This window comes from Streptomyces sp. NPDC021356 (assembly GCF_040641015.1).
GTDB lineage: Bacteria > Actinomycetota > Actinomycetes > Streptomycetales > Streptomycetaceae > Streptomyces.
In genome coordinates this window covers 1-112,655 of the sequence record NZ_JBFACU010000023.1, presented here as the reverse complement: position 1 = coordinate 112,655, position 112,655 = coordinate 1, and the positions used below count along the sequence as shown (strand labels likewise).

The following is a 112,655-nucleotide window of genomic DNA, read 5'->3' as shown; positions in this document are numbered from 1 at the left end:
GCCGGTGTCGAGACCGCCTTCGTGCTGGGCGAGTTCTACCGCCGCCAGGGCGCCTGGAAGTTCCGCGCCGTGGGCCAGGGGTACAGCAGCGGACTGGAGGGCCTGGCGACCGACTTCGGCATCACCGTGGACGAGCCGCAGCACGCCGCGCCGCCCCCGGCACCGGCGCCCGGCCGGACCCCGCCCCCGGCACCGTTCGGCGGCCCCGCTCCCGCTCCCGTCACGGCCCCGCCGCCCGTCGGCCCCCCGGTTCCCCTGCCGCCGCCCGTCACGGCCCCCGCCCCCGTGCCGCCGCCTCCCGCCGCGCCCCCCGTCCGCCTCAGCAAGGTCACGCTCACCAAGGCGGCACCCTCCATCTCGCTGGCCAAGCAGGGCGGCACCTCGGGCGCCATGCGCGTCAACCTCAACTGGCAGGTGCGCAAACAGTTCAGCGGCTGGACGGGCAAACGCGGGCGGGCCGTCGCGATGCACGCGGACCTGGACCTCGACCTGTGCGCCCTCTACGAACTCGCCGACGGCCGCAAGGGCGTCGTCCAGGCTCTCGGCAACGCCTTCGGAGCGCTGCACCGGCCCCCGTACATCCACCTCGACGGCGACGACCGCACCGGCGCCGTGACCGACGGCGAGAACCTCACCATCAACCTCGACCACACGCACGACTTCCGGCGCATCCTCGTCTTCGTGACCATCTACGAAGGCGCCCGCTCCTTCGCCGACCTGCACGCCACGGTCACGCTCCGGCCGCAGCACGGAGCGCCGGTCGACTTCTCCCTGGACGAGTGCACGGTGCCCTCCACGGTGTGCGCCCTCGCCCTGATCACCAACACCGGAGGCGACCTCGTCGTCCAGCGGGAGGCCCGCTACCTCGTCCCCGCGCGCGGGGTGAGCCCCCAGCGCACCATCGACCACACCTACGGCTGGGGCATGAACTGGACCCCCGGCCGCAAGTGAGCGCCCGCCCCCGTCCTCAGCCCTCCTCGGGCACGGCGCCGGGACGCGTGTAGGTGCGGCCCTTCCAGGCCGCACCACGGCCCCGGTAGTGCTGCACCGCCGAGTCCACCGTCATCAGCAGGTACAGGAACGCCGTGAAGGGCAGCAGCGGGGCCAGCCACGACGGCTGGCGGTAGTACCGCATCATCGGCACGTACGTCGCTGTCATCACCAGCCAGGCCGCGCCCCCGGCCAGTGCGCTCGCTCCGCTGCCCGAGGCGAGCCCCGCCACCAGCGCGACCGGTGGCACCAGGTACACCAGCGCCAGTCCGGCGACCGTGCCGATCAGCAGCAGCGGATTGTGCCGCAGCTGCGCGTACGCGCTGCGCGAGACCATCCGCCACAGGTCGTGCAGCCGCGGGTACGGACGCACGCTGTCCACCCGCTCGGCGAGCCCCAGCCAGATGTGCCCGCCGCCGCCCTTCACCGCCCGCGCGAGCGCCACGTCGTCGATCACGGCGTGCCGGATCGCGTCCGGGATCCGCGCCCGCTCGGCCGCGTCGGCACGCAGCAGCACACAGCCGCCCGCTGCCGCCGCCGTCCGCCCGCCCCGCCGGCCGATCCACCGGAACGGGTACAACTGCGCGAAGAAGTAGACGAACGCGGGGACCACGAGCCGCTCCCACAGGCTCTCCACCCGCAGCCGCGCCATCTGCGAGACGACGTCGTAACCGCCGCCGCGCGCGGCGGCCACCAGCCGGCGCAGGCTGTCCGGGGCGTGCGCGATGTCCGCGTCCGTCAGGAGCAGGTACTCGGGACCGCGCGCGCGGGCCAGTGCGACGCCATGCCTCACGGCCCACAGCTTGCCGGTCCACCCCCGCGCCGGCTCGCCCGGCGAGTCCACCGTCAGCGGCAGCCCGCCGCCGCGCCGCGCCAGCTCACGGGCGAGTTCCCCGGTGCCGTCGGAACTGCCGTCGTCGATCAGGAAGACCTCGGCACGCCCCGGATAGTCCTGGGCGAGCAGCGAGGGGAGGCTGTGGCCCAGGACGGCGGCCTCGTCCCGCGCGGGGACCACGACGCACACGGACGGCCAGTCGCCGGGCGCCGGTTCCTCGCGCGGCGGCAGTCTCACGTCCGTACGCCAGAAGAATCCCTGGCCGAGCAGGAGCCACAGCCAGGCGGCGAGTGATCCGACGGCGGTCCACATGATCACGCTCACCCCCGCAGTGTGCCCCACCCGGGCGGCCCGTTCGAGGGAATCGTCTATCGTGGCCGGGTGAAGATCGCGCTCATGGACTCCGGAATCGGGCTGCTGGCGGCCACCGCCGCGGTACGGCGTCTGCGGCCCGACGCAGATCTGGTGCTGTCCCTCGACCCCGCCGGGATGCCCTGGGGACCCCGCACCCCGCAGGATCTCACCGCGCGCGCCCTCGCCGTCGCCGAGGCCGCCGCAGCGCACGGTCCAAACGCCCTCATCGTCGGCTGCAACACCGCGACCGTGCACGCGCTGACGACCCTGCGCGAGCACCTGGAGCCGGGCCTCCCGGTCATCGGGACCGTCCCCGCCATCAAGCCGGCCGCCGCCGGCGGGGGACCGGTCGCCATCTGGGCGACACCCGCCACCACGGGCAGCCCCTACCAGCGGAACCTCATCCGTGACTTCGCCGACGGCGTACCGGTCACCGAGGTGCCCTGCTGGGGTCTGGCCGAAGCCGTCGAGCACGCCGACCAGGCGGCGATCGACGAGGCCGTCACGGCCGCCGCCGCGCTGACGCCCGAGGACGTCACGACCGTAGTCCTGGGCTGCACCCATTACGAACTCGTCGCCGAGCGCATCCGTTCGGCCGTGCAGCGGCCGGGGCACCCCCCGCTGGTCCTGCACGGCTCGGCGGGCGCCGTCGCCGCGCAGGCGCTGCGCCGGCTCGGGGCCCGGCCCGAGCCGCGGGCCGCGGCCGACGGAACCGTGACGGTGCTGCTCAACGGGCAGGAGGGCGCCCTGCCCGCCCCGGCCCTGGCCTACACGGAGGGCCGTCTCCTCCAGGCGGTCACCCCCGCCCGCTGACGCACGGGGGCGCGGCGACCCCCGCGGGCCGCCGCCGAGCGGCACAGGACACTCCCCGTGTGCGACGCGCTACCCAGGCGGCGAAACCTGAGTAACCTCGATGGCATGAGGGACCACTCCCACGTCGAGAACGGCCCGCATCCCGAGGTGTGGACGGGGCGCGCCACCAACCGGTTCCAGTGGCTGCTGGCGCTCGTAGGAGCCGCCTGTCTGGCCCTCGGCATCGAACTGGCCGTCGACTCCGCCTGGAGTTCCGGGGTGCCCGCGCTGGTGATGTCCGTCGTGGGCTGCATCGCGGCCGGACTGCTGGTCCTCTTCGGCACCCTCGCCTTCGTCCATGTCGCGCTGAAGGTCGACAAGGAGTCCCTGGAAGTGCGCTGCGGCCACATCGGGCTGCCACGCCGCCGCATCCCGCTGGCCCACGTGGCGGGCGCCGAGTTCGCGCCCCACGTCACCCCGCGCCACTGGGGCGGCTGGGGCTACCGCTGGCGGCCCGAGAAGGGCACCGCGGTGGTCGTCCGGCGCGGTGAGGGCATCGTGCTGAGCCTGTGGGACGGCCACACCTTCACGATCACCGTCGACAACGCCGAGTCTGCCGTGCGCGTGATCAAGGACCGTCTGGGCCCGCCGACGCCCGGCCGGGCCTGAGCGGCGGCCCGCCACCTGCGTCCACACCCCCGCGCGCGGGGAACGACACGGCACTCCGGCCCCGCCAGCGCGGCGCCTGCCCGCACGCCGGAGCCCGCCGGCCGCCCCGCGAACCGCGCTGTCAAGGGGAACGTCAGTCGCCGTACACTCCCGGGGTGACCGTCACCGCAACTTCCGTCGACGAGTCGGACCGGCTGCATCCGCGGTCCGCCCGGGCACCCTGGCCGACGAGGCTCGTACGACTCGTACCCGCCGCCGTGGCGGCACTGTCCGGCGTGCTCCTCTACGTGAGCTTCCCGCCGCGCACCCTGTGGTGGCTGGCGCTGCCGGCCTTCGCCGGGTTCGGCTGGGCGCTGCGCGGCCGCGGCTGGAAGGCCGCGCTGGGCCTCGGTTACCTCTTCGGCCTCGGCTTCCTGCTGCCCCTGCTGGTGTGGACCGGTGTGGAGGTCGGCCCCGGACCCTGGCTGGCGCTGGTCGCGGCGGAGGCCGTCTTCGTGGCCCTGGTGGGCGTGGGCATCGCGGCGGTGTCCAGGCTGCCCGCCTGGCCGGTGTGGGCGGCGGCCCTGTGGATCGCCGGTGAGGCCGCACGCGCGCGCGTGCCCTTCCACGGCTTCCCCTGGGGCAAGATCGCCTTCGGTCAGGCGGACGGCGTGTTCCTGCCGCTCGCCGCGCTCGGCGGCACCCCGGTGCTCGGCTTCGCGGTGGTCCTGTGCGGCTTCGGCCTGTACGAGGCCGTACGCCTGGCGGTCGAGGGACGGCGGACCCGGACGGTGCGCCGGTCGGCCGCCGCCGTCGCGCTGCTCAGCGTGGCCGTGCCGGTGGCGGGAGCGGTGGCCGCCCGCACCCTCGTGAGCGACAAGGCCGAGAACGGCACCGCCACCGTCGCCGTCATCCAGGGCAACGTGCCGCGCTCGGGTCTGGAGTTCAACGCCCAGCGCCGCGCGGTGCTCGACTACCACGCGCGGGAGACCGAGCGGCTGGCGGCGGAGGTGAAGGCGGGCAGGGCCGCCCGCCCCGACGTCGTGCTCTGGCCCGAGAACTCCTCCGACATCGACCCGATGACCTATCTCGACGCGCGGATGGTGGTCGATCAGGCGGCCAAGGCGATCGGGGCGCCGATCTCGGTCGGCAGCGTCGTGGAGCGCGACGGCAAGCTGTGGAACGAGCAGATCCTGTGGGACCCGGCCGAGGGACCCGTGCAGACCTACGACAAGCGGCAGATCCAGCCGTTCGGCGAGTACCTGCCGCTGCGCTCGCTGCTCGGCGCGATCAACAAGAACTGGACCTCGATGGTCCGCCAGGACTTCAGCCGCGGCACCGAACCGGGCGTGTTCTCCGTCGCCGGTACCCGGATCGGCCTGGCCACCTGCTACGAGGCCGCCTTCGACTGGGCCGTGCGCGACACCGTCACCCACGGTGCGCAGATGATCTCCGTGCCGAGCAACAACGCGACCTTCGACCGCAGCGAGATGACCTACCAGCAGCTGGCCATGTCCCGCGTCCGCGCGGTCGAGCACAGCCGTACCGTCACCGTCCCGGTGACCAGCGGCGTCAGCGCGATCATCATGCCCGACGGGCGCATCACGCAGAAGACCGGCATGTTCGTCCCCGCCCACCTGGTCCAGAAGGTGCCGCTGCGCTCCTCGCGGACGCCCGCCACCGAGCTGGGCGTCCTGCCGGAGATCGCCCTCGTGCTGGTCGCGGCCGGCGGCGTGGGCTGGGCGATCGGGGCCGGTGTGCGCGGTCGGCGCGCCCAGGACGCGTAACCGTACGCCGGACGTACGCCGCCGGCCACCGCACGGTCCGTGCGGTGGCCGGGGGCTGGGGCCCGTTAGGGTCGGTCCATGGCCACTCCTGACTTCATCCGTACGATCCGGGCCGCCGCGGGCAACCAGTTGCTGTGGCTCCCGGGGGTCACCGCCCTCGTCTTCGACGACGAGGGCAGGGTCCTGCTGGGCCGCCGCTCCGACACCGGCAAGTGGTCGGTAATCGGGGGGATCCCCGAGCCCGGGGAACAGCCGGCCGCCTGCGCGGTCCGGGAGGTGTACGAGGAGACCGCGGTGCACTGCGTCACCGAGCGAGTGGTCCTGGTCCAGGCGCTGGAGCCCGTCACCTACACCAACGGCGACGTCTGCCAGTACATGGACATCACCTTCCGCTGCCGTGCCGTGGGCGGCGAGGCACGGGTCAACGACGACGAGTCGCTCGAAGTGGGATGGTTCGCGGTCGACGCGCTGCCCGCCCTGAACGAGTTCGCGCTGTTCCGGATCAAGCAGGCCCTGTCCGACGCCCCCACGTGGTTCGACCCCGCCGATCTTGACGTAAGCATGGGTTGAGCCCATGTGTGGCGGGGCGGGGCGCTGCCTAAGGTCGAGTCATGACCTCGTCCGGCCCGCGCCCCGCCCCTAAAAGCCTCCCGCTCGACCTCGGCGGCCGCACCGCGCTCGTCACGGGCGCCGCCGGCGGGATCGGCCGCGCCTGCGTGCTCCGGCTGGCCGCCGCGGGCGCCGAGGTCAGAGCCGTCGACCGGGACGCGGACGGACTGGCCGCGCTCGCCGAACGGTCCGGCTCCCTCGCCGGCACCGTCGACGTCCGGGTCCTCGACCTCACCGACCTGGACGCCGCCGAACGGGCGGCCGCCGGCACCGACGTGCTCGTCAACAACGCCGGACTCCAGCTGGTACGTCCCATCGAGGCGTTCCCGCCCGAGGTCTTCCACACCGTGCTGACCGTGATGCTGGAGGCACCCTTCCGCCTCATCCGCGGCGCACTGCCGCACATGTACGCACAAGGGTGGGGCCGGATCGTCAACATCTCGTCGGTGCACGGACTGCGGGCCTCCGCCTACAAGTCGGCATACGTGGCGGCCAAGCACGGCCTGGAGGGCCTGTCCAAGACGACCGCCCTCGAAGGCGCCCCGCACGGCGTCACCTCCAACTGCGTCAACCCCGCCTACGTCCGCACCCCCCTCGTCGAGAAGCAACTCGCCGACCAGGCGCAGGCCCACGGCATCCCCGAGGAGCGGGTCCTGTCCGAGGTGCTGCTGCAGGACAGCGCCGTCAAACGCCTGATCGAACCGGAGGAGGTCGCCGAGGCCGTGGCGTACCTCTGCGGCCCGCACGCGTCCTTCGTCACCGGCACCTCGCTGGTGCTCGACGGCGGCTGGACCGCCCACTGACCTGTGCCGTCGCCGCCGTGTGGTGCTCGCTGCCCACCGCGACACGCCACCGCAGCCCACGCGGACGCGCGGCGCTGCCGGGAGGCCCTACGGCTGCTCGGACGCACCGGCGACGGCGCCGCCGCCGAGGACTCCGGCTTCCTCGGCCTGCTCCTGGGGGAGCGGGACGTCGCCGGATTCCTGGACCGCACCATCGGCCGTGTCACCGCCCACGACGAGCGGGTGGCAGGTCCGGCCGTCAGGCCCAGATCGACTGCGCGAGGGCAGCCCCGGTGAAGGCCGCGCCGAGACCGCCGACGATGCTGGCGACCGCGTTGGCCGCCGCGAAGAAGCGGGCGCCTTCCTCCGCCAGTCGCAGGGTCTCGTACGACAGCGTCGAGTAGGTGGTGAGCGCACCGCACAGTCCGGTGCCGAGCAGCAGTTGGACGTCGGAGGAGGCGCCGCCCGCGAGTACCGCGCCGGTGATCAGACCGAGGGTGAGACAGCCGGCCATGTTGACGGTGAAGGTGCCCCAGGGGAAGACGGTGTCGTGCCTGGCCTGGACCGTGCGGTCGGTGAGGTAGCGCAGCGGGGCACCGATCATGGCGCCGACGACGACGAGCAGCCAGTTCACGCCGTTCCTCCGTCCGGTCCCCCGGCGGGGGCGCCCCCGGACCCGGCCGGTCCGGCCGGTGCGGGGCGGTGCAGGACGACCTCGCAGCCGTCGAGGACCACCAGGCCGTCGGTGACGAGCTCGTCGAGCTGGGGGAGGAAGGCGCGGACGCGCTCCTCGGTGTCCACGATCACGACGGCCACCGGCAGGTCCTCGCTCAGCGACAGCAGCCGCGTGGTGTGGATGAGCGAGGACGCGCCGAAGCCCTCGATGCCGCGGAAGACGGAGGCACCGGCGAGGCCGGCCCGGTGCGCCCGGTGCACGATCTCGGAGTAGAGGGGTTTGCGGTGCCAGGTGTCGTTCTCGCCGACGAGGATCGTCAGCCGCAGGGCGCTGCCGGTGAGCCGGGTCATCGCTTCCTCCGCTCGATCACGCGGCGGGTCAGGTTGGCCGTGGTCCACACGGCCGCCAGCGCCGCGAGCATGGTGGTGGCGAGGTAGGCCAGCCCCGTGGCCGCGCGGCCCTGGTCGAGGAGACGCTGGATGTCCACGGCGTAGGTGGAGAAGGTGGTGAAGCCGCCCAGCACGCCGGTGCCGAAGAACGGGCGGACGAGCCGGTGGGCGGCCCACACGTCGGTGATGACCACCATGAAGACACCGATGACGCCGCAACCGATCACGTTCACGAGGAACGTCGTCAGGGGGAACGTGCCGGTGGCGGTGGGCCACAGCAGCGAGGCCCCGTAGCGGGCCGTCGCTCCGACGGCGCCGCCCGCCGAGACGGCCGCCACGACCGGCCACTGCCCGGCCGACGGCTCACGCCGCCGCGCGGGTCCGCGCAGCTCTACGTCGGGGTCGGTGGGTTCGCCCAGCAGCCGGGGTCGCGCCTCTTCCATACGGCAGTACTCCTACTCGGACGGCGCCCGGTACGTCCTCGGGCGCACGCGCGTCGCAAGCAGGGACCGTTGGCGGCGTCGTCGCCGCGGTTGGGTGCGGCGGGCCCCACCGCCGCGCGGCGCAACGGATCGGCGCCGCCCGACCAGCCTACCGTGCACGCGGGACCCTTTCACGGCCGCCGTCCGTGTCCCGGTGCGCGGGGCGGTCACGACCGCGCCGCCGTCACCGAATGCCCTGGGGCACCGGCCGGCGGGCGAGATCGAGAGTCCAGTTCTGGCCGACCAGGTCGTGACCGAAGCTGTGGTGCGGTTCCTCGTCGGTGAGGGCGAAGCCGAACGCGCGGTAGATCCGGCGCGCGGAGACCAGTACGTCGTTGGTCCACAGCGTCACCTGCTCGTACCCGGCCGCGCGGGCGAAGTCCAGGCAGGTCTCGACGAGGCGGCTGCCGACGCCCAGCCTGCGGGCGGCCGGGGTGACGAGCAGGATGCGCAGCCGGGCCACCGCGGGGGTGTCGCCGGACACGAGGAAGACGCAGCCGACGCGTTCGCCGTCGGCCTCGGCGATCCAGCCGGCCTCACGGGCCGGGTCGTGTTCCGCCGCGTACTGCGCGACGATCCCGGCGACCAGGGCCTCGAAGTCGGTGTTCCAGCCGAACTGCCGGTCGTACACCTCGCCGTGCGCCATCACCACCCAGCCGAGGTCGCCGGGGCGGTCCGCGCGGCGCACGGTGACCCGGGGCCGGTGTTCCCGCTGTGACATGGCTCGTCCTCCTCCCCGTGACCGGGTTGCCGGTCCGTCCGCCGGCGTCGTACTGACACGACTGTTTCAGTAACGCTAGGCTAGCCGTATGTCCCCGCGAGTGGCAGCCCCCTCCGCACGGCAGACCGAGCTACTCGAAGCCGCCTACCGGTACGTGCTCGTCCACGGCCTGGCCGGTCTGTCCCTTCGTCCGCTGGCCACGGCCGTCGGCTCCAGCCCCCGCGTCCTGCTGTTCCTCTTCGGCACCAAGGACGGGCTGGTGCGGGCGCTGCTGGCCCGGGCCCGCACCGATGAGCTGGCGATCCTGGACGACCTCAGGCGGGCCGGCCGGCCCGTCGGACTGGCTCCGGCCGTCGAGCGGGTCTGGACGTGGCTGGCCGCCGCCGAGCACCGACCGCTGCTGCGGCTGTGGGGCGAGGCGTACGGCCGTTCCCTCGTCGAGCCCGGCGGAGCGTGGGCCGGGTTCGCCCGGGCCACCGTCGACGACTGGCTCGACGTGCTGGCGGCCTGCCAGCCCCGGGCGGAGCGGGACGGCGAGGACGGCGCCACCCGCCGCACCCTGGCGCTCGCGGTGCTCCGGGGGGCGCTGCTCGACCTCCTCGCCACCGACGACGAGCAGCGGGTCACCGCGGCCGTCCGGCATCAGCTGGTCCTCCTGGGCGGCTGAGGCCCGGGCCTCCGTCGCGCCGACGCGCCGACGCGACGGCCGGATGCGGGCCCCGGCTCACCTCGGCGCCCGCGGGCTGCACGGCCTGCGGGCGGTCACCGGCGGCCTGCGCCTGCGCCTGCGCCTGTGGCGGCGGCCTGCGCCGACCACCTGCGCCTGTTGCTGTCGTATGTCTTCCCACCGCTGCCCCAGGTCAGGATTGTTACGGGGCGGTAGGGGCAGCAAGGGCCGCGGCGGGGGAGGCCGCCCCCGCCCCGCCGGTCCCGGCACTCACAAGTACTTCTTCAACTCCCGCCGCGCCAGCGACCGCTGGTGCACCTCGTCCGGGCCGTCCGCGAGCATCAGCGTGCGCGCGCCGGCGTACAGCTCGGCCAGTGGGAAGTCCTGGCTGACACCGCCGGCGCCGTAGAGCTGGATCGCCCGGTCCAGGATGCCGACCACCGCGCGCGGAGTGGCGATCTTGATGGCCTGGATCTCGGTGTGGGCGCCCCTGTTGCCGACGGTGTCCATCAGCCAGGCCGTCTTCAGCACCAGCAGCCGCAACTGCTCGACCTGGACGCGGGCGTCCGCGATCCAGTTCTGGACCACGCCCTGCTGGGCCAGCGGCTTGCCGAACGCCGTCCGGGACACCGCCCGCCGGCACATCAGCTCGATCGCCCGCTCGGCCATGCCGATCAGCCGCATGCAGTGGTGGATGCGGCCCGGACCGAGGCGGGCCTGGGCGATGGCGAAACCGCCGCCCTCCTCGCCGATGAGGTTCGACACCGGGACGCGCACGTGGTCGAAGACGACCTCGGCGTGGCCGCCGTGGTAGTGGTCCTCGTACCCGAAGACCTGCATCGCCCGCTTCACCGTGACGCCCGGCGTGTCGCGCGGCACGAGCACCATGGACTGCTGGCGCCGGATGTCCGCCCCGTCCGGGTCGGTCTTGCCCATCACGATGAAGATCCTGCAGTCCGGGTGCATCGCCCCGGAGATGTACCACTTGCGGCCGGTGATCACGTACTCGTCCGAGCCGTCGGCGGCCCGCTCGATGTGCGTGGTGATGTTGGTGGCGTCCGAGGAGGCCACCTCCGGCTCGGTCATCGCGAACGCCGAGCGGATCTCACCCGCGAGCAGCGGCTGGAGCCACTGCTTCTTCTGCCGCTCGTCGCCGAACTGGGCCAGCACCTCCATGTTGCCGGTGTCCGGGGCCGCGCAGTTGGTCGCCGTGGGTGCCAACTGCGGGGAGCGGCCCATGATCTCGGCGAGCGGCGCGTACTGGAGGTTGGTCAGACCGGCGCCGTGCTCGGCGTCAGGAAGGAACAGGTTCCACAGGCCCTGCCGGCGTGCCTCGGCCTTGAGTTCCTCCACCACCGGGGGGTTCTCCCACGGCGAGGCGAGGTGGGCGCGCTGCTCGTGGGCGGTCTCCTCGGCGGGGTGGACGTACTCGTCCATGAACGCGAGAAGCTTGGCGCGCAGTTCCTCGGTGCGTGCGTCGAACGCGAAGTCCATGACGATCAGCCCTCCCGGAGGCCTTCGTGGAAAGTGGTCAGGCCGTGCTGGATGAAGACGGGGACCAGGTCACCGATGCGGTCGAAACCGCGGCCGACCGTCTGGCCGAGCGTGTACCGGTAGTGGATGCCCTCGAGGATCACGGCGAGCTTGAACCAGGCGAACGCCGTGTACCAGGAGACCGCGGACACGTCGCGCCCCGAGCGCGCGGCGTACCGCTCGATCAGTTCGGCGGGCGAGGGGTGCCCGGGGGCCTCCGCGGTGGTGGACACCGGGGAGTCGGGCATGCCCAGCGGGCTGCAGTACATGACGAGCAGGCCCAGGTCGGTGAGCGGGTCGCCGAGCGTGGACATCTCCCAGTCGAGGACGGCACGGATCCGGTCGTCCGGCCCGATCAGCACGTTGTCGAGCCGGTAGTCGCCGTGCACCACGGCGGGGGCCGGGGAGGCGGGGAGCGCGCGTCCGAGGGCGGCGTGCAGCTCGTCGACGCCGGTCAGGTCGCGGTTGCGGGAGGCGTCCAGTTGCTTGCCCCAGCGGCGCAGCTGCCGGTCCAGGAAGCCCTCGGGACGGCCGAAGTCCGCGAGGCCCACCTCGCCGGGATCGACCCCGTGCAGGTCGACGAGGGTGTCGACGAGGGAGAGCACCGCGGCGCGGGTGCGTGCCGCGCCGAGCGGCGCGAGCTGCCCCGCGGAGCGGTACGGGGTGCCCTCGACGAACTCCATGACGTAGAACGGCGCGCCCAGCACCTCCTCGTCCTCGCACAGCAGCACGGTCCGGGGCACCGGCACGCGCGTCGGGTGCAGTGCGCTGATCACGCGGTGCTCGCGCCGCATGTCGTGCGCGGTCGCCAGTACGTGCCCCAGCGGAGGCCGCCGGACGACCCAGCGGGTGGTGTCGTCCGAGACGGCGTACGTCAGGTTCGACCGCCCGCCCTCGATCAGCCGGCCGGTCAGGGCGCCCTGGACCAGACCGGGCCGCTCGCGGTCGAGCAGGCCGCGGAGCCGGTCGAGATCGAGTCCGGGCGGGTGGTCGGGGCTCATCCGGCGCTCCTGGGGCGGGTCGGGGCAGGTCCCGACCATCATGCCGACTAGTCGGTATGTCGTCCAGTGCGCGTGACGGGAAAGTGATCCGCGTCTCGGGCGGCACGTCCGCGAACCACCCGCATCCCCCGGGGGCTGCCACGCCGACCGTAGGCCGCAGTGATCGGGACGGCCGCAGAAGCTGTGCACCGCAGCCCCCGTTATGTTCTTCGTGGTCCTGCAAGAGGGCCGCTGGCCTCCGGGCCCGGCATGTCTGTGTCCCCCTGTCGAACGGATGACCTGGGGGGTGGTGTCACCGGGCCTGGGAGGTGCCGTCGGAGACGCTGATGAGAGGTCCGGCCACCGCCTGGTCCGGCGCAATGCCGGACAGCTCGCGGGCGGCAGGTCTGCATAACGTGGCTGCGCGCGTACGACACCACTGCCGAGGCCGGCACGTTCGACTCTCCTGGAAGGGCGCGATGTTCGACACCGAAGACGTGGGGGTGTTCCTCGGCCTGGACGTCGGCAAAACCGCTCACCACGGCCATGGGCTCACTCCGGCCGGGAAGAAGGTCCTCGACAAGCAGCTGCCCAACAGCGAGCCGAGACTGCGGGCAGTCTTCGACAAGCTGACCGCGAAGTTCGGCACGGTCCTGGTGATCGTGGACCAGCCCGCATCCATCGGAGCCCTCCCGCTCACGGTCGCCCGGGACGCGGGCTGCAAGGTCGCCTACCTGCCCGGACTCGCGATGCGTCGGATCGCCGACCTGTATCCGGGCGAGGCCAAGACCGACGCGAAGGACGCCGCGGTCATCGCGGATGCGGCCCGGACCATGCCACACACCCTGCGCTCCCTGGAACTCACCGACGAGATCACCGCCGAACTCACGGTCCTCGTCGGCTTCGACCAGGACCTCGCGGCCGAGGCCACACGCACCTCCAACCGCATCCGCGGCCTGCTCACCCAGTTCCACCCATCACTGGAACGCGTCCTGGGTCCCCGCCTCGACCACCAGGCCGTCACCTGGCTTCTGGAGCGCTACGGCTCCCCGACTGCACTGCGCAAAGCCGGCCGCCGCAGACTTGTCGAACTCATCCGGCCCAAGGCCCCACGCATGGCCCAGCGACTGATCGACGACGTCTTCGACGCCCTGGACGAGCAGACCGTCGTGGTCCCGGGGACCGGCACCCTCGACATCGTCGTGCCCTCCCTGGCCCGCTCTCTCGCCGCTGTCCACGAACAGCGCCGGGCCCTGGAAGCCCAGATCAACGCCCTGCTGGAGGCCCACCCTCTTTCCCCGGTCCTGACGTCGATGCCCGGCGTCGGCGTCAGGACCGCCGCCGTCCTGCTGGTCACCGTCGGCGACGGCACCAGCTTCCCGAGCGCCGCCCACCTGGCCTCCTACGCCGGACTCGCCCCGACCACAAAGTCGTCGGGGACCTCGATCCACGGCGAACACGCGCCCCGAGGCGGCAACCGCCAGCTCAAACGCGCCATGTTCCTCTCCGCCTTCGCCTGCATGAACGCCGATCCCGCCTCCCGCACCTACTACGACAAGCAACGCGCCCGCGGCAAAACCCACACCCAGGCCCTCCTCCGCCTCGCCCGCCAGCGCATCAGCGTCCTGTTCGCCATGCTCCGAGACGGCACCTTCTACGAATCCCGCATGCCCGCAGACGTCGAGCTCGCCGCATGACCCCAGCAAGACCGAATCACCCCAAACCCGACAGGGGTGCCTTGACGAACGACATAGAGGCACCCCCCGGGGCCGCCCCAGCCTTGGCCGCGGCACTCCCGAGGCCGCGCAGCCGGGGACCGCAGCACCCCCGAGGCCGCGCAGCCGGGGGCCGCGACGGCGCCGGGAGCGCCGCAGGCCGCAGGGCCGCAGCACCCCCGGCGCACCGGTGACGCTCAGTTCGTGCCGATCCGGTCGTACGGGGCCGGAGCGCGCCCCGAGTCCGCCGCGTCCTGCCGCCCGGGGCCGTACGGCGGCTGGGGCGTCTGAGACAGGGCGGGTCGGCGCGGGCGGACGGGCCACCACAGGGCGCGGCCGAGCAGCGCCGCCAGCGCCGGAACCAGCGCGGTCGACAGGACGAACGCCGACAGCAGGATGCCGAGCGCCGTCGCGAAACCGATCTGCTGGGTGGAGGGTGAGGGGTTCACGGAGAGGCTGCCGAAGGAACCGGCCAGCACCAGACCGGCGGTGGCCACCGCCGGCGCCGTGTGCCGTACGGCGTGGGCCACGGCCGAGCGGGCGGGCCCCGGGCGCCCCATCTCCTCCCTGATGCGGTCGCTCATGAGGATGTTGTAGTCCGTGCCCAGCGCGACCACGAACAGGAAGAGCACCAGGGGCAGGGTGAAGTTGACGCCGGGTTCGCCGCGCAGGTGCTGGAAGACCAGGGTGGAGGCGCCGAGCGTGGCGGCGAAGCCGAGACCGACGGCGAGCATCAGCACGGCGGGCGCCAGGACGCTGCGCAGCAGGACGAGCAGGATCAGCGCGATCAGCGCGGCGGCCACGGGGAAGACGAGTTCCAGGTCCTCGGAGACGGCGGTGGCGATGTCCGCGAAGATCGCCGCCGTGCCGCCCACGTGCGCCTCGCCGCCCGGGGGCGTGTGCCGCGCGACGGTCGTCCGCACCGGCCCGGAGACCAGGTCGCGTGCCTTCTGGCTCTGCGGGTCCGCGGTCAGGTAGAGGTCGATCCGGGCGGCGTCGCGCGCCTTGTCGAAGACGGCCGGGGCCACCTGGCCGACGCCCGGTGTGCGGCCGAGCGCCCGGGCCAGGCCGTCGACGCCCTGCCGGTCGAGGGGGCCGCCGTCCTTGCTGGTGACGTAGACACCGGTCGGGTCGGAGACGCCGGCCGGCAGGGCACGGGAGATCTCCGCGGCCGTGGCGGCAGCCGGGGTGCCGGTGGCGCCGCTGCCCGTGCCGTAGTCCATCTTCATTCCGACGGTCCCGGCGGCCATCGCGCCCAGCAGCGCGACGGCACCGACGGTCACGACCACCGGCCGCCGGGCGACCGCGGCGGCGAAGCGCCCGGCCGTACCCTCGCGCGGCTTTCGCCGCAGCGCCCGGGAGGGCCAGAACATCCTGCGCCCGGCCACCGCCAGCAGGGCGGGCATGAAGGTGAGACTGGCCAGCAGCATCACGAGGACGGAGATCGCGATGGCGGGGCCGAGCACGCGGAACTGCCCGAAGCTCGCCAAGCCGAGGGTGGCGAAGGCGGCTACGATGGTGAGGGCCGCCGAGGTGATCGCGGAGCCCACGCGCCCGGCCACCTCACCGGCGATCCCGCGGGCGTCGCGGTCGGGCTGCGCGCGCAGCCGCTCACGGAAGCGGAACAGCAGGAACAGGAAGTAGTCGATCCCGATACCGAGCAGCACCACGCTGATCAGCGACGGCGTGGACGGGTCCAGCTTGATCCCGGTGAGCAGCGCCGTGCCGACCACGGTCCCCGCGGCGGCCCCGCCGACGAGGCTGACCGCCAGCAGCGGCAGCAGTGCCGCCATGACACTGCGGAACACCAGGACGTTCAGCAGTACGATCAGGCCGACGGTGAGCAGGCCCGCCACGGTGCTGACGGTCTTCCCCGCCTCGTCGCCGTCGACGGTGTCGGCCAGGCCGCCGGTGAATCCGGTGCGCAGGCCTTCGTGCGCGTACGTTCCGCTCGCCGCCTTGCGGAATTCCTTGAAGACGTTCTGCAGACCGGGATCGGTGGAATTCCCGGAGAGTCCGACGGGGAACAGGATGAAATCGCGGTGAGGGGCCACCGTTCCCGGGCCTATCTTCGGTGTCTGGGAATGGTCCTCGGTGAGGAAGTCCGGCTGGTCGGCGGTCTTCGGCATGGCCACCCGCTGCCGGCCCAGGCCCGCCGCGGCGGCCTTTGCCCGTCGCTGGTCGGCCGCGTCGAGCGGCTTGCCGTCGGTCCGCTTCACCAGCATCGTCACCGAGTTGGCGTCCGGCTTGATCCCGAACTTGTCCTCGGCGACCTTCAGCGCCGCCGCCGAATCGTACTTGGCGGGCAGGAAATCACCCAGCTGGCTTTCCGTCGCACGGAACATCAGTGCCTGACCCACCATGGTGAGTCCGATTCCCAGCAGTACCCAAAGGGCGATGACCTTCCACGGATTTCGCGTGGAGAATCCGGTCAGGGCGCGTATCACGAGGACTCCTTTTCTGTGTGGTCTCGGACAGTGCCCCTCCAGCGAATCAGCCGAATGCGCGGAGATCGTCCGAGCGCGGGATGAAAAGCCGCAGGGGGCCGTGGGGCCGGAGGTGCGGCGGACCGGGACCGTGGTCCTGGTCCGCTCTCGGCCCTGGGGCGGAGACCGGGCGCGCCTTCCGCTGCGACAATCGACGGGAGCAGAGCATCGGGATATCGGGGCCCGGCGGGCCGCCCGGGACCGCAGCGGCGGAGAGGAACACCTATGGCGACGCGCCGCAGCACCACGGCACAGATGCGCCGCAGCACCACGGCACAGATGCGCCGCAACACCACGGCACGGACCCGCCGCAGCACCACCGCGCAGCCGGCGCCCCCCGGCGTCCAGCCGGCGCGCCCCGGCGCCGAGCCGGCGCGCCTCAGTCCCGCCCGGGCGCGTCCCCGTGCGGAGGCCCCGCGCCTGGGCCCCGCCGTCCGGCGCGCCCTGCCGGACGGCGACGCGCTGCCCTGGACCCGCAACGACGCCCTGGTGGCCGTCGGCGCGGCTGTCGTGGACCTCGTCGGCTACACCGCGTTCCCGCAGATCACCGGCGTGCCCGTGTCCAGCGTGGGCGTCCTGCTGCTGGTGGTGTCCGCGCTGCCCCTGCTCTTCCGGCGGCGCCGTCCGCTGACCGTCATGGCCGCCATCCTGGCGCTCGGCGCGCTGCTGAACCTGACGGTGCCGATGGACCAGCACTTCGGCGCCGTCCTGGCCGTCGCCCTGTACTCGGCCGTCCGGGCAGGCCGCCCCTGGGCGACGGCCGCCGCGGCGCTCGGAGCCGTCGGCACCAGCTTGCTCACCCCGGACCTCTCCTCCGCGCCGGGATGGCTGAACCTGACCAGCGCCTGCCTCGCCGCGGGCCTCATCGTGGCCGCCGCCCTGGTGATCAACCGCTGGCAGCAGGAGACGGAGGCCAACCGCCGGCTCCTCGCCGACCGGGCCGTGGCCGAGGAACGCAGGCGGATCGCCCGGGAACTGCACGACGTCGTCGCCCACCGCATCACCACGATGCAGCTGATGGCGGGCGGCGCCCGCGCCAACCTCGGCCACGACCCCGGCGTCGTCCGCGACGCCCTGGTCACCCTGGAGGAGTCGGGACGGCTCGCGCTGCGCGAGATGCGGCAGCTCCTCGACGTCCTGCGAGCCGACGACGACACGCCGGCCGCCCGCAACGGCGCCCCGGAGGCACCGCAGCCCGGCCTTGCCGACCTCGACCGCCTGGTCGAGGAGTCCCGGCAGGCCGGGCAGCCCGCCGCCCTCGTCGTCGACGGCGAGCCCCGGCGGCTGCCCCCGGTGGTCGGGCTCACGCTGTACCGGATCGCCCAGGAGGCGCTGACCAACGCCCGCAGGCACGCCGGGCCGACCGTCCCGGTGGAGGTCCGCCTGGCCTGGCTGCCGGAGCGGGTGTCGGTCTCCGTCACCGACCGGGGCACGGATGACACGGAGGCGCTCGCCCCGGGCGGCGGCAGCGGATACGGTCTGATCGGCATGCGGGAACGTGTCGCCCTGCACGGCGGCACGCTGGAGGCCGGTCCGCTGCCCGGGGGCGGTTTCCGGGTCCTGGCGAGCCTGCCGCGGGAAGCAGGGACCACGGACGAGCGAGGACCGGGCGAGGGCAGGGAGGGACGACGGTGACCGAAGCCGTGACCGGGGCGACTGACCCCATCCGCGTGCTGATCGCCGACGACCAGCCGCTCGTCAGGCGTGGTCTGGCGCTGATCCTCGGCCCCGCCCCGTCCGTCACCGTGGTCGCCGAGGCGGAGAACGGGGAGCAGGCCGTCGCGCTCGCCGCCGAACACCGCCCCGACGTCGTGGTGATGGACATCCGCATGCCGGTCCTCGACGGCGTCGCCGCCACCGAGCGGCTCGCCCGCGACCTGCCCGAGTGCCGGGTGCTCGCGCTGAGCACCTTCGACATGGACGAGTACGTGGTCGCCGCGCTGCGCGCCGGTGCCTGCGGCTTCCTGCCCAAGGACAGCTCGCCCGAGGAACTGGTCGCCGCGATCCGCACCGTCCGGTCCGGTGAGGCAGCCGTCGCGCCGCGCCTGCTGACCCGGCTGATCTCCGCCTACGTCAGGACCGGGCCGGCGGCGCCCCGCGACCGCCGGCAGGCCGCCCCCGAGACCGTCGCCGGCCTCACCCCGCGCGAGGTGGAGGTCTGGCGGCTGCTGGCCACCGGCCTGGACAACAACGAGATCGCCCGCGCCATGGAGATCAGCGTCTCCACGGTCAAGAACTACATCACCAGCGTCTTCGACAAGCTCGCCGTCCGTGACCGGGCACAGGCGGTCATCGCGGCGTACGAGTCGGGTCTGGTGGAGGTCCGGCAGCCGGCCGACGCGGACTGACACCGCGGCCGACCGGCGGAACTCCACGGAAGGCCGGAAGGCCGAGAGGACGGAGGGCCGGAAGGCAGGAGGCCGGAAGGACGCAAGGCCAGGAGGACGCAAGGCCGAGACCCGGGAGAAGCGGGGCCACGCGGTCCGAGCCGCGGTCGGGGCCACGCGGTCCGCACGCCGCCCCACCCCCGCGGTCCCGTCCCCGCTCCTGCCCTACGGCTCGGGGGGCCCGTCCGGGGTCCGGGTCACCGGGCCGGCGTTCCGGGAGGCGGCCGTCAGCCCTTGCGGGTCGAGCACCTGATCGCCGTACAGGTCCGCCAGCCAGGTCGACTGGTAGATCGTGTCGAGATAGCGCTCGCCGAGGTCCGGGGCGATGGCCACCGCGGTCAGGTCCCGCTCGTCGTGCTCGGCCAGCCACGCCATGGCACCGCTGACCACCGTGCCCGTCGAGCCGCCGAAGAGGAACCCCCGCCGGGCCAGCCGGTGGCAGGCGCGGATCGTGTCCGCCTCCTCGACCTGGATCACCTCGTCGACGTAGGACTCGTCGAGCAGCGGCGGTCGCATGCTCATGCCCAGGCCGGGGATCATCCGGCGGCCCGGCTTGCCGCCGAAGGCCACCGAACCGACGGTGTCCACCGCGACGATCCGCACCGGCCGGTGCCACTCGCGGAAGTACCGCGCACACCCCATCAGGGTGCCCGTGGTGCCCGCGCCGACGAACAGCACGTCCAGGCGCGGGAACTGGCCGGCGATCTCCGGTGCCGTACGGCGGTAGTGCGCCCCCCAGTTGCCCGGGTTGGTGTACTGGCTGAGCCACACGTATCGCTCGTCGGAGGCGCACAGGGCGCGCACGTAGTCGATCCGGGCGCCCAGGAACCCGCCGTTGGCGTCCAGGTCGGCGATGACGTGGACCTCGCTGCCCAGCGCCTCCATCAGCAGTCTGGTGGACAGGTTGCAGCGGGAGTCCGTGACGCACAGGAAACGGTAGCCCTTGCTGGCCGCGATCATGCTGAGCGCGACGCCGAGGTTGCCGGACGAGGACTCGATCAGCACCGAGTCCTCGCCCAGCAGCCCGTCCCGCTCCGCGGCCTCCACCATCTCGACCGCGGCCTTCAGCTTGATCGAGCCCGCGAAGTTGAAGCCCTCGCACTTCAGGTAGAGCGAGCGTCCGAAGATCGGCCGGAGGTCGACGTAGAGCTGGCCTTCGTTGAAGGCGTGGGGAGCGGAGATGACGGGCACGCTAACCTCCTGATGCCGGGGCCGAGGACCGGGGGGACGGACGTTCAGCCGTACCGGCGCAGCTCGTGGAAGAAGTCGTCGACGACGTGGAGGTCGCCGGCCCGGGCCACCTCGCCGTGGACGTAACCGCCGACGGCGAGGTCGAGGACCCCGAGGCCGAACGGGGAGAAGATCACTGTCCGGTCGCCGGGCGGTTCGACCCGCCCGGTCAGCACGTCGTCGAGCGTGCCGTCCAGGAAGTCCCGCCCACCGGTGAGCTGTTCGGCCAGGTGCGGCGAGGTGTTCGCCTTCAGGCAGTGCTCGACGTCGTCGACGAAGTTGGCCGACTCCAGCAGGATCCGCGGGTCGAGGTCGCGCAGCGACACGTGCAGCACCACCGGACGGTGGTCGAACCAGGCCGGGTCGGTGACGTGCGGTTCGCCCGCGACGGTCGCGAAGACGACCAGGTCACTGGAGCGGATCAGCTCCTCCGGACTGTCGTGCACGGCGATCCGGGGGCGCTGTCCGGCGGCTTCGGCCGCCTGGCGCAGATAGCCGCAGAAGCCGGCCGCGCTGTCGGCGGACACGTCGTGCACGCCGACCGAGTCGAAGTCCCAGCCGGTGCCGGCGAGGAACGTGTGGATGTAACGGGCGATCAGGCCGGTGCCGAAGAAGCCGATCCGGGCCGGGCGCGGCCGGGTCCGGGTGAGCCGGTCCGCGGCCAGCGCGGCGGACGCCGCCGTCCGGGTGGCGCTGATGATGGAACTCTCCAGGCAGGCGAACGGATAGCCGGTGTCGTGGTCGTTGAGGATGAGGACCGCCGAGGCCCGGGGCACCCCGGCCCGCACGTTCTCCGGGAAGCTGGAGATCCACTTCAGCCCGTCCACGCCCACCGGCCCGCCGACGGAGGCGGGCAGCGCGATGATCCGGGAGGTGGGCCGGTCGGGGAACCGCAGGAAGTACGACGGCGGGTTGACCGTCTTACCGGCACCGTGCAGCCGGTAGGTGGCCTCGACGAGTTCGACGATCTCCTTCTCGCGGCCCTCGAGCGCCTGCTGCACCTGGCCGCCGGAGATCACGGCGAAGGACGGCACGCGCGCCGGGCCGCCGGCCGGGGACCCGGTGGCTGCGGGGGACGTCACGGAGGTCATCGCCGCTCTCCTTCCTGGTTCGGGGCGCCGTCGGCCAGCAACCGCGGCTCGGCCATGGCCACCAGCACCCGCCGCTCGCCGGTGAAGGCCTCGCGGCTGTGCGCGGTGCGGATGTTGTCGACGAGCATGAGGTCACCCGCCTGCCAGGGCTCGCGCCGGGTGTGCTCTTCGTAGGTGGCGTTGAGCTGCTGGACGACGTCCTCGCCGATCGGGGTGCCGTCGCCGTAACGGGTGTTGAACGGCAGCCCGTCCTCGCCGTACTCGTCCACCAGGTACTCGCGCACCTCTGGTGCCAGCGTCCACTCGTTGAGGAACGCGACCTGGTTGAACCAGCAGCGGCGGCCGGTGACCGGGTGCCGTACGACGGCGCTGCGGCGCTGGCGGGTGCGCAGCGATCCGTCCTCGCGCCAGTCGAACTCGATGCCGTGCGCGCGGCAGTAGTTCTCGACGGTCTCACGGTCCTCGGTGCCGAACGACTCGGCCAGCGAGGCTCCGATCTCGTCGTTGTAGCTGCGGGTGAGCAGCCAGCCCTCGCGCTCGAAACGCTGCGTCAGCGCGGCCGGCAGCGCCTGGAGCACCTGCTCCGCGTCCGCCACCGCGGTGGCGCCGCCCCGGGCGGGCGCGGTGAGGCAGGCGAACAGCATCAGGGAGGGGACCCGCAGCGCGTAGCTCAGCTCGTGGTGCATGCACATCGGCTGGTTGTCCGGCCAGGCGGTCGAGGAGTACAGCCCGGAGCCGTAGGACTGCCGGACGGCGAACGCCTCCCGCTCCGCCATCGGTTCACCGGCCAGCGCGGTGAAGACGGCCCGGACCTGCTCCTGCTCCCTGAGCCCGAGGCCGCGCACCAGGATCACGCCGTGCTCGGTGACCTGCGCGCGCACCGCCTCGCGGTACTGGGCCGCCCACCCGGCCGCGTCGGCCGGCGGCTCGACGTGCAGGACCGGCGGCCGGTCCGGTCGCAGCTCCACCTCCAGCAGTGACGCCGGGGACGAGAACGACATCTCGGTGTTCCTTTCGTCGGGTGGTGTGGTCGTGGGCCCGCGCGGTCAGGAGGACGCCAGCAGTTCGGTGGCGCCCAGGACGGCCCGTGCCGCCCCGTCCGGCCGGGTGCGCGGGAAGTAGTGGCCGCCGTCGGGGAGTTCGTGCAGGTCCACCTGGTCGGCCAGGAACCGCCAGGCCCGGTGGTGTGCGCCGTACCCGGCGGTGTGCGGATCGTCGGCGGCGACGACCACGGTCACCGGTGCGGCGAGGCGCAGCGCGGGCCGGTCCTCCAGGGCGGCGGCGAAGTAGCGGTGCGCCGAGACGCAGTCGTGCCGGTAGGCCGCGCCGATGTGCTCGGCGTGGGCCGTGTTCAGTTCGCCCAGCTCGGTGTAGCCGCTGTCCGCGCTCAGCCGTACGGCGATCTCCGCGTCGCCGCGCCCGGTCAGCTCCGCGACGGCGGCCTCGCGTTCGGCGGCCGTCCCCGGCAACTGGGCGCCCAGGAAGACCCGCACCACCCGCACCCCGCGCTCCTCCAGCCGCCGTGCCGTCTCCACGGCCAGGGCGGCCCCGGAAGAGTGGCCCCACAGCATGACCTTCGCCAGGCCGCGCCCCTGGATCTCGGCCACGACCCGCTCGGCCACCTGCTCCAGCGGGGCGAAGGGCTCGTCGGCGCCCGCCAGGTCGTGGCCCGGCAGCTCGGCGGCGTACACCGCGAGGCCACTGCCGGCCAGGGCGCTCGCCATCGGCCGGAAGTTGACCGCGTTGCCGCCCGCGTACGGGAAGCACACCAGGGCGCAGGCACCGGCCTCCGCCCGCGCCGACAGCGGCTGCAGCAGCTCCGAACGGTTCGGGGAGGCACCGTCGAGGAGCGCGGCGAGGTCGGCGAGCACCGGATGACGGGTGATGTCCTTCAGGGAGACGGCCCGGTCCAGGGCGATGGTCAGTCTGACCGCCGACAGCGAGGTGCCGCCGGAGTCGAAGAAGTGGTCGCCGCGGCCGATACGGTCCGGGGGCACTGCCAGCAGTTCGGCCCAGGCGTCCGCCAGCCGCCGCTCGGTCGCGGTGCGCGGAGCCTCCTTCGTGCCGCCGCCGGCGGTGTCGTCCTCGGCGGTCCGCTCGGCCAGGGCGGTCAGGGCCTTGCGGTCGGTCTTGCCGTTGGCCGTCAGCGGCAGTCCGTCCTGCCAGTGGAAGGCGCTGGGCACCATGTACGCGGGCAGCGCGGCCCCCAGGGCCTGCCGCAGCTCCTCGGTCTCCAGCCGCCGCCCAGTGTAGAAGGCGACCAGGTGGGCGCTGCGCCCGGCGAGTTCGGCGACGACGACCGCGCCGTCCCGCACCCCCTCCACCCGCAGCAGCGTGTTCTCGATCTCCCCGATCTCGATCCGGAACCCGCGGATCTTGACCTGGCTGTCCCGCCGGCCGAGGAACTCCAGTTTGCCGTCGGGGTGCCAGCGTCCCCAGTCGCCGGCGAGGTAGAGCCGGTCGCCCGGCCGGTACGGGTCCCGCCGGTACGCCTCCCGGGTGCGCTCGGGGTCGTTGACGTAGCCGCGGCCCACGCACACCCCCGAGAAGGCGATCAGGCCGGGCGCGCCCAGCGGCACCAGGGACAGGTGTTCGTCGACGACGAGGACCCGCACGTTGCCGACGGGACGGCCCAGCAGCACCCGGTCCGGCACCGCGCGCATGACCTCGTGGTTGGTGTCGTCCGAGGTCTCGGTCAGGCCGTAGGCGTTGACCAGGGCGATGTCCGGTTTCAGCGCGAACCAGCGCTGGACCAGTTCACGTTTGAGCGCCTCACCGGTCACCGACACACAGGCCAGGTCGGGCAGGTCGCGCGGGTGCCGTTCCAGGTAGGCCGCCACCACCTCCAGGTAGGAGGGCACGACCTGCGCCACGCCGACCCGGCCGCGCTCCAGGGTGTCCACGAACCGCTCGACGTCCACGACCGCGTCCTGCTCCACCAGCAGCGTCCGCCCGCCCACCAGCAGTGCGGCCAGCAACTGCCACAGTGAGATGTCGAAGCACTGCGGCGCCGTCTGCGCCACCACCGTCCCCGGGCCGATGCCGAGGTCGTCGATCTTGGCGTACAGGTGGTTGAGCATCCCCGCGTGCTCGCACATGGCGCCCTTCGGCTCGCCCGTGGAACCCGAGGTGAAGTAGATGTACGCCAGCCGGCCGGGTCCCACGTCGAGACCTAGGTCGCCGTCGGCGTGGTCCTCGGCGTACGCGGTCTGGACCAGCAGCTTCTCGATGCCCGGGGCCCGCGTGGCCAGCGCCTCGTCCAGGGTGGCGGTGCTGTCCGGCTCGGTGAGCACGATGCGGCAGTCCGCCCGGGTGAGGGTCGCGGCGATCCGCCCGGCCGGGAAGTGCGGCTCGATCGGCAGGTAGACACCGCCCGCCTTGAACACCGCGAGCACCGACGCCAGCCAGTCCAGGTCGCGTTCGGTGACCACCCCCACGACGTCCTCGGGGCCCAGCCCCCGCGCCAGCAGTGCCCGCGCCAGCCGGTTCGCGCGGGCGTTCAGCTCCCCGTACGTCCACGAGCGCTCCCCGTGCACCGCGGCCACGGCATCGGGACGGTCCCGCACCCGCTGCTCGAACAGTTCGTGCGCCCGCGCGTCGGGCAGTACGCGCTCGGCTCCGGCCAGTCCTTCGAGCTGCTCGCGCACCTCCTCGGCGGGCAGCAGGCTCTGCCGGGCGTGCTCGGCGTCCGCGTCGGCGGCCAGCAGTTTGAGCGCGGTCTGGTGGTAGCCGCAGATCCGGGCCGCCGCCGAGGCGTCCAGCACGTCGGTGCGGTACCGCAGCCGCAGCGCCATCCGCGCGTCCCGGTCGGACCAGGCCACGGCCAGCACGGTGTCCGGGGGCAGGGTGCCGCCCGCCCCGCCCTCCCGGCTGCCCTCGGGATCGCAGACCACCTCGTACGCCGGTTCGGTCAGCCCCAGCTCCCGGCGCAGCTCGCCCACGGGGAAGTCGCGGTGCGTCAGCAGGTCAGCCTCGACGCGGCGGGCGGCGCGCACCACCCCGCGCCACGTCGGGGGCGCGATGGTCAGCCGGCAGGGGAGCGGGTCGCCCGCGCCCGCCGCGTGACCGGTCACCACGTCGGGCTCGCCGCAGAGCGCGGCCAGCACCTTGGCGTGGGCCGCCAGCAGCACCGCGCTCACCGGCACTCCCAGTTCGGCCGCCAGGGCGCGCACCGCCCCGGCCACCTGGTCCGGCACCGTCTCCTCGTGTCCGGCCACGCCGGGCACCGGCTGCGGCGCCCACCGGGGGACGGGGGTGAGCCCACCGGCGGTCAGCACATCGGTCCAGTAGTCCCTGTCCGCTGCCACGAGCGCTCCCATCGAATGCCCCTTCCTCAGTTCGCCGTCGGGGCGGCGGGATTTCCTCCCCATTCCGCGTCGGGTGGGACTTCCTCGCCCTTCATCAGGAAGGAGTCGGGTGCGAGTACGGCCGAGTCGCCCAGCGTCACGCCGTAGTGCACGTGCGCGCCGACGCCCAGCGTCACGCCCGCGCCGAGCGTGGTGCGGTCGGACTTGAAGGTGCCGTCCTCCTGCGAGTGACACTGGATCTTGCTGCCCGCGTTGAGGGTGCAGCCGTCCCCGATGGCGGCCAGCGTCCGCTCCGTGATGAAGCAGCCGTCGTCGAAGACGCGGCGGCCGATGCGCACCCCGGTCAGCCGCCAGACCAGGCTCTTGAACGGTGTGCCGTTGAAGATGGCCAGGTAGTGGTCCGGCACCTTCCACACCCGCTCGTGCCACCAGAAGTACGGGTCGTAGATGGAGCACAGCTTCGGGCGCAGCGCGCGGAAACCGGTCAGGCAGCGCTCCAGCAGGACGTAGAACGCGGTGGTGAAGACCAGGGTGAGGGCCAGGTAGGCGCCGATCACGATGTGCCCGAGCGTGCCGTACAGGCCGGCCGAGGCGAGGCCGAAGGCGGTGAGCAGCGCCGTGTGCAGCCAGCGCATCAGGAGGTGCAGGGCCATGGAGCGCCGGTTGTAACGGTTCTTCGCGGCGAGGCTGCGGTGCAGCGCGTCGCCGGTGCGCAGGTGGTCGAAGCGGGAGTCCCGCTCGACGGACCGGGGGATCTCGAAGCACGGTGAGCCGAGCAGTCCGACGCCCTCGCGGATCTCGCCGTCGAGGGGGACCATCACCTTCGTCGCCAGCAGGCAGTTGTCCCCGGTGCGCGCCCCGGCCGGGTAGGCGATGTTGTTGCCGAGGAAGTTGCGGGCGCCGATCGAGGCCCGGCTCATCCGGAACGACGTGGAGGAGTAGTCGGCGTTCAGGACCGACAGGCCGTCGGCCACCATCGTGCCGCTGCCGACGGAGACCAGGAACGGCGAATCGTGCTGCACCTCGGTGCCGAAGTTCGAACCGGTCTGCTCCACCCGCGACAGGTCGTACCCGATGCCGCGCAGGTAGGGGACGATGTACGAGCTGTCCCCGAACAGCCAGGTGAAGAACCTGACGTTGGTCAGGCCCGCGATCATCCGGTGCGCGGCGTAGTGGAAGCCGTAGAGCGGGTAGACCCGGTCTGGCCTGACCAGCAGGCGCAGCACCCGCGGCACGGTGCACAGGGCGAGGAGGCCGAACAGTACGGCCCCGAAGAACAGCACCGTGGACACGAGCAGGGTGTCGGCGAGGAACTCCCCGGCCGAGGTGCCCCGGGTCTCGGCGGCCATGCGTTCGCTGAGCACCGGGACTTCGGCGAACAGCATGTACACACCGCCCACGGCCAGCGGCAGGTAGAGGAGGAAGAGCTGGAGCAGGGTGGTGAGCGCGAAGCCGGCCCGGCGCAGCGTGCCGCACCTGGCCGGCGGGACCCGCAGGTGATCGACGCGGGTCGGCTGGGCCGGGGACCCGTGGCGGCGCTCCCCGGCCGGGATCTCCTGGCCCCGGTACAGGGCCGAGGCATGGCCGAGCTGGGCGCCGTCGCCGAGGGCGGTGTCGATGTCGAGCACCGTCTTCTCGCCGACGAAGGCGTCCCGGCCCAGGGTGATCCGCCCGGTCTGGATGGTGCCCGCGTACGCCCGGTAGCCCAGGAACGTGGCGTCCTTGCGGATGACGGTGCCGGCTTTGACGGTGAGCAGGTCGGTGCAGACCGGCACGGACCGGGAGAGGATCGTGACGTCCTTCCCGATCCGCGCGCCCAGCGCCCGCAGGTACATCACGTACAGCGGGTTGCCGACGAACAGCACCATGGGATTGGCGTGGAGCAGCGACTTGACGATCCAGAAACGCAGGTACGCCATGCTCCACACGGGAAACTCCCGCGGTTTCCAGCGGCCTACGAGAACCCATTTCACCAGTACGGGAAAGGCGCACAGGGCGACGAACCCGATCGCGCCGCACAGGAACGAGCGGGCGTAGATGTGGACGAGGCCCGAACCCGCGGCGACCCAGTCGTAGGCCTGGGCGGTGGCCACTCCGATGACGAAGGAATAGCCGAGGAAGACCAGTGCCTGCAGCGCTCCGCACACCACGTGGTTCCCGGGGTCCGGCGGTGCGGTGCGGACCGGAGCCGGCGCCGGGGCGGCGGCCACGGGGGCCGGTGCGGCGGCGGGCGGGGGAGCGGTGGCCGCGAGCGCGGTCGCCAGTTCGCGCAGGGTGGGGTGCCGGTAGATGTCCTTCATGGACACCGACGGCAGGTCCGGGTGTTTCCGCACCCGGGCGCAGAACTGGGCCATGACCAGGGAGTTGGCGCCGAGGTCGGTGAAGAAGTGGCTGTCGGCCGGTACCTGGTCGGCGTGCACGAGGTCCGCCAGGATGCCGGCGAGTTCACGCTCGGTGTCCACCGCCGCCGGGTCGGCGTTCACACGCCGGGCGACGGCGGGTCCGTCCGGTCCGGGCATCAGGATGTCGGCAGACTTCTCCACCATGCGAGCTCCCTGAGGAAAGGTCGAAAACCGTCGGCCAGGGGTGGCCGGTCCCCGAGACCGTGCGTTTTCGCCTGATCACGAAACCATGGATCAGTCTTGTGCCGTGTGCGCGGGGTTGCCACTCGGGTCGGGCGTGCGGATTCACCGGCAAGCCCCTGCCATAGTGCTGTTTTGGCGGCCCCTGGCGGGGCGGAAAGCGGGAAGGTATCACCCGTATGGAGTTCACTCGCGAACAGGTACGCGACCCTTCGGAGTGGTTTTCGCGGGGCCGGGAACCGGCCGAGTGGCCCACGGCGGCCTCGGCGCGCAGACTGAGCTGAGACGCGGGGCCGCGACTGGGCAGTGACGCGGGGCCGCCCGGAGCAGGACCGTACCGGCCCACGGGCCGGACCGTTCGTCGAGGGGGCCGCTATGGCCGTAGAGATTCCGCCTTTGATCGCACCCTCGCGCCTGAGGCGCCGTGGGGGGCTGTGGGGCGAATGCCTGGCCGAGTTCCTGGGGACCCTCGTCCTCATCGCCTTCGGCTGCGGCTCGGTCGCCATGACGGTCGCGGCGCTGCCGGGTTCGGGCCGGACCGAGGGACCCACGACCTTCTTCCTGGGCGCCGGCGACTGGCTGCTGATCTCCTGGGGCTGGGCGTTCGCCGTGGCCTTCGGCGTGTACGTGGCCGGCGGTGTCAGCGGCGCGCACCTCAACCCGGCGGTGACGCTCGCGTTCGCGGTGCGGCGCAAGTTCCCCTGGGCGAAAGTGGTGCCGTACTGGGTCGCACAGGTGGTCGGCGCCTTCGTCGGCGCGGCCCTGGTGTACGGGGTCTACCACGACGCGATCAACACGTTCGACCATGCGATGAAGGGACCGAAGACGCACGGGCACACCGTCGCGTCCTTCTCCATCTTCGCCACGTTCCCGGCGCCGTACTTCCACGGGGGCTACTGGGGGCCGCTGGTGGACCAGATCGTCGGCACGGCCCTGCTGGTCATGCTGATCGTGGCCGTCGTCGACCTGCGCAACACCGCGGTGAAGGCGAACCTCGGTCCGCTCGTGATCGGCTTCGCCGTGGCGGCCATCGGCATTTCCTACGGCGCGAACGCCGGGTACGCCATCAACCCCGCCCGTGACTTCGGCCCGCGGCTGTTGACCTTCTTCGCGGGCTGGGGCGACCTGGCGCTGCCGGGCAGCGAACCAGGGTCGTTCAGCGCCTACTGGTGGATCCCCGTCGTCGGGCCGCTCGTCGGCGGCGTGGTAGGGGTCCTGGTCTACGACCTGTTCGTCGGCGACGTGCTGCACATCCGCGCGCAGGAGGCCGAACTGCCCGAGGTGGGACGCACCCGCGGCACCACGTCGGACGAGGAGTGAGCCGGGGAGTGGCACAGGCGGTGACACGGAGCGGCGCCCGCCTCGGTCCGGGGACCGGCCGCGGGCGCCGGGCCGTTCAGCCGTGGAAGGTGATGTACCCGTTGCCGTCGCGGTCGTTGCGCGCCTTGGTGTACCCGTGCACGTCGGCGCGGGCGCCGGAGGGCTTGTACAGGTAGATGGTGTCCTTGTCGTTGTTCCAGAGGAAGTCGCAGTTCTGGCGGTAGGCGACGTTCTTCGCGTCGGACTCCTTGCCCTTGCCGCCGCGCAGTTTCACGTAGTCGCCGGGCTCCAGGTAGTGGTCGGCCGAGAACCGGAAGCGGTGGCCGGCGGCGTCCTTGACGACGTAGCCCTTGAGGTTGACCCGCGCGGTGCGCGAGTAGTTCTTGACGGTCAGGTACTCGTCCTTGGTGTTGCCCTTGGTGCAGCTGTTGGAGTCCCGCCCGGGGGCGTCGTACTGGACGCCCTTGATCTTCAGGGCGGAGGAGTACTCGGCGGCCTGGGCCGGGGCCGCGGCGACGGCGGCGACGGCCCCCGCCGTGGCGGCGGCGGCCAGCACGGAACGTATGCGCATGAGGTTCCCCCCTCGGCGATGCGGATGGAGCGCCAGGAGCATACACAACATGTGAGGGATGAGTGGTGAACGAGCGCAGGAAGCGTGAAGGCGGGTGGTCCTGCCGCGCCCGCGTTCCGCTAGCGTGACCGGCGTGACCGAGCCCTCCCACCTCGCAGCCGTCCGGACCTCCTACGACACCGTCGCCGCCGCCTATGCCGAACGGGTGCCGGAACCGGCCCGGATGGACCCCCTCTCGCGCGCGATGCTCGCGGCGTTCGCCGAGTCGGTGCGGCTCGCCGGGCGGGGTCCGGTCGCGGACGTGGGCTGCGGGCCGGGCAAGGTGACGGCCCACCTCGCCGAGGCGGGCGTCGACGCCTTCGGTGTCGACCTCTCCTTCGCGATGGTGTCACTGGCCCGGCGCGCCCACCCGCACCTGCGGTTCGTCCAGGGTTCGATGACCGCCCTCGGGCTGGGCGGGGGCACCCTGGGTGGCGTCCTGGCCTGGTACTCCACCCACCACACGCCGCCCGCCCTGCTGCCCTCGGTCTTCACCGAGTTCCACCGCGTGCTCGCGCCCGGCGGCCGGTTGCTGTGGGGCTGCCACGTCGGCGACGAACACCGCAGGCCCACCGAGGGCTACGGCGGCCACCCCGTGTCCTACGAGTGGCACCTGCTGCCCGAGGAACGGGTGGCCGAACTGCTGGAGCAGGCAGGCCTGGAGGTCACGGCCCGGCTGGTGCAGGAGCCCGAACCGCCACTGACCCGCCGGTACGCCTGCCTGCTGGCCCGCAGACCCTCCCGACGCCGCGCCGCCTAGGTACCGGCCGGGCGCGGCCCGCGGCCCGCGCGCGCGGCGCGCATCCGGCGTACGAGATCGACGGCCGCCTCCGGCCACTGCGGGTGGTCGAAGGCGAAACCGGCGTCGAGCAGACGGCCGGGGACCACGCGGCGGCTCTTCAGGAGCAGTTCGGTGTCCGACCGCAGGACGAAGGCGCCGGCCTCGGCCATCCACCTCGTCGCCGGCAGACCCACCGGCACGCCCCACGCGGTGCGCAGCACCCGCATCAGGGTGCGCTGCGGTACGGGAGCGGGTGCGGCGATGTTCACCGGCCCCTCGATGTCCTCCCGTCCGGCCAGGAACAGCACGGCGCGCACGAAGTCGTGGTCGTGGACCCAGGAGACGTACTGCGCGCCGCCCGCGACCGGCCCGCCCAGACCGAGCCGGGCCAGCCGCAGCAGCACGTCGAAGACGCCACCCCGGTCGGGGCTCATCACCATGGCCGACCGGAGCGCGACCTTGCGGGTGTGCGGGGTCGCGGCCCGCTCCTGTTCCCGTTCCCAGGCGCGGGCGATGGCGACACTGCGGGCCCAGTAGCCGGGGACGCCGGGTTCCGAACCGCCGATCACCCCGGTCGCCTCGTCGTGGGGCGCGTCGAAACGGTGGGCGTAGACGGTGGCCGTGCTCATCTGCAGCCACAGGCGCGGCGGCCGTCCGGCGGCGGCGACGGCCTCGCCCACGACCCGGGCGGAGTCCACCCGCGAGTCCGTCATGGCCCGCAGGTTCTCCTGCGTGTAACGGCAGTTGACGCTGCGTCCGGCCAGGTTCACCACCACGTCGCAGCCGTCGATCACCTCCGCCCACGGCCCCAGGGTCCTCCCGTCCCACCCGACCTGCCCCGCACGCCGCGGGTGCCGGGTCAGTACGACGACGTCGTGCCCGGCCGCGGTCAGCGCCCGCTCCAGCAGGGTCCCCACCTGACCGGTTCCGCCCGGCAGTACGACCTTCATCGAAGCTCCCCCTTCGTCGGAGGGACCGATCCTACGCTGGCCTTGAACGCGTTCAAAAGTGGTACGGGCGGTCGCTCGGCCGGCCTTCCCGCGCGCCCGGCCAGGCCCGCGCCGTCCCCCGAGCGGAAGCCCCGCCGACGCCCGCTATGTTCGTGCCGACACCGGGAGTCGGGGGGCGGGATGCACACGGCAGAGGCTGAGACAGAGGCAGCGGCAGATGCAGCGGCGACAGCGGAGGACGCGCAGGCACCCCCGGGGCCACCGGCCGCCGAGGAGGCCCCGGCGCGTGACTGGCCCCGCTCCTGGCCGCTCTTGCTGCTGGGCGCGGCCGTCGTCCCCGGCACGCTGGTCTTCGTCCTGGGGCGGTGGTCGGACGGCCAGGCCCTCCAGGCGTGGCGGACCGTCTGCCTCGCCGTCACCCTGCAGGCACTGCCCTTCCTGCTGCTCGGCACGGCCCTGTCCGGCGCGATCAACGCCTTCGTCCCGGACCGGGTGTTCAGCCGCGTGCTGCCCCGGCGCCCTGCCCTGGCCGTCCCGGTGGCCACGGTCGCCGGGGTCGTCCTGCCGGGCTGCGAATGCGCCTCGGTGCCCGTCGCGGGCAGCCTCGTCAACCGGGGAGTGGCGCCCGCCGCCGCGTTCGCGTTCCTGCTCTCGGCCCCGGCCGTCAACCCGGTCGTGCTGACCGCCACCGCGATCGCCTTCCCCGCCGACCCGGCCATGGTGGCGGCCCGGCTGCTCGCCTCCCTCGCCACCGCCGCCGGGATGGGCTGGCTCTGGCTCCTGCTGGGGCGCGGGGAGTGGCTGCGGCCGACGGTGCGGCACACCGGCCACCGGCCGGGGCACAGCCGCCTGCGAGAGTTCCGGCGCGGCTTCCAGCACGACTTCCTGCACGCCGGCGGGTTCCTCGTCCTCGGCGCCATGGCCGCGGCCACCTTCAACGTCGCGGTGCCGCGCACCGTGCTCGACGCGTTCTCCGGCTCGCCCTGGCTGTCGGTGCTGTTCCTGGCGGGGCTCGCGGTGCTGCTCGCCGTCTGCTCGGAGGCCGACGCGTTCGTCGCCGCCTCGCTCACCGGTTTCCCGCCCCTGGCACGGCTGGCGTTCATGGTGGTCGGGCCGATGGTCGACCTCAAGCTGATCGCCCTTCAGGCGGGCACCTTCGGCAGGGCGTTCGCGGTGCGCTTCTCCGCGGCCACCGCCGTCGTCGCCGTCCTGTTCAGCTCGCTCGTCGGGGGGTTCCTGCTGTGAAACGTCCGCTGCAGGTGGCCCTGCTCGTCCTCAGCGGCCTCGGCCTGCTGCGCGCCGCGCTCTTCACCGACCTCTACCTGCGCTACGTGAAGGAGGGGATGCGCCCGCTGCTGATCGCCTCCGGGGTGCTCCTCCTCCTGCTGGGAGCGGCCGAGGCGTGGCCGGGGAAACCGGACGCAGACCACCGCGACGCAGATCACGGCGACGCAGACCACCGCGACGCGGACCGCGGCGACGCCGAACACGGCGACGAGGGGCCCACCGATCACACCGAACAGGCCGGCCACGGCGACCAGGCCGACGCAGGCGCGCACACCGGCCACGGCCACAGCCACGCCGCGGTACCCCGCGTCGCCTGGCTGCTGCTCCTTCCCGCGCTGAGCCTGCTCTGCTACGCCCCGCCGGCCCTCGGCGCGTACACCGCCGCGCGTGAGGCCCCCAAGGCCGTCGACCGGCAGAGCCGCTTCGACCCGCTGCCCGTCACCTCCCCGCTCCCGCTCACCCTCAGCGACTTCACCCGCCGAGTGCAGCAGGACCGCGAACAGGCCGTCCGCGGGCGCACCGTCGTGCTGACCGGGTTCGTCACCCCCGGCAAGGGGCGCGACACCTGGGACCTCACCCGGATCATCCTCTCCTGCTGCGCGGCGGACGCCCAGTCCGTGAAGGTACGCATCCACGGAGCGCGGCCCCTGCCCCCCGACACCTGGGTCTCCGTCACGGGCACCTGGCACCCCGGCGGCACCCTGGGCACCGCCTCCGCCCCGGTGGCCCTGGACGCCCGTGCGGTCCGGCGGATCAGCCGGCCCGCCAACGCGTACCGGGACGACCTCCCGCTCGTACCACCCCGCTGACCGCCCACGGGCGGCCGCGGACGGCCTCGGACGAACGGCCACGGACCCCGCGCCGACATCCGGTCAAGGGCTGGTCATAACGGGGGGTTCCGTCAAGAAGTGGGCGTACGCTGGAAGCGGCGTGAACAGACACCTCGGTGTGTCGCAGCTCTGACGAATCGGGGTGTGCCGGGCCCTGCTCCCGGCGCCCCTTGCCGTGCGGTCGCGCCGATACGCGCCCGGGAACCGGAAGGAGGCGCGATGGACAGTAGTCCGGGCCACAGTCGGCCCCGTCCCGTGTTGTTCCCGCCGTCCTTCCGCGGCCCCGAACAGCTCCTCCTCCCGCTTCGCTGACCGGCCTCGACCTCCCCCTCGGGTGTGGGGAGGGCGCGAGGCCGTGCCCCGGCACGTGCCGCGCGGCCGGCCCGGCGGGACCGGGGCTGCCGTGCGCCGCCCGCCACCCGGACCTGCCGGGGAGAGGGTGTGTCCAGCTGTGTCCGCGACCACGTTGCTGATGTCGACCACCGCCCGCCTGCGCGGCCGCCGCGTGCACCTGGAGCGCCGGGCCACCGCCACGAGGTCCGTCCGCTCCTCCCTGGTGTCGCTGGCCGGGCTGATCGGCGGGCCGGTCGTCCACCAGGCGGGCCAGGAGGTCGGCCGCGTCGCCGACGTCGTCGCCCGGCTGTCCGGACCGGAACCGTACCCGCCGGTGACCGGACTGATCCTGCGCATCGGACGGCGGCGCGCCTTCCTGCCCGCGGACGCCCTCGACACGGTGCACGCCGACCACGTACGCCTGCGCACGGCCCGCGTGGACCTGCGCGACTTCGCCCGCCGCCCCGGCGAGGTGCTGCTCGCCCGGGACGTACTCGATCACCAACTCGTCGACGTCGACGGCGTGCAGGTCACCCGGGCCGCCGACCTCTACCTCGCGCCCCTGGTGGGCCGGGTGGTGCTGGTCGGCGTGGACGTCTCGCTGCCGACACTGCTGCGGCGCATCGGGCCGCGCCGGTGGCAGGCGCGGCCCACCCCCGAACGGGTGCTGGACTGGCAGGCCGTGGCGCCCTTCGCCGAACAGGCCGTCGACGGGCCGCCCGAGGTACGGCTGCGCGACTCCCGCGCGGCCCTGCACCGGATGCGGCCCGCCGACCTGGCCGACATCCTGGAGGACCTCGGCCGGGCCGAACGGCAGCAGTTGCTGGGCTGGCTGGAGCCGGGGCAGGCGGCCGACGCGCTGGAGGAGATGGAACCGGCCGAGCTGGAGAACCTGCTGCGCGAGGCGCAGCCCGAGCACGCGGCACGCCTGGTCGACGAGATGGAACCCGACGAGGCCACCGACGCGCTGCGCGACCTGACCGCCGACGAACGCGAGAACCTGCTCGCCCGCATGCCCGCAGGCGAGGCGGCCGAGTTGCGCCGCCTGCTGACCCATCAGGAGGGCACCGCGGGCGGCGCGATGACGACGCTGCCGCTGACCGCGCGGCCCGGGCAGACCATCGCCCACGTCCGCGCGGAACTGGCCACGCTGGCCGAGCACCGTACCGAGATCGACGCCGTGGCCGTCGTCGAGGACACCGGCCTGCTCGCCGGCGACCTTCCTCTGTTCGACCTCGCGGTCGCCGAGGAGACCACGCTCGTCGCGGACCTGCTGGCCTGGCGGACCCAGTTCGGGCCGCCCTGCACCGTGGGCCCGGACACCCCTCTGGACGAGGCGGCGGACCGGCTGGTCGCCGCCCGCGCCTCCTCGCTCCTCGTGGTCGACGACGAGGACCGGCCGCTGGGCCGGGTGCTCGCCGACGACCTGCTCGACGCCCTGCTGCCCGAGCGCGGGCGCCTGCACTTCCGGAGGTTCCTGCAGTGACCCGCGATCCCGGCACGGCGAGCACGGACCCGACGGACGGAACCGGCCCGACGGACGACACGGGCCCCACGGCCGCCCCACCGAAGACGGCGTCCGCGGGGCCCGCCGGGCACACGGCGACCGGAGGAGGCCCCGCGACCGGGGACGGTACGGCGGCCGGGCACGGCGCGGTGCCGACCGGCCCGGAGCGCGCGGTACCGGCCGCCCCGCGGCGCACCGGCCTGCGCCGGATCGCCGTGGTCGCCGCCGTCGCCGGCCCCGGACTGGTGGCCGCGAACGCCGGCAACGACGCCGCCGGCATCGCCACCTACGCCTCGGCCGGCGCCCAGTACACCTACGGCACGCTGTTCTTCATGGTGCTGGTCACCTGCGCCCTGGTGATGGTCCAGGAGATGGCCGTGCGCCTGGGAGCCCACACCGGCAAGGGCCTGGGCGCCCTGATCCGCGAGCAGTTCAGCCTGCGCCTGACCGCGCTCGCCGTGTTCTGCCTGCTGCTCGCCAACACCGGTCTGGTCGTCAGCGAGTTCGCCGGGATCGGCGCCGCCTTCGAACTCCTGGGTGTGCCCAAGTGGGCGGTGATCCCACCGGCCGCCGTGCTGCTCTGGGCGCTGGTGCTGTTCGGCTCCTACCACTGGGCCGAGCGGATCTTCCTGATCATGTCGCTCGCGTTCTTCGCCTACCCGGTCGCCATGATCCTCGGCCACCCGGACTGGGGAGCGGTCGGCCACCACCTGGTCGTGCCGCACATCGAGCCGAACAAGGACTTCGTCCTGCTCGCCGTCGCCCTCATCGGCACCACCGTCAGCCCGTACATGCAGTTCTACGCGGCGGCGGGCGTCGTGGACCGCGGGGCGCGGCCCGCCGACTACCGGCTGATCCGTGCCGACGCGGTCCTGGGCGCCGTGTTCGCCTGTGTCGTCAGCCTGACGATCATCGTCGCCACGGCGTCCGCGATCGGCGGCAGCGGGCCGCTGCGGTCGGCCGCGCAGGCCGCGCGGGCCCTCGAACCGGTCGCGGGCAAGCAGGCCGAACTCCTCTTCGCGCTCGGCCTGCTCGGCGCTTCCGCACTGGCCGGAGCGGTGGTCCCGCTCTCCGCCTCCTACGCCGTCGGTGAGGCCGTAGGCGTGGAACGCTCCGTCTCGCGCAGCTTCCGCGACGCCCCGCTCTTTCTGGGCCTGTTCACCGCACAGATCCTGCTGGGCGCGGCGGTCGCCCTCACCCCCGTCGACGTCATCCAGCTGCTCATCGGCACCCAGGTCCTCCAGGGCCTGATCAGCCCCGTGATCCTGGTCTACCTCCTGGTGCTGACCAACCGGCGCTCCCTGCTCGGCGACGCCGTCAACGGTCCGCGTCACCGCGTGGCGGCGACCGTCGTGGTCGTGGGCGTCGCCGGCATGTCCACCGTCCTGCTGGTGCAGACCGTCCTGAGCTGGTTCGGCCTGGCCTGACCGCCCGGCAGGGCCTATTCGCCCGATATGGGCCGCACGGTGAGGACCTGCTGCGCGTGGCCGACGGGGCCGTGCACGTCGTGCAGCACGGTGCTGGTGATCCCCTGACCGCTCCGACCGAAGACGACGGTGGTGTCCAGGCCGGTCCAGCGGCCCTCCGGGTGGCGGTGCAGGTGGACGGTCAGGTCGACGTTGGGGAAGATCCACGCCTTGGGCGACTCGCGTACGGCGATGCCGTTTGCGGTGTCGACCAGGGCGACGTAGGAGGCGAGGGGGCTGCACGGCTCACCGGCCACCAGGTCCAGCGGGGTGGAGACCCAGGCGGTGGCGCGGCCGGGCCGCGGCGTGCCGACCGGGCGGACGTCGAGGGAGGCCACGTAGCCGCCGGGCCACTGGTCGGCCATCCGCCAGGGGGCGAGCCGCTCCGGCGGGGCGAGCGGGTCGGCCCCGCCTCCGGCGACGGCGGCCGTGTCCTGCGCGGACAGCAGCCAGGCCCGGGCCCGCACCACCGGGCGCCCGGCGACGCTCACGACCGCTTCCAGCAACTCGATGGTGCGCCCCGGACGGACCGTCTCCACCTGGATCTCGCACTCGTCCAGGGCCAGCCGGCCCAGGATGTCGTAGCTGATCCGCGACAGCAGCAGTCCGCCCGGCGGGCGCGTGGCCAGATGCCGGTCGATCGCGTGCACGACGAGCCCGCCGAGCGGGCTGAAGTGCAGCTCGGTCTCGTCCCACGCCCCGCTCGCACGGGCGGTGGGCTTGAAACGGTGGGTGTCCGTGCGGACGTAGTAACTGTCGGGAGCCGGAGTGCCGGTGTTCAACGGGCGCCTTTCCTCGCTGCGTACGCGGGCCCGTACGCCGCGGACGAGTTCCGCACCAGGCGCCGGATTCCCGCAGGACCTCGGGCAGGATGACATGAGCGGCAGCGTCCGGACGCGGGCAGGGGGGCCGGCGCCCGCACGTACCGCCTGTCCCGCCCTTGCGCATGACAATGGACCAGGAGGTGCCCGTGCTACTGCGTGACGTGACCCCCGACGACGTCGACGCCTACGTCCGCATGCGGTGCGACCCGGTGATGATGGCCGGACTCGGCGGACCGCTGCCCGTGGACGGCATGGCGGACAAGGTGCGCCGGGACGCGGCGCGGGCGGCGGCCGGCACCGCCTGGATCAAGATGATCGTCCCCGACCCCCGCCGCCCCGGGTCCGTCGCCGGGTCCGTCACGATCTGGTCCCACGACACCGGCACCGACCCCGGCACCGGTCCGATCTCCGAGATCGGCTGGATGGTCCTGCCCGGCTTCCAGGGGCAGGGCCTGGGCAGGCGCGCCGCCGGGATGGTGCTTGCGCAGGCGCGGGACGTGGGGCGGTGGGGGGTGGTCCACGCGTTCCCGGCGACGGACAACGCGCCCTCCAACGGGATCTGCCGCTCGCTCGGTTTCCGGCTGCTCGGGGAACGCGATGTGCCGTTCGCGGGCCGGGTGTTGCGGAGCAACCACTGGGTGATCAACCCGCGTGTCGATCTGCCGGTGGACTGACGCCGGGCAGGGCCACCCAGCGGCGCTCCTCCGCGGAGCGGGCCATCGCGTCCAGGGCCGTCGCGGCGGCCACCGCGTCCGCGAGGCAGGCGCCGTGCGCGGTGCCCTCCGTCAGGGAGCGCAGGAAGTGGTGGGCCTCGATGACCTTGAGGTCGTCGTAGCCCATGGCGTTGGCCGCGCCGGGCTGGAAGGCGCCGTACGCGCCGTGGCCCGGGCCGACGTGGACGGTGCTGACGGGCTGGTCCTGGTAGCCCGTACCGCGGCAGACGCCCAGTTCGCCCATGCGGCGGAAGTCCCAGAAGAGGGCGCCCGTGGTGCCGTGGATCTCGAAGCCGTAGCTGTTCTGCTCGCCGACCGAGACCCGGCACGCCTCCAGGACGCCCCGGGCCCCCGAGGCGAAGCGCAGCAGGCAGCTGACGTAGTCGTCGTTCTCCACGGCGCCGGGTTCACCGCCGACCGCCCGCGCGTGCCCGGCGGTCGCCCCTGCCGGACGGGCCCGTTCACGCAGGAAAACGGCGGTGTCGGCGGCCAGCGAGTCGATCTCGCCGAGCAGGTGGCGGGCCAGGTCGACGCCGTGGGAGGCGAGGTCGCCGAGCACCCCGCTGCCCCCGCGTGCGCGCTCGTAACGCCAGGTCAGCGCCGACTCCGGGTGCGCCGCGTAGTCGCTGAACAGCCTGACGCGCACGTGCGTGACCCGGCCGATCTCCCCGGCGGCGATCAGCTCGCGGGCGGCGGCCACGGCCGGCGCGTTGCGGTAGTTGAAGCCGACGGTGCCCCACACGCCGGCCGCCGCGGCGGCGGCTGCGACGGCGCGCGCGTCATCGGCGCCGAGGCCGACCGGCTTCTCGATCCACAGGTGCTTGCCCGCCTCGGCCATGGCCACCCCGATCTCGCGGTGCAGGAAGTTGGGCGCGGTGACGCTGACGGCCCCTACCCGGGGATCGGCGGCCACCTCCCGCCAGTCGCGGGTCGCCGTCTCGAATCCGTACCGCTCGGCCGCCTCCTCGGCCCGGCCTGGCACGTCGTCGGCGACCACGACGAGACGGGATCTGACCGGCGGATCCGGGAAGTGGTGGAGCACCCTCGTGTACGCCTGGGTGTGCACGCGGCCCATCCAGCCGAACCCCACGACGGCGACGCCCAGCGTGCGCACCCGACCTCCTCGGCTCTCCGCAGTGGTGCGGACCGCTCCGCGCCCGGCCTCGGCCTCACGATGCGGGCTGGTTTCGGCAGGTGTCAAGCGGTGCCGCGCGTCCCCCGCAGGCCGCGGCACGCGCCGCGCGGCGGTGCCCGGGCCTGGGCAGGGCGTGGGCCGGGCCGGGGCAGGGCGGTGTCAGGGCTCCCGGTGCTCGTGGGCCGCGCGGTCGAGTTCCGCCGCCTCCGCCTCGGCCAGCCGCTGCTCGGCGGCCACGTCGAGCGAGCGGGTCAGCCACCAGTAGAGCAGTGCGGAGACGGGCAGCCCGACGAACAGGGAGATGTCGGCACCGCCCAGCGCCCCCGCGGCGGGTCCGACGAAGAGGGCGCCGACGGAGAAGAACGGCACCATGGCGGCGAACCCGGCCAGGTAGGAGAGGATGCCCTGCCAGCCCCAACGCCCGTAGATTCCATGGGGGTTGAAGATCTCGGCGATCGCGTAGTGGCCGCGGCGCACGATGTAGTAGTCCATGAGGTTCACCGCGGTCCACGGGATGAACAGGTAGAGGACCAGCAACAGGAAGTCGTTGAAGTTCCGCAGGAAGTGCGAGGTCGCGGCGAGCGCGCCGACGAGGGAGAGTGCCGCGGTCAGGCCGAGGGTCACCAGGCGTACGGCGAGGGTCGGGCGCACCTTGCGGAACGAGTCGATGGCGCTGATCAGCGTCAGGGAGCCGCCGTACATGTTCAGCGCGGTCACGGACACCAGGCCGAGCGCGGCGAACAGCAGCACGACGGTGCCGAAGCCCGTGAACACCGTGTCTCCCGCCGCGTCGATCGACCGGATCGTGTCGAAGCCCCGGCCCGCCCAGGCGGCGAGCAGCGTGCCCAGCACCATCAGCCAGATGCCGCCGAGCGCGGAGCCGAAGTAGGTCCAGTAGAAGGTCTTGCGGACGGTGACGTCGGGCGGGAGGTAGCGGGAGTAGTCGGACACGTAGATGGCCCAGCTGATCTGGTAGCCGGCGACCACGCCGAACTGGGCCAGGAACGGCGTCCACCGGAAACCGCCCAGGTCGAACGAGCCCGCCGGATAGTGCAGGTCGACCAGGACGCCCACGGTGAAGATCCCGAAGACGACCAGGAACGTGTACGTCAGGACGCGCTCGGCCTTGTGGATGACGTCGTAGCCGACCAGGGCGACCACCAGCCCGATCACGGTGACCACGAGCACCCACAGCTTGACGCCGCCGTGCAGGGTGGCGTGCAGGGCCTGCCCGGCGAGGATCGTGTTGAAGACGTTGAAGCCGGCGTACTGCACATAGGCGAAGAGCCACACCAGCAGGGCGCCGACGTAGCCGAACTGCGGCCGGGACTGGATCATCTGGGGGAGCCCCAGCTGCGGGCCCTGGGCCGAGTGGAACGCCATGAAGAAGGTGCCGACGACGGTGCCCGCGACGATGGCGAGCAGCGACCAGATGAGGTTGCCGCCCCCGGTGATGCTGATCAGGCCGACGGTCAGGGTGGCGATCTGCGCGTTCGACATGAACCACAGGGGTCCCAGGTGCCACAGCTTGCCGTGCCGCTCGTCCAGGGGCACGTAGTCGATGGACCGGGTCTCCAGGCCCGTCACCCGTGGCTCAGCCGCTGCGCTCACGACACCTCCCGAGTCCCTCCGGCCCCTGTGGCCACGGTCGGCCCCGGGAGGGCGCCGGTCAAGCGGGGAGGCAGGCGGCGGGGTGAGCGGGGAGGGGAGCGGCGGCCGGCCGAGAGGGAATTCGCGAGAGGATGCGAAAGGGAAGGGAGCAGGCGGCCGGTCGAGCGGGCCCAGGTCAGCCCGCCAGGACCTCCGCCCAGCGGCTGGTGCCCGCCTGGTCCGCTCTGACGCCGCAGCGGGCCGACAGTGCGGTGACGATGCCCAGGCCGCGGCCGTGCTCGTCCGGGTCGGGGACCGAGCCGGGCGCGGGTGGAGCCGCCGGGCCGAGGTCGCTCACCTCCACGTGGACGGCGCCGTGGCCGTCGACCGGGACCCGCCACAGCCGCAGGGTCGCGGGCGGCCGGGCGTGCACGAGCGCGTTGGTGACCAGCTCCGAGACCACGAGGAGCACGTCGTCGGCGGCGTCGGCGGGCAGGTCCCAGCCGCCCAGGAGCCGGCGTACGCGACTGCGTACGGTCGACACGGCCCCGGGCGTGTGCGGCAGGGGGAAGGCGTGGTCGACTTCCCCGTGGGGCGCGGCGTCGAGCTGCGCTACGGTCATGTGCCTTCCTCCTCCGACGGGCGTCGCGGCCCTCCGTACAGGCGCGACAAGTCACGCTAAGGAACAAATGCCCCGCAGGTCAATGAACGGCGGTCGGCATTACCGAACAACAGTCCTGAACGGGACAAACGACGCTAATATCGCCCCATGGCCGGACCCGTCCAGTCCATCGAACGAGCCGCGGCGATCCTGCGCCTCCTCGCCGGCGGCCCCCGCAGGCTTGGACTCGGCGAGGTGGCGTCGTCCCTCGGACTGGCCAAGGGAACCGCTCACGGCATCCTGCGCACGTTGCAGCACGTGGACTTCGTCGAGCAGGACGAGACCACAGGAAAGTACCAGCTCGGAGCGGCACTGCTGCACCTGGGCACCAGTTACCTCGACGTCAACGAACTGCGCTCGCGCGCCATCAACTGGGCCGACGCGCTGGCCGCCCGCAGCGGCGAGGCGGTGCGGATCGGCACACCGCTGGAAGGCCGGGTCCTCGTCATCCACCACGTCTTCCGGCCCGACGACACCCTGCAGACCCTGGACGTCGGCGCGCTGCTGCCGCTGCACGCCTCCTCGCTCGGCAAGGTCCTGCTGGCCTTCGGCACGGCCACCCTCGGCCCGCTGCCCGAGGACGGTCTCGAGGCGTACACGCGGCACACCCTCGTCGTCCGCGAGGACCTGGAACGGGCGCTCGCCGAGATACGCGAGGCCGGCTGGGGCGCCGAGGTCCAGGAGATGACCATGGGCGACGCCGGGGTCGCCGCGCCGATCCGCGGGCACGGCGGCCTCGTGGTGGGCGCCATCTGCCTGTCCGGCCCCCTCGAACGGATCTGCGACCCCAGAGGCAGGCCGCTGCCCGCACTGATCGCCCTGCTCCGGGAGGCCGCACGGGCGATCTCCCGGGACCTGGGAGCGGGCCGCTGGTAGACCCCGGTAGGCCTCTCCCGTCAAGCCCGTCAAGCCCGTCAAGCCCGTCAAGCCCGTCAAGCCCGTCAAGCCCCCCCGCAGGACAGGTTGCCGCACCCGCGCGACGCACCGGAAGGCAGGCCCGCTCATGGTTGACCGGTATGTGATGTCCATCGACCAGGGCACCACGTCCACGCGCTGCATCCTGTTCGACCACCGCGGGCGGCTGAGGGCGGTCGCCCAGCGCGAGCACCAGCAGTACTTCCCGAGGCCCGGCTGGGTCGAGCACGACGCCGTGGAGATCTGGCGCAACGTCCAGCGCGTCGTCCCCGAGGCGCTGCGGAACGCGGGCGTGGACGCCGGGGCCGTCGCCGCCATCGGGATCGCCAACCAGCGGGAGACGACCGTCCTGTGGGACCGGCGGACCGGGGTGCCGGTGGGCCGGGCCGTCGTCTGGCAGGACACCCGCACCGCACCCCTCGTCGACGCCCTCAGGGACCGGCCCGGCGACGAGTTCTTCCTCGACCGCTGCGGCCTGCCCGCCTCCACCTACTTCTCCGCGCCCAAGATCCGCTGGCTCTTCGAGCACAACGAGGGTCTGGAGCGCCGCGCCCAGGACGGCGACGTGCTCTTCGGCACGATGGAGAGCTGGCTGATCTGGAACCTCACCGGCGGCACCGACGGCGGCCTGCACATCACCGACCCCACCAACGCCGGCCGCACCATGCTCGTCAACATCCGCACCCTGACCTGGGACCCGGAACTGCTGGACTTCTTCGGCGTGCCGCGCGCCATGCTGCCCGAGATCCGCTCCTCGGCCGAGAGCTACGGCGAGGCGCGCGCCCTGCTCCCGGGCGTCCGCATCACCGCCGCCCTCGGCGACCAGCAGGCGGCCCTGTTCGGGCAGACCTGCTTCTCGCCGGGCGAGGCCAAATGCACGTACGGCACCGGCAGCTTCCTGCTGATGAACACCGGCACCGAACTGGTCCGCTCCCGCAACGGGCTGCTCACCACCGTCGCGTACAAGATCGCGGGCGAGCCCACCGTCTACGCCCTCGAAGGCCCCATGGCCGTCACCGGCTCCCTGGTGCAGTGGTTCCGCGACCGTCTCGGCATGATCAGCACGGCGCCGGAGATCGAGACCCTGGCCCGCACGGTGGACGACAACGGCGGCTGCTACATCGTCCCCGCCTTCTCCGGCCTCTTCGCCCCCCACTGGCGCAGCGACGCCCGGGGAGTCGTCGTCGGCCTCACGTCGTACATCACCAAGGGCCACCTGGCCCGCGCGGTCCTGGAGGCCACCGCCTGGCAGACCCGGGAGGTCGTCGACGCCATGAACGCCGACTCCGGTCTCGCCCTCAGGCAGCTCAAGGCGGACGGGGGCATGACCTCCGATCACCTGCTCATGCAGATGCTCGCCGACGTGCTCGACGTCCCGGTCGTACGGCCCCTGGTGTCCGAGACGGTCTCGCTCGGCGCGGCCTACGCCGCTGGGCTCGCCGTCGGCTACTGGTCCGACCTGGAGGTGCTGCGCCGCAACTGGCACCGGGCCGGGCAGTGGCTCCCGGAGATGGAGCCCGAGCGGCGGGCCCGGGAGTACGAGAGCTGGCAGCGGGCCGTCGAGCGGTCCCTCGACTGGGTGCGCCCGTGCGGTGACGGAGGCTGACGGGGTCTGACGTTCGCGAACCCCGGCGAATCTCCCCCGCCGTCCTGGTTACCCGGACGGCCAGGGGTTCGGCAGTGAGCCCCTCCGGGCTCTCCGCGCCGTGTGCCGCGGAGGGCCCCCATGCATCTTCGAGCGGGCCACGCGCCGTGCCGGAACGGATACGCGGGAGCCGGGCAGGGCCCGTGCCGGTTCGCGGACGCTGTTGGCGGTTCGCGGCAGGGGCCACCGGCCGGGCGCCGGGATTCACGCGGCCGGGACGATTGCGCGGTGCGGGGCCGGGTACGCGAGCAGGACCGTGCCCGGGCGCAGCGCCCGGACGGGCCCCCCGACCGCCGCGACCAGGGACCTGCCATGGAGACACCCTCGAACGACAACACCGCCACGCCCGCCCAGCAGGCGCTGGACGTGCTCGCCGAGAACGCGGAGGACACCGGGGCGCTGGACACGCTGGCCGGCAGCGACGTACTGGTGCCCGTGCCGGACGACGTCAGCGACGAGGACGCCACCGACCCGTCGGCGGTGGCCCTGCCCGTCCTGGAACAGCCGGGCGGGGTCCCGGTGGTGCCCGTGTTCACCTCGGAGCTGGAGATGTCCGAGCTGCTGCCCTTCATCTCCCGGTACCGCCTGGTGCCGCTCGGCGCCCTCGCGTCCCAGTGGCCGGCCGACGACCTGTCGCTCACCATCGACGCCAGCTCGCCGCACGGCCTGACGCTCACCTCGGAGGGTGTACGGACCCTGCTGGGCCGCACGCGGGGCTGAGGGCCCCGGTCCGACCCCGGTTCTCACGCGTCCTGGACGAGGCCGACGAGGTTGCCGTCCGCGTCCTTCACCGAGGCGATCATCCGGCCGCCACCGACGTCCTGCGCGTCCTGGAGCAGTTCGCCGCCCGCCTCCAGCAGTGCGGCCAGGCGGCCGCGGATGTCGTCGACGTGCCAGTACGGCACCGGGCCGGTCATGCCCTTGGCGTGCCCGTTGGGGTCCAGGCCGACGTCCTGTCCGGCCGCCTTGTAGCCGACGTAGTACGGCTCGTCGGCGTAGGGCTCGACCTGGAGCAGGGCGCTGAACAGGGCCTTCGCGCGGGCGATGTCCTTGACGGGGTAGATGATCGTGTTGACTCCGGCGGTCATGGCGGTACTCCTCGTTGGTGGCGGGATCCGACGGGTGCGTCGGTGGTTCCACCGTAGGGCGGGGGAGTGCGGGGTGGCTTCTTTGATCCTGACCGGTCCGCCTTCGCCGTCCCGTCGTGCCTGATCGGGGCCCGCGCGCACGCCCCGGCCGTCCGGTACCGGCCAACGGCCGTCGAGTCCCGGTCACGACGGGTCGGCCCGCCCCGCCGCGGGAAACGTCCCCAGCGGGACGGGCGCGAGGACAGGGGGCACAGATGCCGCGGACTCCCGCCGGGCGGACACGTCTGGTCATCCTGGAGCTGCTGAAGGACCCCGCCCCGCCCCCGTGGCGGCGCGGGCCGAGGGGGCGGGGCGCCGACGGGACCGGGGAGCGGGGGGTGACCGCGCGGTCCGTCGCCGCGGGCCTCGGCATCCCGCTCCGGCTCGCCGAGAGGCACCTCGCCCTCCTCACCGACCTCGGCCTGGTGCGGGCCCGGCGCGTCGGTCGCCGTACGTACTACCGCCGTGAGGAGTTCCGTATCGCCGAGGTGGCCCGGCTGTTCGAGAAGGGCTGGTGACGAGGGCGAGTTCAGACGGACAGGGGATGTACGTCACCGGGGCTTCATCTTGGCGCAGTAAGAGTGACTGCGACGCGAGTGCGTCTTACGACACTGTCGACCAAACATCCCCAGAACTGGATCCCATGAGCGCCATCTCCGTCGGTCAGGCCGTCGTCCTCGGAGTCGTCGAGGGGGTGACCGAGTTCCTTCCCGTGTCCTCCACCGGCCACCTCAAGATCGCCGAGGGGCTCATGGACATCCCGGTCGACGACAGCTCCGTCGTCGGGTTCTCCGCCGTCATCCAGGTCGGCGCCATCGCCGCCGTGCTCGTGTACTTCTTCAAGGACATCGTGCGGATCGTCTCCGCCTGGTTCCGCGGCCTGACCGACCGCGAGCAGCGTCATCACCACGACTACAAGTTCGCCTGGTGGGTGATCTACGCGACGATCCCGATCGTCGTGGTCGGCCTGGCCGCCAAGCCCCTGATCGACGGGCCGCTCGGCTCGCTGTGGGTGGTGGCGGGATCGCTGATCGCCGGCAGCGCCGTGATGTGGTGCGCCGACCAGATGGGACGGCACAAGCGCGGTGAGGACGACACGTCCTTCAAGGACGCCATGCTGGTCGGCACCTCGCAGATCCTCGCCCTGCTCTTCCCCGGCTTCTCCCGCTCCGGCGCCACCATGTCCACGGCGCTGATCCTGGACCTGGACCGCGTCGCCGCCACCCGCCTCTCCTTCTTCCTCGGCATCCCGGCCCTGACGGGCGCCGGCCTGTACGAACTCAAGGACGCCCTGGGGGCGGGCGTGGGTGCCGCGCCGCTGGCCGTCGGCACAGTGGTCTCCTTCGTGGTCGCCTACGCCTCCATCTCCTGGCTGCTGAAGTTCGTCGCCAAGCACTCCTTCAACGCCTTCGTCCTCTACCGCATCGCCGTCGGCGTGCTGCTCTTCGGGCTGCTGGGCGCGGGCGTCCTGAACGCCTGAGCCGGCCGGCGGGCGGGGCGACCTCGCGGGGGCGGGACTTGACACCCCCGCCCCGCACGCCGGACCATCGCTCCGTGAACCTGTCAGACAGCCAGACAGGTGGGCCGGTACCCCGGCGCGTCAGCGCCATGGAGGCGGTGCTCACCCACCTGCGCGGCGCCATCGAGCGCGGTGCGTACGCGGTCGGCGACAAACTGCCGTCCGAGGCGGAGCTGTGCCGCACGCTGGGGGTCTCCCGGCCGGTGCTGCGCGAGGCGCTGCGCGCCCTGCAGACCATGGGGCTGACCGCCTCGAAGACCGGCAAGGGCACCTTCGTCGTCGCCCTCTCGGTGGAGGACCCCACCTTCGGTGACTACACGGCCGGCGACCTCATGGAGGTGCGCCGGCACATCGAGATCCCCGTGGCGGGGTATGCCGCGCAGCGGCGCACGCCCGAGGACCTCGACCGCCTGACCCACCTGCTGGAGCGCATGGAGCAGGAGACCGACACGACCTCGTGGGTCGCGCTGGACACCCTCTTCCACCTGTCCGTCGCCCAGGCCGCCCGCAACCCCGTCTTCCGCCGTGTCATCGAGGAGATCCGGGACGCCCTGGCCCGCCAGTCGGCGTTCCTCAACGAGCTGGGCGGCCGGCGCGAACAGTCGGACCGCGAGCACCGGGCCCTCCTCGACGCGCTGGTCGCCGGCAGCGAGCACGACGCGGTGCGGGCCATGTCCCACCACCTCGACCGCGTCGGGACGACCCTCACCGACATCGTGCGCTCCGCGCACACCCCCACCGCGGCCGACGCGTGAACCCCGCGCAGGCCGAGCCACCCACCCACCAGTGATCCAGGCAGTGATGTACAGCAGCTTTCCCGCCGAGGCACCCTTCGTCCGCGAACCCCGCCACGTCCCCGTCGCCCACCTCGTACGCGGCGGACTGATCGAGGGCGTCCACCACGGCTCCGTCGTCGTCCTCGGCGCCGACGGCCGGGTCTCCTTCGGCCTCGGTGACACCGAGGCCGCCTTCTACCCGCGCTCCGCCCTCAAACCCGTCCAAGCCGTCGCCATGGTGCGCGCCGGGCTCCCGCTGGAGGGCGACCTGCTCTCCCTGGCCGCCGCCAGCCACTCGGGTGAGGAGCGTCACCTCGCCGGCACCCGGCGGATCCTGGAGCTGGCCGGCCTGACCGAGGACGACCTGCGCAACGTCCCGGACCTGCCCTTCGACCCGGTCGTGCGGGACGCCTGGGTGCGCGAGGGCCGACTGCCCTCCCGGCTCGCCCAGAACTGTTCCGGCAAGCACGCGGCCATGCTCTACACGTGCCGGCTCAACGGCTGGTCCCTCGACGACTACCTCGACCCGGCCCACCCCCTCCAGCAGGCCATCGCCGAGATCGTCGAGGACCTGACCGGACAGCGCGTCGCGCGGGTCACCGTCGACGGCTGCGGCGCGCCGCTGTTCGCGGTCTCCCTGCACGGCCTGGCGCGCGCCGCCGCCCGGATCACCACCGCCGTGCCCGGCACCCCCGAGGCCCGCGTGGCCGACGCGATGCGCGAGCACGCCGAGATGGCGTCCGGCTCCGGCCGGGACGTGGCGGCGCTGATGCGGGCCGTGCCCGGACTGCTCGCCAAGGACGGCTTCGAAGGGGTCCAGGTCGCCGCGCTGCCGGACGGCCGGGCCGTCGCCGTGAAGATCGCCGACGGGGCGAACCGGGCACGCATACCGGTCGCCGCGGCGGCCCTCGTCCGGGCGGGCGTCGACGCGTCCCGGCTCACCGAGTTCTCGGGCGAGGTACTGCTCGGCGGCGGCCGTCCGGTCGGCGGCGTCCGCCCGGTCCACGCCCTGGCCCCGGACGCGGACCCGCGCCCGGACTCGGACACGGAGCGCCCTTCGGTCACCGCCCGCCGCTGACGGCCGGGCCGCGCCTCGCGGCACACCCGGCGGCGGGCGTCCCGCAGTCGACATCCCGGCGGCTGCGGGCCCCGTGGCCGACGGCCCGGCTATTCCGGCTCCCGGTTCGCGGTCGGCGGTCGTCGGCGCCCGGTTCGGCGCAGGCGGTTTCCGGCGCCCGGTTCGGCGGCTCGCGGGCCGCGTGCCTTTGCCGTGACTGTCGCGGGGAGGGGCGGGGCGGCGAGGTGCGGCGCAGTGTCGGCCTCGGCTTCGGCGCGGCGGCGGTCAGCCGCGCGCGAGCCGCCGGGACCGGCGTCGCAGGCCCACCAGCACCGCTCCCGCGCCCAGCCCGGCGACGCCGGCGATGGCGCCGGTCTGCGACCAGTCGTCGGACGGCGGCGCCGGGGTGCGGGGTGCCGCCGCCGGGACGGCGATCTGCGCGCCGTGCGCGACCGGGCGCAGCCCGTCGAGCGAACCGACCGGGTCGACGCGTCCGGCGGCGTCGAACCCCCAGTCGAGCAGGGCACGCGCCTCCTCGTACACCTCGAGGCCCGCGCCTTCCTGAGGGTTCATCACGGTCACGACGAGGGTGCGCGCGCCCCGGTGGGCCGCGGCGACCAGGGTGTTGCCCGCGTTGGTGGTGTATCCGTTCTTGATGCCGACCAGGCCCGGGTACGGCGTCACGCCGTCGGCGCCGGTCAGCAGCCGGTTGGTGTTGGCGATCTCGAACGTCCCGCCGCCGTTGCCGGGGAAGGCGGTCTCCACCGTGGAGCAGTAGCGGGCGAAGTCCGGGTTGCGCAGCCCGGCGCGGCCGAACACCGCCAGGTCGTAGGCGGAGGACACCTGCCCGTCGGCGTCGTAGCCGTCGGGTGAGACGACGTACGTGTCCAGCGCGCCCAGGGCGCGGGCCTTGGTCTGCATCTGGCGGGCGGTGTGGTTCCAGCCCCCGTTGAGTGCGGCGAGCACGTGCACGGCGTCGTTGCCCGAGTTGAGGAAGACGCCGTGCCAGAGGTCGGACACCCGGTAGGTGTGCCCTTCGACCACCCCGACCAGGCTGCTGCCCTCGCCGATCCCGGCCAGCTCCTTCGCGCTGACGGTGTGCTGGACGCCACCGGGGAAGGCGGGCAGCACGGTCAGCGCGAACAGTGTCTTCAGGGTGCTGGCGGGCGGAAGTTTCTCGTGCGCGTTGTGGGCGGCCAGCACCTCGCCGGTGCCCGCGTCGGCCACCACCCACGACAGGGCGGAGACCTCGGGCGCCTCGGGGGCCCCGGCCCGCGGACGGACCTGTGTGCCCTCGCGCTGCAGGAGGGCCGGCTGCGGCACCGACGCGTTCGGCCGCCCCCGCGCGCCCGGGTCCGTGCCGGTGCGGCCCGCCGCGGCCACCGGCGAGGTCACTATGAGCACGCCCGCGGCACAGAGGGCGCAGGTCGACACGGCAGCTCGAAAGGAGAATCCGATCGTCATATCGCAAACGTAGGGACGGATCGGTCGAGGCGTGACCTTGCCGGGGGCCGAACGGGGACGACGGGCACCCGGATGTCCCAGCCGCGCGGCCGTTCGGGTCGTCGCGGACGCCGTGCGGGGCTCCGCCCGCCCCCGCTCAGTCGTTCGGCAGGGTCGGCTGGATCCGGCGCAGGAACGTGGCGTTGTCCGGTGTGCCCCGCAGCCGCTCCAGGAGGGTCTCCACACCCGTCCGGCCGTCCCGGGACCGCAGTACCCGGCGCAGCCCCCGCGCCGCCGTCAACTCGGCCGGCGTCAGGAGCAGTTCCTCGCGGCGGGTGCCGGAGGCGGAGAGGTCGACGGCCGGATGGACCCGGCGCGCGGCGAGTTCGCGGTCCAGCCGCAGTTCCATGTTGCCGGTGCTCTTCAGCTCCTCGAAGAAGAAGTCGTCGGCGCGGGAGCCGGTCTCCACGAGCGCGGTGGCGAGGACGGTGAGCGAGCCGCCCTCCTCCGCGAGGCGCGCCGCGCCGAAGAGCCGTTTGGGCGCGTGCAGCGCCGCCGCGTCGACGCCGCCGCTCAGGGTGCGGCCACCCGCGGCGGCGGCGTTGTTGTGGGCGCGGCACAGCCGGGTCAGCGAGTCGAGGAGGATCACGACGTCCTCGCCCGCCTCCACCAGCCGCTTGGCCCGCTCCACGACGAGTTCGGCGAGCGCGATGTGCTGCCTGGGCGTCCGGTCGAACGTGGAGGCGTAGACCTCGCCGCGCACGGAGCGCCGCATGTCGGTGACTTCCTCGGGACGCTCGTCCAGCAGCAGGACCATCAGCCGGCACTCGGGATGGTTGCCGGCCACGGCGGCGGCGATCTGCTGGAGCAGCACGGTCTTGCCGGTCCTCGGCGGGGCCACGACGAGTCCGCGCTGCCCCTTGCCCACGGGTGCGATCAGATCCGTCACCCGCCCGGCGAGACCGGCGGCCGGGTGTTCGAGGCGGAGCCGTTCGCGGGGGTGCAGGGGCGTCAGGTCGTGGAAGCGGCGACGGCCGCCCAGTTCGCCGGGAGCGCGCCCGTCCACGCGGGCGATGCCGGTGACGGCGCGCCGCTCGCCCAGCACGGCATCGAGCAGGTCGCCCTTGCGCAGGCCGTGGCGGCGGATCAGGGCGGCGGGGACCCCGGGGTCGGCGGGGGAGGGGAGGAGGTCCGGGCCGCGCAGGTGGCCCGTCCCGCCGGCGTCGATGTCAAGAACACCGGTGACGAGCCGGGCGGACGGGGAGGGCTGCGCGCCCACCGGGGGATGGTCGAGGGTGACGGTCATGTTCGACGGACCTTTCACGGACGGAGACGCACGGCACGGGAGCCGTGCGGGAGGAGGAAGTGAGGGGGAAGCGAGGGAGAAGGGCCACGCGGCACGCGTCGGGCAGGGCCCGGACGCCGCGGGCGCGGTCACCGTCCCGGTGCGGCGGCTCGGACGGCGTGCGGCGCACGCGGTCCGGGGCCCACGGGAGGGTGGTGGGAAGCTGCTGTGCCGGACGCGACGACCGGATCGGTGGTCACGTCGGTGGATCAGCTTGGAAAGAGAGAGAATCACATCGCACCGGCGCCCATGGGAAAGAGGGCGTGACACAAGTGCTCCAGGCAACGTAGCACGCCTCTGCCTGGAGGGCCACCCCACCGACTGGCCCGCCGCCACCGGCCCAGGTGCCGGGCCGCGCGCGGTACTAGGCTGACGTGGTGTTCAGCCCGCAAGGACCCACGGTCCGTGAACTCGCCGTGCAGGCACTCTCCTCCGTCGAGCACGGCTACGACCTGCTCGCACCCAAGTTCGACCACACCCCTTTCCGCACCCCGGACCCGGTGCTGGAGGCCGTGGGGTCCGTGCTGGAGCGGACGGGGCCGTACGACGACGGGCTCGACCTGTGCTGCGGAACCGGCGCGGGTCTCGACGTGCTCACGCGGGTGTGCCGCGGAACGGTCACCGGGGTCGACTTCAGCGCGGGCATGCTCGCGGTCGCGCGACACCGCGCCGATCGCGCCGACTGCGCCGATCGCGCCGACCGGGCCGCCCTGGTCCGCGGTGACGCACGTGCCCTGCCGTTCACCGAAGCCTTCGACCTGGTCGTCAGCCTGGGTGCGCTCAGTCACTTCCTCCCGGCCGAACTGCCCGTGGTCTTCGGGCAGGTGCACGCGGTCCTGCGGCCCGGCGGCGTCTTCGCGCTGCCGGTGTTCGCGCCGCCCCCGCCGCGGTCGCGGGCGTTCTGGACGCTGCTCGGGTTCGACGCGGTGATGCGGGTGCGCAACGCCGTGTGGCGACCGCCGTTCGTCATGTACTACCGCGCGTTCCGCTTCGGCGGTGTGCTGCGGGAACTGGAGCGCGCCGGACTGCGGACGGAGCTGTACGCGCTGCCCGGGTTCGGCCGGCGCGCCGACGGCAGCCCACGGGCCCGGCTGATCATGGCCCGTCGACTGCCTTGAGACCGCCCACGGATCCGGCCGAGGACGGCCCGCCGGCTGCCCCGAGACCGCGGCCGGTCGGCCCGACGAGGACGAGCGCGCTGCCGAAGGGCGGTCCGGTGCCGGTGGCTCAGCCCGCCGCCGGCAGCGTGAACTCGTAGACGAGCGCGTCCTGCCGGGCGTCCACCACGAGGTCGGTGATCTCCAGCAGGCGGGCGTACTGGTCGTGGACGCGCCGGGTGACGCGCACCGAGGGGCCGTCCGTGAGCCGGGTGATCGCGTCCCGGTGGTGCAGGGCCAGGCCCGCCCGCCGCATCCAGTCGTAGGCCCGCCGCAACTGTGCGGCGCACGAGCCGTCGGCGCGGTCCCGGTAGCGGGCCAGCTCGTCCACCTCCGCGAGGGCCACCGCGGAAAACGATGTCACCGCAGTGCGCAGTCCGGTGCCGTCGGCCGTCGCCGAGCGGTAGCGGTGCACCAGGGTCGGCCGCCGGGGGGCGAGGCCCAGCTCCGCCGCGTGCTCCGGCGGCGGCGTCTCCCAGGCCACCGTGGCCCGGTCGAAGGCGTCCGGGACGGCGGAGCGGGCGCCCACGGGGAAGTCCAGGAACGTGGACGGCTCGACGGGCAGCCCGGTCAGCGTCGCGTGGGTGCCGCGCCGGTCGGTGGCGACGAGCCCGTCGCGGCGCAGCACCTCCAGTGCCTGCCGCACGGTCTCCCGGCTCACCTGGAAGTGCGCGGCCAAGTGCCGCTCGCTCGGCAGGCGTTCACCGGGCGGGATGGTGCCGGCGCGCAGTTCGCCGAGGAGTTGGGTGGCGATTCTCCAGTACAGCGGCTGTGCTTCGGCCGCTCCCCGGGTCGTCGGACGGGGGTGGGGGGTGGTGCGGGCCATGCCGCGCCTCCTGTTGATGACGTACGGTAGCCGCGTGGGCTCGGTGCGCCACCAGATCTACCATTGGTCTAAACCAGTCGGAAGATGGTTGGTGCGGTTCGACCGAAATCCGCTCATGCCCCACTCCTCGACACGTCGCCGGGCCGCCGCCGGTTCCCTCGCCCGGCTCGCTCAGGCGCGCGAGCGCAGCCAGCGCAGCTGGGTGGCCTCCTGGTAGGGGCCGCCTCCCTCGTGGTCGTTGAAGTCGTACACCTCGATCGTCTTGTCCTCGTGCGCCCACGCGTTGAACGCGGCGAACACCGTGGACGGCGGGCAGGTCTCGTCCTCCAGGGCCGCCGAGAAGAGGGCCGGCGACCGGCCGCGGGCCGCGAAGTGGACCCCGTCGAAGTACGCCAGCGTGCGCAGCACGTCCTCGGTGCGACCGCGGTGCGTCTTGAGGTAGAGCCCGATCTCCCGGTAGGGGTGCCGGTCGGTCAGGGTCGCGGCGCGCGGGTAGTCGCACAGGAACGGCACGTCCGGCGCGATCGCGACGAGGTCCGGCACCAGGCCGCCCACCGCGATCGTGATGCCGCCGCCCTGGCTCGCGCCGAGCGCGACGGTGCGGGCGGAGTCGGTCAGCGGGTGCGAGCGCGCCGCCTCGACCGCGCGGACCGCGTCCGTGAACACCCGGCGGTAGTAGTAGTTCTCGGGCGCGTCGATGCCGCGGGTCATGAACCCCGGGTACGCCGGAGCGCCGCCCAACGGGTCGGCGGTGCCGCCTCCGCCGCCCCAGGCGCTGCCCTGGCCCCGCGTGTCCATCACGAAGTGCGCCCGGCCCGTCGACGCCCACAGCAGATGCTCGTGCGGCAGCCCGCGTCCGCCGCCGTAGCCGATGAACTCCACGACCAGCGGCAGCGGCGCGTCGACCCGGGTGGGCAGTGTCAGCCAGCCCTTGACCGGGTGGCCGCCGAACCCGGCGAAGGTGACGTCGTAGACCTTGACCGTGCTCAGCCCGGTGTCGACCAGCTCGAAGCGGGCGTCGAGATCGTGCTCGCGGGCCTCCAGAAGGGTCTTGGACCAGAAGGCGTCGAAGTCCTCCGGCTCGGTCGACGCGCTGCGGTACTCGCTGAGTTCGTCGAGGGGGAGGTCGAACAGAGGCATCGGCAACCGCCTTGCTGGGACGCGTAGTGAGGGTGATCACACCGTACGGCGGTGGTCGGATGGTTCGCCAGACCCGGTCCGTGGCCGGACGGACGGCCGGGGGCATCGCCGTTCCCCTGTCGTGCTGGTCGGGGTGGTCGTGCCTGACGGCTCGTCCGGCGGGTCGGACAGCGCGCGGCGGCGCGGTACACGGGCAGGTGATCGGGTCACCCGGACACGGGGGCGCCGCGCGGGCCCCTGACCGGTGCCGGGCGGGCACGGGACCGGCGCCGCACAGGCACGGGACCGGCACCCTGCCGGCCCGTGGCATGACTCGCACCGCCCAGGCGCGCGACCGGCACCTCGCGCGCGGCCGGCGGCGGCGCGCGGGCGGGCCCGCCGTCAGCCGAAGCGCTCCACGCGGACGCGGTCCACGGGCAGGCCCGCCGTGACGAGCAGCCGGCAGGCGTGTTCCGCGAAGGAGTTGGACCCGCACACGTACGCCTCCCAGCCGCCCTCGGGCGCCTCGGCGACGAGCGGTGCCAGATGTGCGGCGGACAGCCGTCCCACCGGCTCGCCCGCCGGGGCCGCGCGGGTGAAGACGGGTGTGGTCTCCGCACCGAACTCGCGGGCGAAGATGAGCTGTTCGGGGCTGCGCGCGGACACCAGCAGGCGCAGCGGCACGGTCAGGCGCCGAGCCCGGTGGTGCCGCACCATCGACATCAGTGGTACGACCCCGCTGCCCGCGCCGAGCAGCAGCGCCGGCCGGTCGCCGGGCCAGGCGAAGAAACCGCTCAGCGGCCCGCGCACCTCCACCTGGTCGCCCGGCCGGGCCACCGTGTGGAACCAGCCGGAGACCTCGCCGCCCTCGACGTGGTCCAGGGTCAGCTCGATGTGCCCCGAGTCGTCGGGCGCGGAGGCGAGGGAGTAGTGGCGCTGGGCCACGTAGCCGTCGGGCGCGGTCAGCCGCAGCATCAGGTGCTGCCCGGGCAGGTGCCCCGCCCAGTGCGGGACCGCGAGGCGGAAGGTGGCGGCGCGCGGGGTCTCCCGGCGGATCTCGGTCAGGGTCGCCGTCCGCCAGGTCGCGGCCGCCTGCTCGCCCACCGCGATACGGCCGGGCACGGCGAACCGGCTCGGCGGCACGAACGCCCCGGGCACAAGGGTCCCGGACGTCGGCGTGCCGCTCGTCGGCGTCCCGGGCATCGGCGTCTTGGTCACCAGCGTCTCAGTCACCGGAGTACCGCTGCTCCTCCCAGGGGTTGCCGCGCGCGTGGTAGCCGTTCTGCTCCCAGAAACCCGGCTCGTCGTGGTCGAGGATCCGCAGGCCCGCGATCCACTTGGCGCTCTTCCAGAAGTACAGGTGCGGCACCAGGAGCCGCGCCGGGCCGCCGTGCTCGGCCGCCAGCGGCTCGCCGTCGTGGGTGAACGCGATCCAGGCGCGCCCGCCGCGCAGGTCGGCCAGCGGCAGGTTGCTGGTGTACCCGGTGTGCGAGTAGGCCACCGCGTGCGTGGCCCGCGCGTGCGGCACCGCCGCGTCGAGGAAGACGTCCAGCGACACCCCGCCGAAGCGCACCCCGAACCTCGACCAGCCCGTCACGCAGTGGATGTCGCCCTCGTAGGCGGACCGGGGGAGCTGCCGCGCCTGGGCCAGGTCCCAGGTACGGGCCTCGGCGACCAGGCCGTCGACGCGGAAGGTCCAGTCCTCGGGCGCGAGGTCGGGCGTGACCTCCGCGGACAGGACGGGCCAGTCGTCGCCCGCGTCGTACTGTCCGGGCGGCAGGCCCGGGTTGTGGACGCGCGGGCGCCCGGTGAAGCCTCGGGTGACGTGCATGCGGGTGGTGCCTTCCGGGCCGCCGTGCGGCGGCCCCGCCGGTCGGACGGGACGGACCTCCCGCCGGCCGGGCGGGACGGTTGCTGACACGTCCACCGTACGTGCCCGCCGGACCTGCTCCCGCCCCGGGCCGGGCCCGCCGTCGTGACAGCCGTGTGAACTCTCCGGGAGGCCCGCCGCGAGCGGGAATAGCCGCCGGGCGATCTCCCTTGCAGGTGGCGTGCCGGCCGCGGTGGGCCCGCGGCCGGTGACACGGCGACAGCGAAGGAGAGTGGGAGCGATGCCGAAGGCGTACGTCTTCACCCGGTACGGCGGCCCGGACACCGAGGCGTTCGTGGACGTCGACCGGCCCCGTCCCGGCCCCGGGCAGATCCTCATCGCGGTGCGCGCGGCGGGGGTGAACCCGGTCGACTGGAAGCTGCGCACGGGTTTCCGGCGCCCCGGCGAGAGCGGGGAGCCGGTCTTCCCGCTCGTCTTCGGCAGCGAGGCGTCCGGCGTCGTCGAGGAGGTCGGCGAGGGCGTCACCGGCTTCGCCGCCGGGGACGAGGTCTTCGGGAACACGGCGGCGGGCGGCTACGCGCAGTACGCGCTGCTGCCGGCCGAGGTCGCCGCCCACAAGCCCGCCGCGGTCCCGTTCACCGACGCGGCCACGCTGCCCGTCGCCGCGGCCACCGCCTACGACGGTCTGCGCCAGCTGGACCTGCCGACGGGGGCGACCGTGCTCGTCACGGGCGCGGGCGGCGGGGTCGGCGCGGCGGCCCTGCAGATCGCCCGCTCCTTCGGGCTGCGGGTCCTCGGCGTGGCGAGCGAGGGCAAGAAGGACTTCGTGGAGTCGCTCGGCGCGGTGCACGTGCCCTCCGGGCCCGGGTGGTCCGAGCGCGTGCGGGCCGCCGCGCCCGACGGCGCCGACGGCGTCTACGACCTGGTCGGCGGCGAGGCCCTGCGGGAGGCGGCGGGCCTGGCGGCCGACCGCGCGAAGCTGATCACCGCCGGGGCGCCGGGGCCGGACGTCGAGGCGCTGGGCGGGGCGCGGGTGCGGCGTGCCCGGACCGCCGCCGTCCTGGACGCGGTCGCGGAGCTGGTCGTCCGCGGCGCCCTGGACCCGCACGTCACGCAGACGTTTCCGCTGGAACGGGCCGCCGAGGCGTTGCGCACCGTGGAGGACGGTCACGCCCGCGGCAAGGTCGTCATCGAGGTCGCCGCGTGAGCGTGCACACGGGCGGCGCCGCCGGGTCGGGGCGGGGACACGTCCTGGACAACCCGGCCCTGGCCTCCCTGACCGGCCCGCACGCCCGCTTCGCCGAGCGGCGCGGGAGGGTGCTGCGCTACCCCGTGGACATGTCGCCGTGGCTGGCGCTGCCCGCGGAGCCCGACGCCCGGGACTGGGCCGATCTCGCCGCCCTCGCCGGGCCCGGCACCGAGGTCCCCCTGCCGGGGTTCGCGGGCCGGGTGCCCGCGGACTGGGAGATCACCTTCCACGTCGAGGGCGTGCAGCTCGTCGACGACGGCCTGGCCGCGGCCCCCGACCCGGAGGCGGTCCGCCTCGGCCCCGCCGACGTGCCGGAGATGCTCGACCTGATCGCCCGGACCGAGCCCGGTCCGTTCCTGCCGCGCACCATCGAACTCGGCACGTACCTGGGCATACGCCATCACGGAGCGCTCGTCGCGATGGCGGGGGAGCGGCTGCATCCGCCCGGTCACACCGAGATCAGCGCGGTGTGCACGGACCCCGCCTTCCGCGGCCGGGGTCTGGCGAGCCGGCTGGTCCTGGCCGTCGCCCACGGCATCCGCGCGCGCGGCGAGACACCGTTCCTGCACACGGGCGCGCGCAACACGGACGCCATACGGCTGTACGAGTCCCTGGGCTTCCGGCTGCGCCGCCGCACCGTGTTCCTCGCGGCCCGCGTCCCCGAGAGGCTGGACGACGGTCTCGCGGCCGCGGTGCCGGTGGCGTAGAGCGGCGTGCGCCCGCGGGTGGATCAGCAGCCGCCGGGCGGTGTCCAGGCGTTGTAGCGGGTCAGGTAGCCCGCGAACCGCTTCAGGTCCTCCTCGGGCCAGCCCGCCAGCCGCTCGTGGAAGGCCGCCCGGCGGCTCTCGGTGACCTGGACGAGGAGCTGCCGGCCGGCGTCCGTCAGGTGCAGCACCTGGACCCGGTGGTCCTCCGGGTCCAGGCGCCGCTCGATGAGGCCGGTCCGCTCCAGCGCGGCGACCTGCCGGCTGACGGTGGACTTGTCCAGGGCGTAGTGCGCGGCCAGGTCGGTGGCGCGGCAGCCGCCGCGCTCCTCCAGGTGCCCGAGCAGCGTGTACGAGACCAGGGACAGCTCCGGGTGCATGCGGCCCGCCGAGGCCCTGGCGCGGCGGGCGAACACCGTCATCTCGCGCTGGATGGTCTCGACGGCCACCTCCCCGGCGGGACCGCTCGCGGGCACGCCCTGGGTGGCGGCGCTCTCGTCCGGCGCCTCGGCTGCTGTCACGGAATACCTCCCCGGTTCCTTCTGGTTGTATAGTACAACTGAATCAAGAGTTGTATATGCCAACCTTTGGAGGTCGTGAGCGATGAGGTCGCCCGCGCTGCGCCATGTGCTCACCCACCTGATCACCCCGCTGCTGATGTGCCTGGGCATGGGGCTCGCGTACATGGGCGCGTTCGTGACCCCGCAGCCGCACCACCTGCCCGTCGCGGTGGTGGGCGCCGGACCGCAGGCCAAGGTGTTCGCCCAGACGGTCAAGGACGCGGCGGGCGACCAGCTCGACGTCCGCACGGTGGGCACCCGCAAGGCCGCGGTCGACCTGCTCGAGTCCCGTGACATCGACGGGGCCTACGTGCCCGCCGGGGCGCCGGAACTGATCGTGGCCGGCGCCGGGTCGGACATGAGCGCCACCGCCGTCGAGAAGGTCTTCACGCCCGTCGCCGCGCGCCAGGGCCATCCACTGAAGGTGACCGACGTGGTCCCGCCGAGCTCCGACGACCCCACCGGACAGGGCCTGTTCTTCCTGCTGGTCGCGCTGAGCATCGGCTCCTACGCCTCCGTCGCGGCCATCGGCGCCGCCGGCGCGGCCCTGTCGATGCGGATCCGCGCCCTGCTCACGCTCGGGGTGTCCGCCGCGGTAGGAGGCATCGGCGCGCTGCTCGCGGGCCCCGTCTTCCACCTCGCCCCGCACGGCCTCGCGGGCGTCTGGGGCATGGCGTGGCTCTACTCCGCCGGCATCCTCTTCATCGGCGTCGGTCTGCACACCTTCCTCAAGCGGTGGACGACGCTCACCATGATGGTGCTGTTCGTGATGCTCAACTTCACCACCTCCGGCGGGTTGTTCCGGCCCGAACTGCAGAACGGCTTCTTCGGCACCCTGCACGCCTTCTGGAACGGCGCCGGGTTCGTCGAGGGCGCCCGCAGTCTGCTCTACTTCGGCAGCGACGGCCTGGGCCGCGATCTGTGGACGCTGGTGGCCTGGCTGCTGGCCGGCCTGGCGGTCACCGCGATCGCGGCGGCCTACGAGGGCTTCAGGACGTCCGCCTCGCACGGCGCTCACGCGGCCGGGGGAGGCCACGCGGCGGGCGGCGCCCACGCCGCCGGTGCGCCGCGCACGGCGCCCGCGCTCCCCGTGCGGGACGCCGGGGAGGAGGCGACCGGCTCCCGGCCGGCCGGCGCGAGCGCTGCCGAAACGCCCGAGGAGGCCGCCGAGGAGGAACTCGAAGAGACCGTCGGCGTCTGAGGGTTGGGGTAAGGTGATCTGCGGCCGTGGACGGTCCCGGCCGTGGGAGACCGAGGAGGTGAGACCCATCACCGCTGTGTCGGCTCGGGTGCTCTCCTCCCTCCGAGGCGCGGATCACCGTCGGTAGGTGACCGCGGGAGCACTCTTCGGCTCCCGAAAGGTCTCGGCCTCCATGCCTGAACTTCCCCCTCCGTCCGCCCACCCCTCTCCCGCCCCCGTTCCGCCGGCCGTACGCGCCGAGGCCGTCACGGCACTGCGCGCCGCCGGCTGCGTGTTCGCCGAGGACGAGGCGGAGCTGATCCTCGCCACCGCCGGCACGCCGCACGAGGTCACCGTCCTCGTGGAGCGGCGTGCCGCCGGTCTGCCCCTCGAACAGGTCCTCGGCTGGGCCGCGTTCCACGGCCTGCGGATCGCCGTGGAACCGGGCGTGTTCGTACCCCGCCGCCGTACCGAGTTCCTCGTCGACCAGGCCCTGGCCCAGGCGCCGGACGCCTCCGTGGTGGTCGACCTGTGCTGCGGCTCGGGCGCGGTGGGCACCGCGCTGGCCACCGCGCTCGGCCCCGTCGAACTGCACGCCGCCGACATCGACCCGGCGGCGGTGCGCTGCGCCCGCCGCAATGTGGACGCGGTCGGCGGCCGGGTCCACGAGGGTGACCTGTTCGAGGCGCTGCCCGCCGCGCTGCGCGGACGCGTTGACATCCTCGCGGCCAACGTGCCCTACGTCCCCACCGGCGAGGTCGCCCTCCTGCCGTCCGAGGCCCGCGACCACGAACCGCCCACCGCGCTCGACGGCGGCGCCGACGGCCTCGACGTGCTGCGCCGGGTCGCCGCCGGGGCCTCCGACTGGCTCGCCCCCGGCGGCTGCCTCCTCGTCGAGACGAGCGCCCGCCAGGCACCGGCGGCCCTGGCCGCCTTCGCCGCGGCCGGACTCGCCGCGCGCCTGGCGGCCTCCGAGGAGCTGTACGCGCACGTCGTCCTCGGCACGCGCCGGCAGGGTGCGCGGTGACGGCGGCTCCCGGGCCCGGCCCGATCCGAACGAGAGGCCGAAGGCCCTGGCGATGAGAGGCCCGAGGCCCTGGCGATGAGAGGCCCGAGGCCCTGGCGATGAGAGGTCCGAGGCCCTGGCGATGAGAGGTCCGAGGCCCTGGCGATGAGAGGTCCGAGGCCCTGGCGACGAGTGGCCCGAGGCCCTGTCGTCGAACTGCCGTCCGCCAGGCCCTACGCCGGAGTCTGCGCGCGGGCGACGAGCAGCGCCACGTCGTCGTGGTTGTCCGGCTGCCGCAGCCTGCGCAGCAGCAGGTCGCACAGCTCCTCCAGCGGAAGCAGTGGATCGTCCAGCAGCGACAGCAGCAGGTCCAGGCGCTCGTCCAGGGCGTGCCGGCGGGTCTCCACCAGACCGTCGGTGTACAGCACCAGCTGGTCGCCCGGCTCCAGGCCGAAGCTGGTGGTGGAGAACGCGACACCGCCGACGCCCAGCGGCACCCCGGTGGGCAGGTCGAGCAGCTCGGGAGGGCGGCCGGGCCGCACCCGGGCCGGCGGCAGGTGCCCGGCGTTGGCGATCCGGCACTGGCGCAGGCGCGGATCGTGGACCGCGTACAGGCAGGTGGCGATGGAGTGGTCCAGGCCGTCGGTGATCCGGTCCAGGTGTTCGAGCAGCCGCGCGGGGTCGAGGTCGAGCGAGGCCAGGGCCTTCGTCGCGGTGCGCAACCGCCCCATGGTGGCCGCGGCGCCGATGCCGCTGCCCATGACGTCGCCGACGACCAGTGCCGTCTTGTCGTCCTCCAGTGGGATCACGTCGAACCAGTCGCCGCCCACCTCGGTGGTGGCCCCGGCCGGCTGGTAGCGGGAGGCGACCTCCAGACCCCCCGTGACCGACGGATGGTGGGGCAGCAGGCTGCGCTGGAGGGTCAGGGCGGTGTCGCGGGCGTTCTGGTACCAGCGCGCGTTGTCGATCTGCACGGCCGCGCGGGCGGCCAGCTCCCGGGCCAGCAGGACGTCGTCGTCGCTGAAGGGGTGCGGGTTGCGGGTGCGTTTGAGGTCCAGCGCGCCGAGCACCTCGCCGCGCGCGATGAGCGGCACGGCCAGGTAGGAGTGCACGCCGGCACGGCCGAGCAGGACGGCGGCCTCCGGGGACCGGGCGATGCAGGCCAGGTCCTCGTCCTTCACCTGCGCCACCAGGACCGGCTCTCCCGTGCGCACGCACCGGGTGACCAGGCGGTCGGGGCCGTAGCGGGCGATCTGGCCGGGTGTGTCGGCGGCCTCCAGGGCGTCCGAGGCGTGGTCGGCGCGCACCGCCAGCGCCCTGATCACCGCGGGTTCTGCGGGCCCCAGCTTGCTGCGGCGGCCCCCGACGACCGCTTCCAGCAGGTCCACGGCAGCCACGTCGGCCAGTTCCGGCACGGCGACATCGGCCAGTTCCCGGGCCGTGCGGTCCAGGTCCAGGGTGGTGCCGATGCGGGCCGAGGCGTCGGCGATCAGCGCCAGGCGCCGCCGGGCGGCCTCCGCCTCGATGCCCGCCCGGTACTGCTCGGTGACGTCCACCACCGACACGGCTACCCCCAGCGGGGTGCCCACCGCGTCCTCCAGCCGGTACATCGACACCGACCAGGCGTGGTCGGTGTCGGGGTCGGCCGGTGTCCTGCCGACCGCGAAGACGTCGACGAGGGACTGCCCCGTCGCGAGGACCTGCCGCGCCGCCGACTCCACGGCGTCGGCGTCCACCTGCGCCAGCACCTCGGGGACGGTCCGGCCGATGTGCTCCTCGGCGCAGACGCCGTCGATCCGCTCCAGGGCCGGATTGACCGAGACGTAGCGCAGCCGGGTGTCCAGGACGGCCAGCCCGATCGGGGACTGCGAGACGATCCGGGCGGACAGGGCGACGTCCCGCTCCAGCCGGCGCACGGTCGACTGGTCCGCGGCGAGCCCGAGCGCGTAGACGTCCCCGCGGTCGTCCAGCAACCGCATGTTGCGGAACTCGACCAGGCGGGTGCTGCCGTCCTTGTGCCGGATGGGGAAGGCGCCCGCCCAGCTCCGGCCCGTCCGCAGGACCTCGGTGAACAGCTCGATGACCACGTCGAGGTGCTCCTCGTGGACCATGATCCGGGCCGCGTACTGGCCCAGCGCCTCCCGCGCCGAGTAGCCGAACAGTTCCTCGGCCTGCGGGCTCCACAGCACGATGCGTCCCTGGGCGTCCAGCACGACCGAGGCCACGCGCAGCACGTCGAGCAGGCCGCTCGGCTGTACCGGGCCGGACACCGGCTCGTCGCCCTCGGCCAGGGGAGCCCCGGCTGCAGTCATCCCACGCACCGCCTTCACCCGTCCACGCGGCCCGCCGTCCCCCCGGGCCGGCACGCCCCGTCGCACCGCGCCCCCGCTCACGTCCGAGAGGGTCCGTCGCTCCTCTCCACCATCTCTCAACACCCGGGTGGCCGTCCCGCCGAATCCGCCGGAAGGGCCGCCGCCCGGGCGGACGGCCGGCGCCGGTAGTGCCGCGAGCAAGGTGGTGCTTTGCTGAGAGGAGTGAGGGTGGAGCGCGGCTCGGGGGGAACCCCAGTGCGGTACTGCAGCGCGGCCACGAGAGGAGCGATCACGATGGAGAGCGAGCGAGCGCACCCGGAATCCGTGTCGGTGGAGCTGAGCGGATGCAGCAAGGAGGACGCCCGGATCGTCTTCGACGCCCTGTGCGGCTGCTACTCGTCCGACCGGTGTACGGACGACGTGCCCCGCGAGTTCCACGAGGTGCGCCCGACGGTGTGGCTCGGCACCTTCGACGTCGCCGAGACGCACGGGCCCGACTGCGGGCCCACCCGGCTCGGGGCGTCCGTCATCGCGGACGTGCAGGGCGGCTACTGGGCGATCGACCGGTTCCGTACGACCCTGGACTCCCTGTTCACCGTCCAGGACCTGGCCACGGCCTCCGGGGACCAGGAGCGGGAACTGCACGTCCGCCTGGAGAGCCGCTGACGGCACCGGCGGTGTGAGGGGCGCCGGCCGCCGCGGGAAGACGGCGGCCGTACGGCCGCCGGAGTGACGGCGGCCGTCCCCTCCGCCCCGGGGACGCGCGCCCCGACCTTTTGCAACTAGTTGCACAACTGCCTCCGGGTCCTCTACAACTAGCGGGTACGCCACCACGCACGGAGGGCCCGATGAGCCGTTACCCGCACCTGCTGAGCCCGCTCGACCTGGGCTTCACCACCCTGCCCAACCGCGTCCTGATGGGTTCCATGCACGTCGGGCTGGAAGAGGCGGAGGGCGGCTTCGAGCGCATGGCGGAGTTCTACGCGGCCCGCGCCCGCGGCGGGGTGGGACTGATCGTCACCGGCGGCATCGCCCCCAACGACGAGGGACGGCCGTACGAGGGCGGCGCCAAGCTGACCACCGAGGCCGAAGCCGGCCGGCACGCCGTCGTCACCGCCGCCGTACACCGCGAGGGCGGCCGGATCGCCCTGCAGATCCTGCACTTCGGCCGCTACGCCTACCACCGCGACCTCGTCGCCCCCAGCCCCCTCCAGGCGCCCATCAGCCCCTTCGTGCCCCGCGAGCTGACCGACGCCGACATCGAGCGGACCATCGACGACTACGTGCGCACCGCCCGCCTCGCCCGGCAGGCCGGGTACGACGGCGTCGAGATCATGGGCTCCGAGGGCTACCTGATCAACGAGTTCGTCGCCGCGCCCACCAACCGGCGCACCGACCGCTGGGGCGGCTCGTACGAGAACCGCATGCGCCTGCCGGTCGAGATCGTCCGCCGGGTGCGCGAGGCGGTCGGGGAGGACTTCATCGTCATCTACCGGCTGTCCATGCTGGACCTGGTGCCCGGCGGCTCGACGCTGGAGGAGGTGATCCGGCTCGCCCACGCCGTCGAGGCGGCCGGCGCCACCCTCATCAACACCGGCATCGGCTGGCACGAGGCGCGCATCCCCACCATCGCCACCTCCGTGCCGCGCGGCGCCTACACCTGGGTGACCAGGAAGCTCATGGGCGCCGTCTCGGTGCCGCTCGTCACCACCAACCGCATCAACACCCCTGAACTCGCCGAGCGGTTGATCGCCGACGGCTGCGCCGACATGGTGTCCATGGCCCGCCCGATGCTCGCCGACCCCGACTTCGTCGCCAAGGCCGCCGCCGGGACGCCCGAGGCCATCAACACCTGCATCGGCTGCAACCAGGCCTGCCTCGACCACACCTTCAGCGGGAAGATCACCTCCTGCCTGGTCAACCCGCGCGCCTGCCACGAGACGGAACTGGTGCTGTCGCCGACCCGTCGGCGCAAGAGCGTCGCCGTCGTCGGTGCCGGCCCGGCGGGTCTCGCCTGCGCGGTGGCGGCGGCCGAACGCGGCCACGAGGTCACCCTGTTCGACGCCGCCGCCGAGATCGGCGGCCAGCTCAACGTCGCCCGGAAGGTCCCCGGCAAGCAGGAGTTCGACGAGACGCTGCGCTACTTCGGCCACCAGCTCGCGGCACACGGCGTCGACGTACGGCTGAACACGCGCGTGGGCGCGGACGACCTCGCCGGCTACGACGAGGTCGTCGTCGCCACGGGTGTCACCCCGCGCACCCCCGACATCCCGGGCGTCGGCCACCCGCGCGTCCTCGGCTACCTCGACGTGCTCCAGGGCGGCGCCCCCGTCGGCGAGCGGGTGGCGATCCTCGGTGCGGGCGGCATCGGCTTCGACGTCGCCGAGTACCTGACCGACGGCGGCGACAGGACGAGCGAGGACCCGGCGGCGTACTTCCGGGCCTGGGGCGTCGACACGGACCACCGCACGCCCGGCGGCCTCACCGCACCCGAGCGGCCCGCGCCGCCGCGCACCGTCCACCTGCTCCAGCGCAGGACCACCAAGGTCGGCGCCGGGCTGGGCAGGACCACGGGCTGGATCCACCGCACCGAACTCAAGCACCGCGGCGTCACCATGGTGCCCGGCGTGCGCTACGACCGGATCGACGACGCCGGACTGCACATCACCGTCGACGGCACCAGCAGTGTCCTGGAGGTCGACACCATCGTCCTGTGCACCGGGCAGGAGCCGCGCCGCGACCTGTACGAGGCACTGCTGGCCGCCGGGCGCGCCGCGCACCTCATCGGCGGCGCGGACGTGGCCACCGAACTGGACGCCAAGCGCGCCGTCAAGCAGGGCACGGAACTGGCGGCGTCCCTGTAGGGGCCGGCTGTGGACATGGCGGGGGCCGGGACCCGTGCCTCGGCCTCGGTCTGGGCCTGGATCTCTGCCGGGGCCTGGGGCTGTGCCAGCTCCTGGGTTTCTGTCCGGCCCTGGGTTTCTGCCCGGTCCTGGGCCGGGGATCCGGCCGTCCGGCGGCGCGGCCCTCCCTAGGATGGGCCGCATGTCACTCCCGCACGCCATCCTCACCGCCCTGCTGGAGAAGCCGTCCTCCGGGCTGGAGCTGACGCGGCGCTTCGACCGGTCGATCGGCTACTTCTGGTCGGCGACGCATCAGCAGATCTACCGCGAGCTGGGGAGACTGGAGGCGGACGGCCTGATCCGCACGCTGCCGGCCGAGCAGCCGGCCCGCGGGCAGAAGAAGAGTTACGAGGTCCTGGCGGCGGGCCGCGCGGAACTGGCCCGCTGGACCGCCGCCGCCCAGGAGCCGAAGCCGCTGAGGGACGCCCTGCTGCTGCGGCTGCGCGCCGCCGCGGTGGTCGGCACGGCCGGCCTCGAAGACGACCTCAGGCGCCATCTCGTACTGCATGAGAGGCAGTTGGCGGAGTACCGGGAGATCGAGGAGCGCGACTTCCCGCCCGGCCGGGACAGCTCCCAGGACCGGCTGCGGCACCTGGTGCTGCGGGCCGGGATCGACCTGGAGACGTTCTGGACCCAGTGGCTCGGCCACGCACTGGAGGAGTTCACCGACCTGCCGGACGGCACCTGAGACCGCGGTTCCGCGCTGCCCGGCCCGGCGGACGCCGGACGGGCGGCCGTCACTGCGTCAGGTGCCTGAAAGCACCGGTCCTCACAGCCGGTACGGCCTGGAGCGGTGGCGCAGGACCCACCCGGTGGCGATCAGCGCGGCCCCCACCAGGGCCCCGCCCCCCGCCAGCGTGACCGCACCGTACTCCTTGACGCCCCCGCCGCGCCCCCCCGTCACACCGAGCGAGTGCCTGGCCGGCGCGGACGTGGCCGACGCCGTCGGCCCGGAGGCGGCGGTGACGACGACCGACTGGGTTCCGGCGGTGATGTTGTTCGCGCACACCACGATCACGGTGTACGTGCCCGGCCGCACACTCTGCCAGGCGGCCGACTGACTCACGCTCGTCCCCGTGAGCGCCGCTCTGCGGCCCTGCGCGAAGCTGGTCTGGCCGCGCCCGAGCAGCGACGCCGTCCCCCAGCCGCCGCCGACCGGGGTGCACGCGCTGGTGGTGACCGACACGGCGGAGCCGTCGGCGCGCGCCGAGATGCCCGGCGCCGCCGCCGCCGGTCCTGCGGCGACGGCGAGCGTGACGGCGGCTGCCGCCGCGACCGGGGCCCGGCGCGGGCGTGGCTGAGTGTGGCGCATGGGACAGTCCTCCGGCGGCACGGTCGGCGGGCCACCCCATGTGCCGCCGGAGATAGGGGATCGCCCGTGCTGCCTCCTCAGGGGCAGCCAACGCCCACCGGGCGCCCCTCGCACGCGCGGCGCACCCGCTCGGGTGACGGCGGGCACCGCCCGGTCGCCGGTCCGGTCCGTACGGTCTGACGGGACGTCTGATCCGGTTCGGGTGGGACGGTCTGACGGTGTGTGCGGTCCGGAATCCGGTCGTACGGCCTGACGGCACGTCTGGTCCGGGTCGCATGGGACGGCCTGACGACGTGTGCGGTCCGGATCCGGTCGGGACGGTCCGACGGCGCGTCCGGTCCGGGTCCCGTCGGACGGTCCGACGGCGCGTCCGGTCCGGGTCCCGTCGGACGGTCCGACGGCGCGTCCGGTCCCGGTCCCGTCGGACGGCCCTCCCGCCCCGGTGGTCACCGTCCGTTCCGCCGACAAGCCGCCCAGGTACCGTCGGGCAGCCGCGCCCGCAACCGCGCCCGGTGGCTGACCCGGGCGCCCCGGCCCAGGCAGAAGCTGTACGACGCCTTCCCGCGCGGAGGCGGCCCGCCCCAGACGAGGGAGGTGGCCGGCCGCCCGTCGAGCTGGACCTGGTATTCCGTCACCTCGCCGCCGGTGCGCGGCGTGACCCAGTCGAGGTCGAGGTAGTACGCGCCGTCCGCACGGTGTGTCGCGGCCTGGAACACGGTGGGCGCGGTGCCCCGCCCGTCGTCGGAGCCCGGCGTGGCGACACGGACGGCCGGGCCGGCGGGGGAGAGGTCGCCGGCCGCGTCGCGGGCCACCCGGTAGGCGCGGATGCCCGGAACGGAGGCCACCGCGTTCCACATCACGTGCACGCTGGTGGCGCTGCCGGCCGCCGCGGTGACACCGGTCGGCGCTCCGGGCGCGCCGCCCTCCCCGTCGTCTGCTGTGCCCCGCCCGCGCGCCGCGAGCAGCGCCAGGGCCCCGCAGACCGCGACGACACGCCCGGGAAGGCGGCACGGGCGGGAATCAGACTCCGGAACGCTTCGCACGAGGTCGGCCTCCCCGTCAACTGCGGCGCGGGGAGCCCGCACACCGCTGCGGTCTTTGGTCCGGACCAATAGGCCGGAGCCGGCCGGGGACCCCTCAAGAGGGCGGGGGTGCGCGAGCCGCCCGCAGCGTTGCGTATGCTGACCGCATCCCAGCCGAACTCCCCGGTGAATACGGGTAGTTCGCGCCGTGGCGCGGACCGCTGTCGTCGCTGGTCCCGCGCCTGCGCCGGTGGCCGGGGGAGAGTCAGGACCCCGGGGGTCCGGCCCCCGGCCGCCCGGCAGGCGTTACGGGCCTTGAGCGGCCCCGTCCCCTAACGTGTGGTCGCACGATCGCATTCATCACCGATGAGATGAATGTCTGTCAATGTCCCCGAGGAGAGGGTTCCTCATCGTGCGTGTCCAGTCGCTGACCCTCGTCGCGGCGAGCGCCGCCCTGCTGGCTCCGACGACACTGCCCGCCGCCCCGTCCCCGCACCACCCGCGCAGCGAGCCGGCGGCCCGCGACGAGGGCGACGTCGGCGCCGCCGACCTGCTGGCCAGGACGCGCGGCTGCGCCCAGGTGTCCCGCGGCCGCTACCGCTCCGACGCGGGCGCCCGGGCCACCATCCCGGTCTGCGGGCTGCCCGGCGCCGTCTACTGGAAGGCGGACCTGGACATCGACTGCGACGGACGGCCCACCCGCCGCTGCAACCGCCGCACCGACCCGCAGTTCTCGCCCGCCGCCGCCTACGCGCAGTCCGACGGCCGCCGGCTGAACGCCGAACGCCTGCCCTACATCGTGCTGCCCGCCCCCAGCCGCATCTGGGACCACCGCGCCAAGGGCCTGCGCGGCGGTTCGGTCGCCGCCCTCGTCTACCGGGGCCGGGTGCGCTACGCGGTCGTCGGCGACACGGGGCCACGGGACCTCATCGGCGAGGCCTCCTACGCCGCCGCGCGGCAACTCGGCATCTTTGCCGACCCGCTGGGCGGCGGAGCGCGTTCGGGAGTGACGTACATCGTCTTCGAGAACTCGCGGGTCGGCCGCATCGAGGACCACGCGGCGGCCGTGGCGCAGGGCGAGCGGCTGGCCCGGCGGCTGGTGGGCGCCGGCGCACGCGTCGGATGACCGGGGGGCGGGGCGGCCCGGCGGCGGGCCCTGCGGACCCGTCCCCGGCCCGGTTCACACCTTCCGGTAGGCGTAGGCGTCCGCGGCAGCCGCCTCCACCTCGTCCAGCCCGGCCCCCGTGGCGGCCGTCACGACGGCCGCCACCGCGCCCTCGACGAACGGGGCGTCCACCAGCCGTGTGCCGTCCGGCAGTTCGTCGCCCTCGGCGAGCAGCGCCTTCACCGTGAGCACGGCACTGCCGAGGTCGGTCAGCACGGCCACCCCGGCCCCCCGGTCCACGGCCGCCGCCGCCGCGGCGACCAGCTCCGCGCTGGTGCCCAGTCCGCCGCCCTCGCGGCCACCCGCGGGCGCCACGAGGACCTCCTCGGCCCCGCCGGCAAGTCCCTTCGCCAGCTCCGCCACCGAGGCCGCGACCTCGGCGCTGTGCGACACCAGCACGATCCCGACCCGTCCGCCGTCACCCACGTCAGCCCTCCGCCCCTTCGGCCGTGCCACTGGCCCCGTTCGTCCCGCCGGTCCCGTCCGTTCCGCCGGATTCGGTCGCTCCCGTCGCACCCGTCGTCCCGGTCGCTCCGGCCGTCTCGGCCAGCGCGGTGATCAGCAGCGCCGACGACGTGGCGCCCGGGTCCTGGTGCCCGATGCTGCGCTCCCCGAGATAGCTCGCCCTGCCCTTGCGGGCCTGCAACGGCGTGGTCGCCTCGGCGCCCCGCTCGGCGGCGGCGCGCGCGGCGGCGAAGCCCTCGCCGAGCGCATCCACGGCCGGCACCAGCGCGTCGACCATCGTCTTGTCGCCCGGCGCGGCCCCGCCCAGCTTCATCACCCCGTCCACCCCGGCCCGCAGCGCCTCGGCGAGCTGCTCCTCGGACACCTCGGAGGCGTCCGCCAGAGCCTTGCCGGTGCGGCGCAGCAGCGTCCCGTACAGCGGCCCCGACGCGCCACCGACCGTCGAGATCAGCTGCCGCCCGGCCAGCGTGAGGACCCCGCCGGGCGTGTCGGGTGCCTCCTGCTCCAGCGTGGCCCGCACGGCCGAGAAGCCGCGCTGCAGATTGCTGCCGTGGTCGGCGTCCCCGATGGCCGAGTCGAGGTCGGTGAGCCGCTGCGCCTCACGGTCGACGGACGCGGCCGTCGCCGTCATCCAGCGGTGGAAGAAATCGGCGTCGAGCACTGGAACTCCCTTGCGTGGTGGATACGGTCGAGCTGCCGGCACGGTCACAGACCCCAGCGCAGGCCCGGCGTGTTCACGGGCGCGTCCCACAGCCGCAGCAGCTCCTCGTCGATCTGGCACAGCGTGACCGAGGCGCCCGCCATGTCGAGGGAGGTGACGTAGTTGCCGACCAGCGCGCGGGCCACGGCCACACCGCGCTCGGCCAGGACCCGGTGCACCTCGGCGCCGAAGCCGTACAGCTCCAGCAGCGGGGTGGCGCCCATCCCGTTGACCAGGAGCAGTACGGGGTTGCGCGGGTTCATGTCCTCCAGGATCGCGTTCACCGCGAAGTCCGCGATCTCCCCCGACGTCATCATCGGCCGCCGCTCCCGGCCCGGCTCGCCGTGGATGCCGATGCCCAGCTCCAGCTCACCGGCCGGCAGGTCGAAGGTGGGGCTCCCCTTGGCCGGGGTGGTGACGGCGCTCAGCGCGACACCGAAACTGCGCGCGTTCTCGTTGACCCGCCGGGCGATCGACTCGACCTGCTCCAGTGGCCGGCCCTCCTCCGCCGCGGCGCCCGCGATCTTCTCCACGAACAGGGTGCCGCCCGTGCCGCGCCGCCCCGCGGTGTACAGGCTGTCGGTCACCGCCACGTCGTCGTCGACCAGTACCTTGGCGGTCCGGATGCCCTCGTCCTCGGCGAGTTCGGCCGCCATGTCGAAGTTGAGCACGTCACCCGTGTAGTTCTTCACGACGAACAGCACACCCGCGCCGCTGTCCACGGCCGCCGCGGCCCGCAGCATCTGGTCGGGCACCGGGGAGGTGAAGACCTCACCGGGGCACGCGGCCGAGAGCATCCCGGGGCCCACGAACCCTCCGTGCAGGGGCTCGTGTCCCGATCCGCCTCCGGACACCAGCGCGACCTTTCCGGCCACAGGAGCGTCCCGCCGGACGATCACCCGGTTGTCCACGTCGACCGTCAACTCGGGATGGGCCGCCGCCATGCCGCGCAGCGCGTCCGCGACCACGGTTTCCGCAACGTTGATCAGCATCCTCATGGGTACCTCCTGGGAAAGTCGGCAGGCGGGTCTCGGCTGGGGTTCCGCTGTCGGCAGTATCGGTCTTGCGGCAGCGAAGGTCACGCGCGGGAACGTCATGGGCGCGCCCCGGTCCGGGATCACGATCAGGACGCGTACGGACGCCGCCGTCCTCGCGCGCGGGGGCCTCGCCGGCCCATGGGGCGCCGGCATCGCCCGCACACACCCGCGGCACCCGGGCGGCGTAGGCGGAGAGCGCTCTGTACGCCGTTTCCGGCGTGCCGTCAGGGTGCGGGCATGAGCGATCAGGCCCCCACCTCGGAGGATGTCGCCCGTGAGGCAGGTGTGTCCCGGGCGACCGCGGGAGACCACCTGACCAGGCGCGGTCGCGCGCCGTGACCCCGCCGGACCGTCCCTGTGGCCGGCCGCCCGCTCGGAGCCGCCCGCCGGGCCTGACGTGCGGTGGCAGTCGAGCGGTGTCGCGCAGGAGCCGACCCAGGGGTACCGCGTGCCACCCCATGGTCCGACCGTGCACGACGGCACCGCCCGCGGCGCCGCCGCCGACTATGCCGGGCACCCCGCTGCCCACGCCGAACAGGCGGCCGCCGTCCGGCGCGACGCGCAGCAGGGCGCGCGGACGCCCGCCGCGGGAGTCGGTGCTGCCGCTCTCCTCCACCAGACCCTCGGCGGTCGACTCCGTCGCGACGTTGCTGATGGAGCCCGAACTCACTCCGGTCGCCCGGAGGCGCGCGCCGCGGCTCGACGGGCCGTCGAAATACAACTGTTGCACAACGGCGGTCCGGCTTCCCCCGCAGGTCACGTACCGTGCGGCCGCCGTCTTCCGGCACCTGGCCTCCTCGGTCGCGGACGAAGGAGGACGAGGTGCGTGCCCGGCCTCTTGACGCCTTCTTCTTGCGGGTCTTAACTCACTCCCTAAATTAAGCCATGGCCTCCTTCAGGAGTCGAACGCTGCCGGCGTTCGGAGCGGGGCCGCGGCTGTCCACTCCCGGAAAGGGACACCAAGAGCCATGCGCAGCATCCGAGCCGCGGCCGTAGGTGCCGTCACCCTGTCTCTCGCCCTCGCGGCCACGGCCTGCGGAGGCGGTGCTTCCGCCGGTGGCGGGTCAAACGACTCGCCCAAGACGCTCACTTACTGGGCCTCGAACCAGGGCGCCGGCATCTCCGTGGACAAGAAGGTCCTCCAGCCCGAACTCGACAAGTTCGAGAAGCGGACGGGCATCAAGGTGAAGCTGGAGGTCGTTCCCTGGGCGGACCTGCTGAACCGGATCCTGACCGCGACCACCTCCGGGCAGGGGCCCGACGTCCTCAACATCGGCAACACCTGGAGCGCCTCCCTCCAGGCGACCGGCGCCCTGCTGCCCTGGGACGCGGCGAACTTCGCCAAGATCGGCGGCAAGGACCGCTTCGTCGACTCCGCCCTCGGTTCCACCGGCGCCCAGGGCAAGGACCCGGCGGCCGTACCCCTGTACTCGATGGCGTACGCGCTCTACTACAACAAGAAGATCTTCGCCGACGCGGGGATCGCCCAGCCGCCCGCCACCTGGGCCGAGCTGACCGCCGACGGCAAGAAGATCCAGGCGAAGGGCAAGCAGGCCATCGGGGCCGAGGGGTCCAACCTCTCCGAGAACATCCACCAGGTGTTCGTGTTCGCCGAGCAGCACGGCGCCCACTTCTTCGGCGCCGACGGCAAGCCCGACTTCACCAGCGACGGAGCGGTCGCGGCGGTCAAGCAGTACGTCGACCTGATGGCCAAGGACAAGGTCATCCCGGTCAGCAACGCCGAGTACGCGCAGAACCAGTCACTGAGCGACTTCGCCAAGGGCAGGACGGCGATGGTGCTGTGGCAGACCGCGTCCGCCACCTTCAAGGCGCTGGGCATGAAGGACTCCGACTGGGCCGCCGCCCCCGCGCCCGTGCAGTCGGGCGCTCCGGGCACGGGAGCACAGATCAACTCGATGGTGGCCGGCATCAACATGGCGGTCTTCAAGAACACCCACAACCTCGACGGCGCCGCACAGTTCGTGAAGTTCATGACGAGCGACGAGGAACAGAAGATCCTCAACACCGCCTACGGCTCCATCCCGCCGGTCAAGTCCGCCCAGAAGGACCCGGCGTTCAACTCCCAGGGCACCGCGGTGCTCCGCCAGACCCTCGCCGGCAGCGCGCGGGCGCTGCCGCAGGTGGCCGACGAGTCCCAGTTCGAGACGGCCGTCGGAACAGCGGTGAAGGAACTGTTCGCCGACGCCGCGGCCGGCCGCGCGGTGACCACCGACTCGGTGAAGGCCAAGCTGCAGAAGGCCCAGCAGCAGATGCCGGCGAAGTGAGCACGGACACCCCCATGACGACCACTGTTCCCGAGACGGGTGCGCGGCCGGTGCACGAGACTCCCCCCGGTGCGCCGCGCGGCCCGCGCCGCACCGGGCGGATCAAGCGCATCGCACTGCCGTACCTGCTCCTGCTGCCCGCACTCGTCCTCGAACTCCTCGTCCACCTGGTGCCGATGGTCATCGGTATCGCGATGAGCTTCAAGGAACTCACCCAGTTCTACATCCGGGACTGGGGCACCGCCCCCTGGTCCGGCATCGACAACTACAAGCTGTCGGTGGACGTCGACGGCCCGGTCGGCGAGGCCCTGCTGCACTCCTTCCTCGTCACCGTCGGCTTCACCCTGCTCTCGGTCTGCCTGTGCTGGGCGATCGGCACCGCCGCCGCCGTCTTCATGCAGGACACCTTCCGCGGGCGCGGCCTGCTGCGGACCGTCTTCCTGATCCCGTACGCCCTGCCCGTCTACGCCGCCGTCATCACCTGGGCGTTCATGTTCCAGCACGACAACGGCCTGGTGAACCACGTCCTGCACGACCAACTGCACCTCACCGGAAAACCCTCCTTCTGGCTCATCGGCGACAACAGCTTCTACGCCCTGCTCACCGTCTCGGTGTGGAAGGGATGGCCGTTCGCCTTCCTCATCGTCATGGCCGGACTGCAGAACATCCCCAATGAGCTGTACGAGGCCGCCGCCCTGGACGGCGCCGGCCGGTGGCAGCAGATCCGCCGCATCACCCTGCCGTCGCTGCGCCCGGTCAACCAGGTGCTGGTCCTCGTGCTGTTCCTGTGGACGTTCAACGACTTCAACACGCCCTACGTGCTGTTCGGCAAGGCGGCACCCGAGGCCGCGGACCTCGTCTCGGTCCACATCTACCAGTCGTCCTTCGTCACCTGGAACTTCGGCACCGGCTCGGCCATGTCGGTCCTCTTGCTGCTGTTCCTGCTGGTGGTGACGGGCGTCTACCTGCTGCTGACCTCCCGAGGAAGGAAGACGGCCGATGTCTAGCACCGTCCGGACGCCCCGGCCGGCCCGTGCGCCGATGGCCCCGCCGCGTTCGTTCCTGTGGTCGCGGCGCATCTTCCTCACCCTGCTCACCGGTTTTGTCCTGGTGCCGGTCTACGTGATGGTGTCCAGCTCGCTCAAGCCGCTGCAGGACGTCTCGGGGAAGTTCCGCTGGCTGCCCAGCGGACTGACCCTGCGCCCGTACGTCGACATCTGGTCGACGGTCCCGCTCGCGAAGTACTTCATGAACTCCCTGATCGTGGCGGGCGCGGCGACCGCCGGCTCGGTGGTGATCGCGGTCTTCGCCGCCTACGCGGTCAGCCGCTACTCCTTCCGCGGCAAACGCGTCTTCACGGTCACCGTGCTGTCCACGCAGATGTTCCCCGGCATCCTCTTCCTGCTGCCGCTGTTCCTCCTCTACGTCAACATCGGCAACGCCACCGGCATCGCCCTGTTCGGCTCGCGAGGCGGCCTGGTCCTCACGTATCTCACCTTCACCCTGCCGTTCTCGATCTGGATGCTCATCGGGTACTTCGACTCGGTGCCGCGCGACCTGGACGAGGCGGCCCTGGTGGACGGCTGCGGGCCGCTGCGGGCGCTGCTGCGCGTCGTCGTGCCGGCCGCGGTCCCGGGCATCGTCGCCGTCGCCGTCTACGCCTTCATGACCGCCTGGGGAGAGGTGCTGTTCGCCTCGGTCATGACCGACGACGCCACCCGCACCCTCGCCGTGGGCCTGCAGGGCTACTCCACGCTGAACGACGTCTACTGGAACCAGATCATGGCCGCCTCGCTCGTCGTCAGCGTCCCCGTGGTCGCCGGATTCCTCCTGCTCCAGCGCTACCTCGTCACGGGACTCACCGCGGGCGCGGTCAAGTAGCACACCCCCGTTCTCCTCCGAAAGGTTCTCCGTGTCCGACTCGACAGACCTCGCCGCCTTCCCCCGCGACTTCCTCTGGGGCACCGCCACGTCCGCATACCAGGTGGAGGGCGCCGTGGCCGAGGACGGCCGCTCGCCGTCCATCTGGGACACCTTCTCGCACACACCCGGAAAGACCGACAACGGCGACCACGGCGACACCGCCTGCGACCACTACCACCGCTGGCCGCAGGACGTGGCCCTGATGAAGCAACTGGGCACCAACGCCTACCGGCTGTCCATCGCCTGGCCCCGGGTCGTCCCGGACGGTGACGGTCCCGTCAACGCCAAGGGACTCGCCTTCTACGACCGGCTGGTCGACGGCCTGCTGGAGGCGGGCATCACCCCGAGCATCACCGTCTACCACTGGGACCTTCCCCAGACCCTGCAGGACCGCGGCGGCTGGACCGAGCGCGCCACCGCCGAACACCTGGCCCGCTACGCCTCCCTCGTCGCCGAACGCCTGGGCGACCGGGTCACTCACTGGGCCACCCTGAACGAGCCGCTGTGCTCCGCCTGGATCGGTCACCTCGAAGGCCGGATGGCCCCCGGCCTCACCGACCTGACCGCGGCCGTCCGCGCCTCCTACCACCTGCTCCTCGCACACGGCCTGGCCACGCAGGCCGTCCGGGCGGCCGTCCCGGGCGCACAGGTCGGCCTGGTCACCAACCACTCCACGGTCGCGGCGGCCTCGACGAGCACGGAGGACGTCGCCGCGGCGGCGCGGATGGACGGCCACACCAACCGCTGGTGGCTGGACCCGGTCTACGGCCGCGGCTTCCCCGCCGACATGCGGGAACTGTACGGAGTCGAACTGCCTGAGCAGGCAGGGGACTTCGCGACCATCGCCGCACCGCTCGACTGGCACGGCCTCAACTACTACTTCCCGGCCACCGTCACCGACGACCCCACCGGGCCGGCCCCCTACGCCCGCGAGATCCGGCTGCCCGACGTACCGCGCACCGGCATGGACTGGCAGATCGACGCCGACGGCCTGGAGAGCCTGCTGATGCGGCTCACCGACGACTACGGCGTCCGCCGCCTGTACGTCACCGAGAACGGCTCGGCCTTCCCCGACACGGTCGCCCCCGACGGCAGCGTGGACGACCCGGGCCGGACCCGCTACCTGGAGCAGCACCTGGCGGCCTGCGCCCGCGCCGTGCGCAAGGGCGCCCCGCTCGCCGGCTACTTCGCCTGGTCCCTGCTCGACAACTTCGAGTGGGCCTACGGCTACGACAAGCGTTTCGGTCTCGTCCACGTCGACTACGGGACCCAGAAGCGCACCGTCAAGACGAGCGGACGGCGCTACGCGGAGATCGTCCGGGCGCACCGCCAGGGTCTCGCCACCGGGTGACACCTGCCGTACGCGTGCAGACCCCGTCCGCCGTGACACATCAGGCGGGCGGGGCCGTCGCCGCGCGGCACCGCGCCACGTGGGCCGCCGCACCTCACAGCCCGCCGGCGACCGTCAGCGCGTGCTCCCGCAGCAGGTCCCGGCAGAGCGTCCGACCATGAGGCGGTACGTCCCCCGCTCCGTGCGCCAGGCACGTCCGGCCTCGCACCAGTGCCGCAGGGCCCGCGCCGCCACGCCCACCTCGGCGGTCACCGCCGCGCCCGCCTCGGCGCGCACCGAGGCGTACCCGGCGAACCAGCGCTCCGGCCGCTCCACGGCGGGCTCCGGTCGCGCCAGGCAGACCTGGACGACCTCGCGTCCAGGGCGTCGCCCGGTGTTGCGCAGCACGACCCGGACCGTGAACGCGGAGCCCGCGCTCACCCGGTCCGGCGCGTCGACGCCCTCGTACTCCCACGTCGCGCAGCCGAGGCCGTGGCCGAACCAGTGCGCGGGCCGGCGCCCGGCCCGCAGCCGGGCCCGGTGCCCGATGTGCAGGCCCTCGGAGTAGACCAGCCGGCCGTCGGCGGGACGGGTGTCCGTGACGGGCGGCGTCCACCGCGGCGGTGAGCGCGGATTCCGGGTCCTCTTTCGGCGGTGCGGCGGCGAGGACCGTGGCCCGTCCGGTGCCGGCCGCCAGTCCGCGTCTCGCCACGAGGCGTACGGGCCGTTTCGACGTGAGGGGAGCCAGGGCGGTGTGCAGGGGCGGGGAGACGCGGACGACCGCCGGATCGTCCGTCCGGCAGGAGAAGTCGCCCTCCAGCAGCACCCGTTCGTCCAGAGTGAGCGTCAGCCGGCCGAACCCGCCGGCACCGAAGGCCCACTCGCCGGTCCTCCCCGGCCGCAGCAGCGCACTGACCTTCACGGTGCGCGCGCCGGGGACGGGCGGTGACTCCAACTGACACCCCGACAAGCGGTGTACGTTCGGGGACCGGCAGGGCAGCACCATCGCTCCCGGGCGGGACGTCGTCAGCGACGCCGAGGCGCTGAGCACCTCCCCGCTGGAGAAGCTGACCGTCACCTGGACGTCGACCGCGCCCTCGCCGACCCGGCCGATCCCGCCCGCTCACGCCTGGGGTACGTGTTCCAGGACGGCCTGCACCCCAACGAGGCCGGGTCCCACGCCATGGCCTCCGCCATGGACCTCGACGCCTTGTGAACGGGCTGCCTCAACCGGGGCACGCGGGCTGTTCACCTGGCTGCTCGCCGGGCCGCACCAGCTCGGCGTTGAACTGCGCCCCGGTCAGCAGGGCGAGGTTGGACAGCCACAGCCACACGAGGAAGACGACCACGCCTGCGAGGGAGCCGTACAAGCGGTGGTAGGTGCTCACATGCGAGGCGTACACGGCGAAGCCCAGGGAGACGAAGAGCAGGAGCACGACCGCCAGGCCGCCGCCCGGCGCCATCCTGCGCACCGGCCGGGACGGAGCCGGACCCGAGCGGTACAGCACCAGGACCAGAGCGACCGCCACCGCCGCCAGAGCGGGCCAGCGCAGCGCCTCCCACACGGCCTGGGGCACGTCGCCCAGGCTCAGCGCCCGGCCCAGCCGGCGGGCGGCGCTGCCACTGAGCAGCAGCGCGAGCGTCGTCGTCAGGAGCAGGGAGATCAGCACGAGAGCGGTGATGACGATGCGCGGGGCGGTCCGCCACACCGGCCGGTGCGCGCCGGTGCGGTGCATGGCGTGCAGGGCCCGGCGGAAGACGCTCAGATAGCTGGAGCCCGACCACAGGGCGCCCACGGTGCCGAAGGCGACCAGCACCCAGGCCGCCGAGGACTGCTCGGCCAGCTGCTGCAGGGTGCTGCGCAGCAGCCCGCGGGACGCGACGGGGACGGCCCCCGTCACCCGGTCGATCACCTCCGGGGTCGCGGCGGGCATGGTCAGCCCCAGCACCGACAGGATCACCAGCAGCACGGGGAACAGGGCGAGCATCGCGTAGTAGGTCAGAGCCGCGGCCCAGTCGGTGACGTCGTCGTTCCACAGGGCCACCGGTGTCCGGCGCAGCGCCGCCCACCACCGCTCTCTCCTGGTGCCTGCTTCGCGCATGATCTCGCTGCTCTCACTGTCCGTCGTTCGCGGGCCCGGCACCCTCCACCTTCGTGCCGGTGGGACCGGTGGGCTCGGCGCGTACGACGACCGCGTAGGAGCCGACGCTGAGGAGGCGCTCCCCGGAGATGTCGCCGAGGGCCGTGTACAGCATGTGGATGTGCCCGGTCGCGTCGTCGAAGGCGACGTCCTTGACGGTGCCGCGGGCGACGCCGTGCTCGGTCAGGAGGCGGTGGCCGATGACCTCGTGGTGGGTGGGGAAGTTCCTCGTGCCGGGATCGGAGGTGGCGCGGGAGCGCACGATGACGGCGTCCCGCCCCATCGCCTCGACGGCCTCCCAGGCGATGGGCTCGGCATGTCTGCGGGCTTTGGACAGGCGCAGGCAGGCGATGCTCCTGGTGTGCGCGTCCACGGTCAGGCTGTCGACGCGCCCGAGGAGTTCCGCCTCCTCGGCGGTGATCACGGGGAGGCCCACGGCCTGGGTGAAGAGCATCATGCCTGCCCTCCCTCCGCGGCGGGGGGTGCGTCCGTGGTCGGCGGTGTGCCCGCGGCCGGCTCTCGGGTGTGCGCCTCGAAGGCCTCGACCTGGGCGCTGAAGCTGGGCAGGTCGTGGGTGACGTAGTGGCGGGCGTGCGCGGGGACGACGAGGGCGCGCCCGGAGACGGCGCGTGTGTCCCCGCGGGGGATGAACACCTTCCGCTCCCGGCGGTCCAGGTTCTCGTTCGCGGCGATCTCGAAACCGATCACGCGTCCGCTGCCGCCCGCCTCGATCACGACGTCCAGGACGGTGCCCACCTCTGTTCCCCGGTCGGTGAGGACCGGCGCGCCGATGACATGGCCGTGCCCGGCTTCGCCGGACCCCACCACCGCGTCGTGCTCCGCCAGGACCGTCTCGCCGGGGATCATCACGGCGGACGGGCCGACGGCATGCACTCCGCAGAAGGGCAGGCTCTTCTTGAGGGGACCGGCCAGCAGGCCGCGCCCGCTCAGGGTGAACCCGGTGACCCGGCCCGCCCGGGCGTCGAAGACCGTGTCCTTGACCTGGGCGACGGCCTCGCCGCCCAGCGTCACGACCACCCGCTTGGTCAGTTCGGAGGCGAGGACGGGGGAGATCACCGCGCGCCCCTCCGGCCCGACCGGTGCCCCGGACGCACCGCGATCACCGTTCCGCTGCGCCGCCTGGCCTGAACCGCCAGTACCGCCGCGGTGAGCAGGACCGCCGCCGCGACGAGGAAGACCACCCAGCCCCACCATTCCATCACCGACCTCCTCGCTGCCGTGTCCGCGACCGTGTCCGGCTCGGGCCGTCGCCCCGTCAGGGCGGGTCCCCGGGCTGTCCGTCTGCCCCCGGTTCCGGCGTCGCATGCCTTCGCCGCGAGCGGGGACTCACTCCTCCTGATGGGCCCGGAGCACGAGCATGGAGCGGGCCTCGATCTCCACCTCGCCGCCGCTCTTGACCAGCGGCCGGTACTCGACGTACGGGATGGCCGTGTCCACCTCCACGGCCCACCAGGGGCCGGTCACTTCCGGAACGGTGAAGGAAAGGCCTTGGCTGTGGGCGTTGAAGAGCAGGAGGAACGAGTCGTCCTCGACGGGCAGACCCCGCAGGTCCGGTTCCGTGATGGCCCTGCCGTTGAGATGGACCATCAGGGACCTGGCGAATCCGGTCTCCCAGTCGGCGTCGGTCATCTCGCGCCCGGCGGGCGTGAACCAGGCGATGTCCTTGACCGCGCCGCGGCTGTCGTGGGGGGCGCGTCCCTTGAAGAACCGCCGGCGGCGGAAGACCGGGTGGTCGCGGCGCAGCGCGATCAACTTGCGGGTGAATTCGAGGAGTTCGCCTGCCTCGGTCACCTGTGTCCAGTCCATCCACGACAGTTCGTCGTCCTGGCAGTAGGCGTTGTTGTTGCCCCGCTGGCTGCGGCCGATCTCGTCACCGTGCGAGATCATGGGGACGCCTTGGGAGAGCAGCAGGGTGGCGATGAGGTTGCGCTGCTGGCGGGCGCGCAGGGCGAGGATGTCGCGGTCGTCCGTGGGCCCCTCCGCACCGCAGTTCCAGGAGCGGTTGTGGTTCTCTCCGTCGCGGTTGTCCTCGCCGTTGTCCTCGTTGTGCTTGCCGTTGTAGGAGACCAGGTCGCGGAGGGTGAAGCCGTCGTGGGCGGTGACGAAGTTCACCGAGGCGCAGGGCCGTCGCCCGTCGCTCTGGTACAGGTCCGAGGAGCCGGTCAGGCGGGAGGCGAACTCGCCCAGTGTGCCGCCCTCGCCCCGCCAGAAGTCGCGTACCGTGTCACGGTACTTGCCGTTCCATTCGCTCCACAGCGGCGGGAAGTTGCCCACCTGGTAGCCGCCGTCGCCGACGTCCCACGGCTCGGCGATGAGCTTCACCCGGGAGATCACCGGGTCCTGCTGGACGAGGTCGAAGAACGACGAAAGGCGGTCGACCTCATGGAACTGGCGGGCCAGGGTGGCGGCGAGGTCGAAACGGAACCCGTCGACGTGCATCTCGCTCACCCAGTACCGCAGTGAGTCCATGATGAGCTGCAAGGTGTGCGGATGGTTCATCCGCAGGCTGTTCCCGGTGCCGGTGGTGTCCCAGTAGAAACGGGGGTCCTCCTCGGACAGGCGGTAGTACGCCGGGTTGTCCAGGCCCCGCAGCGACAGCACCGGACCGAGGTGGTTGCCCTCGGCGGTGTGGTTGTAGACGACGTCGAGGACGACCTCGATCCCCGCCTCGTGCAGGGTCTTGACCATCGACCGGAACTCCTGCACCTGCTCGCCCCGCTGCCCCGACGAGCAGTAGGCGTTGTGCGGAGCGAAGAAGCCGAGGGTGTTGTACCCCCAGTAGTTCGCCAGGCCCTTCTCCACCAACGCGTGGTCCTGGACGAACTGGTGGACCGGCATCAACTCCACCGCCGTGACGCCCAGTTCGACGAAGTAGTCGACCATGGCCGGGTGCGCCAGCCCGGCGTAGGTGCCGCGCAGCGCTTCGGGAACCGCCGGGTGGCGCCGCGTCATCCCCTTCACGTGCGCCTCGTAGACGACCGTCTCGTGGTAGGGGGTTCGCAGCGGGTGGTCGCTGCCCCAGTCGAAGTAGGGGTTCACCACCACCGACTTCGGGGTGTACGGGGCGGAATCCAGGTCGTTGCGGCGGTCGGCGTCGTCGAAGTGGTAGGGGAACAGCGCCTCGTTCCACTCGACCTCGCCCTCGATCGCCTTGGCGTACGGGTCGAGCAGCAGCTTGTTCGGGTTGGATCGTTCACCGTGCTCCGGACGGTACCGGCCGTGCACCCGGTACCCGTAGCGCCGGCCCGGGCCGACGTCCGGAAGGTAGATGTGATGGACGAAGCCGTCCACCTCCCTCAGCGCGACGCGCTCCTCGGCGCCGTCCTCGTCGAAGAGACACAGCTCGACACGCTCCGCCACTTCGGAGAACACCGCGAAATTGGTCCCGGCACCGTCGAAGGTGGCTCCCAGCGGCGACATGTGTCCCGGTCGCGGACCCACTCCCGTACTCTCCTGCCGTATACGCATGATCAAGCGCCTCCCCAGCACGGCCGGCACGGAGGGTGGGCACCCCGCCCTCGTCCGCTTCCTTCTGCCCTGCGCCGTCCGTGGGCATGCCCGGTGCGCGCGTGGCCGAGTACGGGGCGGACCCCCGTGTACCCGGGCCAGTGCGTCGAGGTCAGCGGGGTGTCGCGGGCACGCGGAGGCGGCCGTCGTGGACCTCGGCGATCCGGTCGACCGCGCTCAGGTGGGTGCGGTCGTGGGTCACCAGGACGGTGGCGGTGGCCTGTCGGTGGGTCAGGCGGGTGATCAGGTCGATGACGGCGGCGCCGCGTTCGTGGTCGAGGGCGCTGGTGGGTTCGTCGACCAGGAGGACGGTGGGGTCGTTCATCAGGGCGCGGGCGATGTTGACGCGCTGGCGCTGGCCTCCGGACAGCTGGTGGGGGCGGCGGTGGGCCTGGTCCGCGAGGCCGACCGCGTCGAGGAGTTCCATCGCCCGGACCCGGGCGGTACGGGGCTTGCGGCCGTCGATCTGGGCCATGACCTGGAGTTGTTCGGCGGCGGTGAGGGAGGGCAGCAGGTTGGCCTGCTGGAAGACGATGCCGATCCTGCGGCGGCGCAGGTCGGCCAGCTCACCACGGCTCAGTCCGGTGGTCGGCGTGCCGTCGACGGTGACGGTGCCGGCGTCCGGGGTGATGAGGGTCGCGGCGACGGCCAGCAGGCTGGACTTGCCCGAGCCGGAGGGCCCGACGACGGCGGTCAGGCTGCCCTTGGGGACCTCCAGGCCGACCTGGTCGAGAGCGGTCAGGCGGCCCTCACCGTCGGGGTAGGTGAGGGTGACGTCGGTCAGGGCCAGGCTCATCGGGTGCTCCCCAGGGCGGTCAGCGGGTCGACGGAGGTGATGCGGCGGACGGACAGGGCCGCTCCGAGGACGCCGAGGAGGATCGTCACGGCGGCCGGGAGCAGGACGGTGGCGGGCGTGAGGACGAACGGCACGGCGGAGCCGGCCACGAGCGCCCCCAGGGCGGCGGCGACGCCGGTGCCGAGCAGGGTGCCGCCGGCGAGCAGGGCGACGGCCTGTCCGAGGGCGTCCTTCAGCAGGCCCGCGGTGGAGGCGCCCAGTGCCTTCAGGACGGCGACGTCACCGCCGCGCTGGATGGTCCACACCGTGAAGAAGGCACCGATGACGAGTGCGGAGATGGCGAACAGGAAGCCGCGCATCAGCTGCAGGGAGCCGTTCTCGGAGGTGTAGGAGCCGATCGCGGACAACGAGTCACCGGTGGCGACCGTCCTCGTGCCGGCCTGCTGGTCCATCGCGCCCACCTCGGCCCCGGAGGTGGTCTCCAGGGCGATGACCGTGGCGGCCGGGGCCCCGCCGGTGCCGGTGGGCGGGGCGGCCTTGCGCCAGACGTCGAGGCTGGTCCAGATGACCGGGGTGTGGCTGAAGTACGCCTCGCCGCGCACGGCCGCCACCTTCAGCCGCTGCCCGGCCAGGGCGAAGGAGTCCCCCGGGCGCAGGCCGAGGTCGTCGGCGGCCCCGGTGGACAGCACCACCGCGTCGGCGCCGATCATGCCGCCGTCGGGGGCGAGGCGGGAGCCCGGCCGAACCCCGAAGGCCGACACCCCGGCACTCCTGTCCCCGGCGGTGGCCTTGGTGGTGGTGATCCCCAGCGGTTCGGCGGACTCCACGCCGGGCGCTCCGGACCACTGCCGCCACTGCCGCTCGGTGACGGTGGAGTCCGCGTACGACACCTCACCTCCGCCTCCGGGGGCCTGGAAGGCGATCCTGTCGGCGGGCAGGGACGTGATCGCGGAGGTGTTCTGCCGTCCCAGTCCGGCCGTCAGCCCGGACAGCAGCCCGACCAGCAGGGTGATCAGCACGACGACGGTCCCCATCAGGGCGAAGCGCCCCTTGGCGAACTTCAGGTCTCTCCAGGCGACGAACACGGCCTCGGCCTGTCCTTTCCAGCGGGAAACGGTACGACCCCACCCTCGCCGCGGACGCCCCGGGCGCGCGTCCGGCGCAGGACGGCACTTCGCGGGCCGAAAGACGGCAGGCGGGTTCCAACTTTCGATGGAGGCCGCACGGCATCCGGCTCCGTAACCTGGGACGCACTGTGAACACCGCTGCCCCCGCCCTGACCCCGACCACCCGGGCCCTCGCCTGGTGCCTGCACCTGCTGGTCGTCGGCCTGCTCGCCCTGGCCGCCGGCCGCGCTCCGGCGGACGGCAGGCCCCACGCCGGGGCGATCGCCGCCACGGCGGCGGCGTGCGGCCTCGTCTACGCCGCCGGTCCGCTCCTGCCCCGCGTCCGGACCTCGCGGCGGGCCGCCGCCTGGTGGCTGACCGCCGTGGGAGCCGTGTGGGTGGCGCTGCTGGCCCTCACACCCGACGCCGTGTGGGTGGCGTTCCCGCTGTACTTCCTCCAGCTGCACCTGCTGCGCCGCCGAACCGGCCTGGCCGCGGTGGCCGCCACCGCCGTGGCGGCCGTCGTCGCCTTCGCCGCCCACACCGGCTCCTTCGGCCCGGCCATGGCGATCGGTCCCGCGCTCGGCGCCGCCGTCGCCGTCGCCGTGGTCTGGGGCTACCAGGCCCTGTACCGCGAGAGCGAACAGCGCAGGCGCCTGATCGAGGAACTCACCGCCACCCGGGCAGACCTCGCCCGGGCCCAGCACACCGCGGGCGTGCTCGCCGAACGCGAGCGGCTGGCCCGCGAGATCCACGACACACTCGCCCAGGGACTTTCCAGCATCCAACTGCTGCTGCGCGCCGCGGAACGCGCCCTGCCCGGCCGGCCCGACACCGCCGCCCGCCACGTCGACGCGGCGCGCCAGGCCGCCGTGGACAACCTCGCCGAAGCCCGCCGCTTCGTCGCCGCCCTCACCCCGCCCACGCTGGAGGGCACCACCCTGGCCGGCGCCCTGGAACGCCTGTGCGCCACCACGTCCGTCCGCCACCGCCTCACCGCCCGCCTCCACCTCACCGGCGACCCGGTTGCGCTGCCGACCGCGCACGAGGTCGCCCTCCTGCGCATCGCCCAGTCCGCCCTCGCCAACACCGTCCGGCACGCCCGGGCCACCACCGCCGAGGTCACCCTCAGCCGCCTCGGCGACCACATCGCCCTCGACGTCGTCGACGACGGACACGGTTTCGACCCCGAGCGGCTGCCCGCCCCCGACCCCGAAGCAGGCGGCTTCGGCCTCGCGGCCATGCGCGCCCGCGTCGCCGCCCTCGGCGGCACGCTGACCGTCGAGGCCGCCCCCGGCCACGGCACCGCCCTGGCCGCCCGGCTCCCCCTCGTCCCGCCCACCGAGCCCGAGGCCCGCCCGTGACCGACGCCGCCCCCATCCGCCTGCTCCTGGCCGACGACCACCCCGTCGTACGCGCCGGGCTGCGTGCCGTACTGGAAACCGAGCCCGGCCTCCTCGTCGTGGCCGAAGCCGCCACCGCCGAGGACGCCGTCGCCCGCGCCGCCGGCGGCGACATCGACGTCGTCCTGATGGACCTGCAGTTCGGCAGGGGCATGGGCGGTGCCGAAGCCACGGCCCGGATCACCGCCCGCCCCGGAGCGCCCCGCGTGCTGATCGTCACCACCTACGACTCCGACGCCGACACCCTGCCCGCCATCGAGGCCGGCGCCACCGGCTACCTCCTCAAGGACGCACCGCCCGAGGACCTGGCCGCCGCCGTCCGCACCGCCGCCGCCGGACGCACCACCCTGGCCCCCACTGTCGCGGACCGCCTGATGAACCGGCTGCGCACACCGGGCACCGCCCTGACCCGGCGCGAGACCGAAGTCCTCTCCCTGGTCGCCGACGGCCTGTCCAACCAGGCCGTCGGCGACCGCCTCCACCTGACCGAAGGCACCGTCAAGTCCCACCTGGCCCGCGTCTACGCCAAGCTCGGCGTCGACTCGCGCACCGCCGCCGTCGCCACCGCCACCGGCCTCGGCCTCATCCGCCGCTGATCCCCGAGGAGCCCCGCGGCCGCCGCCTGCCCGAGGGCTGCCGGCCGCCGCCGCCCGAGCCGCTGTAGTGGGCGAAGACGACGACGTCGCCGTCGTAGCCGCGGCCGCCGGTGTAGGCGCCGCCGCAGGTGATGAGCCGTAGCTCGGGCGCGGGAGTGGGCCCGTAGACCGCCTCGGCGGGGAAGCGGTCCTTGGCCACCGTGACGACCAGGTCGACGGTGAAACGGGCGGTGATCCTGTCGGCGCGCCGGATGTCCACCCGGTCCCCTGCGCGGGCCTGGCTGGCCCAGCTACCAGAAGACGGCTCTGCCGCCCGGCAGCCGCGCCGAGTCCACATGGCCGAGCAGCACCGCCGGCCCCGTCTGCCCCGGGGCGGAGCCGCCGTCGTACCAGGCGGCCGCGCGTGCCTGCTCCGGACGCGGCACGGCCACGGTGCCCTCTCGCGTCCCGGCCGGCCGCCGTCCGCGTCCTCAGCCGCGCGTGGCACCGCGGCGGCGCCGTAGCAGCAAGGCGCCCGCGCCCCCGCCTGCCAGGGCCAGCGCGCAACCGGCGGCGACGAGCGGTGTGGTGGAAGCCTGACCCGCGCCGTCCCCGGTGTCGGCCGCTCCCTTGGGCAGCGCGGCCGGCGCGGACACGGTGGCCTGCGGGGCGGCGGACTGCGGACCGATGGACTGCGGGCCTACGGACTGCGGGGCGGCGGACTGCGGGGTGGCGGACTGCCCGGCGTGCCGGCTCAGCCAGGTCAGGAAGTCCGTGATCTCCGACTCCTGGCCGGTGGCACCCGAGGCCGCGGCAGTGCGCAGTTCGGCGTGGACCGCGCGGGCCTGCGGCTCCAGGAACTCGACGAGACCCGAGGTGTGGTGCGGGATCATCATGTTCACGAACGCGCGGTCGAACCCGTCGCCCTGGGCCGTCGCCCGCAGCCCGGTCATCAGCCGCCGGACCTCCTGGTCCAGCTCCGCGACCGTCTTGCGGACACCGGCGGGCAGCTTCGCCATGGCCTGTGCGGGCGTCATCCCGTACCACTGGCGCAGCCAGCGGGTGAACTGCACCACCTGGCGCTGATGGGCGTCGATCAGGGTCTGCGCACGCGTGCGCAGGGCGCCGTCCGCGCCCCGGTCCGTCTCCAGCCGGGCCATGTCGATGGCGGCCTCGTGGTGCGCGATGATCCCCACGAGGAAGGCGGTCTCCAGGTCCTTGCCGCGCAGCGCCGCCAGTTCTCCGCCGAGCCGGCAGGCGAGCGGCGACAGGGACGAGGTGGACCCCTCGTCCCCGGCGTGTGCGCCGGAGGTCGCCGAGGGGACGGGGGCGGGGACGGTGGCGGCGACGGCCGGTGCGGCCGGCGCGCACAGGGCGGCGCCGAGCGCGAGCAGCACGGCGCCACGACGGGACCAAGGGATGGGTACGGGTATGTTCACGGCAGAGCCCTTCTGGGAGGACCGGCGTCGGGCGGAACCGGCGCGGGCCGCCCCTCTCACGGGTGACGGGCCGAGCGGCATGCGGTGCGTGCCCGGTTCGGTACTCACCGTAGGGACAGGCCCGGCCCGGGACCGCGCCGGTGTGCTCCATCTGGCCGTACGGCACGCGGCCCCGCGCGTACGGCACGCGGGTTCCGCCCGGACGAAGCGCGGGCGGCTCCGGCGGGCGGGTCCTACGTCCGGGCGTAGGCGTCCTGGCGTAGGACCGCCGGCCGTGACGTAGGACTCGCGTCCGTTACGCCGCCGGGCCCGACTGCCTAGGGTCCTCGCCATGGAGGAGACAGGAATTCTCGACGAGGCGCTCCAGCGGCTGCACCGGTTCGGGCCGGAGCGGCTCGGGCGGCTCACCAACCACGCGCCGATGGCGGTGGAGGCGCTCACCGCGCACGGGCAGGCCGGCTCGGTGCACCGCTGGCTGGATCGGTACACCGGCAAGCTGGAGGAGTTCCCGTCCGGCACCGAACCCGTGACCGCCGCCGACTGGCGTACGGCGCTGGGCGATCCGCGCCGGGTCGCCGACTGGATCGCCTACTTCGAGCGCGAGAGCGCCGAGCGCCCCTGGCGCGACGTGCTCACCGAATGGTGGCCCCGGCTGCTGCCCGGCATGTACGGCGGCTCGACGCACCCGGTGATCAGGGTGGGGCACGCCGTACGCACCCTGCTGACCGGCGAGCGCACCGGGCCCCGCCTGGCCGAACTCGCCCACGGCCTCGGCTACTGGGCGGCCCGCCACTACCCCGTGGCGGACATCACCCCGCTGCCCGGCGCCGGCAGCGCGGCCGCCGCCCTCGACGCGGTGACCCCGATCGAGGCCCAGGACGGCGGCTTCCCGGACCGGCTCGGCCGCGTCACGGGTCTGCCCGTGTGGGCGGCCACGGTCACGGACCCCGACGAGGCGCACCGCCGCCTCACCGAACTGGTGCGCGCGGCGACGCACCGGTACGCCACCCACGGCCACGGTGAGGAGACGATGCTGGTCCACGCGGCCACGGCCCCCAACGCCGTGCTGCGCACGCTGCCCGCGCTGCCCAGGGCCCTGTGGGCGCCGGGCCTGCGGGCCGCCTGGACGGCCTCCGCGGCGGTCACCGCGATGTACGCGCCCCGGGACCCCGTCGCGTACGTGCCACCGGGCACGTTCACCCCGGAAGAGGTCTTCGCACGGGCCCTGGCCCACGGCGACGAACACGTCATCAAGCTGACCGACACCGCCCTCGACGTAGGCGACGAACAGGCGCTGGCAGCGGCGCTGCGCGCCGTCGAACTGAGCGAGCCACCCGTGTGACCGCGCGCACCGCGCCGACCGCGCGGCCGTCCCCGCGAGCGGCCGGGCGGCCCTCGTCCCCTCGCGCGTCCGGGCCTCCCGCACCGCGTCGCTACGCTCGACACCACGATGAAGAACCACACCACTGCGCTGGGTCCGAAGGCCGACAAGGTCACCGTCCGACGGCACAACCTCAGCCTCGTGCTGAGGACCGTGCACGACGCGGGCGAGGTGACACGGGCCCAGATCGCCACACGGGTCGGACTGACCCGGGCCGCGGTGTCCTCCCTCGTCGAGCAACTGCTCGCCCACGGATTCGTCACCGAGTGGGGCAAGACGAGCAGCGGCCAGGCGGGCCGCCCCGGCACGGTCCTCAAAGTGGCCCGGACCGGCCCTGCGGGCCTCGGTGTGGAGATCAACGTGGATCACGTCGTCGTCTGCGTCGTCGACCTCGCCGGCACCGACCGCGTCCGGCTGGAGGAGCACGTCGACAACCGCGGGGTGCAGCCGTCGCAGGTGCTGGAACGGGCCGCCCGGCTGGCCGCACGGGCCCTCGGATCGGCGGCCGAACAGGGACTCGACCCCGTCGGAGCCCATGTGGCGGTGCCGGGCCTGGTCACCGGCGGCACCGTGCGGCAGGCCCCCAACCTCGGCTGGCGGCGGGTCGCCGTGGAGGGACTTCTCGCGCAGGCACTGAGCGCGCTGCGGCCCGACCGGCCGCCCCTGCCGGTCAGTTCCGACAACGAGGCGAACGCCGCCGCGCTCGCGGAGCTTTGGTACGGGGCCGGGACGGAGGGTGTGCGCAGCTTCCTGTACCTCACCGGGGAGATCGGCATCGGTGGCGCCCTCGTGCTCCAGGGCGAACTGCTGCGCGGTGCGCACGGGTTCGCCGGCGAGATCGGCCACATGGTGGTCGACCCGGACGGGCCGCTGTGCCGGTGCGGCGCCCGGGGCTGCCTGGAGCAGTACGCCGGACAGGCCGCCCTGCTGGACGCGTCCGGCATCGGCACGGGCGCGGGGGTGCTGGGCGTCGCCGAACTGCAGCGGCGGGCCCGGCGCGCGGACCCGGCCGCACTCTCGGCCATGGAGCGGGCCGGGCGCGAGCTGGGCGTGGTGGTGTCGGGAGCGGTGAACCTCTTCGACCCGGACGCCGTGATGCTCGGCGGCGTCTACCGGGAGTTGATGGAGTGGCTCGCCCCGGCCGTCGAGCGTGAACTCGCGCGCCGGGTGGTGTCCGGCCTGTGGCGCGAGGACCGCACCAGACTGCGCGCGGCCTCCGCACTGGGTGACGCGGCACGCGGCGCGGCCGGAGCCGTCGTACGGGAGGTTCTGTCCGACCCGGCGGCGTACGCCGAACACGCCCCGCGACCGGCCTGACCGGCAGCCGCCCCGCGACCGGCCTGACCGGCAATCGCCCCGCGACCGGCCTGACCGGCACCCCGCACTCCGCCCACTCGCCCGAGCCCGCCCCCCGAGCCCGACCCCGGGGCCGCGTCCGTGCCAGGGCCCCGGGCCGAAGTCCGGGGCCGGTCCCACGCACCTCGCCCGAGTCCTGGGCTGGGGCGGGGTCCCTGCCATCGTCTGCGGCCGGGGCCTCGTCCCCGGCCTCGCCCGCGCGACCTCGACCGGCCCCGCCCCCGGCGTCGACCGGGCCCACGCCCTCGGCCGGCCCCTTGCCCACGACCTCGCCCACCTTCAGCCGGCCCGACGCCCCCGCCACCGCCCGCACCCCGTCCCCGTGCCCGCGCCCCCGGCCGGTTCCCGCGCCCCGCCCTCAGCCGGTCCGACGCCCCCGCCACCGCCCGCACCCCGTCCCCGAGCCCGCGCCCCCGGCCGATTCCCGCGTCCCGACCCTCGCCCGACCCTCCCCGTTCCGCTGCCCCGCCGCCGTCAGCCGTCCTGTGCCGCGATCAGGGCCCGGTACCAGTGGTAGCTGTCCTTCGGTGTGCGTTGCTGCGTGTCGTAGTCGACGCGCACGATCCCGAACCGCTTGTCGTAGCCGTACGCCCACTCGAAGTTGTCCAGCAGCGACCACACGTAGTAGCCGCGGACGTCCACCCCCGCGTCCATGGCGGCCCGCAGCGCGCCGAGGTGGTCCCGCAGGTAGGCCACCCGGTCGGTGTCGTGGACCGCGCCGTCGGGGCTCACCTCGTCCTCCTCCGCCGACCCGTTCTCCGTGATGTGGAGCGGCGGAAGGGCGTCCCCGTAGCGCTCCTTGAGGGAGACCAGCAGGTCGGTGAAGGTGGCGGGGGCGACCGGCCAGCCCATGGCGGTGCGGCGGACGCCCGGCAGCGGCACCTCCTCGTAGCGGTTGTCCGTGGCCACGCGCCGGGCCGGGTCGCTCTCGCGGTGGGGGGCGTCGGCGACGACGATCGGCCGGTAGTAGTTGATCCCCAGGAAGTCCAGCGGCTGGGAGATGAGGTCCAGGTCGCCGTCGCGCCGGAAGTCCTGCCCGGTGATCAGCTCGCCCCAGGTCTCCTCCTCGGCGGCCGGGTAGCGGCCGGCCAGCAGCGGCTCGGTCCACACCAGGTTGTGCAGGGTGTCCGCGCGCACGACGGCCGCCCGGTCGGCGGGGGAGTCCCCGGCCGGCAGGTTGCGGTCGAGGTTGAGCGTGATGCCCACCTCGCGCACGCCCGCCTCCCGCAGCGCCCGTACGGCGAGGCCGTGGCCGACGAGCAGGTGGTGGGCCGCGGCCAGTGCTCCCCGGCCCTCGCGGACGCCGGGCGCGTGCCGCCCGACGGAGTAGCCGAGGAAGGCGCTGCACCAGGGCTCGTTGAGGGTGATCCAGCGCGGCACGCGGTCGCCCAGGTGCTCGGCGACCACCGCCGTGTACTCGGCGAACCGCTCCGCCGTCTCCCGTACCCGCCAGCCGCCGCCCGCGGCCAAGCCGCTGTCCGGCGGAGTCTCCAGCGCCTGCGGCAGGTCCCAGTGGTAGAGGGTCGCGGCGGGCTCGATGCCGGCCGCCAGCAGTTCGTCGACCAGCCGGGAGTAGAAGTCCAGGCCCTTCGGGTTCACCGGGCCGGTGCCGTCCGGCACGACGCGCGGCCAGGCGATCGAGAAGCGGTACGAGTCCACCCCCAGCTCGCGCAGCAGCGCGACGTCCTGCGGATAGCGGTGGTAGTGGTCGCAGGCCACGTCACCGGTGTCGCCGCCTGCGACCAGACCGGGGGTGTGGCTGTAGGTGTCCCAGATCGAGGGGCCGCGGCCGTCCTCGCGCGCCGCGCCCTCGATCTGGTACGACGCGGTCGCGGCGCCGAAGACGAAGCCGGGCGGAAAACCGAGGTGGTCGCTCATGGCGTGCTGCTCATCTCCGTGTTCGAGGGCGTCACTTGACGGATCCGCCGGTGATCCCGGCGGCGATGTACTTCTGGGCGAGGACGAGCAGGATCGCCGCCGGCACCGCCGACAGGACGGACGCGGCCATCACCGAGCCCCAGTCGCCGACGTGGGCGCCGATGTACTGGTAGATGCCGAGCGTGACCGGCTTGACGTCGTCCGTCGTGTTCAGGGTGAGCGCGAACATGAAGTCGCTCCACGCGAACAGGAAGGCGAAAAGGCCGGAGGTGATCAGGGAGTTCCGGCTCATCGGCAGCACGATGCGCACGAACGTCCGCACGGGACCGGCGCCGTCCATCTGCGCGGCCTCGATCACCTCGCCCGGGATCGACACCATGAAGGACCGCATCAGCACGATGGAGAACGGGATGCCGAGGGAGGCGTCCGCCAGCATGAGGCCGAAGTAGGAGTTGACCAGTCCGAGGTCGACGTAGGAGTTGTAGAGGGCGTTGGCGATGACGATGCCCGGCACCATCTGGGTGATCAGGGTGCCGAACACGATGGTCCGCGAGCCGCGCAGCCCGAACCGGGCCAGCCCGTACGCGGCCGGCGCGGAGATCGCCAGGCAGATGACGACCGCGCCGAGCGAGACGGCCAGCGAGGTGAGCAGGTGGCCGCCCTGGTCGCCGAGGGCCTTGGAGAAGCCGGACAGGTCCAGGCTCCCGGGCACGGGGTCGACCTGGAGCAGTCCCGAGGCGGGCTGGAGCGCGGTGTTGAGCATCCAGTACAGCGGGAAGAGCATCACGCACAGGATGAGCACGCCGGCGGCGGTGGAGCCCCAGCGGCGCCTGGAGGTCTTGGGCGTCTGAGAGGCCACGGACGTCACTTCCCCTCGGTGCGGTTGGCCCGCAGGTAGAACACCGCGAACACGGCGGAGACAAGGATGAGTACGTTGCCGACGACGGCACCCGCGCCGAAGTCCAGCTGCACGAAGGAGTTCTGGTAGGTGAGCGTGCCCAGGGTCTGGGTGGCGTCGGCCGGGCCGCCGTCGGTGAGGGCGAGGATCAGGTCGAGGATCTTGACCGTCGACATGAAGCCGAGGACGAGGACGACGGTGATCACCGGCCTGAGCGTGGGCAGGGTGATGGAGCGGAAGGACCGCCAGGCGGAGGCGCCGTCCAGGGAGGCCGCCTCGTACAGCTCCTTGGGGATCTCCTGCAGACCGCCGTAGAGGATGACCATGTTGAAGGGGACGCCGATCCAGATGTTGACGAGGACCACCGACAGCAGGGCCATGCCGGGACTGGTCAGCCACGGGGTGTGCCCGCCCAGGCCCAGGGTGTCCAGGAAGGAGTTGAGCACGCCGGTGTCCTGGTCGAGGATGCGCCGCCACACGATGCCGGACACCACCATCGGCACCAGCCAGGGCAGCAGGATCAGGGAGCGCAGCACCCCGCCCAGCGGGAACCTGCGGCTGAAGAACACCGCGAGCGCGAGGCCGATGCAGAACTGCCCGAGCAGCGAGCCGGCGGTGAAGACCAGGGTGTGCCACAGCGCCTTGCCGAACAGGGCGTCCTGGAAGACCTTCGACCAGTTGTCGACGCCGTTGAAGGGGGCCTCACCGGTGAAGAAGGTCTTCGGCGTGTAGTGCTGGAAGCTCATCACGACGTTGCGGACGAGCGGGTAGCCGAAGAACAGCAGCATGAAGACGACGGCGGGGGCGACGAACCCCCACTGCGCGAGGCGGCGGCGCAGCCGCAGCCGCCGCGGGTCCGGGGCGCCGGCGGCGACGGCCGCGGCGGGCGCCGGGACGGTGACGGTGGACGTGGTCATGTGCGCGTACCTCAGTTCCCGCTCGTGGCCCGCTGCTGGGCACGCGTCAGGGCGGTCTTGCTCGACTCGCCGGTCAGGGCCGACTGGAAGGCGCTCTGCAGGGCGAGCGACACGCCCGACCATCCGGCGCCGAGCTTCGCCGTACGGGAGCGGGCCGCCGCCACCTGGTCGGCGAGGGCGTCCAGCTCGGGCACCCGCTCGCGCCACACCGCCGCCGCCCGCTCGTCGGCCGGGACCATCCAGCTGTTGAGCGCGTACGTCAGCTGCTCCTTCTCACCGGCCAGGCAGGCGACGATCCGCCCGGCCTCCTTCTCCCGGGTCCGGTCGCCGGTGTTCGGCACGGTGAGCACCGCGCCGCCGAGGGGGCCCACGGACTTCTCCCCGGCGCGGGGCACGGGGATCTGTGCGATGCCCCAGTGCAGCGACTTCTTCGTGTTCAGCGTCTCCACCTGCCACGGGCCGTTGATCATCATGGCGGCGTTGCCGGCCATGAACTGGTCGTTGACGTCCGCCTGGGTCCAGCTGACCGTCGACTTGGACAGCGAACCGTCCTTCAGCAGGGACTTCCAGAAGTCCAGGGCCGCCACCACGCCCGGCCCGTCGAGCCGGGTCTCGTCGCCGCCGTCGGACCACATGAACGGCGTGAACTGGAAGACGCCGTCCTCGGCGCCGCCCGCGCTGAGCGCCAGGCCGTACCGCTTGCCGTGGGTCAGCTTCGCGGCACTGGCGCGCAGTTCGGCCCAGGTGGTGGGGACCTTCAGGCCCGCCTTCGCGAGGACGTCCTTGTCGTAGAAGAGCGCCAGCGTGTTCACCGAGCGGGCCGCGCCGTAGTACGTGCCCTTGTAGGAGCCGAAGTCGACGATGCCCCGCGGGACGTGGTCGGTGCCCAGGCCCAGGGAGCGCAGGTCGGTCAGGCCGCCCGCCTCGGCGAACGTGGGCATCTCGGACGCGTCGAACTGCACGATGTCGGGCAGTGACTTCGAGGACGCCATGCGCAGTGCCTTCGTCATCACCTGCGCGGCCGGGACGCTCTGCTGTTCGATGCTCACGCCGAGCCGCTTGCCGCAGCGGGCCATCGCCTGGGCGTCCCAGCGGTGGTAGGACTCGTCGGTCGAGGAGTTCAGCACGGTGTACACGTCGCCGTCGCGCTGCTGTCCGCAGCCGGTCAGGGCCGCCCCGGCGACCAGGGCGAGGACGGCGGCGAGCGGTGCGCCGGCCCGGCGCGAGCGTCCGCGGCGCCCGACGGCCGGGTCCCGGCCCGGCCGGCCGAAGGTCCACCACCCGGAGGTGAACCGATCTTCGGGAGTCGCGTTGAAGCGCTTCGACATGCTGCGGCCCTTGCTGTCGTGTCACCCGGCGGCGTCGCCGGAGGCTTTGTTTGCTGTGATGACTAATACGGCAATCGCTGGCTCCGCGCTAGACCCGCGACCGTGTTCGTTCGCGCACGGTATGAAGTGGCACCCCGTGTCTGAGCGGAGATCACGCCTGGTCAGTGGCTTGGGGGTGCGGCGAAGTGATCGCAGCCGGGATTTGTTCTGTGTACGATCAAATCCCGGGTGACAGTCTTCGTAGTCCCCCCGCCGAACAGCCCCGTCCCCCCGAGGAAGACCATGAAGTTCACCAACGGGTTCTGGCGCATCCGCGACGGCGTCCAGGTCGCGTACGCCACCGAGGTACGCGACGTCCGTGTCGAATCGAAGCGCTTCACCGCCTATGCCGCCGTGCAACGGGTGACCCGCAGAGGGGACACCCTCAACGCCCCGCTCCTCACCGTCGACTGCTTCTCGCCCGCCGAGGGCGTCATCGGTGTCCGGATCACCCACCACGCGGGCAAACGGCACCCCGGCCCGGAGTTCGCCCTCGCGGCCGAGCCCGGTGGCGCGGGCGCGGTCCACCGGCACGGCACCGTCACCGAGCTGGTCAGCGGCCCGCTGACCGTGCGCCTGGACCACGCCGCCCCGCACACCCTGAGCTTCCACGGCGCCGACGGACGGGAGCTGACCCGGGCCGGCCGCAAGGGCACCGCCTTCGCCACCACCGGGGACGGCGCGCACCACGTCCTCGGCCAGCTCGCCCTCGGCGTGGGCGAGCAGGTCTACGGTCTCGGCGAGCGCTTCACCCCGTTCGTCAAGAACGGCCAGGTCGTCGACGTCTGGCAGGCCGACGGCGGCACCAGCAGCGAGCAGGCCTACAAGAACATCCCCTTCTACCTGTCCTCGCGCGGCTACGGCGTCTTCGTCAACCACCCCGGCGCGGTCTCCTTCGAGGTCGGCTCCGAGTCCGTCGGGCAGGTGCAGTTCAGCGTCGAGGACCAGACGCTGGAGTACTACGTCGTCGCGGGCCCCACTCCGAAGGACGTCCTCACCCGCTACACCGCCCTCACCGGCCGCCCGGCCCTGCCGCCCGCCTGGTCCTTCGGCCTGTGGCTGACCACGTCCTTCACGACGGACTACGACGAGGCCACCGTGATGTCGTTCGTCGACGGCATGACCGAGCGCGGCATCCCGCTCTCCGTCTTCCACTTCGACTGCTTCTGGATGCGCGAGTACCAGTGGTGCGACTTCCAGTGGGACCCCGACGTCTTCCCCGACCCCGAGGGCATGCTCACCCGCCTGAAGGCCAAGGGCCTGAAGGTCAGCGCCTGGATCAACCCCTACATCGCGCAGAAGTCACCGCTGTTCGACGAGGCCGCGGGCCTCGGGCACCTGGTGCGGCGGCCGAACGGCGACGTGTGGCAGTGGGACCTGTGGCAGGCGGGCATGGGACTGGTCGACTTCACCAGTCCCGACGCCCGCGCCTGGTTCCAGGCGAAGCTGAAGCCGCTGCTGGACCAGGGCGTGGACTGCTTCAAGACGGACTTCGGCGAGCGCGTCCCCACGGACGTCGTCTGGCACGACGGCTCCGACCCGGAGCGCATGCACAACTACTACACCCACCTGTACAACCGGACGGTCTTCGAACTGCTGGAGAAGGAGCGCGGCCAGGGCGAGGCCGTGCTGTTCGCCCGGTCCGCGACCGCGGGCGGCCAGCAGTACCCCGTGCACTGGGGCGGTGACTGCTGGTCCTCCTTCGAGGCCATGGCCGAGTCGCTCAGGGGCGGCCTGTCCCTGTCGCTGAGCGGCTTCGGCTTCTGGAGCCACGACATCGGGGGCTTCGAGGGCACGCCCGACCCGGCGGTCTTCAAGCGCTGGCTGGCCTTCGGCCTGCTCTCCTCCCACAGCCGCCTGCACGGATCGTCGTCCTACCGCGTGCCCTGGGAGTTCGGCGAGGAGGCCGTGGACGTCACCCGGCGCTTCACGCTGCTCAAGCACCGCCTCATGCCCTACCTGTACGGTGCCGCCACCGAAGCCCACCGCACCGGCGTCCCGGTGATGCGGCCCATGGTCCTGGAGTTCCCCCACGACCCTGCGTGCCGCCCGCTGGACCGCCAGTACATGCTCGGCCCCGACCTCCTGGTCGCCCCCGTCTTCAGCGAGGACGGCGAGGTGGAGGTCTACCTCCCCGAGGGCACCTGGACGCACCTGCTCAGCGGCGAACGGGCCACCGGCCCCGCCTGGCGCACCGAACGGCACGGCTACGACAGCCTGCCCCTCTACGTCCGCGAGGGCGCCGTCCTGCCGCTGGCGGCCGACGACCGGCGGCCCGACGGCGACTGGCTGGACCACCTGACCCTGCTCGCCCACCCGCGGGCCGCTGCCGAGGACACCTGCCGGGTCCAGGTACCCGACCTGACCGGCGCACCGGCCGCCGTGTTCCACGTCCGGCGGGAGGGCGGCCTGCTGCGCGTCACCGCCGAGGGCACCGACCGGCCGTTCACCGTGCGCGTGGCGGGCGGGGCGAGCGCGCAGGGCACGGGAGAGGTGACCGTCGCGCTGGAATGAGGGCGCGACCGCGCGCGGGGCCCGTGCGCGGCCGGCGACCGCCGGTGCGCCGACCGCCGGTGCGCCGACCGTCGGTGCGCCCACGGCGGCCGCCCGGGCAGGTACGGCTCAGCCCTCGGCCTCCTGCTCCGTGAGCGTCCAGGCGTACTGCAACCAGTCCGCCACCGTGACGGCGCCCAGGCCCGCGCACACCAGCCGGGTGGCGCGGGGCGCGCAGACGTAGCCGCCGGTGAGGGCGCCGGCCACCCAGACCGAGGTGCAGAACGGGCACGACACCAGGTCGCCGACCGCGCGCCGGACACCGCTGCCGCGCGGCTCGTCCATGACCTCACCGGCCGGTATCTCCTCCGTGCGCCGGGTGAAGGGCGCCCGCAGGAAACTGGTGACCTTGTCCTTCGTCAGCAACCGGGAAGCCTTGAACGTCGCCGCGCCCAGCAGGGCCACGTCCCACGGCGGAACGCGCTCGGGCAGCCGCAGGCCGCGCCGGCGGGCCACCCCGGCGAACAGCGCCGTGCCCGCCGCGAACGCCCCCGCGAGCGTGGCGTACCCGCCCAGCGGCACCTCGTCCCGGTCGCCGTAGGACCCTTCTCCGGCCGCCATGGATGACCTCCTCGCGCGTCGTGCCGATGCGCGGGCCGGGTGCCCAGCCGGGCACCGCGTCACACGTGCGCGGGCCCGGCCGGTCCACCGGCCCCGTACGAGGGCCCTGGGCCCTCTTCGGCAGGCCGCGGGGGAGCTTCGGCGAGGGCGGCGTGGATCCGGCTCCTCGGGGTACCCACGGCGCATGGCGGTGGGCAGGAGCACGACAGGACGGCCGCGCGGGGGGTCCGGGGGAACCGGGGGGACTGCGGGAGCGACGAACCCGGCACTGGGACGTGCCCTGCTGCGCTGGGCCACCACGACCGATCACAAGGTGATCGGCAACCTCTACATGGCTACGGCGTTCTCGTTCTTCCTCTTCGGCGGGGTGCTCGCCCTGCTGATGCGGGCCGAACTCGCGCGCCCCGGGCTGCAGTTGGTGAACGCGGCGCAGTACAACCAGCTGTTCACCATCCACGGCACGGTGATGATGCTGCTGTTCGCGACCCCGATGTTCGCCGGGTTCACCAACGCGGTCATGCCGTTGCAGATCGGCGCGCCCGACGTCGCCTTCCCCCGGCTCAACGCGCTGTCGTACTGGCTGTACCTGTTCGGCGGGCTGATGGTGGTGTCCGGTTTCCTGGTGCCCGGGGGAGCGGCCGGCTTCGGCTGGTTCGCGTACGCGCCGCTCAACAGCGCGATCCGCAGCCCCGGAGCGGGCGGTGACCTGTGGGTCATGGGACTGGTGGTCACCGGCGTGTCCACGACGCTCGGCGCGGTCAACTTCATCACCACGATCCTGTGTCTGCGCGCCCCCGGCATGACCATGTTCCGGATGCCGATCTTCACCTGGAACGCGCTGTTCACCTCGATCCTCGTGCTGCCCGCCTTCCCCGTCCTGACCGCCGCCCTGCTCGCGCTGGAGGCGGACCGCAAGTTCGGCGCGCGGATCTTCGAGGCGGGCGCCGGCGGGGCGCTGCTGTGGCAGCACCTGTTCTGGTTCTTCGGGCACCCCGAGGTGTACATCGTCGCCCTGCCGTTCTTCGGCATCGTCTCGGAGATCATCCCGGTCTTCAGCCGCAAGCCGATCTTCGGTTACGTCACCCTGGTGGGGGCCACCATCGCCATCACCATGCTCTCCGCGGTGGTGTGGGCCCATCACATGTTCGCCACGGGCGCGGTGTTGCTGCCCTTCTTCTCCCTGATGTCGTTCCTCATCGCGGTGCCCACCGGCGTGAAGTTCTTCAACTGGATCGGCACCATGCACAAGGGGTCGCTGTCCTTCGAGACGCCGATGCTGTGGTCGCTCGGCTTCATGGTGACGTTCCTGCTCGGCGGGATGAGCGGCGTGCTGATCGCCTCCCCGCCGCTCGACCTGCACCTCACCGACAGCTACTTCATCGTGGCCCACCTGCACTACGTGCTCTTCGGCACCGTCGTGTTCGCGATGTTCGCCGGGTTCTACTTCTGGTGGCCGAAGTTCACCGGCCGGTTCCTCGACGAACGGCTCGGGAAGATCCACTTCTGGACACTCTTCGTCGGCTTCCAGACCACGTTCCTCGTCCAGCACTGGCTCGGTGAGGCGGGCATGCCCCGCCGCTACGCCGACTACCTGGCCGCCGACGGGTTCACCCTGCTCAACACCGTCAGCTCCATCGGTGCCTTCCTGCTGGGCCTGTCCACGCTGCCGTTCCTCTACAACGTCTGGAAGTCGGCCAGGGACGGGCGCAGGGCGCAGGCCGACGACCCCTGGGGCTACGGCCGTTCGCTGGAGTGGGCGACCTCCTGCCCGCCCCCGCGCCACAACTTCACCGCGCTGCCCCGCATCCGCTCCGAGTCCCCGGCGTTCGACCTGCACCACCCGGACGTGGCCGAGCGGAAGGCGCGGCGGCGGCAGGCCGACTGACGGACCGACCGACGAGAGGCTGCACCTGTGAAAACCGAGGCCCGGCTCTTCACCGGCGTGGCGGTGTTCTTCGCCCTGTCCGCCGCCGGCTACGGCTGGTGGGCGGCGGAGCCCGCCGGCACCGCCGCCCTGGCCGTCACCGGCCTGATGGCCGCGCTCGTCGCCTGCTTCCTGCGGGTGCAGCACCGCAGGCGCGGCCCGCGCGCCCAGGACCGCTCCGACGCCGAGGTCGTCGACACGGCGGGGCCGCTGGACTTCTTCTCCCCGCACAGCCCCTGGCCCGTCGTGGTCGCCCTCGGCGCCGTACTGCTGGCCCTGGGTGTCGTCTTCGGGCTCTGGCTGGCCCTGACGGGCTTCGGTGTGCTCGGCTGCGGGATCCTCGGCCTGGTCTTCCAGCACGCCGGCCGGGACGACCCGAACAGTGCGCCGACCGGCCCGGACGTCGTCGTCCGGGCCGCCGGTCAGCGCTCCAGCCCGCGTTCCGGTCCCGGCTCGCCCTCCTGAGCGTCCGGCCCCGCCGCGTCGTCGCCGTGGTACCAGGCGCTGAGAGTGGCCCGCAGCCGCTGCACCTGCGGTACGTCCGCGCCGTCGGCCTCCGGTGAGACGAGCGGCCTGGGCACCCGCCGGGCCGCCCTGATCGCGTAGCCGGTCTCCTCGTCCAGGGGCGCATGCCGCTCGGTGTAGCCGCCGCTGACCGTCTGCCGTACCTCGCCGGTCTCCTCGCCCTCGGCCAGCCGCTCCAGTTCGGCCTCCCGCAGGGCCAGGCAGACCCGTTTGGTGACCATGAGGGCCAGCGGCGGCAGCAGCACGAGAGCGACGCGGAAGACCCAGGTCAGTGTGTTGAGGGAGATCCTGAAGGTGTGGGCGATGACGTCGTTGCCGCCCGCCGCGAGCAGCACGCCGTAGAAGCACAGGCCGGCGACGCCGAGCCCGGTCCGCACGGGCCGGTCGCGGGGCCGGTCGGCCAGGTGGTGCTCTCGCCGGTCACCGGTGATCCACGCCTCGAAGAACGGGTACGCGTACACAGCCGCGAACAGGACGAGCGGCAGCACGACGGCGGGCAGGAGGACGTTCCACATGACGGTGTGCCCGGCGATGGTGGTCTCCCACGGCGGTACCAGCCGCAGCGAGCCCTCCAGGAACCCGACGTACCAGTCGGGCTGCGACCCGCTCGACACCATGTCGGGGCGGTAAGGGCCGTACACCCAGACGGGGTTGATCTGCGCCACCCCGGCGAGCAGGGTCAGGGTGCCGGCCACCGTGAAGAACAGTCCGGCCGAGCCGGCCATGAACCGCGGGAACAGCGGCTTGCCCACCACGTTGCCGTCGTCGCGGCCCCGGCCGGCCCACTGGGTGTGCTTCAGGTGGAACACCAGGATCAGATGGGCGGTGACGAGGGCGAGCAGCAGCCCGGGGATCAGCAGGATGTGCAGCGAGTACAGCCGGGAGATCAGCTCGTGCCCGGGGAACTGGCCGCCGAAGACGAAGAAGCCGATGTACGTGCCCACGACCGGGACCGACAGCATGACGCCTTGCGCGATCCTCAGGCCCGTCCCGGACAGCAGGTCGTCCGGGAGCGAGTAGCCCGCGAAGCCCTCGGCGAGCGACAGCAGGAAGAGGGTCACGCCGATCACCCAGTTGAGCTCACGGGGGCGGCGGAACGCGCCGGTGAAGAACACGCGCAGCATGTGCACGCCGATCGCCGCGACGAAGACCAGCGCCGCCCAGTGGTGCAACTGCCGGATCAGCAGGCCGCCGCGCACGTCGAAGCTGATGTGCAGCGTCGACCGGTAGGCGGCCGACATGCGGATCCCGTCCAGCGGCGTGTACGTGCCGTGGTAGACGACCTCGGTCATGTCCGGACGGAAGAACAGGGTCAGCCAGACGCCGGTCACCAGCAGCACCACGAAGCTGTAGAGCGCGATCTCGCCCAGCAGGAACGACCAGTGTTCGGGGAAGGCCTTCCGCAGCAGGCCCCCCGCTTCGTGGACGGGTGCCCGCCCGTCGAGGTGGTCGGTGGTCCGCTCGGCCGCGTCACGGAGCCCGGCCGCGGCCCGGGCCCTCCTCCTCCGCATCAGCACGGCGCACGTGTGCCCGTGCGCCGCCGGCGGAAACCCGGTGTGACGCTTCCTCTACGTGCGGTCGCCCTTCGGCTTGCCCCGCTGGTCCGGCGTGCCGTGCGGCGGCGGGCCGGCCGGCTGCGGGGAGGTCGCCGGGGTCACCGGGGAGCCGGCGCGCCCCGCATGCTGCTCGGGGCGCGCGGCCGTGGGGTCCCCCGAGGTGGGCCGGGCACCCGACTGGAGTTGCCGCAGACGCGCGGTGAGCACCTCCGTGACCGGCACGCGGTCGGCGTGGGTGCGTTCGTGGGCGATCAGTTCCTCGACCTCCTCGGCGGTCAGGGAGCGCACGCGGCTCTCCAGGGAACCGAGGGGCAGCTGGTCGTAGTCGGGCAGGGGCAGGGTGCTGCGGCCGGGTTCCTCGGCCATGGAACTCACTTCCTCGGGACGACGGGCGCCCGTGGGCGCGGGGGCCGCGTGGTGCGGGACCCCGCGCCCACGGGCGGCGCGCACGGCGCTCGCTCGGAGCGGTCGGCGGGGCGAGCGGTCGCGGATCAGTGACCGCCGGGGCCTCCGCTGCCGAACGAGCCGCTGCCGCCCTCGTTCCAGCGCGGGCGCGTCTGCGTCGGGCTGGTCCGGGACCGGGCGTTGCCGTGCCCGGGCAGCTGGTGCGGCGTCAGGCGCCCGCCGTCCCGGGGCACCTCGTCCGGCTCCCGGCTCTCCAGCACCTCGCCGACCGGGCCGCTCTCCGGCAGCTGCGGCTGCTCCTCCGGGCGCGGCGGCGCGGGCTCCCGCCGGCGGATGCGCGCGCCCATCCAGAACGCGCCGATCAGCAGCGCCACCAGAACGAGTCCGGCGACGAACGGCCAGATGCCGATCGCGGCCCCGTGGGCCGCGGCGATGTCCAGCGATGCGTTGCTCATGGAGCGCGGGTACCCCTGGTCACCGGGGCGAACCCGGGCGGCTGCGCCGTCGGTCCGCCCGGTGCGCCCACCGTGGGCGATCGGAGCGCGGACGCCCGCAGCCGGGGGGACTGCGATCAGCCGGAGCGGGCCTCGCGGGTGCGGGAGCGGTTCGCCTTGCGGACCGCGTCCAGCAGTTCGTCCTTCGACATCCGCGAGCGCCCCTCGACCCCGAGGCGCTTGGCCAGGTCGTACAGGTGTTCCTTGGACGCGCCCTCGTCGACCCCCTCGCCGCTGCGCCCGCCCTGACCGCGGGGCCGGGCCGACCGCGGGTCGGAGGGGCCCTTGCGGCCGCCCTCCTTGCGCTCCCAGTGGTCGCCGACCTTCTCGTACATGTGCTTCAGCGCTCCGTACGCCACCCGGTGCGCCCGTTCACCCTCGCCGTACGTCTCGACGGCGGAGTCGTGGGCCTTGATCCAGGTGCGCTGGGCGTCCCGGGAGGAGCGCTCCAGCGTCGACGGCAGCTCCTGTCGTCCGGGCACGGGGATCCACCTCCGTGGGTCGGTCGCTCTGCGGGCCGCCGCCCGGGTGCCCCGGCGGGACGGCGGAAAACGAGGCGGGGCGCCGACGCGGAAAGCGTGACGGAAAACCGCTCAGGACCGGGGGAGCACCGGGTTTGGCGGGTGCGGCACCGGCTACTCGCGAGAGGTGACCACGACGCATACGACATCGTCGACGCCTTCGCAACAGGAACTCGTCCAGTTCCTGGAGGACCGTTTCGCGTGTGCGCAGGCGTGTACGGAGTGCGCGCGGGCCTGTGCGCTGCGCGCGAGCCTGGTGGACGTGGGCGGAGGTGAGGAGCAGGACCTGCTGCGACGCAGGGGCATCATGTGCGCGGAGGTCTGCGACGCCACCTGCAGAGTGCTGTCGGAGCAGAACAGCCAGGACGAGGCGGGCATCCGCGCGCAGTTGGCCTGGTGTGTGACCGTCTGCCTGGAGACGGCGCACGTCTTCGACCGGCACCCGGGTGCGGAGCAGGCCGCCGACGCCTGCCGGACGTGTGCCAAGGCCTGCGGGGAGTTCACCGCGGTCCTGGACTGAACCGGACCGGCCGGGCCCACCCGCCCCGGCCGTACCCGCCCCGGCCGACCCCGCCCCGGGCGGGCCGTCGACGCGCCGCCGGGGGCGCGTTAGCCTGCCTGAGGTGGAGACCATGGGCACGGGTGAGCCGGTAGGGACGGGCGGCGATCGCGAGGGCGGCGATCCGGGGCTCTTCGGGCCGGACCCCGGGCTCTTCGGGCCGGACTCGGTGACCTGGCAGCTGCACAGCGATCCGATGATGTGGGTCGCCGGCATCCGGGCGCTGTACCTCCAGGCCCTGCACCCGCGCGCGGTGCGCGGCGTGATGGAGAACTCCGACTTCCGCCGCGACGCCTGGGGCCGGCTGATGCGCACCGCGAACTTCGTCGGCACCACGACGTACGGGACGACGGACGCCGCCGAGCAGGCCGGGGCCCGGGTGCGCAGGATCCACCGCATGCTGTCGGCCACCGATCCGAGGACGGGCGACCGGTACGGCGTCGACGCCCCCGACCTGCTGCTGTGGGTGCACTGTGCGGAGATCGACTCCTACCTGCACGTGCTGTGGCGGTCCGGGTTCCCGCTCACCACCGCCCGGGCCGACCGCTACGTCGCCGAGCACCGGGAGAGCGCCCGCCTGGTCGGCCTCGACCCGCACACGGTGCCCGCGAGCCGGACGGAACTGGCCGCCTACTTCGCCTCCGTACGCCCCGAACTCGCCGTCGGCGCCGACGCACGCGCCGTGGACGACTTCCTGCGCCGCCCGCCGGCGCACGCCCTGCTCGTCCCGGCGCGCGAGGTGTTGTGGCGGTACGTGGCGCACCTGGCCTACGCCTCCCTGCCGGCGTACGCGCACGAACTGTACGGCCGGCCCGCCCCCGTCCCCGCTGCCGTCACCCGTCGGCTGCGGGCCACCGGCACGCTGCTGCGCTGCGTGCCCGCCCAGGTGCGCTGGCAGCTCCCGCCCAAGCACATCCTCCGCGCCGTCGCGAGACTCGGCCCGGCGGCGCGTCCCGCGCCGTACCGGGCCGCCCGGTAGCCGCGCACCGCGCGAAGAGGCTCCCGGCGCCCCGCCCGCCGCGCGCACCGCGCGAAGGGGCCCCGGCGGCCTCCCTGGCCTGCCGCGCGAAGGGGCTACGGCTCCCCCGTCCGCCGGCCACGCGACCCTGGCCGCCCCCGGTCCCCGCGTGCTACCAAGAGCCATGAGCGCACACGAGGCACAGGGCGGCTATGACGTGGTGGTCGTCGGCGGCGGGCACAACGGGCTGGTCGCCGCGGCCTACCTGGCCCGCGCCGGCCGTTCGGTGCTGGTGCTGGAGCGGCTGGACCACACCGGCGGGGCGGCCGTCTCCACGCGTCCGTTCGCCGGGGTGGACGCCCGGCTGTCCCGCTACTCCTACCTGGTCAGCCTGCTGCCCCGGAAGATCGTCCGGGACCTCGGGCTCGACTTCCGGGTGCGCACCCGCACCGTCTCCTCCTACACCCCCGCCGTCCGCGCCGGCCGGCCCACCGGGCTGCTCGTGGGCGGCGGCGAGGAGCGCACCCGGGAGGCCTTCGCCCGCCTCACCGGGTCCGATCGCGAGTGGCAGGCCTGGCAGCGCTTCTACGCCATGACCGGCCGCGCGGCCCGGCGGATCTTCCCCACCCTGACCGAACCGCTGCCCGAGCGTGCGGAACTGCGCCGCCGCGTCGACGACGAGGACGCCTGGCGGATCCTGTTCGAGGAGCCCGTCGGTGTCGCGGTCGAGGCCCGCTTCGCCGACGACCTGGTCCGCGGAGTGGTCCTCACCGACGCCCTCATCGGCACCTTCGCCGACGCCCACGACCCGGCCCTGCCGCAGAACCGCTGCTTCCTGTACCACGTGATCGGCGGCGGCACCGGGGCCTGGGACGTCCCGGTCGGCGGCATGGGCGCCCTGACCGACGCGCTGGCGGACACGGCCCGCGCGGCGGGCGCGCGACTCGCCACCGGGCACGAGGCCGTCCGCGTCGCCTCCGACGGGCGCAGTGCCGAGGTCACCTACCGGACGGCGGACGGCGAGGGCACCATCGGCGCCCGGCACGTCCTGGTGAACGCCTCCCCGCAGGCGCTGGCCGCACTGACCGGCCAGGAGCCGCCGGAGCCCGCGGAAGGTGCCCAGCTGAAGGTGAACATGCTGCTCAGGAGGCTGCCCCGGCTCCGTGACACCTCCGTCGACCCGCGCGAGGCGTTCGCCGGTACCTTCCACGTCGCGGAGGGCTACCGGGAACTGGCCGCCGCCCACGCCCAGGCCGCCGCCGGCCACCTGCCCGCCGCACCGCCCTCCGAGATCTACTGCCACTCCCTGACCGATCCCACGATCCTCGGCCCCGAACTGGTCGAACGGGGCTGCCAGACGCTCACGCTGTTCGGTCTGCACACCCCGGCCCGGCTGTTCGCGCAGGACAACGACGCCGTACGGGAGGAGCTGCTGAAGTCGACGCTGGCGCAGCTCGACGCCCACCTCGCCGAACCGCTGGCCGACTGCCTGGCCACGGACGCCGAGGGCCGGCCGTGCATCGAGGCGAAGACCCCGCTGGATCTGGAACGGGACCTCGGCCTGCCCGGCGGCAACATCTTCCACCGGGCGCTGAGCTGGCCCTACGCCCAGGAGGGCACCGGCCGCTGGGGCGTGGAGACCGCTCACGCCAACGTGCTGCTGTGCGGCGCGGGCGCGGTGCGCGGCGGCGGGGTCAGCGGCGTGCCGGGACACAACGCGGCCATGGCAGTGCTGGAGGGCAGGAGGTGACAGGACGGCTGAATGCCGCGGTCGTGCGGGGGCACTCCGACAGGACGAAGGAAGCACAGCACCGACCCCCCACCGGAGGCTCCCATGGCCGACCTCAGCCCGATCGACCTGCAGAAAGCCCTCAGCGGCGCGGAGTATCCCACGGACAAGCAGCACCTGGTGGACCGCGCCCGCAAGAACAAGGCGAACGAGAAGGTCGTCAGTCGGCTCGACGGCCTCAGGCAGGACCACTTCGACGGCCCCAACGAGGTGCAGAAGGCCGTCTTCAACGAGTGACGCAGCCCGTACGCCCGTGAACGGGCACGCCGTGAACCGGGCCGCTCGTGAACCGCGTGTGCCCGTGGACCGCGTGCGCCCGTGAACCGGCCGTGGGCCTGCCGTCCCCTCGGGAGGCGGGCCCACGGCATGCGCGGGGGCCGTCGGCCCGCTCAGTCCGCGGAGGCCGTCCACCCCCGGGCCGTCACGCGGGACGCGTCCGCCGGCCGGGCCCCGTCGAACAGGACACCCCGGTGCGTCTCGACGCGCTGGGCGTCGACGTAGGCGCCGCGCCCCACGTAGAGGCGGTCCGTCGTGTACCGCCAGCGCAGCACCAGTTGCCGGGCCGCCGGGAGTTCGGCCGTCACCCGGTGCCAGGCGCGCCCGGAGAAGCCGGTGGCGGTGCCCGCCGGGTGCGGCCGGGGCTGCTCGCCGCGGCGCGTGGCCGTGAACGGCACCGGCTGCCAGGTGGCGCCCCCGTCGGCGGAGGACTCCAGGGCGAGGACGTCCGACTGAGGTTCGGTGTCCCACCACAGGGAGCACCGCAGCCGCGCGCCGCCGGCGAGGGTGTCGAGCGCGGGCAGCGCGAGGGTCGCGGTGGTGGCGCTCGCCATGCCCGAGAACCATGCCGTGCGGCCCCGGTCGGGGCGGACCGCGACGGCCCGCGCCAGGTTGTCGCCCGCGGCGACCCGGGGGGCCGAGCCGGAGCGCCAGGTGCGCACCGGGTGCACGGAGTTGCCGAGGACCACCAGGAACGAGTCGGTCGTCGGGTCCAGGACCAGTGAGGTCCCGGTGAAACCGGTGTGGCCGGCGGTGCTCGGGGTGGCCATCGCGCCCATGTACCAGTGCTGGTACAGCTCGAAGCCGAGGCCGTGCTCGTCGCCGGGGAAGGCCGTGTTGAAGTCGGTGAACATCAACTGCACCGACTCCGGCCGCAGGATGCGCGCTCGGCCGTAGGAGCCGCCGTCGAGCAGGGTCCGGCCGAGCACCGCCAGGTCCCAGGCGCTGGAGAACACGCCCGCGTGCCCCGCCACCCCGCCCAGGCTGAACGCGTTCTCGTCGTGCACCTCGCCCCACACCAGCCCCCGGTCCAGGGCCGACCAGGGCTTGCGGGCGACCTCGGTGGCGGCGATCCGCGGCTTCCAGGAGGCGGGCGGGTTGTAGCGGGTGCTGCGCAGCCCGAGCGGGCCGGTGATCTCCTCGGCCAGCAGCACGTCGAGCGTGCTGCCCGTGATCTTCTCCAGGACCAGCTGGAGGGAGATCATGTTCAGGTCGGAGTACAGGTACACGGTGCCGGGCGGGTTCAGCGGCGCCTCGTTCCAGATCATCTCCAGCTTCTGCTCGTACGTCGGTGCGTCGTACAGCGGCAGGTCGGGCCGGAACCCGGAGGTGTGCGTCAGGAGTTGACGGATCGTCATGTCCTGCTTGCCCGCCCGCCCGAAGTCCGGCAGGTACGAGGCGACCTTCCCCTCCAGCTCCAGCGTGCCGCGCTCGATCCGCTGCACGGCCAGGATCGAGGTGAACAGTTTGGAGAGGGAGGCCAGGTCGAAGACGGTGTCCCGGGTCGTCGGGAGCTGCCGGTCCGGCGGGAGCTCCACGCCCGTGTCGGTCTTCTCGTCGTAGTCCGCGTAGCGCACCGCCATGCCGATCGGCTCGTGCAGGGCGACGGTGGCCCCGCGGCCGGCGAGCAGGACGGCGCCCGCGTACCAAGGGTGCTTGGGAGAGGGCCGGAGGAAGGCCTCGGCGTCGGTGACCAGCCGGCGCAGGGGCTCCTGGAGCAGGCCGGCGCGGTGCGGGGAGCCGTGGCGCAGCGTCGTCGGGGCGGCGGGGTGCCGCACCGGCCGCTCGGCCGCCGTGGCCGGCACCGCGGGGAGGGCGGCGATGCCCAGCGCGCCGCCCAGAAGCAGGGAGACGCGGCCCAGTTGGCGGCGGCTGATCCCGCGCCCGTCCCGGTCTGCCGTCTCTGCCGTGCCGTCGGTCATCGTGAGGCCTCCCGCCGCGCCGCCTGAAAGTATCTTTCGGGACTTGCCGTGCGGGGTGAAACTTTCGTGTCAGGGCGGCCCCTTGTCAACGGGGTGTGCGCGAAGCGGGTGATGCACATCCTGCCCTCGACGCCGGCGAGCCCCGGCGCGATCGCGTGTACGGGCCGGTGGAGGACCGGGGCGACCGGTCGCGGCGGCCCGGCGTCCGGGGCGGTGCCCGCAAGATGCTTGACCTCATTCGGCGGCGGACCCAGGATCGTCTGTCATGACGCCTGGACACGCGAGCACGGTGGACGGAGTCCTGCGGCGCAGCGCCCGGCGCACCCCCGCCCGGGTCGCCGTCGAGTACCGCGACCGATCCTGGACGTACGCCGGACTCGACGACGCCGTCTCCCGCGCCGCGAGCGTCCTGCTCGCGCAGGGCCTCGCCCCCGGCGACCGCGTCGGCGCCTACGGCCACAACTCCGACGCGTACCTGATCGCCTTCCTCGCGTGCGCCCGCGCGGGCCTCGTCCACGTGCCCGTCAACCAGAACCTCACCGGCGACGACCTCGCCTACGTCCTCGGCCAGTCCGGCAGCGCCCTGGTCCTGACCGACCCCGGCCTCGCGGACCGGCTCCCGGGCGGCGTGAGGTCCCTGGCCCTGCGCGACGCCGGGGACTCGCTGCTCGCCGCGCTCCCCGGCGCACCGCCCCACGACGGTCCCGGGCCGCGCGACGAGGACCTGGTGCAACTGCTGTACACCTCGGGCACCACCGCCCTGCCCAAGGGCGCGATGATGACCCACCGGGCGCTGGTCCACGCCTACCTGAGCGCGGTCACCGCCCTCGACCTCGGCCCGGACGACCGGCCGGTGCACGCACTGCCGCTCTACCACTCGGCGCAGATGCACGTCTTCCTGCTGCCCTACCTCGCCGTCGGTGCGACGAACACCCTCCTCGACGCGCCCGACGGCGACCGCGTCCTCGACCTCGTCGAGGCCGGACGTGCCGACAGCCTGTTCGCGCCGCCCACCGTCTGGATCGCCCTGGCCAACCGCCCCGACTTCGCGGGCCGCGACCTCGACGGCCTGCGAAAGGCCTACTACGGCGCCTCGATCATGCCCGTGCCCGTCCTCGAACGGCTGCGCGCACGCCTGCCCCACCTCGCCTTGTACAACTGCTTCGGACAGAGCGAGATCGGTCCGCTGGCCATGGTGCTGGGCCCCGGCGAGCACGCGGGGCGGATGGACTCCTGTGGCCGGCCGGTGCTCTTCGTGGACGCCCGCCTCGCCGACGAGCACGGCGTGGACGTACCCGACGGGACGCCCGGTGAGATCCTCTACCGTTCCCCGCAACTGTGCGAGGGCTACTGGGACAGGCCCGAGGAGAGCGCCGAGGCCTTCCGTGACGGCTGGTTCCACTCCGGCGACCTCGCGGTGCGCGACGCCGACGGGTACTACACGGTCGTCGACCGGGTGAAGGACGTCATCAACTCCGGGGGAGTGCTGGTCGCCTCGCGCCAGGTCGAGGACGCGCTGTACACCCACCCCGGCGTCGCCGAGGCCGCGGTGGTCGGCCTGCCCGACGAACGGTGGATCGAGGCCGTCACGGCCGTCGTCGTCCCGCGCGGCGAGGTCACCGAGGCCGAGCTGATCGCCCACGTCCGCGAGCGGCTGGCGCACTTCAAGGCACCCAAGCGGGTGATCCTCGTCGACGAACTCCCGCGCAACGCCAGCGGCAAGATCCTCAAACGCGAACTGCGGGACCGGCTCGGCGACGCCGCACGCGCCTAGTAGGGCTTGGTCAGGTTCGTAGGGGTGTGGGTATGTCGCGGTGGCAGGTGGGGCAGGTGCCGGTCCAGGTGGCGAGGAGTGTCTGCAGTT

At 73.3% G+C, this 112,655-nt stretch carries 104 protein-coding genes and 1 pseudogene (1 of these 105 running past the window's edge); 49 read left to right on the top strand and 56 right to left on the bottom strand.

Features of this window, described 5'->3' with window-relative positions; translation table 11 throughout:
* Positions 1-951 carry the 3' portion of a TerD family protein gene (locus tag AB0G56_RS27995; protein ID WP_360974229.1) on the top strand. The gene continues 384 nt to the left of window position 1, outside the view, so the window shows 951 of its 1,335 coding nt (coding positions 385-1,335); the start codon falls outside the window, past its left edge; the stop codon is at positions 949-951.
* Between the two features lie 16 nt (positions 952-967).
* Here AB0G56_RS27995 and AB0G56_RS27990 read toward each other — a convergent pair whose 3' ends face one another.
* The gene (locus tag AB0G56_RS27990; protein WP_360974227.1) at positions 968-2,137 is read right to left on the bottom strand and encodes a glycosyltransferase; all 1,170 of its coding nucleotides are present in this window, start codon (positions 2,135-2,137) and stop codon (positions 968-970) included.
* 69 nt (positions 2,138-2,206) lie between these two features.
* Between AB0G56_RS27990 and AB0G56_RS27985 the strand changes: the two genes are divergently transcribed.
* The 5 genes from AB0G56_RS27985 (at position 2,207) to AB0G56_RS27965 (ending at position 6,818) form a co-directional block, all read left to right on the top strand.
* Entirely contained in the window at positions 2,207-2,992 is a 786-nt protein-coding gene (locus AB0G56_RS27985) for an aspartate/glutamate racemase family protein (protein ID WP_360974149.1), read from the top strand.
* A gap of 105 nt (positions 2,993-3,097) precedes the next feature.
* The gene (locus AB0G56_RS27980) at positions 3,098-3,640 is read left to right on the top strand and encodes a hypothetical protein (RefSeq protein WP_360974147.1); all 543 of its coding nucleotides are present in this window, start codon (positions 3,098-3,100) and stop codon (positions 3,638-3,640) included.
* Between the two features lie 155 nt (positions 3,641-3,795).
* Positions 3,796-5,406, top strand: coding sequence for an apolipoprotein N-acyltransferase (gene lnt / locus AB0G56_RS27975; RefSeq protein ID WP_360974144.1), 1,611 nt, complete (start codon positions 3,796-3,798; stop codon positions 5,404-5,406).
* Positions 5,407-5,484: 78 nt separating this feature from the next.
* Complete coding sequence (locus AB0G56_RS27970; RefSeq protein ID WP_360974141.1) at positions 5,485-5,976, top strand: NUDIX domain-containing protein; 492 nt, start codon at positions 5,485-5,487, stop codon at positions 5,974-5,976.
* Positions 5,977-6,017: 41 nt separating this feature from the next.
* Positions 6,018-6,818, top strand: coding sequence for a 3-hydroxybutyrate dehydrogenase (locus AB0G56_RS27965; RefSeq protein ID WP_360974138.1), 801 nt, complete (start codon positions 6,018-6,020; stop codon positions 6,816-6,818).
* 87 nt (positions 6,819-6,905) lie between these two features.
* Here AB0G56_RS27965 and AB0G56_RS27960 read toward each other — a convergent pair whose 3' ends face one another.
* The 5 genes from AB0G56_RS27960 to AB0G56_RS27940 form a co-directional block, all read right to left on the bottom strand.
* Positions 6,906-7,031: a hypothetical protein gene (locus AB0G56_RS27960; RefSeq protein WP_360974235.1), complete on the bottom strand. Its 126-nt coding sequence runs from the start codon at positions 7,029-7,031 to the stop codon at positions 6,906-6,908.
* A gap of 25 nt (positions 7,032-7,056) precedes the next feature.
* Positions 7,057-7,431: a fluoride efflux transporter CrcB gene (crcB, locus tag AB0G56_RS27955; RefSeq protein ID WP_360974135.1), complete on the bottom strand. Its 375-nt coding sequence runs from the start codon at positions 7,429-7,431 to the stop codon at positions 7,057-7,059.
* Complete coding sequence (locus tag AB0G56_RS27950; RefSeq protein WP_360974132.1) at positions 7,428-7,823, bottom strand: DUF190 domain-containing protein; 396 nt, start codon at positions 7,821-7,823, stop codon at positions 7,428-7,430. Before AB0G56_RS27950 ends, crcB (AB0G56_RS27955) begins: the two co-directional genes overlap by 4 nt.
* Positions 7,820-8,305, bottom strand: a complete 486-nt coding sequence (crcB, locus tag AB0G56_RS27945) for a fluoride efflux transporter CrcB (protein WP_360974129.1) — start codon at positions 8,303-8,305, stop codon at positions 7,820-7,822. The genes AB0G56_RS27950 and crcB (AB0G56_RS27945) overlap by 4 nt, the downstream gene beginning before the upstream one ends.
* Positions 8,306-8,528: 223 nt before the next feature.
* Positions 8,529-9,065, bottom strand: coding sequence for a GNAT family N-acetyltransferase (locus tag AB0G56_RS27940; RefSeq protein WP_360974126.1), 537 nt, complete (start codon positions 9,063-9,065; stop codon positions 8,529-8,531).
* A gap of 88 nt (positions 9,066-9,153) precedes the next feature.
* Between AB0G56_RS27940 and AB0G56_RS27935 the strand changes: the two genes are divergently transcribed.
* Entirely contained in the window at positions 9,154-9,732 is a 579-nt protein-coding gene (locus tag AB0G56_RS27935; protein ID WP_360974123.1) for a TetR/AcrR family transcriptional regulator, read from the top strand.
* A 270-nt stretch (positions 9,733-10,002) separates the two neighbouring features.
* Here AB0G56_RS27935 and AB0G56_RS27930 read toward each other — a convergent pair whose 3' ends face one another.
* Together AB0G56_RS27930 and AB0G56_RS27925 are read right to left on the bottom strand one after the other, a co-directional pair.
* The gene (locus AB0G56_RS27930) at positions 10,003-11,226 is read right to left on the bottom strand and encodes an acyl-CoA dehydrogenase family protein (protein WP_360974120.1); all 1,224 of its coding nucleotides are present in this window, start codon (positions 11,224-11,226) and stop codon (positions 10,003-10,005) included.
* Between the two features lie 5 nt (positions 11,227-11,231).
* On the bottom strand, positions 11,232-12,266 hold the full coding sequence (locus tag AB0G56_RS27925; protein WP_360974117.1) for a phosphotransferase family protein: 1,035 nt from the start codon (positions 12,264-12,266) through the stop codon (positions 11,232-11,234).
* 458 nt (positions 12,267-12,724) lie between these two features.
* On the opposite strand from AB0G56_RS27925, the gene AB0G56_RS27920 reads away from it, so the two are divergent.
* Positions 12,725-13,942 (top strand): IS110 family transposase, encoded by a 1,218-nt coding sequence (locus AB0G56_RS27920; protein ID WP_360974114.1) that lies wholly within the window; start codon positions 12,725-12,727, stop codon positions 13,940-13,942.
* A 215-nt stretch (positions 13,943-14,157) separates the two neighbouring features.
* On the opposite strand, the gene AB0G56_RS27915 is transcribed toward AB0G56_RS27920, so the two are convergent.
* Positions 14,158-16,407, bottom strand: coding sequence for an MMPL family transporter (locus AB0G56_RS27915; RefSeq protein ID WP_360974111.1), 2,250 nt, complete (start codon positions 16,405-16,407; stop codon positions 14,158-14,160).
* Positions 16,408-16,671: 264 nt separating this feature from the next.
* Here AB0G56_RS27915 and AB0G56_RS27910 point away from each other — a divergent pair, with 264 nt between their 5' ends.
* A complete protein-coding gene (locus AB0G56_RS27910; RefSeq protein ID WP_360974108.1) occupies positions 16,672-18,081 on the top strand; it encodes a histidine kinase in 1,410 nt (469 codons plus the stop codon).
* Complete coding sequence (locus AB0G56_RS27905) at positions 18,078-18,794, top strand: response regulator transcription factor (RefSeq protein ID WP_360974105.1); 717 nt, start codon at positions 18,078-18,080, stop codon at positions 18,792-18,794. Before AB0G56_RS27910 ends, AB0G56_RS27905 begins: the two co-directional genes overlap by 4 nt.
* A gap of 204 nt (positions 18,795-18,998) precedes the next feature.
* On the opposite strand, the gene sbnA is transcribed toward AB0G56_RS27905, so the two are convergent.
* The 5 genes from sbnA to AB0G56_RS27880 are packed head-to-tail and all read right to left on the bottom strand — an operon-like array spanning position 18,999 to position 28,007.
* Positions 18,999-20,024: a 2,3-diaminopropionate biosynthesis protein SbnA gene (sbnA, locus tag AB0G56_RS27900; protein ID WP_360974102.1), complete on the bottom strand. Its 1,026-nt coding sequence runs from the start codon at positions 20,022-20,024 to the stop codon at positions 18,999-19,001.
* A 44-nt stretch (positions 20,025-20,068) separates the two neighbouring features.
* Complete coding sequence (gene sbnB, locus AB0G56_RS27895) at positions 20,069-21,154, bottom strand: 2,3-diaminopropionate biosynthesis protein SbnB (protein WP_360974099.1); 1,086 nt, start codon at positions 21,152-21,154, stop codon at positions 20,069-20,071.
* On the bottom strand, positions 21,151-22,155 hold the full coding sequence (locus AB0G56_RS27890) for a TauD/TfdA family dioxygenase (RefSeq protein ID WP_360974096.1): 1,005 nt from the start codon (positions 22,153-22,155) through the stop codon (positions 21,151-21,153). Before AB0G56_RS27890 ends, sbnB begins: the two co-directional genes overlap by 4 nt.
* 45 nt (positions 22,156-22,200) lie before the next feature.
* Entirely contained in the window at positions 22,201-25,473 is a 3,273-nt protein-coding gene (locus tag AB0G56_RS27885; RefSeq protein WP_360974093.1) for an amino acid adenylation domain-containing protein, read from the bottom strand.
* A gap of 14 nt (positions 25,474-25,487) precedes the next feature.
* Positions 25,488-28,007 (bottom strand): Pls/PosA family non-ribosomal peptide synthetase, encoded by a 2,520-nt coding sequence (locus AB0G56_RS27880; RefSeq protein ID WP_360974090.1) that lies wholly within the window; start codon positions 28,005-28,007, stop codon positions 25,488-25,490.
* Positions 28,008-28,418: 411 nt separating this feature from the next.
* Between AB0G56_RS27880 and AB0G56_RS27875 the strand changes: the two genes are divergently transcribed.
* On the top strand, positions 28,419-29,363 hold the full coding sequence (locus AB0G56_RS27875; RefSeq protein WP_360974087.1) for an MIP/aquaporin family protein: 945 nt from the start codon (positions 28,419-28,421) through the stop codon (positions 29,361-29,363).
* A gap of 76 nt (positions 29,364-29,439) precedes the next feature.
* Here AB0G56_RS27875 and AB0G56_RS27870 read toward each other — a convergent pair whose 3' ends face one another.
* Positions 29,440-29,934, bottom strand: a complete 495-nt coding sequence (locus tag AB0G56_RS27870; RefSeq protein WP_360974084.1) for a lamin tail domain-containing protein — start codon at positions 29,932-29,934, stop codon at positions 29,440-29,442.
* A 133-nt stretch (positions 29,935-30,067) separates the two neighbouring features.
* On the opposite strand from AB0G56_RS27870, the gene AB0G56_RS27865 reads away from it, so the two are divergent.
* Positions 30,068-30,733 (top strand): class I SAM-dependent methyltransferase, encoded by a 666-nt coding sequence (locus AB0G56_RS27865; RefSeq protein ID WP_360974081.1) that lies wholly within the window; start codon positions 30,068-30,070, stop codon positions 30,731-30,733.
* Here AB0G56_RS27865 and AB0G56_RS27860 read toward each other — a convergent pair.
* The gene (locus tag AB0G56_RS27860) at positions 30,730-31,704 is read right to left on the bottom strand and encodes a DUF1731 domain-containing protein (RefSeq protein WP_360974078.1); all 975 of its coding nucleotides are present in this window, start codon (positions 31,702-31,704) and stop codon (positions 30,730-30,732) included. The two genes, AB0G56_RS27865 and AB0G56_RS27860, sit on opposite strands and share 4 nt — an antisense overlap.
* Before the next feature lie 180 nt (positions 31,705-31,884).
* On the opposite strand from AB0G56_RS27860, the gene AB0G56_RS27855 reads away from it, so the two are divergent.
* From AB0G56_RS27855 to AB0G56_RS27840, 4 genes are all read left to right on the top strand, one after another.
* Complete coding sequence (locus tag AB0G56_RS27855) at positions 31,885-32,949, top strand: permease (protein ID WP_360974075.1); 1,065 nt, start codon at positions 31,885-31,887, stop codon at positions 32,947-32,949.
* Positions 32,946-33,800 carry a TIGR03943 family protein gene (locus AB0G56_RS27850; protein WP_360974072.1) on the top strand — a complete coding sequence of 285 codons (855 nt, stop codon included), beginning with the start codon at positions 32,946-32,948 and terminating at the stop codon, positions 33,798-33,800. The genes AB0G56_RS27855 and AB0G56_RS27850 overlap by 4 nt, the downstream gene beginning before the upstream one ends.
* Positions 33,801-34,272: 472 nt before the next feature.
* Positions 34,273-35,640 carry a CBS domain-containing protein gene (locus AB0G56_RS27845; RefSeq protein ID WP_360974069.1) on the top strand — a complete coding sequence of 456 codons (1,368 nt, stop codon included), beginning with the start codon at positions 34,273-34,275 and terminating at the stop codon, positions 35,638-35,640.
* Complete coding sequence (locus tag AB0G56_RS27840; protein ID WP_360974066.1) at positions 35,637-37,088, top strand: divalent metal cation transporter; 1,452 nt, start codon at positions 35,637-35,639, stop codon at positions 37,086-37,088. The genes AB0G56_RS27845 and AB0G56_RS27840 overlap by 4 nt, the downstream gene beginning before the upstream one ends.
* Before the next feature lie 14 nt (positions 37,089-37,102).
* Here AB0G56_RS27840 and AB0G56_RS27835 read toward each other — a convergent pair whose 3' ends face one another.
* Positions 37,103-37,909, bottom strand: a complete 807-nt coding sequence (locus tag AB0G56_RS27835) for a thioesterase family protein (RefSeq protein ID WP_360974063.1) — start codon at positions 37,907-37,909, stop codon at positions 37,103-37,105.
* 188 nt (positions 37,910-38,097) lie between these two features.
* Here AB0G56_RS27835 and AB0G56_RS27830 point away from each other — a divergent pair, with 188 nt between their 5' ends.
* Positions 38,098-38,625, top strand: coding sequence for a GNAT family N-acetyltransferase (locus AB0G56_RS27830; protein ID WP_360974060.1), 528 nt, complete (start codon positions 38,098-38,100; stop codon positions 38,623-38,625).
* Here the strand turns inward: AB0G56_RS27830 and AB0G56_RS27825 are convergent.
* From AB0G56_RS27825 to AB0G56_RS27815, 3 genes are all read right to left on the bottom strand, one after another.
* Positions 38,594-39,778: a Gfo/Idh/MocA family oxidoreductase gene (locus AB0G56_RS27825; protein ID WP_360974057.1), complete on the bottom strand. Its 1,185-nt coding sequence runs from the start codon at positions 39,776-39,778 to the stop codon at positions 38,594-38,596. The genes AB0G56_RS27830 and AB0G56_RS27825 overlap by 32 nt on opposite strands.
* A gap of 180 nt (positions 39,779-39,958) precedes the next feature.
* Entirely contained in the window at positions 39,959-41,410 is a 1,452-nt protein-coding gene (locus tag AB0G56_RS27820; protein WP_360974054.1) for a cytosine permease, read from the bottom strand.
* A gap of 175 nt (positions 41,411-41,585) precedes the next feature.
* Positions 41,586-42,011, bottom strand: coding sequence for an ATP-binding protein (locus AB0G56_RS27815; RefSeq protein WP_360974051.1), 426 nt, complete (start codon positions 42,009-42,011; stop codon positions 41,586-41,588).
* Between the two features lie 147 nt (positions 42,012-42,158).
* Between AB0G56_RS27815 and AB0G56_RS27810 the strand changes: the two genes are divergently transcribed.
* From AB0G56_RS27810 to AB0G56_RS27800, 3 genes are all read left to right on the top strand, one after another.
* The gene (locus AB0G56_RS27810; RefSeq protein ID WP_360974048.1) at positions 42,159-42,926 is read left to right on the top strand and encodes an IclR family transcriptional regulator; all 768 of its coding nucleotides are present in this window, start codon (positions 42,159-42,161) and stop codon (positions 42,924-42,926) included.
* Positions 42,927-43,053: 127 nt separating this feature from the next.
* Positions 43,054-44,571 carry a glycerol kinase GlpK gene (glpK, locus tag AB0G56_RS27805; RefSeq protein ID WP_360974045.1) on the top strand — a complete coding sequence of 506 codons (1,518 nt, stop codon included), beginning with the start codon at positions 43,054-43,056 and terminating at the stop codon, positions 44,569-44,571.
* A 351-nt stretch (positions 44,572-44,922) separates the two neighbouring features.
* Complete coding sequence (locus AB0G56_RS27800) at positions 44,923-45,330, top strand: SseB family protein (protein WP_360974042.1); 408 nt, start codon at positions 44,923-44,925, stop codon at positions 45,328-45,330.
* A 23-nt stretch (positions 45,331-45,353) separates the two neighbouring features.
* Here AB0G56_RS27800 and AB0G56_RS27795 read toward each other — a convergent pair whose 3' ends face one another.
* Entirely contained in the window at positions 45,354-45,698 is a 345-nt protein-coding gene (locus tag AB0G56_RS27795) for a VOC family protein (protein ID WP_360974039.1), read from the bottom strand.
* A 254-nt stretch (positions 45,699-45,952) separates the two neighbouring features.
* Here AB0G56_RS27795 and AB0G56_RS27790 point away from each other — a divergent pair, with 254 nt between their 5' ends.
* The 4 genes from AB0G56_RS27790 (at position 45,953) to AB0G56_RS27775 (ending at position 49,110) form a co-directional block, all read left to right on the top strand.
* On the top strand, positions 45,953-46,255 hold the full coding sequence (locus AB0G56_RS27790; protein WP_360974036.1) for a helix-turn-helix domain-containing protein: 303 nt from the start codon (positions 45,953-45,955) through the stop codon (positions 46,253-46,255).
* A 125-nt stretch (positions 46,256-46,380) separates the two neighbouring features.
* Positions 46,381-47,217 (top strand): undecaprenyl-diphosphate phosphatase, encoded by an 837-nt coding sequence (locus AB0G56_RS27785; RefSeq protein WP_360974033.1) that lies wholly within the window; start codon positions 46,381-46,383, stop codon positions 47,215-47,217.
* A gap of 74 nt (positions 47,218-47,291) precedes the next feature.
* A complete protein-coding gene (locus AB0G56_RS27780; protein ID WP_360974030.1) occupies positions 47,292-48,011 on the top strand; it encodes a FadR/GntR family transcriptional regulator in 720 nt (239 codons plus the stop codon).
* A gap of 46 nt (positions 48,012-48,057) precedes the next feature.
* On the top strand, positions 48,058-49,110 hold the full coding sequence (locus AB0G56_RS27775; protein WP_360974027.1) for an asparaginase: 1,053 nt from the start codon (positions 48,058-48,060) through the stop codon (positions 49,108-49,110).
* A gap of 264 nt (positions 49,111-49,374) precedes the next feature.
* Here the strand turns inward: AB0G56_RS27775 and AB0G56_RS27770 are convergent, their stop codons facing one another.
* Together AB0G56_RS27770 and rho are read right to left on the bottom strand one after the other, a co-directional pair.
* Positions 49,375-50,553, bottom strand: coding sequence for a serine hydrolase (locus tag AB0G56_RS27770; RefSeq protein WP_360974024.1), 1,179 nt, complete (start codon positions 50,551-50,553; stop codon positions 49,375-49,377).
* Positions 50,554-50,689: 136 nt separating this feature from the next.
* Complete coding sequence (gene rho / locus AB0G56_RS27765; protein ID WP_360974021.1) at positions 50,690-51,838, bottom strand: transcription termination factor Rho; 1,149 nt, start codon at positions 51,836-51,838, stop codon at positions 50,690-50,692.
* A gap of 416 nt (positions 51,839-52,254) precedes the next feature.
* Here rho and AB0G56_RS27760 point away from each other — a divergent pair, with 416 nt between their 5' ends.
* Positions 52,255-52,995 carry a class I SAM-dependent methyltransferase gene (locus AB0G56_RS27760; protein ID WP_360974018.1) on the top strand — a complete coding sequence of 247 codons (741 nt, stop codon included), beginning with the start codon at positions 52,255-52,257 and terminating at the stop codon, positions 52,993-52,995.
* 109 nt (positions 52,996-53,104) lie between these two features.
* Here the strand turns inward: AB0G56_RS27760 and AB0G56_RS27755 are convergent, their stop codons facing one another.
* The 4 genes from AB0G56_RS27755 to AB0G56_RS27740 all read right to left on the bottom strand — a co-directional run bounded on the left by AB0G56_RS27755 (position 53,105) and on the right by AB0G56_RS27740 (position 56,810).
* Positions 53,105-53,860 carry a GntR family transcriptional regulator gene (locus AB0G56_RS27755; RefSeq protein ID WP_360974015.1) on the bottom strand — a complete coding sequence of 252 codons (756 nt, stop codon included), beginning with the start codon at positions 53,858-53,860 and terminating at the stop codon, positions 53,105-53,107.
* Between the two features lie 171 nt (positions 53,861-54,031).
* On the bottom strand, positions 54,032-55,000 hold the full coding sequence (locus tag AB0G56_RS27750) for an acetylxylan esterase (protein ID WP_360974013.1): 969 nt from the start codon (positions 54,998-55,000) through the stop codon (positions 54,032-54,034).
* 381 nt (positions 55,001-55,381) lie between these two features.
* On the bottom strand, positions 55,382-56,137 hold the full coding sequence (locus tag AB0G56_RS27745) for a ferredoxin reductase (RefSeq protein ID WP_360974224.1): 756 nt from the start codon (positions 56,135-56,137) through the stop codon (positions 55,382-55,384).
* A 67-nt stretch (positions 56,138-56,204) separates the two neighbouring features.
* Positions 56,205-56,810 (bottom strand): sulfite oxidase-like oxidoreductase, encoded by a 606-nt coding sequence (locus AB0G56_RS27740; RefSeq protein WP_360974010.1) that lies wholly within the window; start codon positions 56,808-56,810, stop codon positions 56,205-56,207.
* A 280-nt stretch (positions 56,811-57,090) separates the two neighbouring features.
* On the opposite strand from AB0G56_RS27740, the gene AB0G56_RS27735 reads away from it, so the two are divergent.
* Entirely contained in the window at positions 57,091-58,017 is a 927-nt protein-coding gene (locus tag AB0G56_RS27735; RefSeq protein ID WP_360974007.1) for an NADP-dependent oxidoreductase, read from the top strand.
* Entirely contained in the window at positions 58,014-58,766 is a 753-nt protein-coding gene (locus AB0G56_RS27730; protein ID WP_360974004.1) for a GNAT family N-acetyltransferase, read from the top strand. Before AB0G56_RS27735 ends, AB0G56_RS27730 begins: the two co-directional genes overlap by 4 nt.
* A gap of 23 nt (positions 58,767-58,789) precedes the next feature.
* On the opposite strand, the gene AB0G56_RS27725 is transcribed toward AB0G56_RS27730, so the two are convergent.
* Positions 58,790-59,284 (bottom strand): MarR family winged helix-turn-helix transcriptional regulator, encoded by a 495-nt coding sequence (locus tag AB0G56_RS27725; RefSeq protein ID WP_360974001.1) that lies wholly within the window; start codon positions 59,282-59,284, stop codon positions 58,790-58,792.
* Positions 59,285-59,366: 82 nt separating this feature from the next.
* Between AB0G56_RS27725 and AB0G56_RS27720 the strand changes: the two genes are divergently transcribed.
* Together AB0G56_RS27720 and AB0G56_RS27715 are read left to right on the top strand one after the other, a co-directional pair.
* Complete coding sequence (locus AB0G56_RS27720; protein ID WP_360973998.1) at positions 59,367-60,524, top strand: hypothetical protein; 1,158 nt, start codon at positions 59,367-59,369, stop codon at positions 60,522-60,524.
* A 172-nt stretch (positions 60,525-60,696) separates the two neighbouring features.
* A complete protein-coding gene (locus tag AB0G56_RS27715; protein WP_360973995.1) occupies positions 60,697-61,530 on the top strand; it encodes a putative protein N(5)-glutamine methyltransferase in 834 nt (277 codons plus the stop codon).
* 212 nt (positions 61,531-61,742) lie between these two features.
* Here the strand turns inward: AB0G56_RS27715 and AB0G56_RS27710 are convergent, their stop codons facing one another.
* Positions 61,743-63,821, bottom strand: coding sequence for a SpoIIE family protein phosphatase (locus AB0G56_RS27710; protein WP_360973992.1), 2,079 nt, complete (start codon positions 63,819-63,821; stop codon positions 61,743-61,745).
* Between the two features lie 294 nt (positions 63,822-64,115).
* Between AB0G56_RS27710 and AB0G56_RS27705 the strand changes: the two genes are divergently transcribed.
* The 3 genes from AB0G56_RS27705 to AB0G56_RS27695 all read left to right on the top strand — a co-directional run bounded on the left by AB0G56_RS27705 (position 64,116) and on the right by AB0G56_RS27695 (position 67,412).
* Positions 64,116-64,487 carry a hypothetical protein gene (locus AB0G56_RS27705; protein WP_360973989.1) on the top strand — a complete coding sequence of 124 codons (372 nt, stop codon included), beginning with the start codon at positions 64,116-64,118 and terminating at the stop codon, positions 64,485-64,487.
* Positions 64,488-64,669: 182 nt separating this feature from the next.
* On the top strand, positions 64,670-66,685 hold the full coding sequence (locus AB0G56_RS27700; protein WP_360973986.1) for an NADPH-dependent 2,4-dienoyl-CoA reductase: 2,016 nt from the start codon (positions 64,670-64,672) through the stop codon (positions 66,683-66,685).
* A gap of 181 nt (positions 66,686-66,866) precedes the next feature.
* Positions 66,867-67,412, top strand: a complete 546-nt coding sequence (locus AB0G56_RS27695; RefSeq protein WP_360973983.1) for a PadR family transcriptional regulator — start codon at positions 66,867-66,869, stop codon at positions 67,410-67,412.
* An 81-nt stretch (positions 67,413-67,493) separates the two neighbouring features.
* On the opposite strand, the gene AB0G56_RS27690 is transcribed toward AB0G56_RS27695, so the two are convergent.
* Positions 67,494-68,036: a hypothetical protein gene (locus tag AB0G56_RS27690; protein ID WP_360973980.1), complete on the bottom strand. Its 543-nt coding sequence runs from the start codon at positions 68,034-68,036 to the stop codon at positions 67,494-67,496.
* Positions 68,037-68,482: 446 nt separating this feature from the next.
* Positions 68,483-69,079 carry a hypothetical protein gene (locus tag AB0G56_RS27685; protein WP_360973977.1) on the bottom strand — a complete coding sequence of 199 codons (597 nt, stop codon included), beginning with the start codon at positions 69,077-69,079 and terminating at the stop codon, positions 68,483-68,485.
* Between the two features lie 391 nt (positions 69,080-69,470).
* Between AB0G56_RS27685 and AB0G56_RS27680 the strand changes: the two genes are divergently transcribed.
* Positions 69,471-70,184, top strand: a complete 714-nt coding sequence (locus AB0G56_RS27680; protein WP_360973974.1) for a glycoside hydrolase family 75 protein — start codon at positions 69,471-69,473, stop codon at positions 70,182-70,184.
* 54 nt (positions 70,185-70,238) lie between these two features.
* On the opposite strand, the gene AB0G56_RS27675 is transcribed toward AB0G56_RS27680, so the two are convergent.
* The 4 genes and pseudogenes from AB0G56_RS27675 to AB0G56_RS27660 all read right to left on the bottom strand — a co-directional run.
* Complete coding sequence (locus AB0G56_RS27675) at positions 70,239-70,649, bottom strand: PTS fructose transporter subunit IIA (RefSeq protein WP_360973971.1); 411 nt, start codon at positions 70,647-70,649, stop codon at positions 70,239-70,241.
* Between the two features lies 1 nt (position 70,650).
* Positions 70,651-71,349 (bottom strand): dihydroxyacetone kinase subunit DhaL, encoded by a 699-nt coding sequence (gene dhaL / locus AB0G56_RS27670; protein WP_360973968.1) that lies wholly within the window; start codon positions 71,347-71,349, stop codon positions 70,651-70,653.
* Positions 71,350-71,393: 44 nt separating this feature from the next.
* Complete coding sequence (gene dhaK / locus AB0G56_RS27665) at positions 71,394-72,386, bottom strand: dihydroxyacetone kinase subunit DhaK (protein ID WP_360973965.1); 993 nt, start codon at positions 72,384-72,386, stop codon at positions 71,394-71,396.
* A 442-nt stretch (positions 72,387-72,828) separates the two neighbouring features.
* Positions 72,829-73,213, bottom strand: a pseudogene (locus tag AB0G56_RS27660) (sugar kinase); the annotation flags it as partial.
* A 180-nt stretch (positions 73,214-73,393) separates the two neighbouring features.
* On the opposite strand from AB0G56_RS27660, the gene AB0G56_RS27655 reads away from it, so the two are divergent.
* The 4 genes from AB0G56_RS27655 to AB0G56_RS27640 are packed head-to-tail and all read left to right on the top strand — an operon-like array spanning position 73,394 to position 77,984.
* Positions 73,394-74,710: a sugar ABC transporter substrate-binding protein gene (locus AB0G56_RS27655; protein ID WP_360973962.1), complete on the top strand. Its 1,317-nt coding sequence runs from the start codon at positions 73,394-73,396 to the stop codon at positions 74,708-74,710.
* Positions 74,711-74,724: 14 nt separating this feature from the next.
* On the top strand, positions 74,725-75,717 hold the full coding sequence (locus tag AB0G56_RS27650) for a sugar ABC transporter permease (RefSeq protein ID WP_360973959.1): 993 nt from the start codon (positions 74,725-74,727) through the stop codon (positions 75,715-75,717).
* The gene (locus AB0G56_RS27645) at positions 75,710-76,591 is read left to right on the top strand and encodes a carbohydrate ABC transporter permease (RefSeq protein WP_360973956.1); all 882 of its coding nucleotides are present in this window, start codon (positions 75,710-75,712) and stop codon (positions 76,589-76,591) included. The genes AB0G56_RS27650 and AB0G56_RS27645 overlap by 8 nt, the downstream gene beginning before the upstream one ends.
* A gap of 31 nt (positions 76,592-76,622) precedes the next feature.
* A complete protein-coding gene (locus AB0G56_RS27640; RefSeq protein WP_360973953.1) occupies positions 76,623-77,984 on the top strand; it encodes a GH1 family beta-glucosidase in 1,362 nt (453 codons plus the stop codon).
* 114 nt (positions 77,985-78,098) lie between these two features.
* Here AB0G56_RS27640 and AB0G56_RS27635 read toward each other — a convergent pair whose 3' ends face one another.
* The 8 genes from AB0G56_RS27635 to AB0G56_RS27600 form a co-directional block, all read right to left on the bottom strand.
* Positions 78,099-78,371: a fibronectin type III-like domain-contianing protein gene (locus AB0G56_RS27635; protein WP_360973950.1), complete on the bottom strand. Its 273-nt coding sequence runs from the start codon at positions 78,369-78,371 to the stop codon at positions 78,099-78,101.
* Between the two features lie 818 nt (positions 78,372-79,189).
* Positions 79,190-80,065 carry a YihY/virulence factor BrkB family protein gene (locus AB0G56_RS27630; RefSeq protein WP_360973947.1) on the bottom strand — a complete coding sequence of 292 codons (876 nt, stop codon included), beginning with the start codon at positions 80,063-80,065 and terminating at the stop codon, positions 79,190-79,192.
* A 13-nt stretch (positions 80,066-80,078) separates the two neighbouring features.
* On the bottom strand, positions 80,079-80,561 hold the full coding sequence (locus AB0G56_RS27625; RefSeq protein ID WP_360973944.1) for a hypothetical protein: 483 nt from the start codon (positions 80,559-80,561) through the stop codon (positions 80,079-80,081).
* Entirely contained in the window at positions 80,558-81,181 is a 624-nt protein-coding gene (locus AB0G56_RS27620) for a PRC-barrel domain-containing protein (RefSeq protein ID WP_360973941.1), read from the bottom strand. Before AB0G56_RS27620 ends, AB0G56_RS27625 begins: the two co-directional genes overlap by 4 nt.
* Entirely contained in the window at positions 81,178-81,324 is a 147-nt protein-coding gene (locus tag AB0G56_RS27615) for a hypothetical protein (RefSeq protein ID WP_360973938.1), read from the bottom strand. The genes AB0G56_RS27620 and AB0G56_RS27615 overlap by 4 nt, the downstream gene beginning before the upstream one ends.
* A 127-nt stretch (positions 81,325-81,451) precedes the next feature.
* Complete coding sequence (gene glgX, locus AB0G56_RS27610) at positions 81,452-83,545, bottom strand: glycogen debranching protein GlgX (RefSeq protein WP_360973935.1); 2,094 nt, start codon at positions 83,543-83,545, stop codon at positions 81,452-81,454.
* A gap of 199 nt (positions 83,546-83,744) precedes the next feature.
* Positions 83,745-84,428 (bottom strand): ABC transporter ATP-binding protein, encoded by a 684-nt coding sequence (locus AB0G56_RS27605; RefSeq protein WP_360973932.1) that lies wholly within the window; start codon positions 84,426-84,428, stop codon positions 83,745-83,747.
* Entirely contained in the window at positions 84,425-85,513 is a 1,089-nt protein-coding gene (locus AB0G56_RS27600; protein WP_360973929.1) for an ABC transporter permease, read from the bottom strand. The genes AB0G56_RS27605 and AB0G56_RS27600 overlap by 4 nt, the downstream gene beginning before the upstream one ends.
* 170 nt (positions 85,514-85,683) lie before the next feature.
* On the opposite strand from AB0G56_RS27600, the gene AB0G56_RS27595 reads away from it, so the two are divergent.
* Together AB0G56_RS27595 and AB0G56_RS27590 are read left to right on the top strand one after the other, a co-directional pair.
* Positions 85,684-86,898 carry a sensor histidine kinase gene (locus tag AB0G56_RS27595; RefSeq protein ID WP_360973926.1) on the top strand — a complete coding sequence of 405 codons (1,215 nt, stop codon included), beginning with the start codon at positions 85,684-85,686 and terminating at the stop codon, positions 86,896-86,898.
* Complete coding sequence (locus tag AB0G56_RS27590; protein ID WP_360973923.1) at positions 86,895-87,533, top strand: response regulator transcription factor; 639 nt, start codon at positions 86,895-86,897, stop codon at positions 87,531-87,533. Before AB0G56_RS27595 ends, AB0G56_RS27590 begins: the two co-directional genes overlap by 4 nt.
* On the opposite strand, the gene AB0G56_RS27585 is transcribed toward AB0G56_RS27590, so the two are convergent.
* The 3 genes from AB0G56_RS27585 to AB0G56_RS27575 are packed head-to-tail and all read right to left on the bottom strand — an operon-like array spanning position 87,520 to position 88,951.
* The gene (locus tag AB0G56_RS27585; protein ID WP_360973920.1) at positions 87,520-87,792 is read right to left on the bottom strand and encodes a hypothetical protein; all 273 of its coding nucleotides are present in this window, start codon (positions 87,790-87,792) and stop codon (positions 87,520-87,522) included. The genes AB0G56_RS27590 and AB0G56_RS27585 overlap by 14 nt on opposite strands.
* A gap of 31 nt (positions 87,793-87,823) precedes the next feature.
* A complete protein-coding gene (locus tag AB0G56_RS27580) occupies positions 87,824-87,964 on the bottom strand; it encodes a hypothetical protein (RefSeq protein WP_360973917.1) in 141 nt (46 codons plus the stop codon).
* Positions 87,965-88,003: 39 nt separating this feature from the next.
* Positions 88,004-88,951, bottom strand: a complete 948-nt coding sequence (locus AB0G56_RS27575) for a DUF305 domain-containing protein (protein WP_360973914.1) — start codon at positions 88,949-88,951, stop codon at positions 88,004-88,006.
* A 331-nt stretch (positions 88,952-89,282) separates the two neighbouring features.
* Here AB0G56_RS27575 and AB0G56_RS27570 point away from each other — a divergent pair, with 331 nt between their 5' ends.
* Positions 89,283-90,293, top strand: coding sequence for a questin oxidase family protein (locus AB0G56_RS27570; RefSeq protein ID WP_360973911.1), 1,011 nt, complete (start codon positions 89,283-89,285; stop codon positions 90,291-90,293).
* 108 nt (positions 90,294-90,401) lie between these two features.
* Complete coding sequence (locus AB0G56_RS27565; RefSeq protein WP_360973908.1) at positions 90,402-91,649, top strand: ROK family transcriptional regulator; 1,248 nt, start codon at positions 90,402-90,404, stop codon at positions 91,647-91,649.
* Between the two features lie 513 nt (positions 91,650-92,162).
* Here the strand turns inward: AB0G56_RS27565 and AB0G56_RS27560 are convergent.
* The 4 genes from AB0G56_RS27560 to AB0G56_RS27545 are packed head-to-tail and all read right to left on the bottom strand — an operon-like array spanning position 92,163 to position 96,709.
* On the bottom strand, positions 92,163-93,566 hold the full coding sequence (locus AB0G56_RS27560) for a GH1 family beta-glucosidase (protein ID WP_360973905.1): 1,404 nt from the start codon (positions 93,564-93,566) through the stop codon (positions 92,163-92,165).
* 31 nt (positions 93,567-93,597) lie between these two features.
* The gene (locus AB0G56_RS27555) at positions 93,598-94,425 is read right to left on the bottom strand and encodes a carbohydrate ABC transporter permease (RefSeq protein ID WP_360973902.1); all 828 of its coding nucleotides are present in this window, start codon (positions 94,423-94,425) and stop codon (positions 93,598-93,600) included.
* A 5-nt stretch (positions 94,426-94,430) separates the two neighbouring features.
* Positions 94,431-95,381, bottom strand: a complete 951-nt coding sequence (locus tag AB0G56_RS27550) for a sugar ABC transporter permease (protein ID WP_360973899.1) — start codon at positions 95,379-95,381, stop codon at positions 94,431-94,433.
* Between the two features lie 11 nt (positions 95,382-95,392).
* A complete protein-coding gene (locus tag AB0G56_RS27545) occupies positions 95,393-96,709 on the bottom strand; it encodes a sugar ABC transporter substrate-binding protein (RefSeq protein WP_360973896.1) in 1,317 nt (438 codons plus the stop codon).
* Between the two features lie 282 nt (positions 96,710-96,991).
* On the opposite strand from AB0G56_RS27545, the gene yicI reads away from it, so the two are divergent.
* Positions 96,992-99,262, top strand: coding sequence for an alpha-xylosidase (gene yicI / locus AB0G56_RS27540; RefSeq protein ID WP_360973893.1), 2,271 nt, complete (start codon positions 96,992-96,994; stop codon positions 99,260-99,262).
* A 108-nt stretch (positions 99,263-99,370) separates the two neighbouring features.
* Here yicI and AB0G56_RS27535 read toward each other — a convergent pair whose 3' ends face one another.
* Positions 99,371-99,862 carry a DUF1360 domain-containing protein gene (locus AB0G56_RS27535; protein ID WP_360973890.1) on the bottom strand — a complete coding sequence of 164 codons (492 nt, stop codon included), beginning with the start codon at positions 99,860-99,862 and terminating at the stop codon, positions 99,371-99,373.
* 331 nt (positions 99,863-100,193) lie between these two features.
* Between AB0G56_RS27535 and ctaD the strand changes: the two genes are divergently transcribed.
* Both ctaD and AB0G56_RS27525 read left to right on the top strand, forming a co-directional pair.
* Entirely contained in the window at positions 100,194-101,747 is a 1,554-nt protein-coding gene (gene ctaD, locus AB0G56_RS27530) for a cytochrome c oxidase subunit I (protein ID WP_360974220.1), read from the top strand.
* Positions 101,748-101,774: 27 nt separating this feature from the next.
* A complete protein-coding gene (locus AB0G56_RS27525) occupies positions 101,775-102,251 on the top strand; it encodes a cytochrome c oxidase subunit 4 (RefSeq protein ID WP_360973887.1) in 477 nt (158 codons plus the stop codon).
* Here AB0G56_RS27525 and AB0G56_RS27520 read toward each other — a convergent pair.
* The 4 genes from AB0G56_RS27520 to AB0G56_RS27505 all read right to left on the bottom strand — a co-directional run bounded on the left by AB0G56_RS27520 (position 102,209) and on the right by AB0G56_RS27505 (position 105,248).
* Entirely contained in the window at positions 102,209-103,828 is a 1,620-nt protein-coding gene (locus tag AB0G56_RS27520; RefSeq protein ID WP_360973885.1) for a ubiquinol-cytochrome c reductase cytochrome b subunit, read from the bottom strand. The genes AB0G56_RS27525 and AB0G56_RS27520 overlap by 43 nt on opposite strands.
* A 51-nt stretch (positions 103,829-103,879) precedes the next feature.
* Positions 103,880-104,233: a hypothetical protein gene (locus AB0G56_RS27515; RefSeq protein WP_360973882.1), complete on the bottom strand. Its 354-nt coding sequence runs from the start codon at positions 104,231-104,233 to the stop codon at positions 103,880-103,882.
* A gap of 125 nt (positions 104,234-104,358) precedes the next feature.
* On the bottom strand, positions 104,359-104,727 hold the full coding sequence (locus AB0G56_RS27510) for a DUF6479 family protein (protein WP_360973879.1): 369 nt from the start codon (positions 104,725-104,727) through the stop codon (positions 104,359-104,361).
* A 116-nt stretch (positions 104,728-104,843) separates the two neighbouring features.
* Entirely contained in the window at positions 104,844-105,248 is a 405-nt protein-coding gene (locus AB0G56_RS27505; RefSeq protein WP_360973876.1) for a ChaB family protein, read from the bottom strand.
* Positions 105,249-105,414: 166 nt separating this feature from the next.
* Between AB0G56_RS27505 and AB0G56_RS27500 the strand changes: the two genes are divergently transcribed.
* From AB0G56_RS27500 to AB0G56_RS27485, 4 genes are all read left to right on the top strand, one after another.
* Positions 105,415-105,807: a ferredoxin gene (locus tag AB0G56_RS27500; protein ID WP_360973873.1), complete on the top strand. Its 393-nt coding sequence runs from the start codon at positions 105,415-105,417 to the stop codon at positions 105,805-105,807.
* Positions 105,808-105,919: 112 nt separating this feature from the next.
* Entirely contained in the window at positions 105,920-106,825 is a 906-nt protein-coding gene (locus AB0G56_RS27495) for an oxygenase MpaB family protein (RefSeq protein ID WP_360973870.1), read from the top strand.
* Between the two features lie 163 nt (positions 106,826-106,988).
* Positions 106,989-108,554: an NAD(P)/FAD-dependent oxidoreductase gene (locus AB0G56_RS27490; RefSeq protein ID WP_360973867.1), complete on the top strand. Its 1,566-nt coding sequence runs from the start codon at positions 106,989-106,991 to the stop codon at positions 108,552-108,554.
* An 84-nt stretch (positions 108,555-108,638) separates the two neighbouring features.
* Positions 108,639-108,830 carry a DUF2795 domain-containing protein gene (locus tag AB0G56_RS27485; RefSeq protein WP_360973864.1) on the top strand — a complete coding sequence of 64 codons (192 nt, stop codon included), beginning with the start codon at positions 108,639-108,641 and terminating at the stop codon, positions 108,828-108,830.
* 152 nt (positions 108,831-108,982) lie between these two features.
* On the opposite strand, the gene AB0G56_RS27480 is transcribed toward AB0G56_RS27485, so the two are convergent.
* The gene (locus AB0G56_RS27480; protein WP_360973862.1) at positions 108,983-110,791 is read right to left on the bottom strand and encodes a serine hydrolase; all 1,809 of its coding nucleotides are present in this window, start codon (positions 110,789-110,791) and stop codon (positions 108,983-108,985) included.
* 265 nt (positions 110,792-111,056) lie between these two features.
* Between AB0G56_RS27480 and AB0G56_RS27475 the strand changes: the two genes are divergently transcribed.
* The gene (locus AB0G56_RS27475) at positions 111,057-112,565 is read left to right on the top strand and encodes an acyl-CoA synthetase (RefSeq protein ID WP_360973859.1); all 1,509 of its coding nucleotides are present in this window, start codon (positions 111,057-111,059) and stop codon (positions 112,563-112,565) included.
* The last annotated feature ends 90 nt before the right edge of the window (positions 112,566-112,655 follow it).

What these genes read in the sequence shown, in the direction of transcription:
- AB0G56_RS27880 (WP_360974090.1), bottom strand. Translation starts at nt 28,007, where the DNA reads ATGGTGGAGAAGTCTGCCGACATCCTGATGCCCGGACCGGACGGACCC.
- AB0G56_RS27605 (WP_360973932.1), bottom strand. Translation starts at nt 84,428, where the DNA reads ATGAGCCTGGCCCTGACCGACGTCACCCTCACCTACCCCGACGGTGAG.
- AB0G56_RS27655 (WP_360973962.1), top strand. Translation starts at nt 73,394, where the DNA reads ATGCGCAGCATCCGAGCCGCGGCCGTAGGTGCCGTCACCCTGTCTCTC.
- AB0G56_RS27705 (WP_360973989.1), top strand. Translation starts at nt 64,116, where the DNA reads ATGGAGAGCGAGCGAGCGCACCCGGAATCCGTGTCGGTGGAGCTGAGC.
- AB0G56_RS27815 (WP_360974051.1), bottom strand. Translation starts at nt 42,011, where the DNA reads ATGACCGTAGCGCAGCTCGACGCCGCGCCCCACGGGGAAGTCGACCAC.
- AB0G56_RS27485 (WP_360973864.1), top strand. Translation starts at nt 108,639, where the DNA reads ATGGCCGACCTCAGCCCGATCGACCTGCAGAAAGCCCTCAGCGGCGCG.
- AB0G56_RS27870 (WP_360974084.1), bottom strand. Translation starts at nt 29,934, where the DNA reads ATGCGCATACGTTCCGTGCTGGCCGCCGCCGCCACGGCGGGGGCCGTC.
- AB0G56_RS27495 (WP_360973870.1), top strand. Translation starts at nt 105,920, where the DNA reads ATGGGCACGGGTGAGCCGGTAGGGACGGGCGGCGATCGCGAGGGCGGC.
- AB0G56_RS27515 (WP_360973882.1), bottom strand. Translation starts at nt 104,233, where the DNA reads ATGGCCGAGGAACCCGGCCGCAGCACCCTGCCCCTGCCCGACTACGAC.
- AB0G56_RS27490 (WP_360973867.1), top strand. Translation starts at nt 106,989, where the DNA reads ATGAGCGCACACGAGGCACAGGGCGGCTATGACGTGGTGGTCGTCGGC.
- AB0G56_RS27860 (WP_360974078.1), bottom strand. Translation starts at nt 31,704, where the DNA reads ATGAAGGTCGTACTGCCGGGCGGAACCGGTCAGGTGGGGACCCTGCTG.
- rho (WP_360974021.1), bottom strand. Translation starts at nt 51,838, where the DNA reads ATGACCGTCACCCTCGACCATCCCCCGGTGGGCGCGCAGCCCTCCCCG.
- AB0G56_RS27910 (WP_360974108.1), top strand. Translation starts at nt 16,672, where the DNA reads ATGGCGACGCGCCGCAGCACCACGGCACAGATGCGCCGCAGCACCACG.
- AB0G56_RS27785 (WP_360974033.1), top strand. Translation starts at nt 46,381, where the DNA reads ATGAGCGCCATCTCCGTCGGTCAGGCCGTCGTCCTCGGAGTCGTCGAG.
- AB0G56_RS27940 (WP_360974126.1), bottom strand. Translation starts at nt 9,065, where the DNA reads ATGTCACAGCGGGAACACCGGCCCCGGGTCACCGTGCGCCGCGCGGAC.
- yicI (WP_360973893.1), top strand. Translation starts at nt 96,992, where the DNA reads ATGAAGTTCACCAACGGGTTCTGGCGCATCCGCGACGGCGTCCAGGTC.
- AB0G56_RS27510 (WP_360973879.1), bottom strand. Translation starts at nt 104,727, where the DNA reads ATGAGCAACGCATCGCTGGACATCGCCGCGGCCCACGGGGCCGCGATC.
- AB0G56_RS27950 (WP_360974132.1), bottom strand. Translation starts at nt 7,823, where the DNA reads ATGACCCGGCTCACCGGCAGCGCCCTGCGGCTGACGATCCTCGTCGGC.
- AB0G56_RS27980 (WP_360974147.1), top strand. Translation starts at nt 3,098, where the DNA reads ATGAGGGACCACTCCCACGTCGAGAACGGCCCGCATCCCGAGGTGTGG.
- AB0G56_RS27770 (WP_360974024.1), bottom strand. Translation starts at nt 50,553, where the DNA reads ATGACGATCGGATTCTCCTTTCGAGCTGCCGTGTCGACCTGCGCCCTC.
- dhaK (WP_360973965.1), bottom strand. Translation starts at nt 72,386, where the DNA reads ATGAGGATGCTGATCAACGTTGCGGAAACCGTGGTCGCGGACGCGCTG.
- AB0G56_RS27990 (WP_360974227.1), bottom strand. Translation starts at nt 2,137, where the DNA reads ATGTGGACCGCCGTCGGATCACTCGCCGCCTGGCTGTGGCTCCTGCTC.
- glpK (WP_360974045.1), top strand. Translation starts at nt 43,054, where the DNA reads ATGGTTGACCGGTATGTGATGTCCATCGACCAGGGCACCACGTCCACG.
- AB0G56_RS27710 (WP_360973992.1), bottom strand. Translation starts at nt 63,821, where the DNA reads ATGACTGCAGCCGGGGCTCCCCTGGCCGAGGGCGACGAGCCGGTGTCC.
- AB0G56_RS27795 (WP_360974039.1), bottom strand. Translation starts at nt 45,698, where the DNA reads ATGACCGCCGGAGTCAACACGATCATCTACCCCGTCAAGGACATCGCC.
- AB0G56_RS27925 (WP_360974117.1), bottom strand. Translation starts at nt 12,266, where the DNA reads ATGAGCCCCGACCACCCGCCCGGACTCGATCTCGACCGGCTCCGCGGC.
- AB0G56_RS27930 (WP_360974120.1), bottom strand. Translation starts at nt 11,226, where the DNA reads ATGGACTTCGCGTTCGACGCACGCACCGAGGAACTGCGCGCCAAGCTT.
- AB0G56_RS27565 (WP_360973908.1), top strand. Translation starts at nt 90,402, where the DNA reads ATGAAGAACCACACCACTGCGCTGGGTCCGAAGGCCGACAAGGTCACC.
- AB0G56_RS27550 (WP_360973899.1), bottom strand. Translation starts at nt 95,381, where the DNA reads ATGACCACGTCCACCGTCACCGTCCCGGCGCCCGCCGCGGCCGTCGCC.
- AB0G56_RS27920 (WP_360974114.1), top strand. Translation starts at nt 12,725, where the DNA reads ATGTTCGACACCGAAGACGTGGGGGTGTTCCTCGGCCTGGACGTCGGC.
- AB0G56_RS27570 (WP_360973911.1), top strand. Translation starts at nt 89,283, where the DNA reads ATGGAGGAGACAGGAATTCTCGACGAGGCGCTCCAGCGGCTGCACCGG.
- AB0G56_RS27650 (WP_360973959.1), top strand. Translation starts at nt 74,725, where the DNA reads ATGACGACCACTGTTCCCGAGACGGGTGCGCGGCCGGTGCACGAGACT.
- AB0G56_RS27480 (WP_360973862.1), bottom strand. Translation starts at nt 110,791, where the DNA reads ATGACCGACGGCACGGCAGAGACGGCAGACCGGGACGGGCGCGGGATC.
- AB0G56_RS27755 (WP_360974015.1), bottom strand. Translation starts at nt 53,860, where the DNA reads ATGGCCCGCACCACCCCCCACCCCCGTCCGACGACCCGGGGAGCGGCC.
- AB0G56_RS27715 (WP_360973995.1), top strand. Translation starts at nt 60,697, where the DNA reads ATGCCTGAACTTCCCCCTCCGTCCGCCCACCCCTCTCCCGCCCCCGTT.
- crcB (WP_360974129.1), bottom strand. Translation starts at nt 8,305, where the DNA reads ATGGAAGAGGCGCGACCCCGGCTGCTGGGCGAACCCACCGACCCCGAC.
- AB0G56_RS27475 (WP_360973859.1), top strand. Translation starts at nt 111,057, where the DNA reads ATGACGCCTGGACACGCGAGCACGGTGGACGGAGTCCTGCGGCGCAGC.
- AB0G56_RS27855 (WP_360974075.1), top strand. Translation starts at nt 31,885, where the DNA reads ATGCACACGGCAGAGGCTGAGACAGAGGCAGCGGCAGATGCAGCGGCG.
- AB0G56_RS27885 (WP_360974093.1), bottom strand. Translation starts at nt 25,473, where the DNA reads ATGGGAGCGCTCGTGGCAGCGGACAGGGACTACTGGACCGATGTGCTG.
- AB0G56_RS27690 (WP_360973980.1), bottom strand. Translation starts at nt 68,036, where the DNA reads ATGCGCCACACTCAGCCACGCCCGCGCCGGGCCCCGGTCGCGGCGGCA.
- glgX (WP_360973935.1), bottom strand. Translation starts at nt 83,545, where the DNA reads ATGTCGCCGCTGGGAGCCACCTTCGACGGTGCCGGGACCAATTTCGCG.
- AB0G56_RS27810 (WP_360974048.1), top strand. Translation starts at nt 42,159, where the DNA reads ATGGCCGGACCCGTCCAGTCCATCGAACGAGCCGCGGCGATCCTGCGC.
- AB0G56_RS27875 (WP_360974087.1), top strand. Translation starts at nt 28,419, where the DNA reads ATGGCCGTAGAGATTCCGCCTTTGATCGCACCCTCGCGCCTGAGGCGC.
- AB0G56_RS27720 (WP_360973998.1), top strand. Translation starts at nt 59,367, where the DNA reads ATGAGGTCGCCCGCGCTGCGCCATGTGCTCACCCACCTGATCACCCCG.
- AB0G56_RS27645 (WP_360973956.1), top strand. Translation starts at nt 75,710, where the DNA reads ATGTCTAGCACCGTCCGGACGCCCCGGCCGGCCCGTGCGCCGATGGCC.
- AB0G56_RS27790 (WP_360974036.1), top strand. Translation starts at nt 45,953, where the DNA reads ATGCCGCGGACTCCCGCCGGGCGGACACGTCTGGTCATCCTGGAGCTG.
- AB0G56_RS27965 (WP_360974138.1), top strand. Translation starts at nt 6,018, where the DNA reads ATGACCTCGTCCGGCCCGCGCCCCGCCCCTAAAAGCCTCCCGCTCGAC.
- AB0G56_RS27615 (WP_360973938.1), bottom strand. Translation starts at nt 81,324, where the DNA reads ATGGAATGGTGGGGCTGGGTGGTCTTCCTCGTCGCGGCGGCGGTCCTG.
- AB0G56_RS27970 (WP_360974141.1), top strand. Translation starts at nt 5,485, where the DNA reads ATGGCCACTCCTGACTTCATCCGTACGATCCGGGCCGCCGCGGGCAAC.
- ctaD (WP_360974220.1), top strand. Translation starts at nt 100,194, where the DNA reads ATGGCTACGGCGTTCTCGTTCTTCCTCTTCGGCGGGGTGCTCGCCCTG.
- AB0G56_RS27735 (WP_360974007.1), top strand. Translation starts at nt 57,091, where the DNA reads ATGCCGAAGGCGTACGTCTTCACCCGGTACGGCGGCCCGGACACCGAG.
- AB0G56_RS27700 (WP_360973986.1), top strand. Translation starts at nt 64,670, where the DNA reads ATGAGCCGTTACCCGCACCTGCTGAGCCCGCTCGACCTGGGCTTCACC.
- AB0G56_RS27775 (WP_360974027.1), top strand. Translation starts at nt 48,058, where the DNA reads ATGTACAGCAGCTTTCCCGCCGAGGCACCCTTCGTCCGCGAACCCCGC.
- AB0G56_RS27560 (WP_360973905.1), bottom strand. Translation starts at nt 93,566, where the DNA reads ATGAGCGACCACCTCGGTTTTCCGCCCGGCTTCGTCTTCGGCGCCGCG.
- AB0G56_RS27545 (WP_360973896.1), bottom strand. Translation starts at nt 96,709, where the DNA reads ATGTCGAAGCGCTTCAACGCGACTCCCGAAGATCGGTTCACCTCCGGG.
- AB0G56_RS27535 (WP_360973890.1), bottom strand. Translation starts at nt 99,862, where the DNA reads ATGGCGGCCGGAGAAGGGTCCTACGGCGACCGGGACGAGGTGCCGCTG.
- AB0G56_RS27800 (WP_360974042.1), top strand. Translation starts at nt 44,923, where the DNA reads ATGGAGACACCCTCGAACGACAACACCGCCACGCCCGCCCAGCAGGCG.
- AB0G56_RS27625 (WP_360973944.1), bottom strand. Translation starts at nt 80,561, where the DNA reads ATGATGCTCTTCACCCAGGCCGTGGGCCTCCCCGTGATCACCGCCGAG.
- AB0G56_RS27630 (WP_360973947.1), bottom strand. Translation starts at nt 80,065, where the DNA reads ATGCGCGAAGCAGGCACCAGGAGAGAGCGGTGGTGGGCGGCGCTGCGC.
- AB0G56_RS27750 (WP_360974013.1), bottom strand. Translation starts at nt 55,000, where the DNA reads ATGCCTCTGTTCGACCTCCCCCTCGACGAACTCAGCGAGTACCGCAGC.
- AB0G56_RS27695 (WP_360973983.1), top strand. Translation starts at nt 66,867, where the DNA reads ATGTCACTCCCGCACGCCATCCTCACCGCCCTGCTGGAGAAGCCGTCC.
- sbnB (WP_360974099.1), bottom strand. Translation starts at nt 21,154, where the DNA reads ATGACCTCCGTGACGTCCCCCGCAGCCACCGGGTCCCCGGCCGGCGGC.
- AB0G56_RS27890 (WP_360974096.1), bottom strand. Translation starts at nt 22,155, where the DNA reads ATGTCGTTCTCGTCCCCGGCGTCACTGCTGGAGGTGGAGCTGCGACCG.
- AB0G56_RS27935 (WP_360974123.1), top strand. Translation starts at nt 9,154, where the DNA reads ATGTCCCCGCGAGTGGCAGCCCCCTCCGCACGGCAGACCGAGCTACTC.
- AB0G56_RS27740 (WP_360974010.1), bottom strand. Translation starts at nt 56,810, where the DNA reads ATGCACGTCACCCGAGGCTTCACCGGGCGCCCGCGCGTCCACAACCCG.